General features: G+C 67.1%; 110 protein-coding genes, 1 tRNA gene and 3 pseudogenes (1 of these 114 running past the window's edge). 57 read left to right on the top strand and 57 right to left on the bottom strand.

The annotated features are described in order from the left end of the window. Nucleotides 1–533, top strand: partial view of a TetR/AcrR family transcriptional regulator gene (locus ABZ004_RS13695; protein ID WP_355680152.1) — the 3' portion only. Its footprint begins 115 nt before the window's first position; the window shows 533 of its 648 coding nt (coding positions 116–648); its start codon lies beyond the left edge, outside the window; it ends in the stop codon at nt 531–533. Between the two features lie 162 nt (nt 534–695). Here ABZ004_RS13695 and ABZ004_RS13690 read toward each other — a convergent pair whose 3' ends face one another. Both ABZ004_RS13690 and ABZ004_RS13685 read right to left on the bottom strand, forming a co-directional pair. After that, nucleotides 696–1,094 (bottom strand): DUF3592 domain-containing protein, encoded by a 399-nt coding sequence (locus ABZ004_RS13690; protein WP_355680151.1) that lies wholly within the window; start codon nt 1,092–1,094, stop codon nt 696–698. Nucleotides 1,095–1,291: 197 nt separating this feature from the next. Continuing rightward, nucleotides 1,292–3,190, bottom strand: a complete 1,899-nt coding sequence (locus ABZ004_RS13685; RefSeq protein WP_355680150.1) for a DUF5107 domain-containing protein — start codon at nt 3,188–3,190, stop codon at nt 1,292–1,294. A 123-nt stretch (nt 3,191–3,313) separates the two neighbouring features. Here ABZ004_RS13685 and ABZ004_RS13680 point away from each other — a divergent pair, with 123 nt between their 5' ends. Further along, entirely contained in the window at nt 3,314–4,969 is a 1,656-nt protein-coding gene (locus tag ABZ004_RS13680; protein WP_355680149.1) for an FAD-binding dehydrogenase, read from the top strand. 9 nt (nt 4,970–4,978) lie between these two features. On the opposite strand, the gene ABZ004_RS13675 is transcribed toward ABZ004_RS13680, so the two are convergent. From ABZ004_RS13675 to ABZ004_RS13660, 4 genes are all read right to left on the bottom strand, one after another. Next, a complete protein-coding gene (locus tag ABZ004_RS13675) occupies nt 4,979–5,929 on the bottom strand; it encodes an RIO1 family regulatory kinase/ATPase (RefSeq protein ID WP_355680148.1) in 951 nt (316 codons plus the stop codon). Nucleotides 5,930–6,083: 154 nt separating this feature from the next. Next, nucleotides 6,084–6,815, bottom strand: coding sequence for an NIPSNAP family protein (locus ABZ004_RS13670; protein ID WP_355680147.1), 732 nt, complete (start codon nt 6,813–6,815; stop codon nt 6,084–6,086). 95 nt (nt 6,816–6,910) lie between these two features. Continuing rightward, a complete protein-coding gene (locus tag ABZ004_RS13665) occupies nt 6,911–7,054 on the bottom strand; it encodes a GPGG-motif small membrane protein (RefSeq protein ID WP_355680146.1) in 144 nt (47 codons plus the stop codon). Nucleotides 7,055–7,192: 138 nt separating this feature from the next. Further along, nucleotides 7,193–7,810, bottom strand: coding sequence for a UdgX family uracil-DNA binding protein (locus ABZ004_RS13660; protein WP_355680145.1), 618 nt, complete (start codon nt 7,808–7,810; stop codon nt 7,193–7,195). Between the two features lie 157 nt (nt 7,811–7,967). Here ABZ004_RS13660 and ABZ004_RS13655 point away from each other — a divergent pair, with 157 nt between their 5' ends. After that, on the top strand, nt 7,968–8,765 hold the full coding sequence (locus tag ABZ004_RS13655) for a sigma-70 family RNA polymerase sigma factor (protein WP_355680144.1): 798 nt from the start codon (nt 7,968–7,970) through the stop codon (nt 8,763–8,765). On the opposite strand, the gene ABZ004_RS13650 is transcribed toward ABZ004_RS13655, so the two are convergent. Beyond that, nucleotides 8,762–10,942, bottom strand: coding sequence for an alpha/beta hydrolase-fold protein (locus ABZ004_RS13650; protein ID WP_355680143.1), 2,181 nt, complete (start codon nt 10,940–10,942; stop codon nt 8,762–8,764). The genes ABZ004_RS13655 and ABZ004_RS13650 overlap by 4 nt on opposite strands. Before the next feature lie 118 nt (nt 10,943–11,060). On the opposite strand from ABZ004_RS13650, the gene ABZ004_RS13645 reads away from it, so the two are divergent. Beyond that, nucleotides 11,061–11,936 (top strand): hypothetical protein, encoded by an 876-nt coding sequence (locus tag ABZ004_RS13645; RefSeq protein ID WP_355680142.1) that lies wholly within the window; start codon nt 11,061–11,063, stop codon nt 11,934–11,936. 74 nt (nt 11,937–12,010) lie between these two features. Then, the gene (locus ABZ004_RS13640; RefSeq protein ID WP_355680141.1) at nt 12,011–12,937 is read left to right on the top strand and encodes a Ku protein; all 927 of its coding nucleotides are present in this window, start codon (nt 12,011–12,013) and stop codon (nt 12,935–12,937) included. A 35-nt stretch (nt 12,938–12,972) separates the two neighbouring features. On the opposite strand, the gene ABZ004_RS13635 is transcribed toward ABZ004_RS13640, so the two are convergent. Continuing rightward, on the bottom strand, nt 12,973–13,605 hold the full coding sequence (locus tag ABZ004_RS13635; RefSeq protein ID WP_355680140.1) for a hypothetical protein: 633 nt from the start codon (nt 13,603–13,605) through the stop codon (nt 12,973–12,975). Between the two features lie 228 nt (nt 13,606–13,833). On the opposite strand from ABZ004_RS13635, the gene ABZ004_RS13630 reads away from it, so the two are divergent. Then, nucleotides 13,834–15,942, top strand: coding sequence for a thiamine pyrophosphate-dependent enzyme (locus ABZ004_RS13630; protein ID WP_355680139.1), 2,109 nt, complete (start codon nt 13,834–13,836; stop codon nt 15,940–15,942). Nucleotides 15,943–16,054: 112 nt separating this feature from the next. Here the strand turns inward: ABZ004_RS13630 and ABZ004_RS13625 are convergent, their stop codons facing one another. Beyond that, entirely contained in the window at nt 16,055–16,543 is a 489-nt protein-coding gene (locus ABZ004_RS13625; RefSeq protein WP_355680138.1) for a DUF1992 domain-containing protein, read from the bottom strand. A 111-nt stretch (nt 16,544–16,654) separates the two neighbouring features. Beyond that, nucleotides 16,655–17,245 carry a hypothetical protein gene (locus ABZ004_RS13620; RefSeq protein WP_355680137.1) on the bottom strand — a complete coding sequence of 197 codons (591 nt, stop codon included), beginning with the start codon at nt 17,243–17,245 and terminating at the stop codon, nt 16,655–16,657. Between the two features lie 274 nt (nt 17,246–17,519). On the opposite strand from ABZ004_RS13620, the gene ABZ004_RS13615 reads away from it, so the two are divergent. From ABZ004_RS13615 to ABZ004_RS13605, 3 genes are all read left to right on the top strand, one after another. Next, entirely contained in the window at nt 17,520–19,064 is a 1,545-nt protein-coding gene (locus ABZ004_RS13615; RefSeq protein ID WP_355680136.1) for an aldehyde dehydrogenase family protein, read from the top strand. Then, nucleotides 19,064–20,215, top strand: a complete 1,152-nt coding sequence (locus tag ABZ004_RS13610; protein WP_355680135.1) for an FAD-binding oxidoreductase — start codon at nt 19,064–19,066, stop codon at nt 20,213–20,215. Before ABZ004_RS13615 ends, ABZ004_RS13610 begins: the two co-directional genes overlap by 1 nt. A gap of 130 nt (nt 20,216–20,345) precedes the next feature. After that, a complete protein-coding gene (locus ABZ004_RS13605; protein WP_355680134.1) occupies nt 20,346–20,963 on the top strand; it encodes a hypothetical protein in 618 nt (205 codons plus the stop codon). 44 nt (nt 20,964–21,007) lie between these two features. On the opposite strand, the gene ABZ004_RS13600 is transcribed toward ABZ004_RS13605, so the two are convergent. Beyond that, nucleotides 21,008–21,286 carry an FMN-binding negative transcriptional regulator gene (locus ABZ004_RS13600; protein ID WP_355680133.1) on the bottom strand — a complete coding sequence of 93 codons (279 nt, stop codon included), beginning with the start codon at nt 21,284–21,286 and terminating at the stop codon, nt 21,008–21,010. Between the two features lie 11 nt (nt 21,287–21,297). Then, nucleotides 21,298–22,257, bottom strand: a complete 960-nt coding sequence (locus ABZ004_RS13595; RefSeq protein ID WP_355680132.1) for a LacI family DNA-binding transcriptional regulator — start codon at nt 22,255–22,257, stop codon at nt 21,298–21,300. A gap of 221 nt (nt 22,258–22,478) precedes the next feature. Here ABZ004_RS13595 and ABZ004_RS13590 point away from each other — a divergent pair, with 221 nt between their 5' ends. Genes ABZ004_RS13590 through ABZ004_RS13570 form a run of 5 tightly spaced genes read left to right on the top strand, consistent with a single transcriptional unit; the run spans nt 22,479 to nt 27,545 of the window. Further along, nucleotides 22,479–23,363 carry a 5-dehydro-4-deoxyglucarate dehydratase gene (locus tag ABZ004_RS13590; RefSeq protein WP_355680131.1) on the top strand — a complete coding sequence of 295 codons (885 nt, stop codon included), beginning with the start codon at nt 22,479–22,481 and terminating at the stop codon, nt 23,361–23,363. Further along, nucleotides 23,360–24,625 carry a glucarate dehydratase family protein gene (locus ABZ004_RS13585; protein ID WP_355680130.1) on the top strand — a complete coding sequence of 422 codons (1,266 nt, stop codon included), beginning with the start codon at nt 23,360–23,362 and terminating at the stop codon, nt 24,623–24,625. Before ABZ004_RS13590 ends, ABZ004_RS13585 begins: the two co-directional genes overlap by 4 nt. Further along, nucleotides 24,619–25,767 carry a hypothetical protein gene (locus ABZ004_RS13580; protein WP_355680129.1) on the top strand — a complete coding sequence of 383 codons (1,149 nt, stop codon included), beginning with the start codon at nt 24,619–24,621 and terminating at the stop codon, nt 25,765–25,767. Before ABZ004_RS13585 ends, ABZ004_RS13580 begins: the two co-directional genes overlap by 7 nt. Next, entirely contained in the window at nt 25,764–26,720 is a 957-nt protein-coding gene (locus tag ABZ004_RS13575; RefSeq protein WP_355680128.1) for a D-2-hydroxyacid dehydrogenase, read from the top strand. The genes ABZ004_RS13580 and ABZ004_RS13575 overlap by 4 nt, the downstream gene beginning before the upstream one ends. Nucleotides 26,721–26,771: 51 nt before the next feature. Then, a complete protein-coding gene (locus ABZ004_RS13570; RefSeq protein ID WP_355680127.1) occupies nt 26,772–27,545 on the top strand; it encodes a polysaccharide lyase family 7 protein in 774 nt (257 codons plus the stop codon). A gap of 158 nt (nt 27,546–27,703) precedes the next feature. Here the strand turns inward: ABZ004_RS13570 and ABZ004_RS13565 are convergent, their stop codons facing one another. Genes ABZ004_RS13565 through ABZ004_RS13555 form a run of 3 tightly spaced genes read right to left on the bottom strand, consistent with a single transcriptional unit; the run spans nt 27,704 to nt 30,986 of the window. Further along, nucleotides 27,704–28,504, bottom strand: coding sequence for a PRC and DUF2382 domain-containing protein (locus tag ABZ004_RS13565; RefSeq protein WP_355680126.1), 801 nt, complete (start codon nt 28,502–28,504; stop codon nt 27,704–27,706). A 39-nt stretch (nt 28,505–28,543) separates the two neighbouring features. Beyond that, nucleotides 28,544–29,971, bottom strand: a complete 1,428-nt coding sequence (locus tag ABZ004_RS13560; protein WP_355680125.1) for an aromatic amino acid lyase — start codon at nt 29,969–29,971, stop codon at nt 28,544–28,546. A gap of 1 nt (nt 29,972) precedes the next feature. Continuing rightward, entirely contained in the window at nt 29,973–30,986 is a 1,014-nt protein-coding gene (locus ABZ004_RS13555; RefSeq protein ID WP_355680124.1) for an ornithine cyclodeaminase family protein, read from the bottom strand. A gap of 159 nt (nt 30,987–31,145) precedes the next feature. On the opposite strand from ABZ004_RS13555, the gene ABZ004_RS13550 reads away from it, so the two are divergent. After that, nucleotides 31,146–31,847, top strand: coding sequence for a hypothetical protein (locus tag ABZ004_RS13550; protein WP_355680123.1), 702 nt, complete (start codon nt 31,146–31,148; stop codon nt 31,845–31,847). Between the two features lie 57 nt (nt 31,848–31,904). Here ABZ004_RS13550 and ABZ004_RS13545 read toward each other — a convergent pair whose 3' ends face one another. Then, nucleotides 31,905–32,753 (bottom strand): helix-turn-helix transcriptional regulator, encoded by an 849-nt coding sequence (locus ABZ004_RS13545; RefSeq protein ID WP_355680122.1) that lies wholly within the window; start codon nt 32,751–32,753, stop codon nt 31,905–31,907. Between the two features lie 101 nt (nt 32,754–32,854). On the opposite strand from ABZ004_RS13545, the gene ABZ004_RS13540 reads away from it, so the two are divergent. Next, a complete protein-coding gene (locus tag ABZ004_RS13540) occupies nt 32,855–34,285 on the top strand; it encodes an MFS transporter (protein WP_355680121.1) in 1,431 nt (476 codons plus the stop codon). A 43-nt stretch (nt 34,286–34,328) separates the two neighbouring features. Next, complete coding sequence (locus ABZ004_RS13535; protein WP_355680120.1) at nt 34,329–34,715, top strand: pilus assembly protein CpaE; 387 nt, start codon at nt 34,329–34,331, stop codon at nt 34,713–34,715. Nucleotides 34,716–34,718: 3 nt separating this feature from the next. Here ABZ004_RS13535 and ABZ004_RS13530 read toward each other — a convergent pair whose 3' ends face one another. Then, nucleotides 34,719–35,129 (bottom strand): hypothetical protein, encoded by a 411-nt coding sequence (locus tag ABZ004_RS13530; RefSeq protein ID WP_355680119.1) that lies wholly within the window; start codon nt 35,127–35,129, stop codon nt 34,719–34,721. A gap of 120 nt (nt 35,130–35,249) precedes the next feature. Next, nucleotides 35,250–35,957 (bottom strand): M15 family metallopeptidase, encoded by a 708-nt coding sequence (locus ABZ004_RS13525; protein WP_355680118.1) that lies wholly within the window; start codon nt 35,955–35,957, stop codon nt 35,250–35,252. A gap of 215 nt (nt 35,958–36,172) precedes the next feature. Between ABZ004_RS13525 and ABZ004_RS13520 the strand changes: the two genes are divergently transcribed. Further along, nucleotides 36,173–37,510 (top strand): histidine kinase, encoded by a 1,338-nt coding sequence (locus tag ABZ004_RS13520; RefSeq protein WP_355680117.1) that lies wholly within the window; start codon nt 36,173–36,175, stop codon nt 37,508–37,510. Beyond that, nucleotides 37,507–38,244, top strand: a complete 738-nt coding sequence (locus ABZ004_RS13515) for a response regulator transcription factor (RefSeq protein ID WP_355680261.1) — start codon at nt 37,507–37,509, stop codon at nt 38,242–38,244. Before ABZ004_RS13520 ends, ABZ004_RS13515 begins: the two co-directional genes overlap by 4 nt. A 224-nt stretch (nt 38,245–38,468) precedes the next feature. Here the strand turns inward: ABZ004_RS13515 and ABZ004_RS13510 are convergent, their stop codons facing one another. The 4 genes from ABZ004_RS13510 to ABZ004_RS13495 form a co-directional block, all read right to left on the bottom strand. Beyond that, nucleotides 38,469–38,996: a hypothetical protein gene (locus ABZ004_RS13510; RefSeq protein WP_355680116.1), complete on the bottom strand. Its 528-nt coding sequence runs from the start codon at nt 38,994–38,996 to the stop codon at nt 38,469–38,471. Nucleotides 38,997–39,155: 159 nt separating this feature from the next. Further along, nucleotides 39,156–39,281, bottom strand: coding sequence for a hypothetical protein (locus ABZ004_RS13505; RefSeq protein WP_355680115.1), 126 nt, complete (start codon nt 39,279–39,281; stop codon nt 39,156–39,158). A 73-nt stretch (nt 39,282–39,354) separates the two neighbouring features. Beyond that, complete coding sequence (locus tag ABZ004_RS13500; protein WP_355680114.1) at nt 39,355–39,936, bottom strand: dihydrofolate reductase family protein; 582 nt, start codon at nt 39,934–39,936, stop codon at nt 39,355–39,357. 16 nt (nt 39,937–39,952) lie between these two features. Further along, nucleotides 39,953–40,522 (bottom strand): dihydrofolate reductase family protein, encoded by a 570-nt coding sequence (locus tag ABZ004_RS13495; protein ID WP_355680113.1) that lies wholly within the window; start codon nt 40,520–40,522, stop codon nt 39,953–39,955. Nucleotides 40,523–40,649: 127 nt separating this feature from the next. On the opposite strand from ABZ004_RS13495, the gene ABZ004_RS13490 reads away from it, so the two are divergent. The 4 genes from ABZ004_RS13490 to ABZ004_RS13475 are packed head-to-tail and all read left to right on the top strand — an operon-like array spanning nt 40,650 to nt 46,511. After that, the gene (locus ABZ004_RS13490; RefSeq protein WP_355680112.1) at nt 40,650–43,448 is read left to right on the top strand and encodes an AAA family ATPase; all 2,799 of its coding nucleotides are present in this window, start codon (nt 40,650–40,652) and stop codon (nt 43,446–43,448) included. Nucleotides 43,449–43,470: 22 nt separating this feature from the next. Continuing rightward, a complete protein-coding gene (locus tag ABZ004_RS13485; protein ID WP_355680111.1) occupies nt 43,471–44,523 on the top strand; it encodes an alpha/beta hydrolase-fold protein in 1,053 nt (350 codons plus the stop codon). Continuing rightward, nucleotides 44,513–45,259 (top strand): alpha/beta hydrolase-fold protein, encoded by a 747-nt coding sequence (locus tag ABZ004_RS13480; RefSeq protein ID WP_355680110.1) that lies wholly within the window; start codon nt 44,513–44,515, stop codon nt 45,257–45,259. The genes ABZ004_RS13485 and ABZ004_RS13480 overlap by 11 nt, the downstream gene beginning before the upstream one ends. A gap of 13 nt (nt 45,260–45,272) precedes the next feature. Then, nucleotides 45,273–46,511 (top strand): hypothetical protein, encoded by a 1,239-nt coding sequence (locus tag ABZ004_RS13475; RefSeq protein WP_355680109.1) that lies wholly within the window; start codon nt 45,273–45,275, stop codon nt 46,509–46,511. Here the strand turns inward: ABZ004_RS13475 and ABZ004_RS13470 are convergent. From ABZ004_RS13470 to ABZ004_RS13460, 3 genes are read right to left on the bottom strand one after another with little or no spacing between them, the layout of a single operon-like run. Next, on the bottom strand, nt 46,503–46,829 hold the full coding sequence (locus ABZ004_RS13470; RefSeq protein WP_355680108.1) for a hypothetical protein: 327 nt from the start codon (nt 46,827–46,829) through the stop codon (nt 46,503–46,505). The genes ABZ004_RS13475 and ABZ004_RS13470 overlap by 9 nt on opposite strands. Continuing rightward, nucleotides 46,829–47,857: a serine hydrolase domain-containing protein gene (locus ABZ004_RS13465; protein WP_355680107.1), complete on the bottom strand. Its 1,029-nt coding sequence runs from the start codon at nt 47,855–47,857 to the stop codon at nt 46,829–46,831. Before ABZ004_RS13465 ends, ABZ004_RS13470 begins: the two co-directional genes overlap by 1 nt. A gap of 2 nt (nt 47,858–47,859) precedes the next feature. Further along, nucleotides 47,860–48,243, bottom strand: coding sequence for an ArsR family transcriptional regulator (locus ABZ004_RS13460; RefSeq protein WP_355680106.1), 384 nt, complete (start codon nt 48,241–48,243; stop codon nt 47,860–47,862). A 59-nt stretch (nt 48,244–48,302) separates the two neighbouring features. Here ABZ004_RS13460 and ABZ004_RS13455 point away from each other — a divergent pair, with 59 nt between their 5' ends. Beyond that, the gene (locus ABZ004_RS13455; protein ID WP_355680105.1) at nt 48,303–49,172 is read left to right on the top strand and encodes an amidohydrolase family protein; all 870 of its coding nucleotides are present in this window, start codon (nt 48,303–48,305) and stop codon (nt 49,170–49,172) included. Here the strand turns inward: ABZ004_RS13455 and ABZ004_RS13450 are convergent. Beyond that, nucleotides 49,158–49,943, bottom strand: a complete 786-nt coding sequence (locus tag ABZ004_RS13450) for an epoxide hydrolase N-terminal domain-containing protein (protein ID WP_355680104.1) — start codon at nt 49,941–49,943, stop codon at nt 49,158–49,160. The genes ABZ004_RS13455 and ABZ004_RS13450 overlap by 15 nt on opposite strands. A 267-nt stretch (nt 49,944–50,210) precedes the next feature. Between ABZ004_RS13450 and ABZ004_RS13445 the strand changes: the two genes are divergently transcribed. Continuing rightward, nucleotides 50,211–52,043, top strand: coding sequence for a sugar-binding domain-containing protein (locus ABZ004_RS13445; RefSeq protein ID WP_355680103.1), 1,833 nt, complete (start codon nt 50,211–50,213; stop codon nt 52,041–52,043). Between the two features lie 123 nt (nt 52,044–52,166). Here ABZ004_RS13445 and ABZ004_RS13440 read toward each other — a convergent pair whose 3' ends face one another. Both ABZ004_RS13440 and ABZ004_RS13435 read right to left on the bottom strand, forming a co-directional pair. Continuing rightward, a complete protein-coding gene (locus tag ABZ004_RS13440) occupies nt 52,167–52,784 on the bottom strand; it encodes a class I SAM-dependent methyltransferase (RefSeq protein ID WP_355680102.1) in 618 nt (205 codons plus the stop codon). A gap of 54 nt (nt 52,785–52,838) precedes the next feature. Next, on the bottom strand, nt 52,839–54,080 hold the full coding sequence (locus ABZ004_RS13435) for a putative sulfate exporter family transporter (RefSeq protein WP_355680101.1): 1,242 nt from the start codon (nt 54,078–54,080) through the stop codon (nt 52,839–52,841). Nucleotides 54,081–54,190: 110 nt separating this feature from the next. On the opposite strand from ABZ004_RS13435, the gene ABZ004_RS13430 reads away from it, so the two are divergent. Beyond that, entirely contained in the window at nt 54,191–54,967 is a 777-nt protein-coding gene (locus ABZ004_RS13430; RefSeq protein ID WP_355680100.1) for a GntR family transcriptional regulator, read from the top strand. Nucleotides 54,968–54,990: 23 nt separating this feature from the next. On the opposite strand, the gene ABZ004_RS13425 is transcribed toward ABZ004_RS13430, so the two are convergent. Next, nucleotides 54,991–55,386 (bottom strand): RidA family protein, encoded by a 396-nt coding sequence (locus ABZ004_RS13425; protein WP_355680099.1) that lies wholly within the window; start codon nt 55,384–55,386, stop codon nt 54,991–54,993. 63 nt (nt 55,387–55,449) lie between these two features. Here ABZ004_RS13425 and ABZ004_RS13420 point away from each other — a divergent pair, with 63 nt between their 5' ends. Beyond that, complete coding sequence (locus ABZ004_RS13420; RefSeq protein WP_355680098.1) at nt 55,450–56,256, top strand: arylamine N-acetyltransferase; 807 nt, start codon at nt 55,450–55,452, stop codon at nt 56,254–56,256. Nucleotides 56,257–56,260: 4 nt separating this feature from the next. Here the strand turns inward: ABZ004_RS13420 and ABZ004_RS13415 are convergent, their stop codons facing one another. Then, the gene (locus ABZ004_RS13415) at nt 56,261–56,635 is read right to left on the bottom strand and encodes a helix-turn-helix domain-containing protein (protein WP_355680097.1); all 375 of its coding nucleotides are present in this window, start codon (nt 56,633–56,635) and stop codon (nt 56,261–56,263) included. An 88-nt stretch (nt 56,636–56,723) separates the two neighbouring features. On the opposite strand from ABZ004_RS13415, the pseudogene ABZ004_RS13410 reads away from it, so the two are divergent. Next, nucleotides 56,724–57,026 (top strand): annotated as a pseudogene (locus ABZ004_RS13410) (NAD(P)-binding domain-containing protein); the annotation flags it as partial. Between the two features lie 242 nt (nt 57,027–57,268). Here ABZ004_RS13410 and ABZ004_RS13405 read toward each other — a convergent pair. After that, nucleotides 57,269–57,958, bottom strand: coding sequence for a flavin reductase family protein (locus ABZ004_RS13405; protein WP_355680096.1), 690 nt, complete (start codon nt 57,956–57,958; stop codon nt 57,269–57,271). A 65-nt stretch (nt 57,959–58,023) separates the two neighbouring features. On the opposite strand from ABZ004_RS13405, the gene ABZ004_RS13400 reads away from it, so the two are divergent. Both ABZ004_RS13400 and ABZ004_RS13395 read left to right on the top strand, forming a co-directional pair. After that, nucleotides 58,024–58,731, top strand: a complete 708-nt coding sequence (locus ABZ004_RS13400) for a helix-turn-helix domain-containing protein (protein WP_355680095.1) — start codon at nt 58,024–58,026, stop codon at nt 58,729–58,731. A gap of 63 nt (nt 58,732–58,794) precedes the next feature. Beyond that, on the top strand, nt 58,795–59,034 hold the full coding sequence (locus tag ABZ004_RS13395; protein WP_355680094.1) for a hypothetical protein: 240 nt from the start codon (nt 58,795–58,797) through the stop codon (nt 59,032–59,034). A gap of 350 nt (nt 59,035–59,384) precedes the next feature. Here the strand turns inward: ABZ004_RS13395 and ABZ004_RS13390 are convergent, their stop codons facing one another. Genes ABZ004_RS13390 through ABZ004_RS13380 form a run of 3 tightly spaced genes read right to left on the bottom strand, consistent with a single transcriptional unit; the run spans nt 59,385 to nt 60,989 of the window. Next, nucleotides 59,385–60,047, bottom strand: coding sequence for a zf-HC2 domain-containing protein (locus tag ABZ004_RS13390; RefSeq protein ID WP_355680093.1), 663 nt, complete (start codon nt 60,045–60,047; stop codon nt 59,385–59,387). After that, nucleotides 60,044–60,553, bottom strand: a complete 510-nt coding sequence (locus tag ABZ004_RS13385; RefSeq protein WP_355680092.1) for a sigma-70 family RNA polymerase sigma factor — start codon at nt 60,551–60,553, stop codon at nt 60,044–60,046. Before ABZ004_RS13385 ends, ABZ004_RS13390 begins: the two co-directional genes overlap by 4 nt. A 28-nt stretch (nt 60,554–60,581) precedes the next feature. Next, nucleotides 60,582–60,989 (bottom strand): DoxX family protein, encoded by a 408-nt coding sequence (locus ABZ004_RS13380; protein WP_355680091.1) that lies wholly within the window; start codon nt 60,987–60,989, stop codon nt 60,582–60,584. 225 nt (nt 60,990–61,214) lie between these two features. Between ABZ004_RS13380 and ABZ004_RS13375 the strand changes: the two genes are divergently transcribed. Both ABZ004_RS13375 and ABZ004_RS13370 read left to right on the top strand, forming a co-directional pair. Next, nucleotides 61,215–61,287, top strand: a tRNA-Lys gene (locus ABZ004_RS13375). Nucleotides 61,288–61,583: 296 nt separating this feature from the next. Further along, nucleotides 61,584–61,967, top strand: a complete 384-nt coding sequence (locus tag ABZ004_RS13370) for a hypothetical protein (protein ID WP_355680090.1) — start codon at nt 61,584–61,586, stop codon at nt 61,965–61,967. A gap of 124 nt (nt 61,968–62,091) precedes the next feature. On the opposite strand, the gene ABZ004_RS13365 is transcribed toward ABZ004_RS13370, so the two are convergent. Further along, complete coding sequence (locus ABZ004_RS13365) at nt 62,092–62,814, bottom strand: hypothetical protein (RefSeq protein WP_355680089.1); 723 nt, start codon at nt 62,812–62,814, stop codon at nt 62,092–62,094. A 139-nt stretch (nt 62,815–62,953) separates the two neighbouring features. Here ABZ004_RS13365 and ABZ004_RS13360 point away from each other — a divergent pair, with 139 nt between their 5' ends. Together ABZ004_RS13360 and ABZ004_RS13355 are read left to right on the top strand one after the other, a co-directional pair. Next, the gene (locus ABZ004_RS13360) at nt 62,954–63,295 is read left to right on the top strand and encodes a DUF2809 domain-containing protein (protein WP_355680088.1); all 342 of its coding nucleotides are present in this window, start codon (nt 62,954–62,956) and stop codon (nt 63,293–63,295) included. Between the two features lie 29 nt (nt 63,296–63,324). Continuing rightward, entirely contained in the window at nt 63,325–63,762 is a 438-nt protein-coding gene (locus tag ABZ004_RS13355; RefSeq protein ID WP_355680087.1) for a hypothetical protein, read from the top strand. A 224-nt stretch (nt 63,763–63,986) separates the two neighbouring features. Here ABZ004_RS13355 and ABZ004_RS13350 read toward each other — a convergent pair whose 3' ends face one another. Continuing rightward, nucleotides 63,987–65,330, bottom strand: coding sequence for an MFS transporter (locus tag ABZ004_RS13350; RefSeq protein ID WP_355680086.1), 1,344 nt, complete (start codon nt 65,328–65,330; stop codon nt 63,987–63,989). A gap of 477 nt (nt 65,331–65,807) precedes the next feature. Between ABZ004_RS13350 and ABZ004_RS13345 the strand changes: the two genes are divergently transcribed. Together ABZ004_RS13345 and ABZ004_RS13340 are read left to right on the top strand one after the other, a co-directional pair. Beyond that, a complete protein-coding gene (locus tag ABZ004_RS13345; protein WP_355680085.1) occupies nt 65,808–66,797 on the top strand; it encodes a cation diffusion facilitator family transporter in 990 nt (329 codons plus the stop codon). Between the two features lie 132 nt (nt 66,798–66,929). Next, nucleotides 66,930–68,021 carry a S8 family peptidase gene (locus tag ABZ004_RS13340; RefSeq protein WP_355680084.1) on the top strand — a complete coding sequence of 364 codons (1,092 nt, stop codon included), beginning with the start codon at nt 66,930–66,932 and terminating at the stop codon, nt 68,019–68,021. On the opposite strand, the gene ABZ004_RS13335 is transcribed toward ABZ004_RS13340, so the two are convergent. From ABZ004_RS13335 to ABZ004_RS13315, 5 genes are read right to left on the bottom strand one after another with little or no spacing between them, the layout of a single operon-like run. Continuing rightward, nucleotides 67,983–68,996: a methyltransferase gene (locus ABZ004_RS13335; RefSeq protein WP_355680083.1), complete on the bottom strand. Its 1,014-nt coding sequence runs from the start codon at nt 68,994–68,996 to the stop codon at nt 67,983–67,985. The two genes, ABZ004_RS13340 and ABZ004_RS13335, sit on opposite strands and share 39 nt — an antisense overlap. Before the next feature lie 33 nt (nt 68,997–69,029). Further along, the gene (locus ABZ004_RS13330; protein ID WP_355680082.1) at nt 69,030–71,537 is read right to left on the bottom strand and encodes a CHAT domain-containing protein; all 2,508 of its coding nucleotides are present in this window, start codon (nt 71,535–71,537) and stop codon (nt 69,030–69,032) included. Then, complete coding sequence (locus ABZ004_RS13325) at nt 71,534–72,004, bottom strand: hypothetical protein (RefSeq protein WP_355680081.1); 471 nt, start codon at nt 72,002–72,004, stop codon at nt 71,534–71,536. Before ABZ004_RS13325 ends, ABZ004_RS13330 begins: the two co-directional genes overlap by 4 nt. Then, nucleotides 72,001–72,585: a sigma-70 family RNA polymerase sigma factor gene (locus ABZ004_RS13320; RefSeq protein WP_355680080.1), complete on the bottom strand. Its 585-nt coding sequence runs from the start codon at nt 72,583–72,585 to the stop codon at nt 72,001–72,003. Before ABZ004_RS13320 ends, ABZ004_RS13325 begins: the two co-directional genes overlap by 4 nt. Before the next feature lie 42 nt (nt 72,586–72,627). Continuing rightward, nucleotides 72,628–72,861, bottom strand: a complete 234-nt coding sequence (locus ABZ004_RS13315) for a hypothetical protein (RefSeq protein WP_355680079.1) — start codon at nt 72,859–72,861, stop codon at nt 72,628–72,630. Nucleotides 72,862–72,977: 116 nt separating this feature from the next. Here ABZ004_RS13315 and ABZ004_RS13310 point away from each other — a divergent pair, with 116 nt between their 5' ends. Then, nucleotides 72,978–73,478 (top strand): tetratricopeptide repeat protein, encoded by a 501-nt coding sequence (locus ABZ004_RS13310; RefSeq protein ID WP_355680078.1) that lies wholly within the window; start codon nt 72,978–72,980, stop codon nt 73,476–73,478. Here the strand turns inward: ABZ004_RS13310 and ABZ004_RS13305 are convergent. Then, the gene (locus ABZ004_RS13305; RefSeq protein WP_355680077.1) at nt 73,475–73,930 is read right to left on the bottom strand and encodes a rhodanese-like domain-containing protein; all 456 of its coding nucleotides are present in this window, start codon (nt 73,928–73,930) and stop codon (nt 73,475–73,477) included. The two genes, ABZ004_RS13310 and ABZ004_RS13305, sit on opposite strands and share 4 nt — an antisense overlap. Before the next feature lie 105 nt (nt 73,931–74,035). Continuing rightward, nucleotides 74,036–75,955 (bottom strand): Na+/H+ antiporter NhaA, encoded by a 1,920-nt coding sequence (gene nhaA / locus ABZ004_RS13300; RefSeq protein ID WP_355680076.1) that lies wholly within the window; start codon nt 75,953–75,955, stop codon nt 74,036–74,038. Nucleotides 75,956–76,045: 90 nt separating this feature from the next. Between nhaA and ABZ004_RS13295 the strand changes: the two genes are divergently transcribed. Together ABZ004_RS13295 and ABZ004_RS13290 are read left to right on the top strand one after the other, a co-directional pair. Further along, complete coding sequence (locus tag ABZ004_RS13295) at nt 76,046–77,203, top strand: ROK family transcriptional regulator (protein ID WP_355680075.1); 1,158 nt, start codon at nt 76,046–76,048, stop codon at nt 77,201–77,203. A 52-nt stretch (nt 77,204–77,255) separates the two neighbouring features. Then, nucleotides 77,256–77,933 carry a GNAT family N-acetyltransferase gene (locus ABZ004_RS13290; RefSeq protein WP_355680074.1) on the top strand — a complete coding sequence of 226 codons (678 nt, stop codon included), beginning with the start codon at nt 77,256–77,258 and terminating at the stop codon, nt 77,931–77,933. On the opposite strand, the gene ABZ004_RS13285 is transcribed toward ABZ004_RS13290, so the two are convergent. Both ABZ004_RS13285 and ABZ004_RS13280 read right to left on the bottom strand, forming a co-directional pair. Further along, the gene (locus tag ABZ004_RS13285; RefSeq protein WP_355680073.1) at nt 77,871–78,434 is read right to left on the bottom strand and encodes a CGNR zinc finger domain-containing protein; all 564 of its coding nucleotides are present in this window, start codon (nt 78,432–78,434) and stop codon (nt 77,871–77,873) included. The two genes, ABZ004_RS13290 and ABZ004_RS13285, sit on opposite strands and share 63 nt — an antisense overlap. Nucleotides 78,435–78,453: 19 nt before the next feature. Continuing rightward, nucleotides 78,454–79,284 (bottom strand): hypothetical protein, encoded by an 831-nt coding sequence (locus ABZ004_RS13280; RefSeq protein ID WP_355680072.1) that lies wholly within the window; start codon nt 79,282–79,284, stop codon nt 78,454–78,456. Nucleotides 79,285–79,530: 246 nt separating this feature from the next. On the opposite strand from ABZ004_RS13280, the gene alr reads away from it, so the two are divergent. The 3 genes from alr to ABZ004_RS13265 are packed head-to-tail and all read left to right on the top strand — an operon-like array spanning nt 79,531 to nt 82,270. Continuing rightward, nucleotides 79,531–80,658, top strand: coding sequence for an alanine racemase (gene alr, locus ABZ004_RS13275; protein ID WP_355680071.1), 1,128 nt, complete (start codon nt 79,531–79,533; stop codon nt 80,656–80,658). Further along, complete coding sequence (locus ABZ004_RS13270; protein ID WP_355680070.1) at nt 80,655–81,626, top strand: D-alanine--D-alanine ligase family protein; 972 nt, start codon at nt 80,655–80,657, stop codon at nt 81,624–81,626. Before alr ends, ABZ004_RS13270 begins: the two co-directional genes overlap by 4 nt. Continuing rightward, nucleotides 81,623–82,270 carry a M15 family metallopeptidase gene (locus ABZ004_RS13265; RefSeq protein WP_355680069.1) on the top strand — a complete coding sequence of 216 codons (648 nt, stop codon included), beginning with the start codon at nt 81,623–81,625 and terminating at the stop codon, nt 82,268–82,270. Before ABZ004_RS13270 ends, ABZ004_RS13265 begins: the two co-directional genes overlap by 4 nt. Nucleotides 82,271–82,296: 26 nt before the next feature. Here ABZ004_RS13265 and ABZ004_RS13260 read toward each other — a convergent pair whose 3' ends face one another. Next, nucleotides 82,297–82,458, bottom strand: coding sequence for a hypothetical protein (locus ABZ004_RS13260; protein ID WP_355680068.1), 162 nt, complete (start codon nt 82,456–82,458; stop codon nt 82,297–82,299). Nucleotides 82,459–82,474: 16 nt separating this feature from the next. Continuing rightward, nucleotides 82,475–82,747, bottom strand: a complete 273-nt coding sequence (locus ABZ004_RS13255; protein WP_355680067.1) for a DNA gyrase subunit A — start codon at nt 82,745–82,747, stop codon at nt 82,475–82,477. Nucleotides 82,748–83,390: 643 nt separating this feature from the next. Here ABZ004_RS13255 and ABZ004_RS13250 point away from each other — a divergent pair. The 9 genes and pseudogenes from ABZ004_RS13250 (at nt 83,391) to ABZ004_RS13210 (ending at nt 95,656) form a co-directional block, all read left to right on the top strand. Further along, nucleotides 83,391–84,661 (top strand): annotated as a pseudogene (locus ABZ004_RS13250) (IS3 family transposase). Nucleotides 84,662–84,884: 223 nt separating this feature from the next. Beyond that, nucleotides 84,885–85,148: pseudogene (locus ABZ004_RS13245) on the top strand (DUF222 domain-containing protein); the annotation flags it as partial. Nucleotides 85,149–85,580: 432 nt separating this feature from the next. Beyond that, nucleotides 85,581–87,230: a DUF222 domain-containing protein gene (locus ABZ004_RS13240; RefSeq protein WP_355680260.1), complete on the top strand. Its 1,650-nt coding sequence runs from the start codon at nt 85,581–85,583 to the stop codon at nt 87,228–87,230. A gap of 821 nt (nt 87,231–88,051) precedes the next feature. Next, on the top strand, nt 88,052–88,546 hold the full coding sequence (locus ABZ004_RS13235; protein WP_355680066.1) for an NAD(P)H-dependent oxidoreductase subunit E: 495 nt from the start codon (nt 88,052–88,054) through the stop codon (nt 88,544–88,546). Then, nucleotides 88,543–90,063, top strand: coding sequence for an NADH-ubiquinone oxidoreductase-F iron-sulfur binding region domain-containing protein (locus tag ABZ004_RS13230; RefSeq protein ID WP_355680065.1), 1,521 nt, complete (start codon nt 88,543–88,545; stop codon nt 90,061–90,063). Before ABZ004_RS13235 ends, ABZ004_RS13230 begins: the two co-directional genes overlap by 4 nt. Then, nucleotides 90,060–92,870, top strand: a complete 2,811-nt coding sequence (gene fdhF / locus ABZ004_RS13225; protein ID WP_355680064.1) for a formate dehydrogenase subunit alpha — start codon at nt 90,060–90,062, stop codon at nt 92,868–92,870. The genes ABZ004_RS13230 and fdhF overlap by 4 nt, the downstream gene beginning before the upstream one ends. Then, nucleotides 92,870–93,094: a formate dehydrogenase subunit delta gene (locus ABZ004_RS13220; RefSeq protein ID WP_355680063.1), complete on the top strand. Its 225-nt coding sequence runs from the start codon at nt 92,870–92,872 to the stop codon at nt 93,092–93,094. The genes fdhF and ABZ004_RS13220 overlap by 1 nt, the downstream gene beginning before the upstream one ends. Nucleotides 93,095–93,141: 47 nt before the next feature. Beyond that, nucleotides 93,142–94,308 carry a molybdopterin molybdotransferase MoeA gene (locus ABZ004_RS13215; protein WP_355680062.1) on the top strand — a complete coding sequence of 389 codons (1,167 nt, stop codon included), beginning with the start codon at nt 93,142–93,144 and terminating at the stop codon, nt 94,306–94,308. Nucleotides 94,309–94,372: 64 nt separating this feature from the next. Next, complete coding sequence (locus ABZ004_RS13210; protein ID WP_355680061.1) at nt 94,373–95,656, top strand: hypothetical protein; 1,284 nt, start codon at nt 94,373–94,375, stop codon at nt 95,654–95,656. Here the strand turns inward: ABZ004_RS13210 and ABZ004_RS13205 are convergent. Next, nucleotides 95,653–96,084: a MerR family transcriptional regulator gene (locus tag ABZ004_RS13205; protein WP_355680060.1), complete on the bottom strand. Its 432-nt coding sequence runs from the start codon at nt 96,082–96,084 to the stop codon at nt 95,653–95,655. The two genes, ABZ004_RS13210 and ABZ004_RS13205, sit on opposite strands and share 4 nt — an antisense overlap. A gap of 27 nt (nt 96,085–96,111) precedes the next feature. Further along, nucleotides 96,112–97,161: an aminotransferase class V-fold PLP-dependent enzyme gene (locus tag ABZ004_RS13200; RefSeq protein WP_355680059.1), complete on the bottom strand. Its 1,050-nt coding sequence runs from the start codon at nt 97,159–97,161 to the stop codon at nt 96,112–96,114. Between the two features lie 177 nt (nt 97,162–97,338). Between ABZ004_RS13200 and ABZ004_RS13195 the strand changes: the two genes are divergently transcribed. Beyond that, nucleotides 97,339–98,082 carry a class I SAM-dependent methyltransferase gene (locus tag ABZ004_RS13195; RefSeq protein WP_355680058.1) on the top strand — a complete coding sequence of 248 codons (744 nt, stop codon included), beginning with the start codon at nt 97,339–97,341 and terminating at the stop codon, nt 98,080–98,082. Between the two features lies 1 nt (nt 98,083). Here the strand turns inward: ABZ004_RS13195 and ABZ004_RS13190 are convergent, their stop codons facing one another. The 5 genes from ABZ004_RS13190 to ABZ004_RS13170 form a co-directional block, all read right to left on the bottom strand. Then, nucleotides 98,084–98,650, bottom strand: a complete 567-nt coding sequence (locus ABZ004_RS13190; RefSeq protein WP_355680057.1) for a hypothetical protein — start codon at nt 98,648–98,650, stop codon at nt 98,084–98,086. Between the two features lie 9 nt (nt 98,651–98,659). Then, nucleotides 98,660–99,163, bottom strand: a complete 504-nt coding sequence (locus tag ABZ004_RS13185) for a Rieske 2Fe-2S domain-containing protein (RefSeq protein ID WP_355680056.1) — start codon at nt 99,161–99,163, stop codon at nt 98,660–98,662. A 25-nt stretch (nt 99,164–99,188) separates the two neighbouring features. Beyond that, complete coding sequence (locus ABZ004_RS13180) at nt 99,189–99,698, bottom strand: DUF6529 family protein (RefSeq protein ID WP_355680055.1); 510 nt, start codon at nt 99,696–99,698, stop codon at nt 99,189–99,191. 193 nt (nt 99,699–99,891) lie between these two features. Beyond that, nucleotides 99,892–101,040 (bottom strand): peptidoglycan-binding protein, encoded by a 1,149-nt coding sequence (locus ABZ004_RS13175; protein WP_355680054.1) that lies wholly within the window; start codon nt 101,038–101,040, stop codon nt 99,892–99,894. A 57-nt stretch (nt 101,041–101,097) separates the two neighbouring features. Next, on the bottom strand, nt 101,098–101,526 hold the full coding sequence (locus ABZ004_RS13170; protein WP_355680053.1) for a MarR family winged helix-turn-helix transcriptional regulator: 429 nt from the start codon (nt 101,524–101,526) through the stop codon (nt 101,098–101,100). A gap of 58 nt (nt 101,527–101,584) precedes the next feature. Between ABZ004_RS13170 and ABZ004_RS13165 the strand changes: the two genes are divergently transcribed. The 3 genes from ABZ004_RS13165 (at nt 101,585) to ABZ004_RS13155 (ending at nt 103,114) form a co-directional block, all read left to right on the top strand. Continuing rightward, entirely contained in the window at nt 101,585–101,989 is a 405-nt protein-coding gene (locus tag ABZ004_RS13165) for a VOC family protein (protein ID WP_355680052.1), read from the top strand. A 74-nt stretch (nt 101,990–102,063) separates the two neighbouring features. After that, nucleotides 102,064–102,444, top strand: a complete 381-nt coding sequence (locus tag ABZ004_RS13160; RefSeq protein ID WP_355680051.1) for a hypothetical protein — start codon at nt 102,064–102,066, stop codon at nt 102,442–102,444. A 58-nt stretch (nt 102,445–102,502) separates the two neighbouring features. Continuing rightward, the gene (locus ABZ004_RS13155) at nt 102,503–103,114 is read left to right on the top strand and encodes a TMEM175 family protein (RefSeq protein WP_355680050.1); all 612 of its coding nucleotides are present in this window, start codon (nt 102,503–102,505) and stop codon (nt 103,112–103,114) included. On the opposite strand, the gene ABZ004_RS13150 is transcribed toward ABZ004_RS13155, so the two are convergent. Continuing rightward, entirely contained in the window at nt 103,115–103,576 is a 462-nt protein-coding gene (locus ABZ004_RS13150; protein WP_355680049.1) for a GNAT family N-acetyltransferase, read from the bottom strand. A gap of 87 nt (nt 103,577–103,663) precedes the next feature. Here ABZ004_RS13150 and ABZ004_RS13145 point away from each other — a divergent pair, with 87 nt between their 5' ends. After that, nucleotides 103,664–105,718, top strand: coding sequence for a penicillin acylase family protein (locus ABZ004_RS13145; protein ID WP_355680048.1), 2,055 nt, complete (start codon nt 103,664–103,666; stop codon nt 105,716–105,718). 55 nt (nt 105,719–105,773) lie between these two features. Next, nucleotides 105,774–106,568 carry a hypothetical protein gene (locus ABZ004_RS13140; protein WP_355680047.1) on the top strand — a complete coding sequence of 265 codons (795 nt, stop codon included), beginning with the start codon at nt 105,774–105,776 and terminating at the stop codon, nt 106,566–106,568. Here the strand turns inward: ABZ004_RS13140 and ABZ004_RS13135 are convergent. Together ABZ004_RS13135 and ABZ004_RS13130 are read right to left on the bottom strand one after the other, a co-directional pair. Next, on the bottom strand, nt 106,565–107,041 hold the full coding sequence (locus tag ABZ004_RS13135; RefSeq protein WP_355680046.1) for a hypothetical protein: 477 nt from the start codon (nt 107,039–107,041) through the stop codon (nt 106,565–106,567). The genes ABZ004_RS13140 and ABZ004_RS13135 overlap by 4 nt on opposite strands. Beyond that, on the bottom strand, nt 107,041–111,420 hold the full coding sequence (locus ABZ004_RS13130; RefSeq protein ID WP_355680045.1) for a hypothetical protein: 4,380 nt from the start codon (nt 111,418–111,420) through the stop codon (nt 107,041–107,043). The genes ABZ004_RS13135 and ABZ004_RS13130 overlap by 1 nt, the downstream gene beginning before the upstream one ends. Nucleotides 111,421–111,618 lie beyond the last annotated feature (198 nt).

The raw sequence follows: 111,618 nt of genomic DNA, 5'->3' as shown, positions 1-111,618 counted from the left end.
CCGCCTGTGCCGAGGTGGTCGAGCGCGGGTACGACGCGGCGTCCACCAGCAGCATCGCCAAGCGCGCCGAGATCGCCGTCGGCAGCGTCTACCGGTACTTCCCGGACAAGCGGACCCTGATCCAGGCCATCGAGCGCCGCAACCAGCACCGTTACACCGAGGCCGTCCGGGAGCGGCTGGCCGTCGTCGAGGACTGGCGGCAGGCGGTCGACGTCACGCTGGACACCTTCCGGGAGATGCACCGGACCGATCCGGGCTTCCGTGCGGTGGTGCTGAGCGGACTGGGCGATCCGGATCTGGAGGTCGCGCCGGGCGAGTTCGACGACCAGCACGCGGGCGAGTTCGCCGAGCTGCTCGGACTGCGCTTCGGAGCCCGGGACACCGAAGAGTTCCGCCTCAGCGTCACCCTGACAATCGCCATGGGCGAAGCCCTGGCCCACCTAGCCGACCGACTCCCTCCCGAAGCCGCCGCCTACGTCCTAGCCCAAGGCCGCCCCGCCTTGCACCGCCTCCTCGAACCCCACCTGCCGTAGTACGAACCGGCCCGGCCGCGGCGGCGTTTCGCCGCCGCGCCTGCTCTGACTGGAGCAGGAATGAGAAGACCCCCGTCGCGAGGACGAGGGATGAGGTGCACCGGTCTGGGCTCGTCTGCCACTACCGGCTCCTGGAGCAAACAGCTCCAGGGGTAAGGAATGTCAGGGCTGTGGAACAGGGTCCGATGAGCGCGGGCCTGAGGTCGGCCAGTGGCTGACTCGTCCCGCGACCCGGGCCCGGCGTGGCGCCCGTACGTCGTAGCTCACGATCACGCGATCGTTCTTGGCGTAGACGAACTTGCTGTTCACCGGCATCTTGCGCTGGACCTCGAACGGTCCCTCGCCGTGCCGGGTGTAGTACTCGACGGTGATCTCGTGGTACTCCGCCGGAGCACCGCCGACCAACTGACCACGGATCGGGCCGCGCACGCGCACCACCCGTCCCGCCGTCTTCTCCTCACCGGGATCGCGGCGTCTCACTCCCGCGACCACGTCTGCCACGATGCATGCTGCGACCAGCAGCACCAGGCCGAATCCACCGAATACAACGATAGTCAACATGGCACTCACCCCCGACGCGTCGCCCGCGGACGGCGCGGTCGTAGTTGTCGATAACAGCTCGCGCGGCCTTCCCGCACATCGGTTCTGACGCCACCCAGAATGCGCCGGTTCCCACGTTCTGACAAAAGATTTGTAGTCGTCATACGAACGAGGGGGAACAGCCCGCGCGCCGGATACTACGAAGCGCGGACCAGGTACTACGAATCGCCGAGCATGCCGAATTCGTACGCCGCCGGAACCGGCCGATCCGTGCCGAGCCGTTGCTGGACTTCCCGCCAGAGACCGGCCAGATCGTTGGCTCCCTCGCGCAAGCCGGGCAGCTCGATCCCCTCCTCCAGCAGTGCCTCGGCGCCCGCCGGATCGCCCTGCTCCATCAGCAACCGAACCAGCGCCAGCCGGATCCGCGGATCATCCAGCAACGCACCCGCCTGCTCGAGGATCCTCGTCGCGATCGGACCACCGACGGCATCCAGCGCCTCAGCCAAGAGTTCGACCTTGCCGGTCGAACTCAACCCCACCGCAAGCTCCCAGTAGTTCTCCTCGCCAGTCACAACCGCGAGATTGCGATAGGCCCACGAGTTCGGCTGCAACTCCACAGATCGCTTCCACGCCTCGATCGCGCCATCGGAGTCGTCCACAGACCACCGCGCGACCCCACGGTGATACCAGCTCAGCCAGTTGTCGTCCTCGACCGCTTCCAGCAACTCGCGCCAGCCCACAAGCGTTCCGTCCGGCGCGACCTGGCGATCAGTCGCAGGCAGTCGCCCTTCGAGCACCGGCAACCACGCCTGTTCCCGCTCCGACATGGTTTCCTCGGCGAACGGCGTACCGGCGGAGACTCTCCAGCCCGTACGCCGCAACTCCAGCGCTCCCCATCCCGAACCGGTCACCAACCGCTCCGACGGCACCGCATCCGCGACGGTCAGCCAGTCTTTCTCGCGATCAGCCAGTTCTGTTGCGCTGAGCAACGACTCCAACCTGGAGTCAACCCCCGATCGAGCCGCCTCCCAGTCGGCGTGCGCCACGGCCGGATCCACAGCGAGCCGCCCATAAGCTTCGAGCCAATGCCAAGACGTTGCTGCAGGCAACTTCAAGTGCTCGAGCTGGGTCCGCGCCAGACCGGCCTGGATCTCGCAGTACCCGTCATTCGTGATCCCAGGCGACAACCATTCCTGCCAACGCCGGCCACCGACGCTCTCGCCCCAGACGAACATCTTCCGCCCGCGCAGCCGTTCGGTCGAGGTCTGCACCAAACCGTTGCCATCGGCATCGAGTGCCGCGATCCACGGGCGCTGACCAGGAAGCGGTTCGAAGAAGAAGTCGATCGCGCGGCGATGGTTCATCGGATAGCTGAGGTCGACGCCGTCCTGCGTCGGCACGTCGACCAGGTCGAGGCGGTTGCCGTAGCCGTGTTGCCAGGCCTGGTCCGCGGGCACCACCACGCGGGTCCGCGGCGTCTGCTCGACGGCGATGTTCGACCACCAGTACGCCGGCACCGGTTCGCTCGACGGATTCTGGATCCGCGCACCGACGTACAGGAAGTCCGAATCCTCGGGGAGCCAGAAGTCGAGTTGGGTGACGAGGTTGCGGGTGCGCTCCCACTCCCAGAGCCGCAGGATCGGCGTACCGTCCGGGCCTTCTACTCGGGCGGCGTGCATCGGGGAGCAGGTGCCGGTCCAGTGGCCGGTGCTGCCGAGGTTCCACTCGACGCCGCCGGCGAACCAGGCGTTGCGGAGGGCGAGGTTGGCCGGCTGGAGCACCGGGTTGCGGTAGAGCAACTCTTGGCCGCTTGTTTTGTGGACGAGCGAGTAGAGGCGGCCGCCGAGGCCCGGCAGGACGGTGGCTTTGAGATGCGCGTTCTCGAGGACCAGCGTCGGGATGTCCTGCTGGACGAGTTTTCGGTCGTAGCCGTCCTGCTGCAGGCAGGGCAGGACGGTGCCGAGTCCGCCGTACTCGATGTTCTCCTGCATCTCGGCGGGCAGCTCGTGGTGGTTCTCGAAGAGCGGCTTGGAAGTCCGCCGGAGCGGCGGGAAGGGGTTCTCCGCGCCGAGGTCGGCGGTGGGGAGTCGGAGATCCTGCACAGAAAGAGTCGTCACGACCCTCATCCTTGCAAGAACGCGCAAGGTGGGTCCAGGGCTGCACCGGCTTCCGGACGGCGTCCGCTATACATGAGGGACTGCGCTGGGGAGCGGACTCCCGCGCCTGGTGAGGGGTGGCACGTGGACGCTGATGTGATCGTCGTCGGAGCGGGGCTGGCCGGGCTGGCTGCCACCGCCGAACTGGCCGACGCGGGCAAGAAGGTGCTCCTGCTCGACCAGGAACCGGAGGCGTCTCTGGGCGGCCAGGCGTTCTGGTCCTTCGGCGGCCTGCTGTTCGTCGACTCCCCCGAACAGCGCCGGCTCAAGATCAAGGACTCCCGCGACCTGGCCTGGCAGGACTGGCTCGGTTCGGCCGGCTTCGACCGGCTGGACGACGAGGACAAGTGGGCCCGGCAGTGGGCCGAGGCGTACGTCGACTTCGCGGCCGGCGAGAAGCGGCAGTGGCTGTACGACCAGGGCGTCCGGTTCTTCCCGGTCGTCGGCTGGGCCGAGCGTGGCGGGTACAACGCCGACGGGCACGGCAACTCGGTGCCGCGGTTCCACATCACCTGGGGCACCGGGCCGGGGCTGGTCGCGCCGTTCGAGCGCCGGGTGCGCGAGGCGGTAGCGAAAGGTCTGGTGGAGTTCAGGTTCCGGCATCGAGTGGATGAGCTGACGGTCACCGGTGGCGTCGTCGACGGGGTCAGCGGGAAGGTGCTGGAGCCGAGCAGCGTTGCGCGTGGCGTCGCGAGTTCGCGGACCGAGGTCGGTGACTTCGCGTTGTCCGCGCAGGCGGTGATCGTGACGTCGGGCGGGATCGGCGGCAACCACGACCTGGTCCGGGCGCAATGGCCGGCCCGGATGGGCAAGCCACCGGAGCACATGATTTCCGGCGTACCGGCACATGTGGACGGCCGGATGCTCGGGATCACCGAGGCGGCCGGCGGCCGGTACGTGAACCGCGACCGGATGTGGCACTACGTCGAAGGCATCCGGAACTGGGACCCGATCTGGCCGATGCACGGCATCCGGATCCTGCCCGGGCCGTCGTCGCTGTGGTTCGACGCGACGGGGCAGCGGCTGCCGGTGCCGCTGTTCCCTGGCTTCGACACCCTCGGCACGCTCGAACACATCATGACGACCGGGTACGACTACACCTGGTTCGTGCTGAACAAGTCGATCATCGGCAAGGAGTTCGCGCTGTCCGGGCAGGAACAGAACCCGGACCTGACCGGCAAGAGCATCCTCCGCGTCCTCAACCGGGCGGTGACGGCGGTCCAGAAGCCGGTCAAGGACTTCATGGACAAGGGCGCGGACTTCATCGTCCGCGACAACCTGGCCGACCTGGTCCGCGGCATGAACGAGGTGGCCGGATCGGACCTGCTCGACGTCGCCGACCTGGAACGGCAGATCGTCGCGCGGGACCGCGAGATGGAGAACAAGTTCACCAAGGACCTGCAGGTCACCGCCCTGCGCGGAGCCCGCAACTACCTCGGCGACAAGCTGATCCGGGTCGCCTCACCGCACCGTATCCTCGACCCGAAGGCCGGCCCGCTGATCGCGGTGAAGCTCAACATCCTCACCCGCAAGTCCCTCGGCGGCCTGCAGACCGACCTCGACGCCCGCGTACTGCGCGCCGACGGCACCCCGCTGCCCGGCGTCTACGCGGCCGGCGAGGTCTCCGGCTTCGGCGGCGGCGGCATCCACGGCTACCGCTCCCTCGAAGGCACCTTCGTCGGCGGCTGCCTCTTCACCGGCCGAACCGCCGGCCGAGCGGCAGCCGAAGCAGTCAGCTGAGGCAGCTCCTCAGAAGACCATGGTGAGGAGGTCGGCGAAGAGTTCGTGTTCGTCGACCTCCAGGCCGCGGTTGACGAACCAGGTGCACATGTTGTGGCAGTCGCGCATCAGGAAGTCCATGCCTTTCGGGTTGCCGACGATGTCGATCACCTGGGGGAGGTCGATCATCACGATCCGATCGCCCTGGGCCAGCACGTTGTACGGCGACAGGTCGCCGTGGGCGAGGCCGGCCCGGGCGAGTTCGCGCATGCCCTCGCGGAGCTGTTCGTAGTACGAGGCCAGGAGATCGCCCTTGGGACGGACCTGCGCGAGACGCGGCGCGGCACCGCCGTCTCCGTCGTCGATGAACTCCATCAGGAGTTCGGTGCCGTCGACCTGGACCGGGTACGGCACCGGGACACCGGCCGTCCAGAGTTGGCAGAGCGCGTTCCATTCGGCGTACGCCCATTGGCCGGCCGCGACGCTCCGCCCGTGTGACGTCTTCTTCGCCATCGCGCGGGTGTCGCGGCTGTTCCTGGTACGACGTCCTTCGACGTACGACGTGCTGCGGTGGAAGGACCGATGTTCCTCGGTCCGGTACCGTTTCGCGGCCAGCAGCGACCGCTTCGCGGGGTTGGCACCGATGGCCTGGACGGCCCGTTCGACCAGGAAGACATCTGCTTCCTTGCCGGTTTTGAGGATGCCGAGCTCGGTATCGATCGCGGCCTGTTCCGTCACGACCCAGTCAGGTCGTGGCTGAGACACGGAATGGGGGCCGCGAGAACCGCGCTCGACATCCAGCCAGGTCGACCAGCGTTGGTCGGGATCGAGTTGCTCGTCGACTTCGGCGAACCGGAAGACGAACGCGTCCGCGACGTCGGGTTCGGAGTCGTCGGCAGTCAGCGCTGCCCAACGGGAGTCGAGGTCGGAGGGGTACTGCTCAGCGAGTTCGGGGTTGGTACGAAAGACGTCGGAAGACATCAGGTGTGCTCCTGGAGAAAGAAGTGAGGCTGACGCGGGCATGCCGCAGCGCAGTGATGGCCATTCGTCAACCCTCCTTAGTCCAGGCAGCACTCAAGGCTGCACAGTCAGATCAGGATGCACGCCCCTAATCCCCGGGCGCAACTCAATTAATTCAGCGGAATTGGGAACGGGCGGTTGGGCGGAGGCGGAGTTCCTGGGGCGGCGCGATGGTGCGGCAGGTTAGTTCGGGGAGGAGGGTGGTTTGCCAGGTTCGGGATCCGGCTAGCCGGCGGCGATGTTCGGCGTACGACGTGTCGTTCGGGAAGGTGGCGAGCCAGACGAAGACGGTCTCGTCGCGTAGTGGGAGTGCCGGGAAGTTGTTCTCCGCTGCGAGTGTCTCGAAGGTGGCCGCGATGACCGCACCGGCAGCCGTCAACGCCGGCGCGACCTGATCGACGAAGAACTCCACGAACCCGTCGTCCGCCGTACGGCGGTGATACACAGCACCGGCAACCACCGACGCGGGGACCTCGGTCGCACCCACACCAGGTCGCGGCGCATCGAAGGCAGGAAAGCCCGGTCCGAGTTCGACCGGCTTCAGCAGCAGCGCGTTGTCGGAGTCGAGCATGGTCGCATTCGCCTCGCCACCACGCGCCTTCCAGACCGGCCCGTAATAGAACCCGTTGAGCGCCTTCGCGCGCGCATCGAGATCGGCAAAACCGCGCAACCAGACAAAGCGATCCGGGTCGTCGAGATCACGGAACTGCCCGCAGATATGCATCCCCTCGGCCTCCTGCCCCTCGACGAATGCCTCGTCGAAGACCTTGACCAAGGTGTCCCGCTGCCCCGGACGCAGCGTGTACTGCCGCAGATCGACCACCGCACAGCAATCCTGAGTGTTCACCGGACCAGTCAACCGGCGAACCCTGACATCCCCCGTCAGTCTTTACGCACCAGCGGGTGGTGACCGGCGCCGGTCACCACCCACCCTCCCGCACGTCAGGTGAAAATGCTGACGCCACCCGGGCCGACCAGCAGGCCGACGACGATCAGTGCGGCGCCCATCAAGAGCTGCCCGCGGACGAGGGTGACGATCCCCGAGATGACGAGGATCGCCGCGATGATCCAGAGCACCAAGCCCATGGCCGTTTCCTTTCTCGACGCACCGGACCGCCCAGCGGTCCGGCGACTGCTTCCCCGTGTTCTCTGGCCTATCTGGTGCCCGCCGCGCACCAGCACAAACGGTCCTCACTTCGGGAAGCCGGACGGTCACGCCGCGCGTCAGCCGAGCAGTTCCGCGGCGACGCGCAGATCGTCGACGAACAAGCCGAAGTCGCGCCGGTACTCCTCGGAGCGGATCACCGAGGACGGGTGCACGGTCGGCACCGCAGCGGTACCGTCCGGCAGCTCGACCCGCTCGCCACGATGCTGGGTGACCTTGAATCCGGTGCCCAGCAGCGCCCGGGCCGCGACCGATCCCAGAACGACCACCAGGGAAGGTTTCACGACCGCGAGTTCGCGCGTCAGCCACGGATTGCACGCGACGATGTGGCTGACCGCCGGCGTCTTGTGGATCCGGCGCTTACCGCGTTCCTCGAAGCGGAAGTGTTTGACCGCGTTGGTGAGATAGACGTCCGCCCGATCGATCCCGGCCGCCGCCAGCGCCTTGTCGAGCAACCGTCCGGCCGGTCCGACGAACACCGTTCCCTGCTTGTCCTCGACATCACCCGGCTGTTCACCGACCAGCATCAGTCGAGCTCGCGCCGGACCGTCACCGGGGACCACCTGGTCGGCGTACTCCCACAGGTCGCAACCTCGGCAGTCGGGCAGCGCGGCCTGCAGTCCGCGCAAGCCGCCCTTGTCCGGAACCCACTTCTCAGCGCCCGCGAAATGCTCCATGAAACCTTGGTGCCCCGTGAGCCTCCTCACAACACTTTCAAACGGTTGCAACACTCTTTGGGTTGATTCGGGCGGCGGTCTTTGATCTGGTGGGAGAGGAAGTGGTTCAGCCGCGACGCCACTCACCCGCAGGACGACCACGACGAGGTTTCTCACCGTGACCATCGCACCTGACGACTCCGGACCGGTCCGGCAACGCATTGCCGACACCACCCAGGAGCTGTTGATCGAGGCCGAGCGCGTGCCCGATCCGCGGCACCAGGAACTGCTCGACGAGGTGGTCATCCTGAATGCGCCGGTGGCGCGCTCGATGGCTGCCCGCTACCGCCGCAAAGGAGTCGACGCCGACGATCTGGAACAAGTCGCGTACCTCGGGCTGGTCAAGGCCGCCAACGGCTACCGGTCCGCCGCCGCGACGGCGTTCCTCGCGTACGCCGTACCGACGATCCGTGGTGAGCTCAAGCGGTACTTCCGCGACTGTGCGTGGACCGTGCGACCGCCGCGGCGGGTCCAGGAGATGCAGGGGAACATCGCCGCTGCCGAGCCCGAACTGACCCAGCGGCTCGGTCATCTGCCGACGAACCAGGAGACCGCGCAGGCGCTCGGAACCGCTGCGACGGAGGTTGCCGAGGCGGCATCGGTTCGCGGTTGTTTCACCACGTTGTCGCTGGATGCGCCGAGTGGATTGGACAACGGGGCGAGCCTGATGGAGGCCGTGCCTGCCGCCGAGGACGGGTACGAGCTGGTCGAGAACGTGCAGACGCTGAACCCTGTCGTCGAAGGTCTTGACGATCGGGACCGGCGGATCCTCGAGCTCCGCTTCTGCTCCGGCTTCACCCAGGAGGAGATCGGCAACGAACTTGGCGTCAGCCAGATGCAAGTCTCCCGGCTCCTCCGCGGCATCCTCGAACGCCTCCGCGCCGAACTCACCCAAGGCGTCCCGCAACCTACCTAGCTTTCAGTGCCTTGCGCATCGAACGTCGTGCGGAAGACATCACCGTTACCGAACCGCGGTTGCGTGCTGGTGTCGCCTGCCGTCAAGCCGGACAAGTACGCCGTACCGCTGCGTCCTGCGACGAAGAGGTTTGCCTCGGCGAACGCGTCCGCGCCATCGTCCTCAGTGGTGCCGAACTGGCGCGTCCAGGTACGCGTCTGATCTGGCGCGTACCGGACCAGAACGACGTCGAACTTGCCGAGGCCGGTCTGCAGTTGGCCGTCGCTGAAGCCGGCGACGAACAGGCCGCCAGTGCCATCCGTCGTGATCGCCGCGCCCTTGTCGTTGCCCGTCGTACCGAGCTGGTCCTTCCAGACAACGGCACCGGTCGGATCGACTCTGGCGACGACGATGTCCTTGTCACCCGCAAGGCGCCCAGCGAAGTCACCTGCGGCGTAGCCCGTCAGGAAGACGCCGCCTGATCCATCCGGAGCGAGAGCCCAGACCTCATCAGCTTCAGTCGTCCCCAGCTGTTTCAGCCAATCGGCCGTCCCAGCCTGGTCGAAACGAGCGACAAATCCGTCGAGGCCACCGAGCGGTTCACCCAACGCGCCGGCGGTCATGCCGCCCAGATAGACCGAGGCTCCGCTGGCGACGACGGCCATCCCCTTCTCCTCACCGGCGCTGCCGACCTGACGCAGCCAGACCTGCTTCCCATCGGCATCGAGCTTGGCAAGGAAGACGTCCTTGTCGCCCGCAGTGGCACCGCCGAGATTGCCCTTCGTGTACCCGCCCAGATAGATCCCGCCGGCCGGATCCGTCGCCACCGAGTAGCTGCGATCTGCGGCGGTGGTGCCGAACTGGGTGATCCAGTCGCGGGTGCCATTCTGGTCGTACCGCGTGGCGAAGGCGTCGTCGGAGGTATTGCCCGGATGCCGACCGTCCAGATCCCCCGTCGTGTACCCCGTCACCACCGGACGGCCCTGGGGATCGAGCGCCACGCCGTACGCGCGCTCGGTGCCGCTGGTGCCGAACTCGCGCGACCACAGCTTGACCCCGTCCGGCCCGTACTTCGTGAGCGCGACGTCCTTACCCCCGACGTAGGGCTGCCCGTCGATCGATCCTTCGGCGGCGATCGCCTCGTACCTGTTGCCTGCCGGATCGACCGCGATCCCACCCGCCCGGTCCTCACCTGCGGTACCGGACAAGTCCGCCTTCATCGGCGTGGCGGGCGGCTTCCCGATGAATTGGAAGATGTACTTCGCGCCCTCGACGAAGGTCGGACTCCAGACGTCCCAGTCGTGGCCGCCGTCGACCACCCGGAACTCGCTGGTCAGGTTCGGCACCCGGACCGCCTGGTTGAACACGACGTGCGCCTCGAAATCGAGGTCGTGCCGGTAATCCTCCGGCAGCGGGTTCTTGTACTCGTCGTCCCCGACCGCGATGAACAGATGTGCTGGAAGCCCTTTGGTGGCAAAGGACTTGAACGCGGCCGGGTAGTTCAGCTTGCGGTACACCGCCGCCGAGAACGGATCCTTTCCCTTGCCATAGGCACCGAACTCGCGCGCACTCGAATCGGCCGGCGGCAGCGGCGAGTAGACCGCCGGGCTGAGCACGATCGAGGCTCCGAACAACTCCGGATGGACCAGTGCGTAGCGCAGAGCCCCGGAACCGCCCATCGAGTAACCGGCGATCGCCCGGCCGCTGCGATCCGCGATGGTCCGGTACGACGCGTCGATGTGCGGCAGCAGGTCACGCAGCAGCGCCGTCTCGACCGGACGACCGGGAACCTTGCCCCGGTACGCCGAATCGACGTAGTACCCGGCTCGCTCGCTCCAGGGCGCGTCCGGCATGACCGCGATCGTGGGCGGGATCTCACCGGTGGCGATCAGTTCGTCGAGGCGACCCTTCAGCTGGGTCCAAGCGCTCATCGAGTCGCCCCGACCGTGCAGGAGATAGATCACCGGATAGCGCTGGGACGATGCCTGGTACCCACCGGGCAGGTAGACGTTGTAGGCAATGTCTTCACCGAGGGTGGCCGACCGGACCTTCGCCGCGGTGATCACCCCCGCCTCGGCGACGTTCGCAGTACTGGCTGACACAGGTCGCGCCGGCGACGGGCCGGCTGCCGGAACGAGCAGGTTGACCACCAGGGCGGCAGCCGCCGTGGCGGCGAGGACCGGAAGATTCGTTCGCATTCTGCACGGCTCCAGGCAGGGAAGCTGACTGATGAGGATCTTTGTAATCGCTTACGTAAACGATTACAAGAGTTCGCAGCTGTTCTGCCGGCGGCGGCGGTCCTGTAGCGTCGGCCGGATGGACTTCGAAGAAGCAGCGAGCCGGTTGTACGCCGCGCCCGCGGCCGACTTCATTGCTACTCGCAACGAGCTGGCCAAGGAGCTGAAGGCAGCCGGCGACCAGCTCGGGTCGACCCGGTTGAAGGCGTTGCGCAAGCCGACTGTGGCGGCGTGGCTCGCCAATCTGGTCGCTCGTGAACAGCCGGACGACATCGACGATCTGCTGGCCCTGGGTGACGAGTTCCGGGAGGCAACGGCCGATCTTGACGGCGAACGGCTTCGCGAGCTGACCCCGAAGCGCCACAAACTCCTTGATCAGTTGGCGAAATCGGCCGCCCGGCTGTCGGAGCGGGAAGGTCAGAAGGTCAGCGCGGATGTCGGGCAGAAATTGCGCGAGACCCTCGATGCGGCTCTGGTCGATCCGGCCGCGGGTGAGGCGGTTCGCGAGGGCCGGCTGACCAGCGCCTTGCGGCACGTCGGTTTCGGCGTCGTCGACGAGAGCGGCGAGCCGTCGAACGTGCGGCCGTTGACCGACGAGCGCCGCAAACGCGCCGAGGAACGCCGGGCCGCTGCCAAGGTCCAGCCGGAGAAGGAGACCGGGGCATCCGCGGCAGAGAAGGCGAAACGGGAGAAGGCTGAGCGCGAGGAGGAAGAGCGCGAAGCCGCGGAGAAGGCTGCTGCGAAGAAGGAGTTCGAGGACGCCGTCGCCGCTGCCGAGGCTGCTGAGTCGACGGTTGCCGATCTGTCCGACCAGTTGGATGCCGCCCGGGAGGCGCTGGCTGATGCGCAGGAGGCGGTGCATCGGATCGGCGACGAGCTGGACGAGGCGCGGAAGGCGGCTCGGGACGCGCAGAAGGAGAGTCGCGAGGCGCGGAAACGGTACAACCGGCTCTGAGGTGGGTACCGGGCTGATGCCGTCGACGACGGCGATCAGGATCCGGCGGACCGGAGTACGGGAAAGGTTTGAGGATGGCTCGGGCGATCTGGAGTGGGTACATCACCTTCGGGCTGGTCTCGGTGCCGGTCGGGCTGTACAGCGCGACGCAGGAGCACGAGCTCGACTTCCATCAGTTCCAGCGCGGGACGTCGGACCGGATCCGGTACAAGCGGGTGAACGAGCGGACCGGGCGCGAGGTCGACTACGACAAGATCGTCAAGGGGCATGACGTCGGCGGCGGCGAGTACGTGATCGTCGAGCAGGAGGAGCTCGCCGACATCGCGCCGGGCAGGTCGCGGACACTGGAGATCTCGACGTTCGTGGATCTGGACGAGATCGACCCCATCCATTTCCAGAAGAGCTACTACCTGGCTCCGACGGACAGCGCCAACGCCTCGTCGTACGCGCTGCTGCGGGACGCGCTGGCGAAGACGAACCGGGCCGGAATCGCGTCGTTCGTGATGCGCAGCAAGGAGTACCTGGCGACCATCCGGGCCGACGACAAGGTCCTGGTGCTGGAGACGATGTTCTTCCTCGACGAGATCCGCGATCCCGCGAAGGAGATCGGCAAACTCCCGGCCAAATCCGGTGCTGGGAAGCAGTTGTCGATGGCGGTCGACCTGATCGAGGCGATGAGCGGCTCGTGGCGGCCCGCGTCGTACAAGGACTCCTACACCGAGCGGGTCAAGAAGCTGGTGGCGACCAAGCGCAAGGGCGAAGAGGTCGTGTACAACGAGGAGGAGCCCGAGGCGACCGCGAAGACCGATCTCGTCGCCGCGCTCCGCGCCAGCGTCGAGGAGGCCCGCGCCCGCCGCGCCGGAGCCGCGAAGAAGACCCCGGCGAAGAAGACCCCTGCTAAGAAGACCGCCGCCAAGAAGTCCGCCAAGAAAGCACCTGCCAAGAAGACCTCCGGCAAGAAGGCACCTGCTAAGAAAGCAGCCGCGAAGAAGGCTGCCTGAGCGCTCTACTCTTCGGCTTCCGGCTCGGGGAGGAGTTAGGTGGTGGGGTTGGCGGGGGCTCCGGCGGCGATCCAGCGGTGGAAGCCGGTGGGGTTGCGGCGCTCGAATTCGTCCAGGCAGATCCGGCGCACCTCGGCGACCGCCTGCCGGTCCCGCGCCCCCGCGCCTTCCGCGAGGGTGGTCGCGGTCTCCGACCACACGCCGCAGAGTTCTTCGATGCTCAGCGGGCACTGGAGCGACGCGATCAGCTTCTCGTCCTCCAGTTGCTCGGTGCGGCTCAGCGCCGCCAGCGCCTTGTACGCCGGTTGGTGCCGCCGCTTCGGCCGGCGCCCGTGCGACATCACCAGGTCGAACACGATTCCCACCAAGCCGGCGACCATCACCACCGCCAGCCCAAGCGCTCCCCACGCCAGCAAGCGCACAGTCCCCGGCACACACAGCACAGTCCCGGCCGCGCAGGATGCGACCAAGACGGGTGATTGGAAGGGTGCATCGTCCGCGACATGCCGGATCACCGCGGCCAGCGGCCAGATCAGCGCGAACACCACGACCAGCAGGATCGAAGCCGCCAACGGCCCGAGCAGAAGTACACCGGCGAGCAGCCCGGCCGTGCCGATTCCCACGCCCGCAGCGATCGCCAGCCGCCGAACCAGAGGGGAAACGTGCATCTCGCTCATCCGTCGTGAAAGGAACAGCCGACCGGTACCCGCGCCGCAGACCGCGAAAACTGCCGCCCCACACGCCCCACGACACTCCGAGAACGAACAACCACCGCGCCCGGTTCCCACCCGGCCTCGTGCGAGGGTGAGACGGTGGAGATCAACCGACCCCGGGCGCTGACGGGGTGGGGGGTGGGGACTTAGGCTCGGCGGCATGGCGTGGACGGGTTGTGGCGAGTGAGCCAGGTCGACGAGTTGTTTGCCGAGCGGGTCGCGGCGCTCAAGCCCACGGCGTGCGACCATCCGGCCGAAGTACTGCGTGGTCTGTACGACGCCCAGCTCGGTAGCCGGCACGCCGATCTCGCCGCCCGCTGGTTGCAGTCCAAGGGACTCGGTTTCTACACGATCGGGTCGGCCGGGCACGAGGGGAACGCCGCCGTCGCCGCGGCCCTCCGGCCCACCGACCCCGCCCTGCTGCACTACCGATCAGGCGCCTTCTACCTCGCCCGAGCCGCCCAGCACGGCGTGAAGGACGGCATCCGCGACATCCTCCTCGGCGTCGCCGCGGCGACCACCGAACCGATCGCCGGCGGCCGCCACAAGGTGTTCGGCCGGCAAGACCTGGCGATCATCCCGCAGACCTCGACGATCGCGTCGCACCTGCCCCGCGCGATGGGCGTCGCCTTCTCGATCGCCCGCGCCACCAAACTCGGCGTACCGTCTCCGTGGCCTGCCGACGCCGTCGTGGTGACCAGCTTCGGCGACGCCTCGGCGAACCACTCCACCGCGACCGGCGCGATCAACGCCGCCCTGCACGCGTCGTACCAGGGCATCCCGATGCCACTGCTGTTCGTCTGCGAGGACAACGGCATCGGGATCAGCGTGCGCACTCCGGAAGGCTGGATCAAGCAGGCTTATGGCCAACGCCCCGGCCTCCGGTACTTCGATGCCGACGGCACCGATCTCGCCGCCACCTTGACGATGGCGACGGAGGCAGCGACCTTCGTACGCCGGAATCACCGGCCCGCCTTCCTCCGGCTGAGAACCGTCCGCTTGATGGGCCACGCCGGATCGGACGTGGAGGCCGCCTACCGAACCCCGGCCGAACTCCTCGCCGAAGAAGAACTCGACCCGCTCGTCGGCACAGCCAGGCTGCTGCTCGGTTCGGGCTGCACGCCGGACGACGTCATCGAGCTCTACGAGAACAAGCGCTCCGAGGTCATGCACATCGCCCGCGAGGTCGCCGGCCTGCCGCAACTCGAGTCGGCCGAAGCCGTCGCCGCGCCGCTGCGCTACCCGGAGGCCGCGACCGTCGCGAAGGCGATGCCCGGCCACCACCTCGAACAGCGCGGCCCGCTCACGCTGAGCCAATCGATCAACCGCGCGCTGAACGACATCCTCGCGTCGTACCCGGAGGCGATGGTCTTCGGCGAGGACGTCGGCCGGAAGGGCGGCGTGTACGGCGTGACGCGTGGACTCCAGAAAACTCACGGCCCCGCGCGTGTGTTCGACACCTTGCTGGACGAGCAATCGATCCTCGGACTTGCGCTCGGTGCCGGCGTCTCCGGGCTGCTGCCGATCCCTGAGGTGCAGTACCTCGCCTACCTCCACAATGCGGAAGATCAACTCCGCGGTGAGGCGGCGTCGCTGAAATTCTTCTCCCAAGGGCAGTACCGCAACCCGATGCTGCTGCGGATCGCCGGCTACGGCTACCAGAAGGGGTTCGGCGGCCACTTCCACAACGACGACGCGATCGGCGTACTGCGGGACATCCCGGGCATCGTGATCGCGTCCCCGTCCCGTCCGGACGACGCAGCTGCGATGTTGCACACCTGCGCGGCAGCGGCTCGCAGCGACGGCGCCGTCTGCGTCTTCCTCGAGCCGATCGCGCTCTATCACCAGCGCGACCTGGTCACCGCGGGCGACGAGCAGTGGCTGGCGGAGTACCCGACGGCGTACGTACCGATCGGCAAGGGGCGCACGTACGGCGACGGCGATCAGCTCACGATCGTCACCTTCGGCAACGGCGTCCCGATGAGCCTGCGGGTCGCGGCCCGGCTGCCCGGCGTACGGGTGCTCGATCTGCGCTGGCTCGCTCCGCTGCCCCTCGAAGATTTGTTGCGTGAGGCAACGGCTACTACTCGGGTGCTGGTTGCCGACGAGACGCGCCGATCGGGTGGTGTTTCGGAGGGGGTGCTGGCCGCGCTCATCGACGCCGGGTACGCCGGGAGGCTGGCCCGGGTGAGCAGCGAGGACTCGTTCGTCCCGCTGGGCGACGCCGCCCGCCAGGTGCTACTCAGCGAGCAAACCATCGAGACCGCCGCCCGGAAACTCCTGGCTACCTGAGCTCTTGCGCCCGCAGAGACACGGAGCCTTCGTTGGCCCTTGCGCCCCGCAGAGGCGCGGAGCGATCGACGGGCCTTGGGTCCGACGAAGCGCCCGGTCAGCCGGTGAGGCTTCAGCTGAAGAGGCGTTGCCAGAACGAGCGCTTCGGGGCGGGCTTCGGCTCTTCCGACTTGGCCTCCGCCTGCGCGGTGCGGAGCGCATCGCGGTCCTCGCGCCACTGCCGTAGTACGGCGTCCTCGTCGGTTTTGCCGACCGGGATCACCGGGCCGGTGGCGTCGCGCACCTGCAGCAGGATCCGCTTGTTCAGGTCCTCGAGGTATTCGCGCACCTCGGTCTCGGTACGCATCTTGGCCACCTTCTCGCGGATCGCGCCCTTCTCCTTGCGCAGGAGCATGGTCGGCGGCAGCAGCGCGTCCGCCTCGATCTTCTCCCGCTTGATGAAGTCCTTCACCCACCAGTCGGAGTCGTGCGGATCGGCCAGCTTCGGGAGCGGCTTCCCGGCACCGGCGAGATTCTCGAACTCACCCCGGTTCTGGGCCCGCTTGATCTGCGCCTCGACCCAGTCGTTGATCTCCATCGAGGGCGGCTTGCGCTCGGTCATAGTCCGTACCTCCCGTGTCCGGGCATGGCTGCTGGTACGAAGAGATTCTAATAGTTTGTGATTGCATTCACAAGGCCGCCCGGCGACTGCCTCGCTGAGGCGGGCGGGCTGTCAGCAGGGCGGGATCTTGCCGTCCTGCCAGAGCTCCGGCATCGGGATCGGCACCCGCCACATCCGGGTGCCCGGCGGGATCAGGCCGTGCCGGACCGCGACGAAGCGCATCAGCCGCAGCGGGCCGGCGATCATCACGAACGCCAGCGGCAGTTCCAGCACCGCCGCGCTGATCAGTGCCTGCATCAGATCCGATCCGGGCTGGCTGGTCATGATGTCGAACCACGCGTCGCAGATCAGCAGGATGCCGGTCGCGAACGCCGTCGGGAAGACCAGTTGCCGGCGCCGCCAGCCCGCGATCGCGGTCGCGATCAGCATGCACAGCAGGAAGATGTCGAACCCGACCCAGGTCGCCACCCAGTGCCGGGCGACGTAGTGACTCGGCAGCGTCTTCGCCAGGTAGATCGTCCACGGGATCATCGCCGCCGCGCAGGCGAGCATCCCGATCGTCCGCCACTTCCGGAGCCGGTCCAGCGTCCGGGTCGTCAGCCGCAACCGGGCCGGCACCGGAGCCAGCCGCAGGATCAGCTCCCGCCGCTCCTCCACCGTCATCGCCGCGATCTCTTCGTCACTCAGCCGCAAACCGCTCACCCCATGAATGCTCACACGCCAACTACCCGGAACCCAGTACCCCCGCCACACACCACCCCGCGCCCCACCACATCCTCTCGGCCCAGCCTGACTTTGTGCACGGGATTTCCATCGCCAGGCCCAGCAGATGGAAATCCCGTGCACAAAGTCGCCCACGCGTGGGCGGCCGGGGCGCGCGGGCGGGTGGGGGTGCGGGGGTGGGGGTGGGGTTGCGGGGGTGGGGTTGGTGGCGGAGGCTGGGCGGACCGAGTACGCCGATCGAGAGGACTCACCTGTGTCGTCCGTCATCTTGTCCGTTGTCGCCGGGGAGCGGGTGCCCGATCCGGTCCGGACCACGCCGTCCACCAATCCGGCGAACACCGCCGATGTGGTTGGCACCATTGGGTCGGCCGGCGCCGATGTGTTCGCGCGGGCAGCGGCCGCGGCCAAGGCAGCGCAGTACGGATGGGCTGCTCTGCCCGCCCCGCAGCGCGGTCAGGTGATCGCGAACGTCGGCCGGTTGATGACGGCGAACAAGTCCCGCCTCGCCGCGCTCGTCACCCGCGAGATCGGCAAGCCGCTCGCCGAGGCGCTGGGCGAGGTGCAGGAGATCATCGACACCTGCGACTTCTTCATCGGCGAAGGGCGCCGGCTGTACGGGCAGACCGTGCCGTCGGAGATGCCGGACAAGCAGCTGTTCACGTTCCGCCGCCCGGTCGGCGCCGTCGCGGTCATCTCGGCCGGCAACTTCCCGGTCGCCGTGCCGTCCTGGTACATCGTCCCGGCCCTACTCTGCGGCAACACGGTGGTCTGGAAGCCGGCCGAGTACTCCGCAGTCGTCTCGGACGCGTTCTACGAGATCTTCGCGCATGCCGGCGTACCGGCGGGTGTGCTCAACGTCGTGTACGCCGACGGCGCCGACACCTTCGCGGGTCTCGAGCAGGCGCTCGCGGCCGGGACCATCGACAAGGTCGGGTTCACCGGTTCGAGCGAGGTCGGCAGCCGGATCGGCGAACTCTGCGGCCGCCACCTGCAGACCCCGTGCCTCGAACTCGGCGGCAAGAACCCGATGGTGATCACCGAGGACGCCGACCTCGACCTCGCGGTCGAAGGCGCGCTGTTCTCCGGCTTCGGTACTGCGGGTCAGCGGTGCACCTCGCTGGGAACGGTCATCGTGCACGAGTCGGTCCACGACCAGTTCGTCGAAAGGTTCAGTACTGCGGTCCGCGACGCGGCGATGGGCGATCCCCGGGAGGACGTGCTGTTCGGGCCGTTGCTGGACGAGAAGTTCGCGGCCGGATTCGAGAAGTCGCTGGGCTGGATCGCGGCGCACCACCAGGTGATCGGAGCCGTCGGCCGGGTCGGGGCGGACAACCCGCGGGCCGGTTTCGTCGGGGATCCTTCGGCCGGGCTCTTCTACCATCCGGTGATCGTGGACGGGGTGCGCTCCGACGACGAGCTCTTCCTGAACGAGACATTCGGGCCGATCGTAGGCATCACGACGTACTCGACGCTGGACGAGGCGATTGCCCTCGGCAACAAGCCGGGGTACGGGCTGTCCTCGTCGATCTATACCACCGATCCGAACAAGGCGTTCCGGTTCGCGCAGGGGATCTCGGCCGGAATGGTGAGTGTGAACAACTCGACGTCGGGTGCTGAAGCGCATCTGCCGTTCGGCGGGAACGGCAAGTCGGGCAACGGATCGCGGCAGAGCGGGATCTGGGTGCTCGACCAGTTCACCAAGTGGCAGTCGCTGAACTGGGACTACTCGGGCAAGCTCCAGAAGGCGCAGATGGATACGGTCACGGTGGAGGCCGACTACGACTTCCTGTTGGACTGATGCCGTTGCCGGAGGCCGCCGACGTGGTGATCGTCGGCGGCGGGGTGATGGGGACCAGCATCGCGTTCCACCTGGCCGAGGCCGGCGTACGGCGAGTGGTGCTGCTCGAGCAGCACCAGCTCGGTTCGGGCTCGACGTCGAAGGCAGCGGGCGGCGTACGGGCGAACTTCTCCGATGAGCTGAACATCGCTCTCGGCGCTCGCAGTCTGGAGGCTTTCGCACGCTTCGAGGAACGACCCGGGCAGGCGATCGACCTGCACAGCGTCGGCTATCTGTTCCTGCTCTCGACCGTGGATCAGCTTGCCCTCTTCGAGGAAAGCACCCGCTTGCAGAACGCGGCCGGTCTGCCGACCCGGATGATCTCCGCTGCCGAAGCCGCCTCGCTGGCGCCGATCATCTCTCCGGAAGGTCTGGTCGGCGCCTGCTTCTCACCGACCGACGGACACTGTACGCCGGAGTCGGTCGTGCTCGGTTATGCCTCGGCGGCCCGTCGTCTCGGCGCTCAGCTGATCACCGGTTGCACGGTCACCGGAATCGATGCCGTCGGCAACCACATCACCGCAGTCCGGACCGAACTCGGCACGATCCGCACCTCGACCGTCATCTGTGTCGCCGGCGCGTGGTCGGCCGGGATCGGGGCGATGGTCGGCGTCGATCTTCCGGTGACTCCGTTGCGCCGGCAGATCGTTGTCACGGAAGCAATCCCCGGGCTGCCTGCCCGGATGCCGATGACGATCGACTTCAGCAGCACGTTCTACTTCCACTCCGAGGGCCCGGGACTTCTGGTCGGTCTCTCCGATCCCGACGAGCAGCCGGGCTTCCATTTGGACCGCACCGAGGACTGGCTGCCGCGCCTCACCGCTGCAATGGAACAGCGGGCGCCGTCGCTGCTCGACGTCGGTCTGGCGAGCGGCTGGGCCGGGCTCTACGAGAACACGCCGGACCACAACGCGCTGATCGGCGAGGCCGATGGAATCAGCAGATTCCTTTATGCCACAGGGTTTTCCGGCCACGGCTTCCTGCAGGGACCGGCCGTCGGCGAAATCATCCGGGATCTGTATCTCGGCCGCACGCCGTACGTCGACGTCTCGCCGCTGCACGCCGATCGCTTCCGGACGGCCGGTCATCGCGCCGAGCAGAACATTGTCTGAAGCAGGCATCGACACGCCGGAATGTTGCAGGAAAAGTAGCTTTTCCGATCGACTGTCGTTAGGTCAGTGCCGGGTGATCTGCGCTGTCCACTAACCTGGTTCGGGTTTCGTCACGCGAGGTGGAGGATTCGTGAAGCGGTTCGCAGTCCCGCCGAACTGGCCTGCGCCGCCCAGACGCCACTGGGTCCCGCCGAAGACCTGGCGCCCGGACCCGTCGTGGCCGCCGCCGCCCGAGGACTGGGCGTTCTGGGTCGACAGCAAAGGCAATCCGGTCAGAGGCCCGGTCGGCCGGTACGCCGGGACGTCGCGGCGAGTCGTGTTCGCCGGCGCCGGCGGCGTCGCCCTGGTCCTCGCACTGAGCCTCTGGGCGCTCTCCGGGATTGTCGACGGGGACCAGCCGGGGACTCAAGCCGCGAGCGTCATCGACGACAACACCTCGACGCCCACGCCGACTCCCACCCCGGCGACCCCGACCACGGAGCCCTCCACCACTCCGCCGATGGTCGAGAAGAGCACCCTCACACCGCTGCCCAAGCCGACGAAGACCCGCACCAAGAAGACCGAAACCACCGAGAGCACCAAGCCCCGGCCCACCAGAACCAGCACGTCGACGAAGCCCACCACCACCCCGCACCGCCCCACCGCCGAAGAAGCTCTCGCCGAATACTGCCGCCAGCACGGCTGGCCGGTAGAAATGTGCAACCCCGACAACTGGAACCGGGACCCCCAAACCCCACCCGCCCGCTAGTCCCCGTGGGCGCTCTGTCGAATGTTTCTTGGTCGAGGAGCTCCTCACCTCGTGCCAAGGAGCGCGTCAGGGAGGTTGTTGGCGCGCGCATGGCTGTAGCGGTGGACGATGGCAAGTGCTTTGCCGAGGGCGGGCGTCTTCCATTGCGGATTGTTGCGGGCGACATGGCCGAGCAGGGTGTTGGCCGAGGCGTCGTAGATCAGCGGGAGGAAAGTCGCCAGCAAGCCGTCGGCGGTGGACGTGATCAGGTTGGCTGCGCCGTGATTCGTCAGCAGGTCCTGCACCACTGCGTCGTCAGCCGCGAAATGCTTGGGAACATACATACGGCCAGTATCTAGCGAGGCGCGGCGCTGGTGTCCCGCACGTGGAGCTGCATCGGGAGGTAGACGGGGTCGGCGTCGTAGCCGTGGACGAGGAGTTGCTCCAGGATCTCTCCCGCCCGTCGCCCGAGCTCGTCCCGCGGCACGGACACTGTCGTGAGATTCGTGTGCGCCACCCGTTCCAGCGACAAGTCGTCGAAGCCGGTGACCGAAAGATCTCCAGGTACGGCGACGCCCAGTTCGCGCAGTCGCGACAAGGCTCCCAGCGCGACCAGGTCGTTGTAGCCCAGGATCGCTGTCGCCGAGGTGTCCAGTACCGCGGCGGCAGCGTCGTACCCAGCCTGACTGGTCGCACCGCACTCGAGCACCGTCACCTCCAACCCAAAAGCTCGCGCGGCCTCGAAAGCACGGACTCGCTCCGCGTTCGCCCACGAAGCGGCCGGTCCGCTCAGGTACGCCGCCTGTCGGTGCCCGAGTTGTGCGAGATGCCCGCAGACCTGCGTCATCCCGCCGTAGAAGTCCACCGAGATCGACGGCGTCGAAAGCCCCGGAACCACCCGGTTGAAGAGCACCAACGGATGCCCCCGCGAAGCCAATTCAGCCAGCTCGGCCCGTGGCATCCGCGGCGAGCACAGCAACACTCCGTCGCAGCACCGCATCAGATCCTCGACCAGGTCGTGCTCGAGCGCCGGATTCTCGTCCGACTCCATCACCATCATCCGCCGGCCGTGCGCCCGGACCACCGAGGAGACAGCCTTCAGCACCTCGGGAAAGTAAGGGTTCGCCAGATCCGGCACCAGTACGCCGATCGTCCCCCACTCGCCGCGAGCCAGCCCCTGCGCCGCCGCGTTCGGCCGGTACCCGAGCTCCCGCACGGCATGGTGAACCTTCTCGACCAGCGACGACTCCACTCGCGCGGTCCCGTTCAGCACCCGCGACACCGTCGCCGCCGACACCCCAGCCGCCGTACTCACGTCACTGATCGTGACCCGCGGCGGCCGACCTGGCCGGTTCTGCACTGCCCCTCCCCTCCGAGCTCAGAAAACGCTTCCACAGCCTGACGCAAGACGGCAGGCTCAAGCAAGACTCAAGGCAGACAACTCCAGAAACCGCTTTCAGACCAACCCTTGCAGATCCCACAACCCCAGAGCTAGGCTCGCCTGGCAAGCGCTTACCACACTCGCCCGAGGTGATCATGTCTTTGCAGCTCGATCGGTTGTCCAGCTTCCCCGTCACCGCGTTCGACGCCGCCGGCGAGCTCGCCCTCGGCCCGTACCGCGAGCACCTGCGGCACCAGATCGACGCCGGCCCGGCCGCCATCTTCGCCTGCTGCGGGACCGGTGAGTTCTTCTCGCTCACCCTCGACGAGTACGCCGCCGCGGTCCGCGCCGCGGTGGCCGAGGCCGCCGGCGCGCTCCCCGTCTTCGCCGGCACCGGCTACGGCACCGCGATGGCGAGCCAGTTCGCCGCAGCGGCGAGGGAAGCCGGAGCCGACGGCCTGCTCGTCCTCCCGCCGTACCTGGTCAAGCCCTCCCAGCAAGGCCTGCTCGACCACTTCAAAGCCCTGGCCAAGAAGGCGGGCCTGCCACTGATCGCCTACCAGCGCGACACCACGATCTACACGCCGGAAACCGTCGCGCAGCTCGCCCAGATCCCCGAAGTGATCGGATTCAAGGACGGCCTGGGCGATCTCGACCTGCTCCAGCGGATGATGGCCGTCGCACCGGAGCTGACCTACTTCAACGGGCTCCCGACTGCCGAAGTCACCGCGCGCTCCTACGCGGCCATCGGCGTACGGGCGTATTCGTCGGCCGTGCACTGCTTCGCACCGGAGATCGCGCATGCGTACGAAGCCGGCCTGGACGCCTTGCTCCCCGAGTTCTACCTGCCCCTCGTCAAACTGCGGGACAGGGGCGCCGGGTACGCCGTATCGCTGGTCAAGGCTGCCGTCCGGCGCCGGTTGACCGATGTCGGATCGGTCCGGTCGCCGCTCACCGATCCGCTGCCGGAACACCTGGAGGAGCTGGACCAGATCCTCGAGCAAGGCCTCACCGTTGTCCGGAAGGCGGCCGCCGCATGAAGATCACCGAGGTCGTGATCACCCCGATCGCCATGAAGGACCCGCCGCTGCGCAACATCCAGGGCGTCCACCAGCCGTATGCCCTCCGTTCGATCCTCCAGGTACAGACCGACGAGGGCCTGACCGGTCTCGGCGAGACGTACGGCGACATCGCGATCCTCACCGCGTTGCGCAAGGTCGCGCCGCGCCTCACCGGACTCGACCCGTACGACGTGAACGGTCTCGAGCGGATCATCGCCGAGACGCTCGGCGGGGCCGCCGGACGCGCGACCCACGGTCTCGTCGGCGAAGCAAGTGACGAGAAGACGCTCGCCACCGTGTTGTCTGCTTTCGAGATCGCCTGCTGGGACCTGCAGGGCAAGGCACTCGGCCGACCCGTCGTCGAGCTGCTCGGCGGCAAGGTGCGCGACGCCGTTTCCTACAGCGGCTACCTGTTCTTCAAGCCCGCCGCGCATACCCCGCTCCCGGACTATCCGACCGACAGCTGGGGCGAGGCGATGGACGCCGCGGGCATCGTCGCGCAGGCCGAGCGGATGGTGTCGTCGTACGGCTTCAGGTCGCTGAAACTCAAGGGCGGCGTGCTGCCGCCCGACGACGAGGCCGATGTGATCCTCGCGCTCCGCGAGGCCTTCCCTGATCATCCGCTCCGGCTCGACCCCAATGCGGGCTGGACGATCGAAACCAGCATCGCGGTCGGCAAGAAGCTCGACGGCGTCCTGGAGTACCTCGAAGACCCGACCGCCGGGATCGACGGTATGGCTGCGGTCGCGCGTGAGGTATCGATGCCCTTGGCAACCAACATGTGCGTGACCGCGTTCAGTCACCTCAAGCCGGCGGTGCTGGCCGACGCGGTCCAGGTCGTGCTGTCGGATCACCACTTCTGGGGAGGACTCCGTCGGTCGCGCGAACTGGCTGCGATCTGCCGAACCTTCGGGATCGGTCTCTCGATGCACTCAAACTCGCATCTCGGGATCAGCCTCGCCGCGATGACGCATCTGGCCGGCGCGACGCCGGAACTCACCTACGACTGCGACACGCACTACCCGTACCTGGTCGAGGACGTCGTACAGCCCGGTGTCCTCACCTTCGAGGACGGTGCCGTCACCGTTCCGTCGGGACCTGGGCTTGGGGTTGAGCTGGATCTCGATTCGCTGGCCAGACTCGCCGAGCAGTACGAGAAATGCGGATTCGACACTCGCGACGACGTCACCCCGATGCGAGCAGTGCAGCCGTCCTGGGACCCGGCGACTCCCCGATGGTGAGGCACGGGGCTTTCGCCTACACCTGGGATCTCGTCGGCGATCCTGCGGCCGCTGAGCGCATGGCCGACCTCGGCGTCGACACGGTGACGCTACAAGCGGCGTACCACTCCGTTCGCGCCACGACGGCCTGGCATCCGGAGCACCGCCTCGTGCACGCCACCTATGCCGCGGCGTACTTCCGCATCCGCCCGGATCGCTGGCACGGACTCCGGCTCCGACCGGTCGCACCGACCTGGGCAGTCGACGACCAAGACCGCTTCGGTACTGCGGCAGCCGCGCTGGCCGCCGTCGGATTGCGTACCGAGGCGTGGCTGGTGCTCACGCATTCCTCGCTCCTCGGTGGTGCCTCGCCGGACCTCGTCGTACGGAATGCCTTCGGTGAGAACTACCGGTATGCGTTGTGCCCTGCGCAGCCGGAGGTTCGCGAGTACGCGTTGATGCTGGTGCGTGAGGTGAGCGAGCAGTACGCCGTCTCCGCGCTGATGCTCGAGGCGTGCGGCTGGCTCGGCTTCGAGCACGCCAGTCAGCATGAGAAGACCTCGGGTGCGGATCTGTCGGTGTGCGCTCGGGACCTGTTGTCGATCTGCCTCTGCTCGGCCTGCGGTCAATCGCTCGCCGATCGAGATGTTGATGTCGTCGAACTCTCGCATGACATCCGTACGACGGTCGACCGGGAACTGCAAGGAGGTGTCCCGGCCGGCTCCAGCGTCGCGGAGGCGCTCGGACTTCGGCGGGCGCGGGCGATCTTCGATCATCGCAGGGACGTGATCACCCGCTTGGTCGAAGATGCGAAGGCGGTGGCTCGCGGCAACGAGGTGTTGCTGATGGCAACCGATGATCCGCAGGTGACCGGGCCGGACGTCGGTGTCGATCTGACTGCCTTTGCGCAACCTCCGTCGGCGTATGTCCTGAAGTGCTGGGATGACGAGGAGGCGGCCATCGCGCGGATCAAGGCAGCTGCCGCGCGGACCGCGGTTCCGTTGGTGGCCAATGTGAATGCTGTCGGTGAACGGACTGAGGATCTGCCGGGCTTGGCGGCGAGGCTGGTTGCCGTCGGCGCCTCGGAGTTGCGCTACTACCACGCGGGACTCGCCTCACCGGCCCGCCAGCAGGCGATTTGCGCGGCGGTGACACAGCGATGAAGCTGGTGCTGATTCCTCCGCAGCGAGACAGTACTGCGGATTGGCCGGAACGCCTGATGGCCGAGGTCCCGGGGTTGACTGTCGTCAGACCGCCGGCTGAGGGCGCGGCAGCGGAGCTCGCCACCGCCGACGCGGCGTACGGCGTACTGCCTAAGGAATTGCTGGAAGCGGCCGGGCGGTTGAAGTGGCTGCAGGCTCAGCAGGCTGGGCCGCCGCCTGGGTTCTACTATCCGGAGTTGGTCGCGCATCCTTTGCAGGTAACGAATATGCGGGATACCTACACGGATCATGTGGCGACTCACACGCTGGCATTGGTGCTCGCGATGTGTCGTGGATTGCCGCGCTACTTGCGGGATCAGCAGGCCGCCGAGTGGCATCCGGATTGGTCTCCGGACGCAGTAGTTTCGTTGCCTGATTCAACGGCATTGGTGATCGGCGCGGGTGCGTTGGGTAGCGAGATCGGGCGGCTGCTGGATGCTTTCGGTTGCACGGTGACGGGGATCGATGTGCGGCCTTCGGCGAAGCCTGGGTTCGAGCAGGTGTTGCCGGTGGAGGCGCTCGACGAGCAGCTGCCCGCGGCGGATCTGGTGATTCTGACGGTGCCGCATACCCCTGACACCGAGGGGATGATCGATGCGCGACGGCTCAAACTCTTCAAGTCCTCGGCATACTTCATCAATGTGGGTCGCGGCCCGACCGTCCGCCTTGATGCGCTCGATGCGGCATTGGAGAACGGTCAACTCGGTGGTGCCGCCCTGGACGTCTTCGAGACCGAGCCGCTGCCGCCCGACCACCCGCTCTGGCGACGCCCGAACGTCCTGATCACCCCACACGTCGCCGGCGTCGGCCCGCACGAGGCAAGCCGCCGGTACGCCGTACTGCTGGAGAACTGCCGCCGTTTCATCGCCGGCACCGAACTGATGAACCTGGTCGACAAGACCAAATGGTTCTGACCGTTGGAGGTCATGTAACGCCTCATATGTCCGACTAGAAGGAGTCTGACCATGCGTGGTATCCGCCCCCTTGCCCTTCTGTCCACACTTGTCGCCAGTACTGCGGGTTTGACCGCTGCTGTCGATCCGGCCAGCGCCAGTACTACGGCCTGTACCTATCCCGCTCAAGTTCTCAACCTGAGCCGGTGGAAGGTGCAACTGCCGGTCGACGACCCGAACCAGTCCGGTACGCAGGTGCTGCAGATCGTGCAGCCGCGTCTGAACACCTACGTGCTGTCGCCTTGGTTCAAGCCGAACTCGTCGTGTGACGGCGTGCAGTTTCGCAATGCCGTCGACGGAGTGAAGACGCCGAACACCACCTACGCCCGCTCAGAGCTGAGGGAGATGAAGGCGGACGGCACGACCGAGGCGATCTGGTCCTCGAACGTCGGCACCCACACGATGGTGATCGAGCAGGCGATCAACCACCTGCCGAACACCAAGCAGCAGGTCGTCGTCGGCCAGATCCACGACGGCAACGACCGCTCCACCTTCCGGCTGGACGGTTCAAGCCTCTACATCACTCGCGACAACGACACCCACTACAAACTGGTCACCAGCAACTACGTCCTCGGCACCCGGTTCCAGGCGAAGTTCGTAGTCAGCAACGGCTCCATCAAGGCGTACTACAACGGCACCCTGATGACCACCATCCCAGTCATCTTCACCACCGGCTACTTCAAAGCAGGCGTCTACACCCAAGCCAACTGCACCAACTCTTCCCCCTGCAACACCACGAACTACGGCCAAAACACCATCTACAACTTGTCCGTCAGTCACACCTAGAAAGCAGGGAAGGAAAGCGCTAGAGGAAAGCCGCACAGCTAAGCGAGCGAAGCAAAGCGCCCGGCCCAGCGCGACCACAACCAACCGAGCGAAGCAAAGCGCGGGGACGGAGAGAGGGGCCGCCGCTGTCCGTTGGGGACGGCGGCGGCCTGTGGGGGTTACTTCTTGTGTTTGGGGCTGGTGTTGTCTTCGATGTCGATCTGTTCCTTGCGGACCTTGTCGGTGAGGTGTTGTTCCTCGTGGACGGTCTCGGTTTCGAGGCCGACGCGCTCTACGGCGACGGTTTCCTTGGCGACTACTGGGCGTTCCTCGTGGAGGACTACCTCGCGGTCTTCCTCGCCGATCTTGCCGGCGCGGTCGGAGCCGGGGGTGATCGGTTCGCGGGTGACGTGGACCTCTTCGTGGCTGACTGGGACGGTGATTTGCTGCTCCTCTGTCACCACGTGCTTGTGGAGGGCGACGCGGCCGGTCTCCACCGTCTCGGTTCCGGCACGCAAGCGCTCCTCGGAGCGGATCATCGACTCCTGTCCAGCCGCATCCGCCCGGCCGGGCATTCCAGCGCCGCTGCGCCCCGGCGCCGCCTGCATTCCTGCGGCCTTGTCCCCGGTCCGGCCCTTCCGGCCAGCTTGCTCGCGGCCCGGCATCGCGCTCTGCATGTTGTAGTGCCGGTAGAGCTCGGCCGCTTCCTCCTGGGAGAGGTGACCCTGGTCATCGATGCGGGGTGCGTCCTTGATCAGGTCTTTGCGGGTGTCGACATGTAGCCCGTCGGCCTCGGCGTGTGCTCCGGTCAACGGGACAAAGGATTCCTTGGTCCCGAACAACCCGGTCCGCACTGTCGCCCACTCGGGCATCCCCGACAGATCCGAGGCATAGAGGTTCGCGACCGTGCCGACCTTGTTGCCCTCGACATCGTAAAGATCCTTGCCGATGGCCTGTTCCAGTTCCTGCGCGGTGCTCATCAGTACTCATCCCCGTTCTTGATTGTCGTCGGCAACTGCCTACGTACGGCGAGTACCCGGAGCGGCGATCGACAAACAACGAGTGACCAGAGTTTCGAGGTCGGCCCCGAACGGCCGGTCCCCCTCGATCGGCGGTACGACGGCCGCAACAGACCCGAGAAACTCTTGTAACAAAGGCGGAACGGCCCGCTTCGACAATGCGAACGCCTGAAAGACAGCCAGTACTTCGCACGCCAGCACCTCGCGCGCCAGCCGAATCGCCTCACCCAGCCCGCTCGCAGCCTCCCAGCTGAAGGACTGGACATCTTCCTGACCATTGGACGTCTCGACGGAACCGATTGCCGCCGGCAACGAGAGTCGTCGCAAAGAATGCACCAGCGCAACAGCCTTCTTGTGTACTGCGACCAGCCCCGCCTGTGGACCCGGCTCGCGCGCCAGCTGAGCCGGCAACCCGGTCACCGCTGGATCGAGCAGCCGATGAACCCGTGCCGCCGACACTTCGGACGCATGGGTGAGCGCTGCCACCAGTTGATCACAATGAGCCGCAAGATCGATCCCGTGAAAGCCGGCCGTTCCGACGAACTCACCATCCAGGAACGCGGGAGAATCGGTGACACCGGCGAGTGCACGTGAGACAGCCTCATCGAGCCGCTCCACAGCCCGCGAGAGGTTGGCGAACACGTGTCCTGCCACACGGAACGACACCGGCGCCTGGAGTGAGCGCGGTTCGTCTTCCGGGCCGGCGAGCTCCAGGAGTCTGGTCAGCTCGGCAGTCAGGACTTCGTCTCCCCTTCCACACAAGGGGTTGTAAGGATCGCGATTGGCCCCGATCACGGCAATGCCGCCCGCAGCCGCCAGGCGCTGCAGCTCCAACAACCGCCGAGCCCGCGAAACCAGCAACCAGGCCCGGCCGGTAGCACCGGGAATCCCAGCCAGTAGCGCAATTCCCTCCTTGGGCCCAAGCTCGAAGGAGGAGGAGGAGGCCGCCACGACGGTTCCGTTCGGTGTCAGCACAGAACCGATTCCGACGAGCGGGCCGAAGGAGTGTGCTAGCGGAATGATTTCTCCGGCAGAGCCGGCGCCCTCCAGAGGGATGGCGGGGACAACATCACTGTTCAGAAGGTCCACAAGGCGCAGGCACAACTCCGAAGAGACCCCAGCATCACCAGTGAGAAACGTCCACAGCCGGGCGACGACAACAGCTCGCGCCTCATCAGGGGGCAACCAGGGCGGACCGCCAACAGCCCTTCCCAGCAGGAGATTCCTCTGATGCACACCTTGTTCGGCCTCACTGAGCCGAACCTTGCTCATGGCCCCCATCCCCGTGTTGACCCCGTAAACAGGAGCACCAGAGCGCAGCGCCGACAATACGGCGTACCGGGTGGTTCTGAGGCGCTCGAGCAAAGCGGGTGACAGCTCGAGCGGCACGCGTTCAAGCCTCAGGTCTTCGGGTCGGGAGATCAGCATGTCAGTGGAATCTGAGCATCGTGCCGACCTCGGCCGCCTCGGCCCGGCGCAGGATCAGGTGCGCGATCGCCACGTCCAGCAGGGAGAGCCCGCGATGCCAGAAGAGGTTGCGCTCGGCATCGTTCTCCCGGCCCGGTTTCTGGCCCGCCACGATCTGGCCGAGTTCGGCGTACAGGGTTTCGGGTAACAGCCGACCCGTGTCGACATGTCGCCGGAGCGCGCCGAAGCGACCGGACTGGGCCTCGCGCCAGTCGTCGACGACCACCTTGTCCATCACGTCGAGCAGGTCGAGTTCGACCGCGCTGATGGTGCCGTACGGGACTACGAAGGCGCCGGGCTTGACCGCAGCCGTGCGCAGCAAGGATTCCGGCTCGTTCAGCCGGGTCGCCTCGACGATCACGTCGGCGCCGTCGAACGCCTCCTCGGCCGTCGCGACCACCCGGACCGGAGTGGACAGTTCGGCGGAGAGCTCGGCCGCGAACTTCTCGCGCGACTCCGGCCGGCGCGACGTCACCCGGATCTCGTCGAGGTCGAACAGGTCGTCGAGCATGGTGACGTTCCGCCACGCCGTACCGCGGGATCCCGCGTGGCCGAGGATCTTGCTGTCGCGGCGGGCCAGGTGCCGCGCGCCGACCGTGGTCATCGCACCGGTCCGGGCCGCGGTGATCATGGTCGCGTCGAGGACCGCGAGTGGGATGCCGGTGGTCGGGTCGAAGAGGGTCGCCATCGCCAGCTCGCTCGGCAGGCCGACCTGGTAGTTCGGGACGAAGTCGCCGACCACCTTCACACCGCTGACGCCGTGCTCGCCGAGCCGGTTCAGGTGCCCGCGCAGGATGTTGAAATGCCCGATCCCGCCGTTGTCGGGCTGCAGATGCACCCGCGGCTCGAAACTCGTCTCCCCCTCGCCGTGATCGCGGACCGCCTGCTCGACCGCGTCGACGATCTCCGTCCGGGTCAACCCGAGCGAGTCGATCTCCGGCCCGGACAAGAACCGCAACCAGATGCCCTCAGCCATCGAACCTCCACGTTGATCTCTTCCGCATCGTGCCAGCCGGCGGCAACTTTGGTCTCTTTCGGGGTCTTACGGTTCGACTTCGGTATCGCACCTTCTCGCAGCACCTGATCGGCCGCTCGCGCGCTGTTACGTTCGGTGAACAGGAGAGGAGAAGCCGGCATGAGCACGGAAATCGCGACGACGATCGGGCATTCGACGTCCGACAAAGTCGTGCTGTACGGCGGGTTGCCGCTGGCCGGCGCGACGCTCGGGTTCTTCCTGCCCCGGATCGCCTCCTGGGCAGAGGGCCGGAAGTGGATCCCGTTCCAGGGCGCGCTCGAGCTGATCGCGAAGGGGGACAGCTGGTGGGTGGTGGCGATCTGTGTCGCGGTCGGCCTGCTCGCCGGCATCGTGCTCGCCGCGATGGCCCTGGAGGACACGCTCAAGGTGACGATCACGAACAGCGGTATCGAGTTCCTGAAGAACCAGAAGACCGTGCGGGTTCCGCGCGACCAGGTGGCCGTGGTGTTCCTGGACGGCCGGGAGATCGTCGTCCAGGATCCCTCGTCGCGCGAGTTGGCACGCGAACGGCACGACCAGCTGAAGAGCGACGCGCAGCAGATTCCGGCCGCGTTCCAGGCTCACGGCTACCGGTGGTCGGCGGGCGGTGATCCGTACGGCGACCGGTTTCGTCGCTGGGTCGAGGACGAACCGGATCTCCCGCCCGCGGTGAACGCCGTACTGCGCGCCCGGGCGAAGGCGTTCGGTCAAGGAGACAAGGGGAAGGCGGATCTGCGAGAGCTCCGCGCCGAGGTCGGCAAGCTCGGTTACGTCGTACGGGACGAGAACAAGAACCAGTACTGGCGTCCCGTCGCGGGCTGAAGCAGGGAAGGAAAGCGATGGATGGGGGCGCAGTACTGGCGTTCGGTCGCGGGCTGATCAGCCGGCCGGGATTGGTTCGCGGATCAGTGACGGCAGTTTGGCGGCGGTGGCTTCGTCGGCGGGTGCGTAGACGACTAGGTGCGCACTGTCCGCATTCGGTTGCTGCCACAGGTTGGTGGCGAGCAGGCGGAGTTCACCGATCTCCGGATGGTCGTAGTGCTTGGTCGCGGTGGTCGGAGTCATCACCTCGTGGCGTTCCCACAACTCACGGAACTCCGCGGACTCGGTCTGCAGCCGGTTCAGGAGCGCCTTCCAGGCCGGGTCGCCCAACCCGGCCGTCATCGAGGCGCGGAACTTCGCCGCCATCACCCGCAACGTCGCCTCGAGGTCGACCATCGTCGCCCGGGTCTGCTCGTTGGTGAAGGCCAGCAAGATCATGTTGCGGTCCTCGGCCGGAATCCGGTCCAGGTCGCAGAACAGCCGGCCGAACGCGCGGTTGTAGGCCAGTACGTCGAGTCGCCCGTTCTGCAGGCTGGCCGGGAACGGCTCGAGCTGGGTGAGCATCAGCCGGATCGCCGCGGTGACCGGGCTGTAGCTGTTCGCCGGGGTCGGATCGATGGACCCGGCCAGCCGGAAGAGATGGGTCCGCTCGGAGCGGTCCAGCCGTAGCGTCCGGGCGATCGCGTCGAGCACCTCGGCGGAGACCTGGATGTCGCGGGCCTGCTCGAGCCAGGTGTACCAGGTGACCCCGATCGCGGCCAGCTGCGCGACCTCCTCGCGCCGCAATCCCGGCGTACGGCGTCGGCGGCCGGCCGGCAGACCGACGTCCTCCGGGGTGAGGCGCTCCCGGCGGCTGCGCAGGAAGGTGGCCAACTCGTCCCGGCGCGGATGGTCGCTAGCGTTCATGCCACCAGGATCGCACCGGCTTCAAACCGGTACCAGGTGGAATTTCTACCAGGATAAGGAGACACTGGTACCAGGCTGAGCACCGCCTGATCGTGGTACTCATGACCTCACAGCTCGAAGCCACCGCCCGGCCCGCCACCGCGGTCCCCACCGGGCCGCTGAGCGCGATCGGACTGCTCGCACTCCTGCTGTCCGGATCGCTGCCGATCCTCGACTTCTTCATCGTCAACGTCGCACTGCCCGCGATCGACACCGATCTCGCGGCCGGTCCGGCACTGCTCGAACTCATCATCGCCGGCTACGGCGTCGCGTACGCCGTACTGCTCGTCGTCGGCGGGCGACTCGGTGACGCCCTCGGCCGGCGCCGGATGCTGCTGATCGGGATGGCCGCCTTCATCCTGACCTCGCTGGCCTGCGGTCTCGCGCCGACGGCCCTCGTGCTGGTGATCGGCCGGATCGCGCAAGGCGCCTCGGCCGCACTGCTGAATCCCCAGGTCCTGGCCACCATCCAGACCGCAACGACCGCGGAGCGCCGGAACCGGGCCGTCGGCCTGTACGGCGCGGTGGCGGGCCTGGCGATGGTGATCGGCCAGGTGCTCGGCGGTTTGCTGGTCGGTGCAGACTTCGCCGGCTTCGGCTGGCGAACCGTGTTCCTGGTGAACGTGCCGCTCGGTCTCGTGACGTTGTGGCTGACCGCGCGCACCGTGCCGAACACGCGGGCCGCCAAGCCTGCGCCGGTCGATCGGGCGGGAACGCTGTTGTTCAGCTTGATGCTGGTGCTGTTGCTGATCCCGTTGAGCGAAGGGCGTGCCGCGGGCTGGCCCGTCTGGTCCTGGATCAGCCTCGCCGCCGTGCCGGTTGCCGCCTACCTGCTCATCAGGGTGGAGCGGTCGAAGGAGTCGCGCGGAGTGCTTCCGCTCTTGCCCACAAGGCTTCTCGCCGTCCGCGCAGTACGGACCGGGCTGGTGCTGATCGTGCCGTTCTCGATCGGGTTCGGCGGGTTCATGTTCGTCTTCGCGATCGCTCTGCAGCAAGGACTCCACCTCGGGCCTGTCGAGGCAGGGCTCACCCTGACGCCGTTGGCGGTCGGCCATCTGACGGCATCACTGCTCGGTCCACGACTGGTCAACCGGTTCGGGACGCGAGTGCTGATCGGCGGCGGTCTCATTCAGATCGCCGGACTCGCAGTACTGGCTTTCGTCGTACTGCGTGGGTGGGAGCACCTCACCCCGCTCATGCTGCTGCCGGGAATGGTGCTGACCGGAATCGGTACCGGCAGCCAGCTCCCGGTGATGTTCCGGGTCGTGCTGTCCGGCGTACCGGGTGAGTTCGCGGGCGTCGGCAGCGGGTTGATGGTGACCATCCAGCAGTCCTCGCTCGCGGTCGGTGCCGCGCTGGTCGGGTCTATCTTCTTGTCGCTGTCCTCGGCGCTGCCCGGTTCGGGCGATGCACTGGCCTGGACCATCGCGGTGATCGCTGCCCTGATCGCCACGGCCGGGGTGCTGGCGACCCGCGCGAAGCTCGCTGCGTGAGACGGAGCGTGCGGGAGTTGGTGTGGGTGGGGAGTATGGAAGCGTGATCACGGTTGAGCAGGCGAGGCGGTTGCGTAAGGCCGGGGCGCTCTGGGTGCCGGGCGCCGGAGACCGGTTCGTGGTGCCCGACCGGGAGATGGACGACGACGTGTTCGTGGTCAGCGACATGACCGTCGAGGTGCACGACTATCCCGGCGGCAAGGTGATCGGGTTCAACGGGACCACCGAATGGGCGCTCGACAGCATCGAGCAGCGTGAGGTGATCTGGCTACCGCGCGAGGAACAGCTCCGTGCGCTGCTCGGCTCCCGCTTCCGGAAGCTGGCGGCCGTGCCCGAAGGTTTCGCGGTGGAGACAACGGACGGAACCTACGTGTCCGAAGACGCCGAACAGGCTTACGCGGAAGCTCTATTGGACCTGCTGAACGGCTGAAATTCAGCGGATCAGGGCGTTGCGTAGCTCGGCAGCGCGGAGTGCAATGCGCTCACGGGAGCCGGCGACGAACCGCTGCAGCTGGGTGTCGAGAACAGCGGTCGCCTGCAGATGCGTGACGTCCAGGAGTTCGCGGACCCGGCGTACGGCGGCGTCCCGGTCGGGCGCTCCGGCGATCGCCTCGAGCACCTCGGACCGCCGGTCGAAGGCACGCAGCAGGCCTTCGTAGATCTCCAGCTGCGTGTACGCCGACCGGTCCGGCTCGATCGCTCCGGGGTGCACGCTTCGATCGTCTCCCTTCGCGGCCGCGTGGTCGAGGTCTGCACCGCGCACCACCTGCCGCCACAACGCCGGTACTACGGGCCGGCGGCTCCGGGTGGATCCACGGGTGATCATGGGGGCATATGTCGTCATCTGTCTGCGCTCCTGGTGGTGTGTCTGGCGGGTGCGATCTGGGTCGGGCTGCCGGGATCCGGGCGGTGGTGGGTCGTCACCGGGATCAGCCCGACTCGGCGGCGCTGGTGGTCATCGGGATCAGCCGGCCTCGGCGGCGCCGCTGACCTGCAGCGCCGGGCAGCGGTTGCCTGGGGTGGTGAGCGCCTCGAAATGCCAGGGCTCGTTGTCGTAGCGGCGGCAGAGTCCGTACCGCCAGCCGTTCTTCTCCAGCCAGGTCATCGCGGCCCGTGGGCCGATGTCGACGGCTCTGCCCTTGACGTGCGCGGACTTCTCCGGCGGCAGCACCCACTTGATCGCTTCGCGGTACGAGCCGTACTTCACGATCGCCTCCTTCAGCAGCTGGTTCTGCTTGGCGACACTGCGCCGGCCGGAGGTGATGCTGATCGTGATCCCGTCCTGCTTGGCTGCGGCCGTCGCCTTGCGCAGGCGGGACCGTAGCTTCGGGGTGAGGCCGAGGTCGCTCTCCTCGGAGTACTTCGTACCGGTGCTCTTCGGCGCGACCGGGGGCTTCGGCTTGGTCGGCTTATGGGACGGCTGGTGCGTCGGCTTCGGGCCGGGCGGCAGCGTGACGCTGGTCTCGACCGCGGGCGGTTTGTTGCCGATGGCACCGGATCCCGCGACGACCGGCTGCTTGTCCGCGGCCGAGTCGCCGTCGAACAGCTCACCGAGCTGGGAATGCCAGATCAGCAGCGACCCCACCGCGAGCACCGCGACGGCAGCTCCGATCACTGACAGCAACCGGGGTCGCTGCGTGGACGTGGAGCGCGGCGGCAGCTCGTTGGTCATGGGGTACAGCCTCTCGGTTCAGCACGGTCGCCACATCGGCCCCAGGGACCGTCCTCAGTGGCCAGAAGTCGGACCTTGGTAGGGGGTCGGACGCCAGATCTCCTCCGAAAGTTGGAGAAACTGCCGGTCCGGGCGCAGGAGTCGTCAATTGTTCACCACGACTACTCTGAGCAAAGAAGCACGTGTGCCGAGCGAGTCGTCGAAGGGTTAGTCGGGTGTTGAACTTCTGGCGACGGTTGTCGTCGGTGCAGCAGGACCTCCTGCTGGCCGTGGCGATCGCCATCGGCTGGTTCGGCGGGCTGGCGCTGATCAATCACAGCGACCTGCGGCCGAAGAACCCGAGTGTCTCCGTGGTCACCGGGATCTTCCTGGTACTGACCGTGGCGATGGTCCGGACGATCCCACGCATCACCCTCGTCTTCGTCTCCGTCTGCTACCCGCTGGTGTACGCATCGGCCGAGACCGGGCTCGCCGAGCAGATCGGACTGGACATCTTCCGGGCGCCCGCGATCAGCGATGCGGCGCTGCAGTCCGAGCTGCATCTCGTCCCACTGCTGGTGGTCGGCTATCTGGCGGCGTCGAGCGGCGTACGGCGGTCCACGACGCTCTTCTTCAGTATGGGCAGCCTGTTCGCCCTGATGATCTGCCTGCCGGCGCTGGTCGCCATCGTGCTGAACAAGAGACCTGACATCACCCACTACGGCCCCCGGTACAAGAACCTGCCGACCGACCTCTCCAGTCTGTACGGCTATATCGATGTCTCCCTCTTCGTCTTCGCCGAGGCGCTGATCTGCGGGATGGTGCTGCTCGGCACGAACGCGCTGCGCCGCCGGAAGACGCTGCTGGTGCTCGAGCAGCGCAACGCCGCCCTGATCAGACTCCGCACGGTCGAGGCCGAGCGGGCCGCGGCTGCGGAGCGGACCCGGATCGCGCGGGATCTGCACGACGTGGTCTCCCATCACATGAGCGCAGTGGTGATCCGTGCCCAGGCTGCGGACCGGGTGGCGGATCGCAACCCGGAGGCGCTCCGGGAGGCGGTTCGCTGGATCATCGGCAGCGGCAAGGAAGCGCTGACCGCGATGCGGGAGACGGTCCGGGTGCTGAACACCGCGTCCTCCAGCAGTGGCGCCGAGACCGCGCCGGTGCCCGACCTGTCGGACGTTGCCCGGATGGGTGACCGGCTGAAGGCGGTCGGCGTCGAGGTGACGATGGACCTGCCGACCAGGCGGCAACTGACCTCGGCGACCGATCTGACCGCCGTACGGATCATTCAGGAAGCGCTCACCAACGTGATGGTGCACGCCAAGGCGACCGCGGCCCAGGTCAGCTGGCAGAGCGGGGTACAGGGTGAATTGCTGACCATCGACGACAACGGCAGCGGCGGACCGCCGCCGGTGAACGCGCTGGAGACCGCCCGGCGGAACGAGAGCGGCCGGGGCAACGGCCTGATCGGGATGCGGGAACGAGCACAAGCGGTCGGCGGCACCCTCGCCGTGGCCGCCGGACCACTGGGTGGATGGAGAGTGCAGGCATGGTTGCCGCCACAGAGGTGACGGAACAGATCCGGGTCCTGGTCGCCGACGACCAGGGCGTGATCCGGATGGGGCTGGCGATGATCCTCGATCACGAGCCCGACCTGACCACGGTCGCGCAGGCCGGCGACGGCGAGGAGGCGCTCCGGCTGATCGAGCAGTACGACCCGGACGTGGTGCTGATGGACATCCGGATGCCGGTGATGGACGGGCTGGTCGCGACCGAGCGGATCACCCGGGCGGCGAAGGAGTCGGGTCGCCACCGGCCCGCCGTACTGGTGCTGACGACGTTTGACGACGAGGCGTACGTGCTCAGCGCCGTACGGGCCGGGGCTTCGGGGTTCTTGCTGAAGGACACCGATCCGGATCTGCTGGTGTCCGCAGTACGGGCTGTGCATCGCGGCGATTCGCTGGTGGATCCGGCGTCGACGCGGGTCTTGCTGGAGCGTTGCGTGGAGCTGGAGCGGCGGGTGGGTGGCGAGGAGCCTGCGCCGGCGGCTCTGCCGGACGCGCGGTGGGCGGGAGCGCTGGCGCAGTTGAGTGATCGCGAGCGGGAGATCCTGGTCTGGATGGCGCGCGGGCTGTCGAACCGCGATCTCGCTGCGAAGCTCTTCGTCAGCGAGACGACGGTGAAAACCCACGTCAGCAACGTGCTCTCGAAGCTCGGCTTGTCCAGCCGGGTCCAGGCTGTCGTGGTCGCCTACGAGGCGGGTGTGGTCCGCCCCGGCGAAGCCGACGTCAACTGGGACGCCTAGCTCAGGATGTAGATGGCGCCTACGGCGACGGCGATGAGCACGATCACGGTCAAGAGCTGAGTGAGAAGCGACGCCTGGCGGCGCTGTGGCAAGAAGTCCCCGGTCATACCTTCCAGCGTGCCTGCCCGGGGCCCGCCACCCATCCTCCCCAGGAACGGTTCCCCAGTGACACAAGTCGCCCCCGGACGCACCCCCTCTCATCCCCAGGGATGACAACCCGCCATTTAGTTGCCCTGCGCCCCTGCCTCTTCACTCTCAGCACTCGGTAGAAGCTTGATGAAGGCCTGCTCGACGGCTGTGAGGGTCTGGTCGACGGTTTGGCCGTCGACGGTGATGACGGTGGCGGCGGTTCCCTCTAGCTGGCCGCGGATCAGGTTCCAGCCCCAGGTGAGGCCGTGGTGGATGCCTTCGGGGTGCCTGCGCTCGAGTCTGGCGAGCTGTTCCCCGCTGGACGGCATCAACCAGACAGCGTTCTCGCCGACGCCGGCCATCTCGGGGGTGACTGCGGCACCTTCGACCACCGCCGCTGTCTTCGGGTTCAGTGCGTTGAGGTCTTCCAGGATCATCGGGCGGCGGTCGAAGTCGCCCGGACCGTTGCCGAGGACATGGAGACCGGCTGCAGCCGCGCGCCGCTCGTGGTCGCGCGCGTGAGCGTCAACGCTGTAGTAGAGAAGCCCGTGCTTCTGGGCGAGTAGCCGGCTTATCGTCGTCTTGCCTGCCGCAGCGGGGCCGCCCACCCAGAGAATGTCCATGGAGTTCAATTATTCACGAGGTATTCGGCGGCGACTTTTTTGGGGACGCACATGCGCCAGGCGTCGAGGATCAGTTCGCGGAGTTCGGTTTTGTCGAGGGCGGCGAGGTTGACCTCGATCCAGCGGAAGCGCTCGTCGGACTTGCTGGGCGGCAGGAACTTATAGATACACGATCTGGCCGACCCGGAATTTGATCCGGTCGCGCACGACGACCTCATAGCTGCGAGGCAATCCTTCCGTCACCGCCCGGATATCCGCCAGGTCCACCACAGCCGTTCCCCTCACCTGCAGACAGTTTCATCCAAGCTAGTACGACGTACGCGAGCGCCGCCAGGTCTCCTGGCGGCGCTTCGTCGTACTAGGCGGTCTTCAGAGGGCCGGCGGGCTTGTAGCTGGTGAGGGTGAGGCCGGACGGGAGGGCTGTGGTGGCGACCAGGTCGTAGGTCTGGGCTGGGGTGCCTTCTGCGAAGAGGCGTTTGCCTGTGCCCAGGAGGACTGGGTAGGTGATCAGGAGGATCTCGTCTGCGAGGCCGTGGTCGAGCAGCGTGGAGGTCAGGGTGGAGCTGCCGGAGAGGACGAGGTTGGGGCCGTCCTGGGCCTTGATCCGCCGAACGCCTTCGGCGATGTCGGTGCCGACGCTCTCCACCGGACCCCACGCGAGGCTGTCCGGGCGGTTGGTCACGACGAACTTGGTGGCCGCGTTGATCCGATCCGCGACCGGATTGCTCGGCATCTCCGGGAAGATCTCCGACCAGAGGTCGTAGGTGAGCCGGCCGAGCAACAGATCGAAGCGGTCGCCGTGTGCCTCGAACACCGCGGCGCCTGCCTCGGCGGACCGGTAGGGCGCGGTCCAGTCGTGGAAGGGGAAGTCGTCGTTGTCGGTGGAGTTCTGGATCACGCCGTCGAGCGACATGTGTTCGACGATCTTGAGGTTTCGCATGACTTCTCCTTGGTGATCAGGCGGGTACGTAGCGCAGGGTGAGGATGCCGGAGTCGTAGGCCTTCGAGTCGGTGAGCTCGAGGCCGGTCCGCTGCAGCAGATCGGTGAACAACGGCTGACCGTTGCCTAGGGCAACCGGGTAGACCTTCAGCCAGTACTCGTCGACGACACCGTGCCGGACGAACTGCTGGACGGTCTCGACCCCACCGAAGAGCACGAGCCCCTTCCCCTCGGTCTCCTTGACCGCCTTCATCTCGGCCGGGATGTCCGCGGTCGCCAGCCGGTCCTTCGGCGACAGCAGCCCGGTCAGGGTCCGGGAGAAGACGATCTTCGGCGTCTCCACCATCCAGGTCGCGAAGTCGACCAGCTCCGGCGGACTGTCCGGATGGTTCCTTTGCGTCGAGAATGCCTCGTTCAGCTGGTGGTACGCCTTCCGGCCGGCGACCATCGTGTCGACCTCGGCCCGGAGTTGTTCGGTGAACTCGATGTTCAGCTGGTGGTCCGTCGTCATCCAGTCCAGCTCGCCGGCCGGCCCGGCGATCGCGCCGTCCAGCGTCATGTTGCTGACCAGAATCAGTTTGCGCATCCTCCGCCTCCTCGGATCGTCGGCCCTGTCGGCCGGTAGCCTGCGACGAGCGTCGCCGATCCGCCCCTCGGCCGTCGTCGTCAGATCTGGTGATATCGCGGTCCGGTGATCAGGGAGGGGGACTCCAGTGCCGTCGTCGGTGAGTCCGGTCCTGGTCGGTCGCGCTACCGAGCAGGAGACGCTGCTTGCGGCGTACGAGCGCTGCCGGCGGGGCGAGGCAGTCACGGTTCTGGTCTCCGGCGAGGCCGGCATCGGCAAGTCCCGGCTGATTGCAGCTGTCACTGCCGAGCTGAAGCACGCAATGGTGCTGACGGGTGGCTGTCTGGAACTGGGTGCCGACAGTGCGCCGTACGTGCCATTCGTGGCGGTACTGCGGGACCTTGTCCGCCAGGTCGGGCGGGAGCGAGTGGACGAGTTGCTGCCGCTGGCTACGTCGAGTCTGGCGAGCTGGTTGCCTGGCTACGCGCCCGCTGGCGTACCGCACAGTCGGGTCCAGTTGCTGGAAGAGTTTCTGACCCTGGTCACCCGCGTCTCCGAGGAGCGCCCGGTGGTGATCGTGGTGGAGGACCTGCACTGGGCCGACACGTCCAGCCGGGAGCTACTCGCCTACCTGGCCAGAAACCTCGGCAGCCACCCAGTGCTCCTGATCGGCACGGTGCGCACCGATGAACCCGTTCCCGGCCGCAGGTTGCTGGCGGAACTGGGTCGGCGGGCGGACGTCGTACAGATTCCCCTGCCCCCGCTGAACAAGAAGGACGTCAGAGAACTGCTGACTGCCCTCGACGGCCAGCTAGCCGATCCCGCCAGGAGCAATCGCGTTCACCAGCGCACCGGCGGCAACCCGCTGTTCGTCGAGGCCTTGCGGAGCGTTGGCGGCTTCTCCACTGCCGGCCTGACCGACCTCTTGCTCGACCGTATCTCCGAGCTGCCTGCCCCAGCCATCGACCTGCTCGCAGTGATCGCCGTAGCCGGCACCCCTGTTCCGGACGACCTCCTCGAATCCGTCGCGCATCAGGACGATCTACAACCCGCACTGAAGACGCTGGTCGACCTGCAGCAGGTCGTGATCCGCGACGACGGCTACTGGATCCGCCACGACCTCATCCGCGAAGCCGTCTACCAAGCACTGCTCCCTGCCCAACGCCGCCGCCTGCACACCCGGTACGCCGAGGCTCTCACCGGCCAGCCCGAGGCAACAGCAGCATTGGCCGAGCACTGGATCGCAGCAGAGCGCCCGGAGCTTGCCCTGCCCGCTGCCTGGGGTGCTGCCGAACACGCAGGTCAGCAGTACGCGTACGACGTACAGCTGCACCTGCTGGAACAGATCCTCGCCTTGTGGGATCAGGTGCCAGAGAACGAGCTCGACCACATCACAGTGCTCGAACGAGCCGCAGCCGCTGCCCACGCAGCCGGCAAAGCCGCCGAGGGCATCGCACATTGCACGGCTGCGCTGGCAGTCCTGGACGCTGCCAAAGAGCCCGAGCGAGTCGCCAAGCTTCTCGGTCTGCGCGGAACCCTGCAGCTACAGGCGAGTGGTGGCGGACACGCAGACCTGAGCGAGGCTGTCGCTCTGGTCCCGCCCGGTATAGCCGACCGCACCCGGGCCCGGCTGCTTTCCTGGTGGGCAGTGATCGCGTTGAGCGGCGGAGGGGGGAAGGCAGCCGTCGAACTGGCCGAGGCGGCACTCGAGTTCGCCGGCAACGACGACGAGAGCCGGGCCCGCGCGCTGATGACCGTGTCAGCCGCTCGTGGACTGGCCGGTGACGTCGAAGGTGCGTCCAGCGTGTTCGAAGCAGCCCGCGAGGCCGCGCTGGCCGCAGATAACCACCACACCTATCTCACCGCCATGCAGTGGCACGCCGCCAGCCTGACTTTCGCCGGCTACTACGCAGCCGCGGCAGAGCTGGCGCAGAACGGTCAGCGCGAGGCCGAGCGGTTAGGACTCGCGCGCTCGCGCGGCAGCATGCTGGCGGCGAACAGGGCGCGCGCACTGATCGGTCTCGGCCGCTGGGACGAGGCACTGGAAGTGATCGAGGACGCGATCGCCGACGAGCCACCGCCGCTGTACTCGCTGCTCCTCAAGATCGGCTCCGCCGACGCGCTGCTGCAGCGTGGCGAGTTCGCCCGGTACGACGAGATCGCCGCTGAGGCGAGCACCTTCCTGCAGCGCTACCCGGATGCACAGATGATCCGCGGCAACTTCCTGCCGCTGTCACCGCTACGAGCGCTGCTGAGCGGTGACCTCCAGCACACCAATGAGCTGGTGGACGCGATCCTGGCCTCCCGGCCCGAGCCGGTTGCCGGAGCGGAGCCCCTGGTAGCGGCCCGGGCCGGAATCCGGCTCCTGCTGGCCGGCCCGAAGAGAGCAGGCCACGAGGAACGCATTGCGCAACTGTGTGAGCTGACCGACAAGCAACCGGTACGGACACGGCTCACCGATGCTCTGCGGCTGGCTATCAAGGCGATGAGCCAGGGCGCGCCGCTGCAGGAGTGGGACCGGATCGCAGAGCTCTGGCGAGAGCTGGAAGACCCGTACGAGCTGGCCGAGGCGCTGACGACGGCAGCGCAGGTAGCGCTCTCCACCAGTAACAAGTCGGGCGCCCGGTTACGGCTACGGGAGGCACGCTCGCTGGCGACGAGCCTGCGGGCAAAGCCGCTGCTCCGACGGATCGAGCAGCTCGCAGTACGAGCTCAGCTGACCGGTGAGCAACCAGAGGTCGGACCCGGCGCCCAGCTCGGCCTCACGCCCCGGGAGGTACAGGTGCTTCGGGTGCTTGCGCTCGGGCGTTCCAATGCGGAGATTGCGAACGAGCTGTTCATCTCGGTGAACACGGTCGCTACGCACGTCGCACGGATCCTCACCAAACTCTCCGTGACCACCCGGACCGAGGCTGCAGCGGTCGCCCACCAGCACGGGCTGAAATAGCGGGGTTCTGTACCGTGGTCTGATGCCCGAAGCAATCGTGAGCGCGGTCGAAGGCGCTGAGGTGGTGTTCCGCCTCAGCGATCCCGAGCATGCCTTGACCGGCGTCCGGCTGTGGGAGGAGCTCGGTCTGGCGGCCGAGCAACGGGAGTTCAAGCCGGTCGACTACGGCTGGGAGCTGCGGTTGCCACGGCCCTCGGCGCACCGGATGGAGTACCTGTTCGACATCGCTTACCAGGGCATGCGGACCGACCCGACCAACCCGCGGGTCGTCGGTGGCGCATTCGGCGAGCACTCCTGGCTGCCGCTGCCCGGGTACGTCGAACCGCGCTGGATCGCGATCGAGCCGATCGAGGCCGAGCTGACCGCGCTGCCGGTCGACCCGACGCCGGTCGGACCGATCGACGTCGAGGTCTGGGCACCGGCCGGGATCGCACCGAGCTTCGAGTTGCCGCTGCTGCTCTCGCACGACGGACCCGAGTTCGCGGCGTACGCCGGCCTGACCCACTACGCCGGCGCGATGGTTGCCGACGGCACCCTGCCGCCGTTCCGGCTGGCGCTGATCCGGCCGACCGCGCGGAACCTCTGGTACGCCGCCAACCCGCAGTACGCCGAAGCTCTCACCCAGCACGTGCTGCCCGCGGTCACCTCGCAGTACCGGAGCAAGCGGCCGGTGCTGATGGGTGCCAGCCTCGGCGGACTGGCCGCCCTGTACGCCGAATGGCACCACCCAGGCACCTTCGACGGACTCTTCCTGCAGTCCGGCTCCTTCTTCACCACGGCGACCGACCCGCAGGAGTCGAAGTTCGAGTACTACGCCGAGGTCACCGGTTTCGTGAACCAGGTGCTCGCGGCAACCGCGCCCCCGAGCCGGCCGGCGATCGCGATGACCGCGGGGACGCCGGAGGAGAACGTGCACAACAACCGGGTGATGGCCGCGCACTTGACTGCGCTCGGTCTCCGCGTAGCCTTCGACGAAACGCCGGACATGCACAATTTCACCGCCTGGCGTGATGTGCTTGATCCCTGTCTGACGGGTCTACTGCGGCGCACCTGGAGTGAGGCTGATGGAACGTGAACAGGTCGAGCTGGAGGCCCCAGGGCTGGACCGGCCGGGCACACTGATCCGGTACGGCCACTACGGGCGACCCGTGCTGGTCTTCCCGAGTGAGCAGGGCCGTGCCTGGGACTACGAGAACAACGGCATGGTCGGTGCGGTCGCGGACCTGATCGAGGCGGGCCGGGTCAAGCTGTACTGCGTCGACTCCTACGATCACGTCAGTTGGTCCGACCGCAGCATCCCGCTGGAGGAGCGAGCCCGGCGGCATGGGCTGTTCGAGTCGTGGATCCTCGAGCAGGTGGTGCCGGCGATCGGCAGCGATACGCCCGGTGCGTCGGACATCATCACCACCGGCTGCAGTCTGGGTGCGTTCCATGCGTTGAACTTCGCGCTGAAGCGGGCCGACCTGTTCCCGATCGCGATCTGCCAGTCCGGCAACTACGACGCGGCCAGCTGGCACGCCTGGGGCGAGCGCGGCTACGCGACGTACTTCAACAACCCGGCCGACTACCTGCCCAACCTGGACGGCGATCACCTCGAGTGGTTGCGCAACCGGGTGTTCCTGCTGCTCACGGTCGGCCAGGGTGACTGGGAGACGAACCCGACAGGTTCCTTGCCGTCCGCGCGCGCCACGTCCGCAGTACTGGCTTCCAAAGGCATTCCCCACGAGCTGGACCTGTGGGGTCACGACGTAGCTCATGACTGGCCTTGGTGGCGCAAGCAACTCGCCCACCACCTGCCCCGATTCTGTTAAGGAGCCTCTACTGATGGCTGACCGCTCTCAGCATTTGATCGGGTTGTTGCTCGGCGCCGAAGAAGACTGGCCGCAGGCGTTCGAAGGGCTGCTACGCAAAGTCGGGCCGGTGACCGACAGCGGCGGGACCACGCACGAGTTCAGCACCGAGCGGCTGTCGATCGAGCCGTTCGACCTGAACGACCCGGTCCGGGTCGGGCTGGTGATCGACCGGCTCGCCTACTGGTACTACCACCCGCGCGAGTGGCTGAAGAAGGCCGCGCTGATGAACGGCACGTACCTGCTCAACTCGCCGTTCACCTTCCAGTCGATGGAGAAGCACAGCGCGTACTGCGCGATGCTCCGGCTCGGCCTGAAGATCCCGCGGACCGTGCTGGTGCCGTACAAGAATCCGGTCGACAACGTGCGCTGGGCGTACACGGCGGCGAAGTACAACAAGCCGTTCGACCTGGACGCGATCGCCGACGACCTCGGCTACCCGATGTACATGAAGCCGTTCGACGGCGGCGGCTGGCGCGGGGTGTCCCGGATCAACAACCGCGAGGACCTGCACACGGCGTACGACGAATCCGGCGAGATGCTGATGCATCTGCAGGCGACGGTCGAGTACGAGAAGTTCGCCCGGGCGCTGTCGATCGGCGCCGAGACGATGGTGATGGACTTCCGCCCGGACGAGCCGATGCACAACCGGTACGCCGTCTCGCACGACTTCCTCAGCCCGTCGGCCGGCCACCAGGCGGTCGCGATCAGCCGGATCGTGAACGCGTTCTTCGGCTGGGAGTTCAACTCCTGCGAGATGCTGGTGGCCGGCGATTCGGTGCATCCGATCGACTACGCGAACGCCTGCCCGGACGTCGCGATCACCTCGCTGCACTACTACTTCCCGTGGGCGATCGGCGCGCTGGTGAAGTGGTCGGTGTTCTCGCTGGCGACCGGCCGGCGGACCAAGGTCGACCTGCACACCGAGCGGTACTTCGCGGTCGCCGACGACGAGTCGCTCGACTACGACGCGAAGATCGAGGCCTACCTGGCGCTGGCCGACGAGTACTTCGAGACCGCGAAGTACACCGAGTGGTGCGCGGAGAACCTGGCCGACTTCGACGCCCGGCTCCTCGAATGGGTCCAAGGCGACGACTTCGACCGCATCCTCCGCGAGACGGTCGCCGCTACCTACCCCGCCCACGAGCAGGAGAAGTTCCTAGCCCACTTCCGCGGCCTCACCGCCCTCTGGGCTTCCGACCAGTCAAAGTAGAACCACTGCAAGCGCGGCGGCGATTGCTAGTTGGATTGCTGCCGCGGTCAGCCGCCCTCTGGACCTGCTCCAGGGCACGTCTGCCCAGGCCCAGCCGGCCAGTACGACGTCGATGGCCAGCAAGGCTAGGCCGACTAGCCAGAGCCAGGGCGGCAGCTCCTGCCAGTTGACGGTCGCCCTGGCGAATAGCAGGAAGAGGACGCCGGCCAGCAGGATCAGTACTGCGTCGAGGCGGTCGCGGAGCTTGCGGCGGTGAAGCTGCCAAGCCGCGACGAGCGGATAGCCGATCGCGAGGACCAGCAGGAAGACGGTCCTCATCAGTTGGCCGCCAGCAGCTTGGTGCCGAAGTCGTCGACGGAGGCTGCGACATCGGACAGCACCACGACCGCCCGCTTCCGCTCCAGGTCGAGGCCGACGAAGGACCGGTAGCCGCCGGTTCCCCCGTCGTGCCAGACCATGTTGCGGTCCGTTCCAGGCAGTGGGCTGGTGAGCCAGAACAATCCGATCCGGTCGCCGTCACCGAACTCTTTCCGCGGCGCCAGCGCCTGGATGCCGTAGTACCCCCGCAGCAACGCTTGCAGCATCAACGCCAGGTCGCCCGACGTGGACACCACACCACCGGCGGGGCCGTAGCCGTCCTGCACCCACGGAGCTTCCTTGCGCCCGCCTGAGCTGTAGCCGTCCGGAGCAGTGGCCGGGACATGCGTCTCGTTCATCTGCAGCGGCAACAGGACCCGCTCGGTCAGGGCCTCCGAGTAGCTCTTGCCTGCTTTGCGTGCGAGAGCTTGACCGAGCAGTGCCGCACCAAGATTGGAGTACGCCGGGTTGCCGCGTCCACCGGTTCCCGCAGCTTTGGCTTGGTCGACGACCTGGTCAACGTCGTACGGGTAGGGATTGCCGGCGGACCAGCTCGCCACGAGCGATCGCGCGGCGACGAGTGGCTGGTGCGAGGTGTTGGGCAGGCCGGAGGTATGGGTCGCGAGTTCCTCGAGGGTTGCGGTGGCGACGCTCGCGCCGCCGAGCGGGATCAGCTGCCCGACTTGCTGATCCAGCTTCACTTCGCCACGGCGTACGGAGTCTGTCAGCAAGAATCCGGTGAGCGTCTTGCTGATGGAGCCGATCTCGAACGGGCCGTGTTCGTTGGCACCGCGGCCGGCGAACACCATCGAGTTGTCGCCGATCACCGCGACGGCCAGTCGATGCCCAGGGCCCTCGTAGTTCTGATCGATGAAGGCCTGCAGCTTCGTATCACCGCTCCTTGCTGTCGTGAGTTCCAGCGTGCGTGGGCGGACCAGCCAGCCGCCGGCGGCTACCGCGATCGCCAGTAGTACGGCGATGAATTTCATGCTCACCTCTCCAAAGCCACCAAGATCGCCAGCAGCGCGACCACCCGGGACGGGGGTACAGCGAAGACCCCGCGGCTTGGACTGTGCAACCAGCCTTCCGCAGTCAACTGCCGGAGATGGTGGTAGATCTGCCCGCTCGTGCCAAGACCCTGGACCGCACTGAGTCCGCTGACTGTGCTGGTCCCGCGCAGGATCTGCTGCAACAGGGTCAGCCGGACCGGGTTCCCGAGGGCCGCGAGTGCTCCGGCCCACTCGGTCCAGTCCGCTTCCAGGACAGCTTCCTCGCCATCGACAGCCTGTGGACGAAGCCGGCCGGCAGCGGCTGCTTCGAGCGCGGCGATCCGCTGCTCCAGCGCTGCGAGCCGGTTATCCACAGCTTCTTCCACACTGTGGATAGTACGTAGTTACGTAACTATTGCAAGTACCTCACCGCTAAAGTGGCGAGGTGCGCGACGACGAGGTGCCCGCGTGGTGGCAGCGGCTGGGGATCGACGGGCTGATGGACGTGCACGTGCACTTCCTGCCGGACGGCGTGATGAATGCGGTCTGGGCCTACTTCGACCAGGCCGAGGAGCACTACGGCCGGGCCTGGCCGATCACCTACCGGACGACTGTCGCCGAGCGACTGGAGACGCTGCGCGCACTCGGCGTACGGCGGTTTCCCGCGCTCGTCTATCCGCACAAGCCGGACATGGCTGCCTGGCTGAATCAGTGGGCTCGCGACTTCGCGGCCGCCACACCCGGCTGTGTCCGGAGCGGGACGTTCTACCCCGAGCCCGGCGCCGCGCAGTACGTGAAGGAGGCGCTCGAGTCAGGCACCCGGATCTTCAAGGTGCACGTACAGGTCGGTGACTACGATCCGCGCGACGACGAGCTCGACGCGGTCTGGGGCCAGCTGGCCGAGGCCGGCGTACCGGTCGTCGTGCACTGTGGATCGGGGCCGATCCCCGGTCGTCACACCGGACCGGGACCGTTCGGTGAGGTGGTGCGCCGGCATCCGCGGCTCACCGCGGTGATCGCGCACCTGGGCATGCCGGAGTACGCCGAGCATCTCGCGCTGGCCGAGACCTATCCGAACGTGCACCTGGACACCACGATGGCGTTCACGCCGTTCGCGGAGGCGATGATGCCGGTCGACCCGGCGCTCAAGCCGCGGCTGGCCGCCTTGCAGGACCGGATCGTGCTCGGGTCGGACTTCCCCAACATCCCCTACGAGTACGCCGTCCAGCTGGAATCACTGGAGCGCCTCGACCTCGGCGACGACTGGCTGCGCGCCGTCTGCCACCACAACGGAGCCCGGCTACTCGGTCGGTAGCTGAGCGGCGAACCAGGCGAGCGTGAGACCGGTCAGCAGGGCGTCGCGGTCGAGATCGAGGTTGACCAGCTGGGCATTCCAGGCCAGCAGCGCTGTGCTCAGCACCAGAGCGGAGATCTTCTGCCCCTCGTTGAACGCGGTCAGGTTCTCGTTGAACCAGCGCACTTCGGCGAGCTCCGCCGCGTCCAGTCCGCGCTGCTCGGCCTGCGCTTCGGTGACTTCCGTGTACGCCGGGGTCGCCGCGAGCCCCTGCCCGTCATCGCCGACCTGGTATTCCTCGTACCCGAGGCGGCTCATCAACTCGTCCCAGCCGGCCGCCGTACGCCGGCTCGGTGAACCACCGGGCGGGCCGGCCAGCGCGGTCCACGCGATCGACGGAATCACCAGGTGGTGACTGCCCCGCGCCTCCAGCCGGCCTGCTGAGTCGAGCACGTCCATCACGCCACTCGGCCAGGCATGCGTGAGCAGGGCCGGCGTCGCATTGGGGTTGGCGGACCGCAGGTGCAGGAAGTGGACGAACTGGCCGCTGATCTCGGTGCTGTAGTGGTCGTAGGTGCTCAGCCGGCGCTCGTGCTCCCGCCAGTCGTATCCGGCGACCCAGTAGTCGAGCAGCTCGTCGGCGTACGAGGCCGGGACGATCCGGTCCAGTCCCGCCGCGATGTAGTCGCTGCTGTCGCGGAACGTCCGGAGCCGCTGGTACAGCGACTCCAGCTCGGCCTGCGGCACCTGGAGCCGCAACTGCCGGACCTCCGCGGTTCGTTCGATTCCCACCCTGACGACCTCCACGCCTCTCCCCGTTCCGAACCCGCGACTTCCCCAGGATGATGCGCCGGACGAGCCGACAGTTCGGCTCTGTATACCTTTCTAACGACCTTCGGGCCGGAACGGTCCGCCGGGGTGTTGCAAGTTGCTGCAATTCGAGGTTTTTCGAAGAGTCTTGACAACGCTGTCCAGCGGCTCGGCCGACCCATTGCTGAGCGGATTTCAACGTTGTAAAGTCGTCGCGACCGCGCACTCCACCGCATCGGAGGCCCCTCGATGTCAGCCACCCCCGCTCAGCCCGGCGTCCCGCGCGCCGAGCATCCCCGGCCGCAGTTCGTCCGCCCCGACTGGCTCACCCTGAATGGTGAGTGGCAGTTCGAGCTCGACCGGTCCGACTCCGGCCTCGAGCGCGGTGTCCGCGACCGCGACCTGCTGCAGCGGATCACCGTCCCGTTCGCGCCCGAGTCGAAGTTGTCCGGGATCGAGAACGTCGACTTCCTCGAAGCCGTCTGGTACCGGACCACGGTCACCATCCCGGCCGACTGGGCCGGCCGGGAGGCGGTCCTGCACTTCCAGGCCGTCGACCACGACGCGACCGTGTGGGTGAACGGCGTCGAGGTGGTCCGGCACCGCGGCGGCTTCACACCGTTCAGCGCCTCGCTGAGCGGTGTCGCATCGCCTGGCGAGGAGGCGGTGATCGTCGTGCGCGCCCGCGACACCCGGTACGGCGTACAGGCTCGCGGGAAGCAGAGTCAGCCGTATTTCAACGCGGATTGCCACTACACGCGGACGACCGGGATCTGGCAGACGGTCTGGCTGGAAGCTGTCCCGACTGTCCATCTGCTGCGACCGCGAATCACTCCCGACGTCGCTGGGTCGGCCTTCCATATCTCCGTGCCGGTCTCGGCGAACAAGGCCGGCTGGAAGGTGCGGACCATCGTGTCCGACGAGGCCGGCGAGGTTGTCGCCGCCGAGGTTCGGGCCGATCTGGATCTCGCGCCACGCCTGGTGCTGCAACTTCCTGCTGACCGGGTTCGGCTCTGGGACACGACGGATCCGCACCTGTACGGCGTACGGTTCGAGCTGGTTGATGCCGAGGGCAACATTATCGACGCTGCCGAGAGCTATGCCGGGTTACGCTCGGTGTCGATCAACGGCCAGGCGATCCTGATCAACGGCAAGCACGTCTTCCAGCGACTCGTGCTGGATCAGGGGTATTGGCCGGAGAGCCTGATGACGGCTCCTTCGGAAGAGGCACTGGTGGCCGACATCGAGCTGAGTCTCGCGGCCGGGTTCAACGGGGCGCGGTTGCACCAGAAGGTCTTCGAGGAGCGGTTCCTGTACCACGCGGATCGGCTGGGTTATCTGGTCTGGGGCGAGTTCGGCGACTGGGGTGCGGGGGTCGCCGGTACCGGTGACGACAACCAGCAGCCGACGGCGTCGTTCGTGACCCAGTGGTTGGAGGCGGTCGAGCGGGACTACAGCCACCCGTCGATCATCGGCTGGTGCCCGATGAACGAGACGCATCAACTGCTGCACGACCGGATCACGCAGCTCGATGACGTCACTCGCGCGATGTTCCTTGCCACCAAGGCGGCCGACACCTCGCGGCCGGTGCTGGACGCGTCGGGGTACTCGCATCGCGTGCCGGAGACGGATGTCTGGGACTCGCACAACTACGAGCAGGACCCGGTCGAGTTCGGGAAGCAGATGGCCGGCCTCGCCGACGGTACGCCGTACGGGAACACCGGGCCGGAGCAGCGGCCGATCTCGCTGGCGTATGCGGGGCAGCCCTATTTCTGCAGTGAGTTCGGTGGGATCTGGTGGAATCCGACCGCCGCCTCCAGCTCGTCGGGGAACGACAACACCGAATCCTGGGGTTATGGGCAACGGGTGAAGGACGAGGCAGAGTTCTACGACCGGTTCACCGGGCTGGTCGATGTGCTGCTCGACAACCCGTTGATGTTCGGCTATTGCTACACGCAGTTGACCGACGTCTTCCAGGAGGAGAACGGGATCTACCGCTTCGACCGTTCGGTGAAGCTCGACGTGGAACGAATCCGCGCTGCTCAAATCCGACCGGCCGCCTTCGAGGTTCTAGAGGTCTAAAGGGGTGCCGTCGGGGGGAAGTTTGACCCCGGCGGCACCGATCTCGACTGGGCGCACCCATTTCAGATGACCCCCAGGACGTTCCACCCAGTACGACGTACGTCGCGCCGTCCGTTGAATCCTTCAGGCCGAGGTGGCGATTCCGCGACTGAGCGCTCCCATCGCCTTCGGCGCGCCGTCCTCGTAGAACTGCTCGAGTTCCACGATCTCGAAACCGGCCGCCGTCACCGCGTCGCCGATCTTCCGGGTGAGATGACAGCCGCCCACGATCCGCTTGTTGATCGGCTCGAGTCTCCGCTGCCAGCGCACCACCGACTCGTCCGGCGCGTACCCGTGCTCCAGGAAGTGGAGGGTGCCGCCTGGCCGGAGTACGCGCCGTAGCTCCAACAACGCGGCTTCGAGGTCAGGGATCGTGCACATCGACCAGGTCGACAGGGCGGCGTCGAACGTGTCGTCGGGGTACGGCAGCGCTTGCCCGTCGAGACCCGACCGTTCGATCGGCACACTGCTCTTAGCCACTCGCTCGGCCGCAAGCTTCCAGGCGAGGTCCGCAGGCTCGACCGCTGCGACGCGAGTGACTGCCGCCGGGTAGAACGGAACGTTGTGCCCGCTCCCGAAGCCGATCTCGACCACCTCGCCGGACAGATCGGCGCACACGCGGGCGCGGTTCGGATGAGCCGACTTGGCGCCACACGCAAAGTTGATCAGGCGGGGCAACACCCGCTCGCTGTAAACGCCCATCGCCGGCCTCCATCGTTTCGCTAAGGCGAGACTAGGCCGCTCCCGCTGATTCGGTCAGAGAGTGTGAGTGACCAACTGGAGCAGCAGACTCGCGGCAGCAACCGCGATCCAGAGGATCGCCCCCAGAAGCAACGGCCGGATCCCCGCAGCACGGAGCTCAGCCGGCCGAAGCGAGAGCCCGATCGCAGCAAGCGCACACGTAATCAAAAACGTCCCACTCAACGCCAGCCCCGCCTGCCAGCCCTCAGGCACCACGCCCGCACTCCGAAGCCCCGCCGCCCCCACAAACCCCACCAAAAACAAGGGCACCAACTTCCGCCATGGCAACTTCCGAGGCTGAGCCCCCACACCACCAGCCTGCCCGACGCTCGCCGTACGAGCTTCTCGGCGGGATTTCAGGAGGACGAGGGTTAGGACTATGGGGACGAGAGTGATGGAGCGGGTGAGTTTGACGACCAGGGCTTGGTCGCCGGCGGATTGGGAGTAGGCGTAGCCGGCCGCGACTACCGATGAGGTGTCGTTGATCGCAGTACCGGCCCACAAGCCGAATGCTTCGGGGCCGAGGCCGAGGAGGTGGCCGAGGGGCGGGAACGCCAGCACGGCGACTACGTTGAAGGTGAAGATGGTGGCGAGCGCATAGGCGACCGACGAGCGTTTTGCCCCGATCGCGGCGGTTGCAGCGGCGATCGCCGAGCCGCCGCAGATCGCCGTACCGACTCCGATCAGCGTCTGCGTGTCACCCCGTACGCCGAGCAGCCGGCCGAAGACCCAAGCCCCACCCAGCGCGACCGTCAGCGTGCCGAGCATGACCGGCAACGAACTCCCGCCGACCCGCACGACTTGCTGGAGCGACAGCCCAGTACCAAGCACAACAATCGACAACTGCAGCAGATTCTTCGCCGCGAAGTCGTACCCCGGTCGCAGCCTCTCCCGCCGCAACCCCGGCACCAGCACCCCCGCCAAAACCCCAAGCACGATCCCGAACACCGGCCCACCAACCACCGGCACCACCCGCCCTAACGGCACAGCCACGCCAGCCAACACCAGCACCACAGCCACGCCCGGCAGCCGCCCGACAACTCGCGCACCCCACCCACCCGACACCAAAGCCCGCTCCGCAGATGCGAGCGCCGCCTGCTCCAGCTCGGCAGCCCCGCGCTCCGCAGGAGCAGTCCCGTCCGCGAGCGCCGCCTGCTCGAGCTCACCGATCCCGGGCTCCGCGGAAGCGGTGTTGTCCGCAGGGGTTGTGGCGTGTGAGGTGTGGGTCTTGGGTGACTTAACCTCGACGTGCAGCATCGGTGGGCCTCTCGGAGTAAATGTACGCACATTTAAGCTAAGAGATGACCGGACATTTGGCAAGACGGCAAGCTGCGCCGTCGCTGGAGCGTGGGAGCTGACGACCGAGGATGACCGAGCGCAGGCTCGACCGCAGTGGTGGTCAGACGCTGTGGAAGCAGTTGCAGCAAGACCTGGTCCGGCGGCTCCGGGCCGGGGAGTTCGACGACCTGTTCCCGGGCGAACTCCAGCTCGTCGAGGACTACGCCGTCAGCCGGCACACCGTCCGGCAGGCGCTCGCCAAGCTTCGCGCCGACGGGCTCATCGTCGCCGAACGCGGTCGCCAGCCACGCGTCGCGACGACACCAGAGATCCGCCAGCCGATGGGCGCGCTCTACAGCCTGTTCTCCTCGGTCGAGGCATCCGGCCTGCCGCAGCACAGCGTCGTACGGGCGCTCGACGTACGCGCCGACGGCGTCATCGCCAGTCGCCTCGACCTCGAAGCGTCGAGCCCACTCGTCTACCTGGAACGCGTCCGCTTCGCCGGCGACGAACCGCTCGCCCTGGACCGCGTCTGGCTGCCGAAAGCGCTCGCCGAAGGTCTCCTCGACGCCGACTTCAGCCACACCAGCCTCTACAACGAGCTGGCCAAGAGCACCGGCCTCCGTCTCGACCACGGTCGCGAGGACATCCGCGCGGTCAACCCGACTCCGGCCGAGCGCGCGCTCCTGCACTGCCCCGCCGACGCCGCCGCGTTCTCGATCAACCGCCTCGGGCATGCGCAGGGCCGCAAGATCGAGTGGCGCCACACGGTGGTCCGCGGCGACCGGTTCGCCCTCGCCGCAGAATTCTCCGCGCACGAGGGCTACCGACTCACCCCCGCCACCGCGGCGACGGCCCTTCCTTAAACCAAGTGGAGACCTAGAAGGTGTTAGCTGTTGACTACTGCGTAGGCCTCGATCTCGATCAGGGCGGCGGAACTGAAGAGGGAGACCACCTGTACGGCGGTGCTCGCCGGCGGGTTGGCCGTGTCGACGTAGGTGTCGCGAACGGCACGGATGACCGGCAGGAACGCGATGTCGGTGACGAAGACGTTCAGCTTCACGACATCGGCGAACGTCGCACCGGCGGCAGCCAGGCAACGCTCCAGGTTCGCGAAGACCTGCCGGGCCTGCGCCTCCGGATCGTCTTCGCCGACCAACTGCCCGTCGCCGTCGAGCGCGACCTGCCCGGCGATCGCCACCCACCGTCCCGGCCCGGTCACCACATGGCTGTAACCGTTGCCCGGGGCAACACCTTCGGGCTGCGGATACGAGAGATTCGTCAAGGATTCCTCCAGTAGCGGCTCACGCTTGACTTCAAGCGCACTCGAATTGCTCCAATCAACACTATGACCTGGGACACCAACAGCTTCGACCTGGACGCCTACCTCACCCGCATCGGCAGCCAACGCGCCGAGCCATCCGTCGAGACGCTGGACGACCTCCATCAAGCCCACGTCCGATCGATCCCGTTCGAGAACGTGGACGTCATCCTCGGCACCCATCCCGGCATCGGCTTCGACGCGATCCAGCGCAAGCTTGTCGGCCGGCAGCGCGGCGGTTATTGCTACGAACACGCCCTCCTGTTCGCCGCCGCCCTCGAACATCTCGGCTTCGACGTGACCCGCCGCGTCGCCCGCGTCCAGCCGCAGCGCCCTGGTCCGCGAACCCACGCACTCCTGAAGGTAAGGATCGACGAGCAGGAGTTCCTCGCGGACGTCGGCTTCGGTGCCGGCATGCTGCACCCGATGCCGCTCAAAGACGGCGCGGTCGTCGACCAGGCCGGCTGGGACCACCGCCTCACTGCCACCGGCAACCTCTGGACCCTGGAGAAGAAAACGAAGGACGGCTGGACTCCGCAGCACGCCTCCGACGATCAACCGCAGCTGCTGATCGACTACCAGATCTACCACCACTACGTGTCGACGCACCCGAACTCCCCGTTCAGCACGAAGCTCGTGGTGATGCGCCTCGACAACGGGATCAGCCGCCGCCTGGTCGGCAATCAGTTCACGACCGAGTACGCCGATGGCCGGCTCGAGCAATACGACGTACGGGATGAGGAGGTCGGCGACGCACTGGCTGACCTCGACGTAGTGCTCGCTGCTGAAGAACTAGACCGCCTGCAGCACGTCCTCGCAGCGTCAAAGCCGTGACAACTCAGCGAGCTTGGAGCTGGCTCGAAGCTTCCTGGGCGTCGAGCAGCGCCTCGCCGTGCTCCACGGCCCACCGCCCGAGCTCCCTCATCGGCCCTTCGACCAAGCTCGTCCCCAGCTCGCTGAGGCTGTAGTCGACCCGCGGCGGCGCCTCGGCGTGCGAGCGACGCTCGATCAACCCGTTGGCCAGCAGCCGGTTCAGCGTCTCGGTCAGCACCTTGTCGCTGATCCCGCCGATCGCGGCACGCAACTCGCGCCGGCGACTCGGCCCCGGCCGGAGCGCGACGAGCACGACCGGATCCCAGGTATGGGCGAACAGATCGGTGACCGCGCGCAAATGGCAATCGGCGACCAGGTCGTAGCAGTCGTGGTTAGTCATCTCACCAGCCATCATCGCGCTTCGGTTGCGCACCGATCGGTGCGCAATGCCTTTCCTACGGTAGCCGGACCACCATGGAGAGGAAGCAATGATGAAGATCGGGATCCTAGGGACCGGGACCTTGGCGGCAGGACTGGCGACGGCGTGGGCGAGCGCCGGACACGAGGTAGCGATCGGCGGACGGTCGCCGGGCAAGGCGCAGGAGATCGCGGATCGCCTGGGTGACGCCGTACGAGCCGTCACGCCCCGCGAGGCGATCACCGGACGCGACGCAGTACTGCTCGCGGTCTGGTGGGACGGCGTCGACGACGTACTACGAAGCGCGGGCGCGGCGGATGGCCTATTGGATGGCACACCGGTGATCGACCCCACGAACGCCGTCGACTTCGGCGTCGGAACGTTGCTCACCGAGCCTGGCGATTCGATCGCGGACCGGATCGCCGTACTGGCTCCGGGAGCGCATGTCGTGAAGGCGTTCCACCTCTTCGCCAGCACCCAGTGGACCGACCGGAGCAACCCACCGGTCACCGTCGCGATGTGCGGCGACGACCCGGCGGCGCTGAAGGTCGTCAGCGAATTGGTCACCGACGTCGGCGGCGTACCAGCCGTCCTCGGCCCGCTGGCTCGCGTCCGTCAGCTCGAGGAGGTCGCCGGATTCGTCATCGGCCTGGTATTCGCCGGCGTCGACCCCAGCTCCGCCATCCCCCAGGTCCCCATGCCGCCGCGCGGTGTCTCGGTCCGGAACGACTCGCCGAGCTCCGAACCGAGCCCGAAGTAGTGCCGGAAGTTGTAGATCAACGGCGACCACGCACCGGGATCGACATAAGAAGTGCCCGGTACGACGACGCGCTCGTCCGCGTGCACGCGCAGAACCTTGGCCTGTACGACGAGGAAGTTGCCCTCGGCATCCAGTCGCACGTCGGCCGCGCGCGCCTCGAACTGTAGGGGGCATTCGGCCACTCGTGGCGGCCGGACAAGTTCGGAGGCGACCGGGGTCAGCCCGGCCGTCTCGAACTTGGCCGGCTCGTAGCGGAACCGGGCCTGCTTGCCGGTCGGCACCGGGTCACGGCCGGTGCAGCCGGCGATGCGCTCGACGTTTCGCCACAAGGATGGGGACGGGAAGTTGATCACCAGGTCGGGCCGCTGCCGAAGATTCGCCGCCGTCTGGCCTTCGGTTCCCAGACCGAGGACGACGACGTCGCCGAGCGCCCAGGCCGACGACATCGGGGCGAGGTTGTAGGTGCCGTCGGGGTTCTCTGTCGACAGCAGTTCGACCGGCGTTCCGACGTACAGGATGGACGGTTCGATCGTCAGGTGAGTCATGGCTCCGACGCTATGAGCGGGATGCTTCGGTGGGCGCCGAAGCATCCGCGAGGCACGATGGTCGGGTGACGATCGCTAGCGAGGGGCAGGAACTGGCCGCCTGGGCGCGGATGCTCGCCGACGGGACCCGGGCGACGGTGTGCCTCGCGCTGCTCGACGGGCGGGCGTGGACGGCGACGGAACTCGCCCGGCTGGCAGGGGTGTCGCGACCGACGATCAGCGAGCATCTGAACCTGCTGGTGTCGGGCGGGCTGCTGACCGAAGTACGGCAAGGGCGGCATCGGTACGTGAAGCTGGCCGGGGCGGAGACAGCGGAGTTGCTGGAGGGATTGGCGGCACTGGCGCCTCGGCGTACGGAGGTCGCGAACAGCCTTGCAGCGGCGAGCAAGCGGGACGCATTCGCGAGGGCACGGACTTGTTATGACCATCTTGCGGGGAGGCTAGGGGTCGCGTTGACGGATGCGATGACCGAGCGCGGGTTGCTGGACTGGGCCGACGGGGTTGCGTTGACACCGGAAGGCCAACGTTGGTTGGAGAATCTCGGGATCTCTGTCGATGGACGGGCCGGGCGGCCGCTGGTTCGTTCCTGTCTGGATGTGACCGAGCGACGGGCACATCTCGCCGGACGAGTCGGCGCCGCGCTGTGCGAACACGCTGTGAAACAAGGCTGGGTAACTCACATCCCCGGCGGACGGGCGCTCAAAGTCACTAGTTCGGTGCGCGATCTCGGCCTGCCTGCACGCGTAGTACAAGATCTTCTGACCAGGTCGTGAGACTTCTGCTGGAAGACACGCGCTCGATGGGCGTTATCGGGTGATTCGGCCTACCCTTCGGCCATGACTGGTTTCGAGCCCGACACCGAACTGGTGTCCCGCCTCCCCTTGCCCAGCCATGTGGTCGTCCAGGTGAACGACCGCTGGTACCGCGGCTGGCTGATCGGCCGCGAGCACGAGGAGACGGGATGGACCGGCACGGTGCAGTACGAGGACGACGAGGGAGTGGAGCGGACGAAACGCCTGCCGGCGGAGCGGATCGCGCTGCCCGAGGCGGACCGGCCGACTGAGCGAGCGTCGTAGGAGGAGACAACGCGCGAAGGCCCCTGGAGAGAGATCTCCGGGGGCCTTCGCGCGTAACGACTGGTCGGGGCGCCTCATAGCGACAGACGAGAACCCCGCCCCAGGCCCTTCGGGCGGTTGACCTGGGGCAGGATCCTCAGTGGCGTTACACACGGTGTATCGGTGATCACAGCCCCGGTGTTACACAGATCAGGAAAATTCTTCAGTACGCGACTCCCCGAGTAGGTCGATCCCGACGCACGTGGCTGAACGCCGGGACCTGGAAGCAACCCGCCTCTCGAGCGACCGGTCGTCCTGAACACTCAGTGCCCTGATCGGCGCAGGCCAATCGTTGCCGTCGCCCATTGCTTTCAGAAATGCACGGCGAGTAGGACCCGGCCGGTCTCGGAACTCCTGATGTCGAGGGCCCGGATCTCGCTGCGATGCAGCTTGGTCGTCGCGGCCGGCTTCACCGTCGTACCGGGTGAAGCGGTCCAGCTGGCGAGCAACGTCGCCTTGCCGGACGCGTCCGTGACGAACAGCTCGTAGCCCCGAGCGCGCTCGCTCGGCGTCGCCAGTTCGTCGTACCGGCAACTGATCTCGATCGTGGTACCCCACCGCTCGTCGACCAGCCGCGCATCCGCCGACAACTTGCTCGCCACGGTCTGCGCCAGTACGACGCGATCTCCCTGCTGATCGTCCCTCGCCAGCGGCCCCGCCACCACCGCGCCGATCGCGGCCGCCGTCGCGGCTGTCGCGGCGATCACTCCTGCCAGCCTTGCCCGACGTCGGCGGCGATCCTTCTGGACGGCCCTGGTGAGTCCCGGCAGCAGGTTCGGCGGAGTGGCGGCGATCGTCGCGAGCGCGCGCTCGTCGGAGAGCACCTTGAGGGTGCCCGGTACGCCGGCCAGCGCCGCCACCTCCTTCGCACAGTCCGGGCAGGTGCGCAGATGTTCCTCGTACTCGCGCCGCTCGGCTGCCGACAACGCGCCGAGCAGGTACGCCGCGTCCCATTCCCGGTACCGGTCGCTCATTCCTGCGTCACCCCCCTTTCCTGCAACGCCAGCTTCAGCGCCCTCAGTCCGTAGTGCAACCGCGATTTGACCGTCCCGGCCGGAATGTCCAGCTCGGCGGCGATATCGGTGACCGTGCGCCGCCCGTAGTACGCGCGCACGATCACCTGCCGATGATCGTCCGACAACTGCGCCAGCGAATCCGAAACCAGCCACGCATCCAGTACGGCGTTCGCGTGGTCGGCACTCGGCCGCTCCGGCAGCTCCCCGGTGGCCAGCTCCCGGTTGACCCGGGCACTGCGCCGGTCGTCGATGACAAGATTGCGCGCCACCGTGAACAGCCAGGCCCGGGCCCCCGCCTCGTCCTCGGTCAGGATCTGCGGCCGCCGCCAGGCGCGCAGCAACGTCTCCTGAACGACATCCTCGGCGAACCGGTCGTCCCCCGTCAGCCGGACCACGAACCGCCACAACGAAGGCGCGTGCACATCGTGCAACTCGCGCAACAGCGCTGCCCGCTCGTCGGCCATCGGCTCTCCTGTGCTGGATCGGGTCTCGTCAGTCCGCCGCGGTCACCAGGTCTCGCTGCCTCTTCACGATCGGGCTGCTCTCCAATGCCCACGCCCCCGACCCGAGGAACGCGATCAGCAGGAACGCGAACGAGAACAACGCCGCCTTCTCCCCGCCATTCTGCACGGGCAGCAAAGCCCCCGACTGGTGCACGGTGAAGTACGCGTACGCCATCGACCCGGAGCACAGCAACGCGGCGTACCGCGTCCCGATCCCGACCATCACGAACAACCCACCGACCGCCTGGATCGCCGCCGCCCACCACCCCGGCCAGACGAACGCCTCGATCTTCTCGGTGCCGAATACCCCGAACAACGCTGCGATCCCATGGGTGGCGAACAAGAATCCCACCACGATCCGGAACAACCCCAGTACTTCGTCGCGCCAGCGCTCCATAACTCACTCCTCAGGTGAACGGACGGATTCACACGCCACCAGCGGCCTCACCCGCCTCAGCAGCGCCCTTCTCCTGGAGTGAACGACCACCGGAGCCATCCGGTTCAACCGTCCGTAATCTTCTAATCACCCTTCGGAGCCATTGACATCGGGCGGTTGCACCCGCTAGACCACCCCAACGAGCGAAAGCACCCCCAAACCTGACACACTGTCCTGGTCACCCAGGGGCCTCTAGCTCAATTGGCAGAGCAGCGGACTTTTAATCCGCGGGTTGTCGGTTCGAGTCCGACGGGGCCTACCCATCTCTCACGTGCAGTGAACCCGCCCACGCCGGGCCCCTACGCACGCCCGACTCCCCAGCTAAGGGGCTCCGTCGCCCCCGCTGCCTCGCCCGGCCGCTCCCACCCACTCTCCAGACGTCAGCCCGCCGTCGGCCGTCGTGTCGCGCGGCCACCCACCTGCCTGCGATTCCCGCCTGCGGGGCGACCCGGGTGGCGTGCACGTCGCCTGCGCAATTGGCCGGCACATCGCGGACCACCAGAGCCTCTCCCCAACCACCCCCTGTCCGCGCCCATAGGGATCTACGCTCGGGCAGTGAGTTTCAGTGCTTTCTCCAATCACGTGCGTAACGCGGCGCTGCCACACCAGCGCCGGGTGTCGGCGTTGCGGTCTTGTGTGCGGCTTTATCGGCCGATCGGCTTCGATGCGACGCTCACCTATCTCGAGGAGCTGGCTGGACCGTTCCCGCGAGACGACCAGGCGCTGATAGGTGCTCATGATCAGCTCGCCACCAGCCGAACCCTGTGGCACGAGCACCTCGCCAGCTACGCCGACCAACGCCGTGCGGCGAAACGCCTCGGGCACCGGAAGCCGCGGAAGACAGAGGTGAACCCGAATCTGGGTCCATCGATCTGGTACGGCGCTCCAGAGGAGGCTGCGCGGCAACTAGTCGAACCGATCAAAGACACCCGCGCCTGAGTTTGTCTTGAGCTGTGGCGTGAGTGCGCGGAGATTGAGAGCTTCAGGCAACTGAAGAGGACGGTTGGTCTACGGCCGGAGCGTGGGTTTGCTGGTCCTCAACAGCTCGCAGCGGCGTACGGGATCAGCCTCGGTGGAGTTGAGAGTCGAGTGGGCGCCAAGCTAGGGCGATTGCGGCTGGATCTGGGTACCTGGCGGCCAGGGTGCGGTCGATGAAGGTGCGGTTGGTGAGATGCCGTTCCTGGACGATCGCTCGCATGGAGTTTTCGCCGGACTCGAGTAGGGGCAACATCCGGAATTTCCAGTGGCCGGACTCGCGCCAGAAGCTGAAGGAGAACCCGGTCTCCTTGCCGTCGAGTTTCATCAGGACGCTGGCGGTGTCACCCGAGACATCCACCGCGCCTGTTGACATCCGGCTGACCTTCGCGCCGGTGCTGGACTGGTCGTTTTCCACAGAATCGATACCCAGTTCCGTCGGTGACCAGCGACGGAGGTCGTCGGCGCGCACCCTCAAGCGGAGGAAGAGAACCGCGAGCTGCTCGCTGAGCTGCACCCGCCGCAGCTCCGCCTCGGGTGCACTCAACGCCAGCTTCTTCAACCTCGCGTAGTACGCCAGGCTGTCTGCCGTCAGCAGGGCGGCTGCGGCCTTGCCGTTCTTCGCCAGCAAGGCTTCGCGGTACGCCGTGAATGCCTGCGTCACGGCCGCCTTGTCCGTCTCCAGATCAACGGCATTCGAGACGGTTGTCCGAGGCAACGGAACCGGCTCGGGCTTCTTCTCCTGCGAACAACCAATGAGCGAAGCACACAACACCACCCCCACCACAACCGCCCGCTTCACTCCAGACACCAAAGCCTCCCCAGTCATCCCACCCCGAAGCAACGACCTCGAGGCCGCCCTAGATCATGCCCGTTGCTTCTCCAGGCTGTCCATTCACGTCGACCTCGCATGAGGGATCATCACTGCCGTGATGAGACCTTGGCTCGCGGTGCCAGTCGTGTTGGCTCTAGGTCTCGGCGTACGGGCCTTCACCGGCGGCGATTTCGCCAAGTACGCCGGCGTCGCGCTCTACGCCACCCTGATCTACGCGTTCCTCTCCTTCTGGCTACGCCGTCTCTGGGCAGCCATCACGGCAACCGCCATCAGCTGGACCGTCGAATTCTTCCAACTAACAGGCATCCCCGCGGACCTGTCAGCCCGCAGCACCCTCGCCCACCTGATCCTCGGCTCCACCTTCAACACCCCAGACCTCTTCTGGTACGCCGCCGGCGCCGCCCTCGGCACACTCGTCGTACGCCCACCAACAGCCAAGAACCTGGCTAACAACTGATCCCGGGTCCGGTCCGCGAGAATCCCTCCATGCCCGCGCAGCCTTACGTCAGGTTCCAGAGCCCGTACCCGGACCGCCTCGGCCGTCGGATCGGCATCTTCGGCCTAGTCAACATGCTCGGCAAACGAGGCCTTCTCACCCCAGCAGAAGAACACTTCCGCCGTACGACGAACGCCTGGTACGACGCGACGTACCTGAACCCGACGACCGTCGACCCCACCGTCTACGACCCAACAATCAACCCGACCGCCGCCGCCTGGTTCTCCCCCACCGCCGAGCACCTCCTGAAACCGATCCCCGACTACCTAGCCATCCTCGCCGCCCACAACCTCCCCTGCGACCGCTACGACTCCCCCGACCCCGGCCGAATCATCTACGAGGACCCCAACCAGGTCGTTGTCGTACCCCACGAAGCAGCCCCATCCATCGAACCAACCGCATCCATGTGGCTACCACCGACTCCTTGAGGTCCGGGCGTACCGACGGACATGAGGTGTGCCCTGGAGAAGGCTCGCCGTTCCGGCGGTGAGCGTGGGGCAGTGGAAGTCCGGAGGAGACCTCATGTCCGTCGGTACACGACAGGCCAGGAACCCACCGGGTGAGGGCGCTTGGGTGGCTTCCGTCGTACGAGATGTGTGGTCGTTGTCGGGCGCGAACCGACAACCTGCGGATCAAAGTCCGCGGGTCCGGGTCATTCCTCGGTGGCTGCTGTTATCGGGGGAAGGGTGAAGTAGGCGTAGATGCCGGCAGCAAGGATCAGCAAGGCGGAGATCAAGAAGATTGCGTCGATGCGGGTGAGGTGGAGGCCTAGGAGGTGGATGTTGAGGGTTCGGAGGGTGGTGCTGGCTAGGGAGCCGGCTGCTATGACCGAGATCATGGAGGCGGCGGTGACGATGGGGTTGATGACGGCCATGGTTCGGCCGGTGAATTCCTTGGGGATGACGGCTAGGAGTTGGGGGCTGATGCCGGCGTTCATGACGGCTACTGGGATGGCCATCAGGAACATGACGGCTACGGCCAGGGGGAAGTGGGTCTGGCGGGAGAGGGTGGCGATTCCGAGGCCGCCGAGGATGAGGCCTAGCCAGGTGATGTTGCGGGCGTGAAGGAGCTTGGTCAGGCGGCCGGAGACTAGGGAGCCGGAGACTGCGCCTGCGCCGTACGCCATCCAGAGGATTCCTAGCAAGCCTGCGCTGACGTGCAGGTTGTCGGTGACGAAGAAGACCATCAGGGCGGTCAGGGCGCCAGTGCCCAGGGACGAGATGACCATTACCGAGAGCAGGGCGATCAGGAAGCGGTTGCGGGCGAAGGTCTTCACACCGTCCGCGAACTGCCCGAAGTAGGACGCCCGCTCGGCGCTTGCGACGTCGGTTCGGGTGGCGTCGGAGGCGGGGAAGTGGATCGAGCGGATGGCGACGTACGAGACGACGTACGAGGCGCAGTTGATGAACATGGCCCATTTGATGCCTAGGGCGAAGAGCAGTGGCGCGGCGATGGGCGGGCCGAGGATGACGGCGGTGGCTGCGGTTGCCTGGCCGAGTCCGAAGGCTTTGGCGCGGTCGGCTTCGCCGTGGACGATCTCGCCGATCGTGGCGAAGCGGGCGGGGTTGAAGAACTGGCCGGCGGAGTTGACGACTAGGACGACGGCGTAGAGGAGCGCGAGCCAGACGCCGACCGGGAGGGTCTTGGTCGGTAGCAGGGTGATCAGGGCGAGGGTGCCGACTACGAGGACGCGGATGACTTCCGAGCGGAGGAGGGTACGGCGGAGGCTCCAGCGGTCCACGAAGACGCCGGCTAGCGGGCCGATCACCATCGTCGCGATGAACGCGCAGAGCATCAGCCCACTGACCGCGGCCGGTGCCCAATGGCTGCCGGCCAGCAACTCGGTCGCGATCCACAACGTGAGTGTCGTGTCGAAGACGAAGTCCCCGACCGACGAGATCGCCTGCCCGTACCAGAGTCGCGCAAAGTCCCGATTGACCAGAAACCTGGCCACCCGCCCGCCCGTACTACGGGTTGCCGTCACCTCGTCATCCACGTGCCCCTCCTCGGCCCTCGCCATAGTGATCCCCCACCGGGTCACCGTCCAGACACCCGACCTGCCAAAAGCTGCAGATATGAATCAGATTGAGCTGCTGCGAGCGACGATGCATGGTTGACGCATGAGCACTCCGGATCGGAGCCCGAAGTCGCTGCCAATCTCGGAGCAGGACCTGCACGCCCTCGCCGTTCTGCGCGATTCGCAGGCGCATCGCGCGGCGCTCTCACGTTTCGTCGACGTCGAGGTGACAGCGGAAAGCACCGAAGAAGTCGTGCTCCACGCGGTTCTGAGAGCCGGCATCTGCCCCCTGGGCCGGATCCGGCCATCCGATGTGGTCGCCGAGCTGGCCCTCTCCGCGGGGGGCACGTCTGAAGGGGTGGGTGGGGACGCCGAAGTACGAGCGTGGGTGGGGACGCTGCGACTTCCTGTGGGCAGGTCCGGGGTGTTGGGGGCGGGGTGTGCTACCACTGGCGCATGGTGGATGAGCGGGAGGCGGGGCGGCAGCACGACTTGCTGGGGGTGGCGGGTGGCGGGGCTGCGGATGGTGGGGGCGAGAGTCTGACCACCGTGCTGGTGGCGTTCGGGGCGAACGTGTTGATTGCGTTGGCCAAGTCGGTGGCGGCGATTGTGACGGGGTCGGCGTCGATTTTGGCGGAGGCGGCGCATTCGTGGGCTGATGCGGGGAACGAGGTGTTCCTGCTGATCGCGAACCGGCGGGCGCATAAGGCGGCTGATGAGTTGCATCCGTTGGGGCATGGGCGGGAGGCGTACGTCTGGTCTCTCTTCGCGGCGCTCGGGTTGTTCGTGGCGGGCGCGGCGGTGTCCATCACGCACGGGATCCAGGAGCTGATCACGCCGGAGCCGGCGGGGCATTACGTCATTGGGTACGTCGTACTGGCGGTCTCCTTCCTGCTCGAAGGTGTTTCTTTCCTCCAGTCGACCAGGCAGGCGAAGTCCGAGGCCAGGTCGCTGCAGCGCGACCTGATCGAACACGTTCTCGCCACCTCCGATCCGACTCTCAGAGCGGTCTTCGTGGAAGACGCCGCCGCCCTCGCGGGTTTGGTCATCGCCGCGGCGGGTCTGCTCGCGCATCAGCTGACCGGGTCGTCGGTCCCGGACGCGATCGGGTCGATCCTGGTCGGCGTACTGCTGGCTTGGGTCGCACTGCTGCTGATCAATCGCAACCGGCGGTTCCTGGTCGGACAGGAGGCTGATCCGCGGGTCCGTGCGGCTGCGCTGCAGGCCCTGCTCGCGCTGCCGGAAGTTGCCCGGGTCACCTATCTGCGGCTCGAGATCGTCGGCCCGCGGATGATCTCGGTGATCGGCGACGTCGACCTGACCGGCGACGACACCGAATCACATGTTGCGGTCCGGCTGCGGGCGCTGGAGGCCAAGATCAGTGCTTCGCCGGCCGTGGCGGGCGCGGTGCTGAGTCTCTCCGCGCCGGACGAGCCTTCGCTCTGAAGGCCGGACAAGTCGCTGCCGGCAAGGGGATTGCCTGTTCGGGGTTCCTGATTGAGCAGACCGGTACGCCGGGCGGGGCGGCTCGACATCCGAACGCAGACGACCGCGGCAAACCTCCCTACGATGGCGGTCATGACCCTCGACGCGCGTCGGCCGCGCAGCATCATCGCGATCGCTTCGCTGGCGCTCGTCCTGAGCACCAGTGGCTGCAACGGGGACGACGCCTCGCCACCGGTAGCCGGCCCGACGACACAAACTCCCACGCCGACCCTCACACCGAGTACCCCGTCGAGCCCGCCAAGCCCGACGACGCCATCGACGACCCCGTCATCGACGCCGAGCGCGGTGAAGGTGACGCAGAAGCGGCCGGGGTGGGCGCTGGATCGGATCGACCAGCGCAAGCGGCCGCTGGATCAGCGGTTCACCACCGCGAACCAGGGGCAGGGCGTCACGGTCTACATCGTCGACGGCCTCTTCGACGTGAAGAACCCTGACTTCGGCGGCCGGGCCACGGTCGGTCTGCCGACCGGGACCGCGTGCAACTTGGAGGACGGCACCAACCACGGACTCTTCGTCGCCGGTCTGGTCGCAGGGAGTCGCACCGGTGTAGCCAAGCGGGCCAAGATCGTGTCGGTCGGCGACAGCTACCAATGTGAGGGCGGTAGCGAGGCGACCCCGGCCCAGAGAACCGCGCGCATCGTGAAGGCACTCGACTGGGTCGCGGAGAACGCCAAGAAGCCCGCCGTCGTGAACCTCTCGCTCAACATCGCCGACTCGCCGCCCACGTTCAAAGCCGCGGTCAAGCAGCTCATCGACAAAGGCCTCACCGTGGTCGCCTCAGCCGGCAATGACGGCGAGGACGCTTGCCAGCACCCGCCCGCCGGATTGCCAACCGTCGTCACCGCCGCAGCAATGACGCAGACCGACGAAGACGCCGGCCTCAACTACGGCCGCTGCGTGGATCTCTACGCTCCCGCGGAGAACCTCACCTCGCTAGCGGACGCCAGTCTCAGCCCCAACCGCCTGATCACCTCGGACTTCGCCGCAACCTCCTGGGCAGCACCCTTGGTCAGCGGCACCGCGGCGCTCTACCTGTCGGCCCACCCGACGGCATCGCCCGCAGAGGTACGCACCTGGCTCATCGACAACTCCACCAAGGGAGTAGTGAAAGGCAACCTCCGCGGCTCACCCAACCGCCTCCTCTTCACCGGCGGTCCCCTCTAGAATCGACATCCGCGAAGCCGTGTGAATGACGCGAGTCAATTTCAGCCCGGCCGCCTCGAACAACAGCCCGTACTCCGATTCCGTGCGCTCGCGCCCACCCGGCAGAACGAGCATGTTGAGATCAGAGAATGCGGCCTCGGCCTCCGAACCAGGCAGCCCGAGCAATCCTTCGACGACCAGTACGACGCCGCCCGGCGCGAGCGACTCCCGGCAAGCGCGCAGAATCGTCACGCATTCCTCGTCCGGCCAGTCGTGCAGAATCGACTTGAGTAGATAGGCATCCCCAGCGGGCACCGCTTCGAAGAAGTTGCCAGTGGCAAACGACCATCGCTCGGCAACAGATGCCAAAGACCCAGCAGGCGCCGTCCGTCCAACCACATGCTCCTGGTCGAAAACGATCCCGCTCAACTCAGGATTCCGCGCCAGTACTGCGGCCAGCAGCACCCCGAGTCCCCCACCCACATCGACAACCGTCGACAACCCACTGAAGTCGTAAGCATCGGCAACAGCCCCGGCGACAACAGAACTCAACGCCGCCATGTTGTCGTTGAAGACCTCGTTGTACTCCGGATGTGCGACCCGATGCTCCCAGACATCCATTCCGTGCAGGGCACGGAACGCATTCTCACCGGTCCGGACACTGTGCATGAGATTCCCCCACGCAGCCCAGATCGCCGAATCCTGCGTCAATCGGGCCAACGGCCGAAGACTCCCCGGTACGCCGGTACGCAACCACTCCCCGAGCGCCGTATTCGCATAACCCCCATCGGCCTCGGCATAGATCCCCACGCTGCTCAAGGCTCGCAGCAACCGGTTCAACGTCTCAGCATCGACTTCCAGCGCAGCAGCCAACTCGTCGGCGGACAAAGGACCGCCCACCAGCCGGTCGGAGATCCCCAACTCGGCAGCAACACTCAACGCCGCCGCCAGCCGGAACCCGGTCACCATCGCCTGCAGTTCTTCTCGTCCCCCCATGGACCCGATCATGCGCCGCCGACACCCGCGGCGCTAGTGCCCACCAAGACAGATAAAGGCTGAAGAACCGGACGAGGCAAGAGCAGCAGCCGGGGATTCACCACGCAACGTGTTCTGGTGATAGCGGACCATGACCTCCATCGCGGTCCTATCGGCGACCCGGGCAACGCTGGCGATCACCGTCGTCGCTCCCGCCGCCAGTAGTGCGGTCGAAAGCCCGAGCGTCTCGTCTCCCGGCAGCACATCAGAGAGCCCGAGATCACACGACGACAAGATCACGGTCTCTGGCGGTGAACTCCCCTGGAAGTCATAACCGAAAAGCGATCCACCGGCCAGATCGAGCCGGGAGAACAACGCGTTCTCCGGCTGATGATGACCATGGGCCGCAAGATGCACCACCGATGCCGTACCTAGACCGTCCAACGTCGCCGCCGGCGTGGCCGCATCCCCTGTCAGCACAGAAGAACCGGGATACAACCGAGCGATCTCCCCGACCTCCGCCGCACCCCGCTCGTTTCCAGGCCCGGCGACCAGCAAAACACCGCCCCTCGAAGGACGCGAACCCGTCCGCGCCGCGTACCAAGTAGTTGCCGAAGGCGCCACAGTCACCGGCCGATCGGTCAGCACCGACCAAGGCACAGTCACCAAGGCACCAGTCGGTACGACGACCAGTGGGCGATCCGCGATCCACGAAAGCAACGGGTCGAGCACCATCGCCCCAAGACGTTCCGCATCGCTCCGAGTAGCGTCCTTGAGCGATGAAGCCATCCGCGGCGACAAAGCTCGACCGGCCTGCGCATCCAGGTCAGCGCGCAACCGCAGTACGGACTCTGCTCCTTCGGCATACGAACCCAATTGCAACACCCGGGCAGAGCCGTCGACAACGATCAGTGCACGGAGGACCTCGCCGTCTCGCAGGTAGCTGACGAGAGCCGCGTCGCCGAGTTCCTCTTTCACCGCTGCGAAATCGGCGAGCGAAGGACCCGCAGTACGGAGGCCTGGCGCGGACCAGTGATGTTCGCGGATTCTCCTTTGCAGCAAGTCGATCCGGCTCCGCAACTCCGCCGCGGGACGGCCGGCCAGCTCCTCGGACCGCAGCCGGTACTGCGTCTGCCGCAGCTCCTCCAATGCCGTCGCGATCGCCGGATCCTCCGGTGGCTTCACCGATGGCAAGAGCAACGCCTGAGCCCGCGCCCGCTCGGACCACCGATAGATCGCGGGCACCGACCCCGCCGCCAAGGCCTCGCTCAACCCGGCCCGCGCGAGATCCCGCCCATGCACCGAGGATCCGGTCTGTAGGTCGAGCGACCCGAACTGCGCCCGATGCTTTTGGACCGAAGCCAACCCGGTCCGCAACTGCCGAAGCCCCTCCGTACGCCGACCGGCCGCGAACGCGAGTTCAGCCAGCGCCAACCGCCGTACGAGCCGGGTATCCAGCCGATCGCCCCGTGCCGTCCCGTCGTACCGGCCCATCAGCCGCGCAGCGCGAACAGCCTGACCACCGGCAACGAGAGCCCGTACTGCGACCAGCCCGGCCACCCGCTCGTCCTCGGCCAACCCGAGCGCGCCGAGTCGCGGCGCCAACCTCCGAGCCCGATCCGCCACAGCCAACGGATCCCCGATCGCTGCCTCGGCCCGCAACTCGATCAACGAAAGCAAGGCTGCGCGACGAGCATTGGCCCGACCGAGGAACTCGGCCTTCGCCTGTCGCGCGTACGCCGCGGCCTCGACCGGCAGATCCGCCAGCAAGGCCGCCTCCGCTCGTGCCTGCAGCGCATCGGCGTGCTGGTGAGTGAGTTCGTGGCGCGCGGCCTCCTCGATCGCGCCGGCCAACTCCCGGTCCGCCGCCGCGAACAGACCCGCGGCCACCAAAGCGTGAGCCCGTTCGATCGCGACCAGCGCCAGCCGGCTCGGTGCGACCCGCTCGTACTCGGCACGCGACTCAGCGAAGCGCCGCAACGCCGAGGGAAGATCGCCCGCGACGACGTCGATCCCGGCCAGGTTCACGTGGATGACGGCGAGCAGCAGATCCATCCCGTGCCTGGTGGCGATCTGCTCGGACCGGCGGAGGTCGGCTCGTGCTTGGCCGACCCGGCCGGCGTCGAGGTGGGCCAGGCTGCGATTGCTCAGCGCCTTCACCAGATCGAGCGGCTGGTCGCGTTCGCGGAGCAGGGCGATCGCGGAATCGAAGTACTGCAAGGCGATCTCGTTGTGTCCGCGGCGCCTGAGCAGGACCGCGCGCTGGGCGTGCAGAAGTCCAAGCTGATCTGGGCTTATCAGCTGCTCCGCCTCGTCGAGCAGGCGCAGACCGAGGTCGGTGTCGCCGCGCTCGGATTCGGCCCAGGCGAGGCTCACCAGCAAGCGGGCGCGCAGCTCCGTCACCTCGCCGACGGGCTCCGCGGTGTCGAGGAGCACCAGTCCGGCGCGCAACTGACGGATCGCGACGGCAGGCCGCCCATGATCACTAGAGCTGACCGCCGCACCCTGCAACTCCCGAGCCTTCTCAACCCCGGCCAGCGGATCGTCGGGCGGGTGGGTCACAGCTTGATGGCTGGGGTGACGACCTGGCGGCCGGTCTCATCGCCCGCGTGGACGAGCAACTGCACGATTCCGGGAGCAATCTCGTCGAACACGAAGCGGCCCGCCTGGTCCGCGTCGACACTGCGGTCCGGCTGCGCATCGGCCGACCGCAGCTCGACCCGCAGCGCGGCCGCCGGCGCCAGCCAGCCGTCCATCCGGAGCAAGCCGTCGGGTCGCTCGCCGATGGTGATCATCACCGTCCGGCTGTCCGCCTCGAAAGTGACCGTCCGAGCCCGCTCGGAAGCTCTCGCCCCCGACCCCACCCAGACATCATCCGTACGCCGGGCCAGCTCGGCCTCGAGATCCTCCAGGTCGAGCGCGAACCGCACCCGCAGATCCAGGTCCGCAGGCGGCGGATCGACCACCGCATGCACAGCAGCGATCTGGTCGAGGATCGCGAGATCGAAGTCGTCCAGCGGCTCGGTCATGACTGGCTCCACAGCGGATCCGCCTGCAACAGCTCGCGCAGCTTGGCCAGGCACCGGCCACGGGTCGGGCCGATACTTCCGCGCGGTCGTCCCAACGCCTCGGCGACCAGGTCGTAGTCCGGGCGGTCCACGTGCGCGACGATCCGGAGCAACTCGCGGCACTGCGGGGTCAGCTTCTGGAACAGCCGCCACAACGCTCGGTCGCGTTCACCGATCAGCAGTCCTTCGTCCACGGCCGGCGCCGGGTCGGGCAGCACCTCGAGCACCGGGGTGGGATCGTCCGCCGTACGACGGCCGCGTTCGCGTAGTCGCCAGGCTTCGCGCCGGGCGGTGGTGACGAGCCAGCCGGTGACGGCTTCCGGCGTACGGATGGCGTCGATGCCGCGGAGGAACTCCAGCCAGGTCGTCTGCACCACGTCGGCCGATTCGTCCGGCCCGAGCCCTTGGGCGCGTACCACGTGCCAGAGCAACGGGTTGAGCTGCGCGACGATCTCGTCCAGCGCGTCGCGGTCCCCACCCCGCGCCTTCACCAACCGCTCCGCCAGCCATGCGGCGCGGTCGGCCCGGCTCACCGTGGACATGATCGACATCGTACGGCCCCCCGAACCCTTCGGCCTAGACCGTTACCCGGGCGGCAACTGCAGCCCGGCCGCGTACTCCGCTGCGAAGCGCGCGGCGGAGAACGAGGTACCACTCCACTTGGCGTACCCGGCGCCCGAAGACGCCACCGCAGGCGAATCGGTCGTCGGCGTCATCGGCATCAGGCTCACCACCTCGCCACCGAGCCGCCAGTCCGTCACCCACTCACCCCAGCTGCTGTACTCCTCCTTCAAACACCTCGACATCCCAGCGGCCATTGTCAACTCCTTGAGCGAGATCCAGACCTCTAACTGGGCCCCAGCCTCCCACCCAGATACATCCCGAGACGAGCTCGGTTCCACCTGCCACCTGGCGGTGCGGGCATGATGGAGGGGTGAGTGACAATCTGGCACCGGAGTTGGCGGAGATCATTGCGGATGCGTTCGCGAAGCGGGATCGCGAGAACATGCAGCCGACGATCGACTTCTTCGAGGAACTGCTGACCAAGTACCCGGGGAATCCGTACGTGCTCTACGAGGTGGGCGGGTCGTACGACACCGACGGCCAGGAAGAGAAGGCGATCGGGTACTACGAGCAGGCGCTGCCCGGTCTCAGTGGTGACACCAAACGTCGCTGCCTGCTCCAGTACGGAAGCACCTTGCGCAACCTGGACCGCTTCGACGAGTCGCTCGCCGTCTTCGTTGCCGCATGCAAGGAGTTCCCCGAATCGGACTCGCTCCGCGTCTTCAAGGCACTCACCCTGCACGCGGCCGGTCGTGAAAGTAAAGCACTCGCCACCATGCTCCTCCTGGTCGCCGACCGCCTCGAAACCCCCGAGATCAAGCGCTACGAAGCAGCCATCCGCGGCAACGCCGACTACCTCGCTAACCTCTAACAGGCGCAGGCGATACCGAGGGGGCCGGTCAGTGGGTCTTTCGCGCGACGCTCGACCCCGGCGGCGGTTTCGACCGGTAGGCCTTCGCGAGCCCAGTACTCGAAGCCGCCGATCATCTCCTTGACCGGATACCCGAGCTTGGCGAACTCCAGCGCAGCCCTGGTCCCGCCGTTGCACCCCGGACCCCAGCAATACGTCACGACCGAAGAACCAGCCGGTACGACGGACGCCGCGCGAGCCGCGATCTCAGCTGTCGGCAGGTGAACCGCACCGGCGACATGACCTTGATCCCAGCTCTCCTGACTGCGGCTGTCGATCAGCACCCACCCGGTGACGCCCGCCCCGATGTCGGCCGCGACATCGGACGGGTCGGTCTCGAACGACAACCGCGCCGCAAAGTGCGCCACCGCAGCATCCTGAACAGCAGGCGGGGTATCCAATACCGACGACATCGCAGATCTCCTTCTCCAGCAGGGAGATCCCAGCGTCAGCCACCGCGCACCTTGACCGAAAGTGGCAGAAATGACCATCTACCACAAGATTCTGCCACTCACAGCTCACGCGGGTCGCGGCCGACGACGCAGCAACGGACCGAGGTCGTCGGTCTTGATGGCGACCCGGGCCCGCGCCGTCTTGATCGCGGTGGTCAGCGTCGGTACGTCGTACGCGCCGTAGTGTCGTTGTCCGTTGATGAAGAACGTCGGCGTCCCGGAGACGCCGCTGAGGTCCGCCGACTCGACATCCTGCGCGACCCGAGCCGCCGCGACATGCCGCTTCACGTCGTCGTGGAACCGCTGCATATCCAGCCCCAACTGCTCGGCGTACGCCATCAAATCCTTCGGCATCAGGTCCTCCTGATGCTCCAGTAGCAGGTCGTGCATCTCCCAGAACCGCCCCTGCGCGCCCGCCGCCTCGGCCACCTCCGCCGCGATCTGCGCCCGCGGATGCACATCGGTCAGCGGCAGATGACGCCAGACATACCGAAGGTCGTCGTCCTGCAACAGATCCCGTACGACGGGCTCGGCCAACCCGCAGTACGGACATTCGAAGTCGCCGTATTCGACCAGCGTCACCGATGCGGTCTCCGGACCGCGGATGTGATCGCGCTCGGGGTCGACCGGATCGATCAGGTCGACAAGCTGATCCACATCCCCGAGCAGCGCCTTCGCCTTACGCGCTGGCGAAAGCATCTTCGCCACCCGGAACACCACCCAGGTGACAGCCGACGACAGCACGACCGCCGAGAGCAGACCGACCTTCGCCTCCGCCAATTCCGGACCATCGAACGCCAATGTTGCTATCAGCAATGAAACGGTGAACCCGATGCCCGCGATCGTGCCGCTGCCTGCCACCCCGGCCCAGCCGACCAGCGGACGGATCCGGCCACCGCTGAACCGCGCCAGCAGCGACGAGGTGATGATCACCGCGAACGGCTTGCCCAGCACATAGCCGAGGATGATCCCAAGCGTGATCGGGGACTTGAACGCCCTGGAGAGGAAGTTCATGTCGATCGTGACGCCGGCATTCGCGAGGCCGAAGAGCGGAACGATCAGGTAGCTCGTCCAGGGGTGATAGAAGTGCTGCAGCCGGGCGTTCGGCGAGAGCGTCGAGGTGAGGCCGACCGTCGCAGTACGGGCTAGTTCTGCCGTTGGCTGTTCGCGGAAGAGCCGGAAGAGTCCGGTCGCTTGTTCGAGTTCTTCACGACCAGGCGAGTACGCCGACGCGGTCAGCCCGATCGCCAGGCCGGCCACCACCGGGTCCACCCCGCTGGTCAGCAAGGCACCCCAGGTCACGATGCCGAGGGCAACATAAACGAACGGGTGCCGGATCTTGAAGAATGCCGCCACGAGCACCGCGGCGAAGGCCACGATCGCGATCAGCAGCGGCGTCAAGGAGATGTTCTCGCTGTAGACGACCGCGATCACCAGCAACGCGATCAGGTCGTCGACCACGAAGACGGTGAGCAGGAAGACCCGCACGCGATCCGGTACACCGCGGCCGACGAGCGCGAGCAGACCGAGCGCGAGGGCGGTGTCCGTCGACATCGCGACACCCCAGCCGTGCGCGCCGGAGCCGCCGTGATTGAAGGCCAGGTAGATCAGCACCGGCATCACCATGCCCGCGACACCGGCGATCACCGGCAGCACGAACCGGGTCCGGTCGCGCAGGTCGCCGAGGTCGAACTCGCGCCGCGCCTCCAGCCCGACGACCAGGAAGAACAGCGTCATCAACCCGCTGTTGATCCACTCCTGCAGCTCCAGCCCGAACTCGTGCCCGCCGAACGAGAACGCGAGCTGGGTGTGCCAGAACTCGTCGTACGAGCCCGGCCCGAGATTGGCCCAGGCGAGCGCTGCCACGATCGCCGCCGCCAGGACGCCGGAGCTGCCGGCCTCCGTGGTCAGGAAGGCCCGCATCGGCGCCGCGACCTCGCGGGTCCAGCCCGTCCGGCCGCTCCACCGGGCCGTGAAGTCGCTCATGGCGGTCATCCTACTGGCGCAATTGGGATCGACAACCCAATCTCAGCCGGCAGGCGCGCAGGTAGGCTTCGGGCGACGAAGGGAGCTCAGTTGGCGAAGGGTGTCTGGCGACCTCTGAGCGGGCCGTCACATCAGGTCGCGCTGGAGATCCTGCTCGACGGCCCCTTGTCCCGGGCCGAACTCTCCCGCCGGGTAGGCCTGTCCCCCGGCAGCCTGACCCGGCTCACCAAGCCGATGGTCGAGTCCGGCCTCCTCGTCGAGGTCTCCGCCGGCGCTGGCGATCCGCGGGTCGGACGGCCGTCCCAGCCGCTCGACATCGTCCCCGGCTCGCATCACTTCGCGGGCATCAAGCTCACCGCAGATGCGGCCGTCGGCGTACTGACCAACCTGCGCGCCGAGGTGATCGCCGCCACCGAGCGTCCACTCACCGACCACACCCCGGAGCACGTCGCCGCTCTCGTCGCCGACCTGGCATCGAGTCTGGCCGCCGAACTGCCGACGCGGGACGGACTCAGCGGCATCGGTGTAACCCTGGGCGGACGCGTCGCCGGGCCGGCCGACGTCCGCTGGGCCCCCTTCCTCGAGTGGACCGACGTGCCGCTCGGGCAACTGCTCGCGGCACATACCGACGTACCGGTGGTCGTCGGCAACGACGTCCTCGCCCTCACCGAGGCGACGCATTGGTTCGGCGCCGGGCGCGGCGTGACCAGGTTCTGCCTGCTGACGATCGGCGCCGGGATCGGGTACGGACTGGTCGTCCACGGCCAGGTCGTCGACAACGCGGACGCCAGCCTCGGCCTGATCGGTCACATCCCGCTGCTCCCGGACGGCCCACTCTGCGAACGCGGCCACCGCGGCTGCGCCATGACCCTGCTCAGCTCCGCAGCCATCACAGGACAGGTCAGTACAGCGCTGGGCCGGCCGACCGACTACGAAGAATGCCTCGACCTCGCAGCAAAAGGCGACCCGATCGCCGCCCGGATCGTCGGTACTGCGGGGCAGGCGCTCGGCCGCCTCATCGCGGCAGCCGCGAACTTCACCCTGCCCGAGCGGGTGATCCTCGGCGGCGAGGGCATCCGGCTCGCCGAGATCGCGCAGTCCGACGTCCTCGAGGGCCTGCACGCCGGCCGCGATCCACTCGCCATCGATCCGCCGATCGTGCATCTGGCCCCGGACTTCACCGAATGGGCCCGCGGCGCGGCCGTCACCGCCATCCAGACCTTCGTGCTCGGTCAAGAAAGTAACTGACTATCTCGCGATAAGCAGTTACCTTATGACCCATGGATGAATTCGTGAGGCGTTGGCAGCGTGGGTGGGGTGTCTGCCGGGGGCTGTCGCCCGCCCAGCCGGTACGACGGAACGGGATCCTGAGCGGACTCGTGGTGGAGATCGGCCTCCCGGGGCGGCCCGGGAGATCTTCACACTGAGCGACGAACCCGAGCAGGTCCGGGAGCTGACCGCGGGAGCAGCTCCGGAGACCTGGGTGACCGTGCCGACGATCGACCGGGAGGACGAGGTCGCCGGGCAGCTGGCCGGGCTGGGGTTCGACGTGTTCGACGAGCGGAAGGCGCTGATGACGATCGCGCTGGCCGATCAACCGGACGCGACGCCAGGACCGGAGTACCAGGTGGAACTCGCCGAGGACAACGGCGTACTCCGGGTGCAGGTGCTGCATCGGTCAGGAGAGGTCGCAGCGCGTGGGATGGCTGCTGTGATTGGTGAAGACGTGGTGATGCATGACATTCACACCGATCCGGAGCATCGGCGGCGTGGGCTGGGAACCGTGGTGATGGCGGCGCTCGGCCGGCGGGCGATCGAGCTCGGTGCGAGCACGGGGTTGCTGATGGCGACGTACGAGGGTGTGCAGCTCTACACGCGGCTCGGGTGGTTGCTACGGGCAACCATGGTGACCGGGTCAGGCCTGGGTGCCACGGGATCGGAAGGCGGCGACCTTCGTCCGGTTCTGGCAAGCCGTTGAGCAGAAGCGCTGCCGGTGGTTGCGGGTCGCGTCGAGGAAGACGTTGTCGCAGCGCTCGGCGGCGCAAAGCCGCAGGCGGTCGACTTCGTCGCTGCCGAGCAGCATCGCTGCCGCCGTACCGAAGTCGGCCAGCCAGCCGGTCGCCAGCGACGCGCCCTCGCTCGCGAAATGCAGATGCCAGGCGGATTCGCGATGCCGGACGAGCAGCGGGGCAGCGTGGGTGGCTGAGAGCAGCGCGTTGATCGCCGAGGCCGCGGCATCGGTCTCGCCGTCGGCCAGCAACACCAGGGCGCGATAGATCCGTTCCCCTCCGGCGGCGAACTCGGCGATGGCGGTGTCGTCGATCGGAAGCGAACGGTTGGTCGTCTGCCGCAGCACGACTTCGACTGCTGCACGATCCAGCGGCTCCCGGGCACGGCCCTGGTTCCACTCCGCACCGGCTGCATTTGCCAACGCGACCGTCGCCTCCAGCGAGGCCTTCAAGTGATCGGTCGGATCCACCCACCAAGTATCCCGGCAGTTAGCGGAACATGAGACGACCGGTGGCCGAGACCTCTTGCCGAATCGCCTGAATCTCGGACTGACCGGCTTGGAAGACCACATCGGCGGTCTGACCGGCGTACGCGTCCCACATCTTCCTGCCCAGGCGGGCCTCCGCCTCGGCGTGTTGGGCGGGTGGGACGACTGTCTGCAGGCCGGAGGCGTTCCAGGTGATTCTGGTCACCTGGCCCCATTTGTCGCGAGGGTTCACCACCGCGAGCCTGCGGAGTACCTCGCCACCGTCCAAGCCGGGAACCTTCGTGCAAACCTGGTCGGCCAGCCGGGTCAGCTTCAGCGCCTCCGGCGTGAAGGTCGGCGGGTCGTCGACCTCCTTGATCGCCGGCGCGATCTGTTCGATCCCGACCTCATCGACGAAGTCGTCGAGCTTCGCGAACGCGTACGCCTCGGTGACACCCTCCTCGAGTGCCTGCACGGACGCGTGCCGCATGTACGGCTCCGCCTCCGTGTGATCCGTCCCGTGCGCGGTCAAGAGATGAACATGCTCGTGGAACAGCGCTTCCACCGCCCGGCGGTACGTCAGCAGGGTCGCGGCGTCGTGCCGAGCCCCGGGATTGGCATACATCTGCCGCAACGGGGCCATCACGTACCCGTAGTCGAGCCGCAGCCCCTGACCCCAGGTCGCCTCGCCGGCAACAGGCATCCCGCGGATGTGCCGCGCGTTCTGCAACTGCCCGGACCAGTTGGAGCGATCGGCACCACTCACCGTGACGGCGGCATCCCGGGCGGCCTCGATCAGCTCTTCCAGGCTGCGAGGGATGCGCCGCGGAAGCGACGAATACGCACGCGCCATCGCAGGATCCCGCCTCCCGTCTCAACTGGTCCAGGCCGGATCATATGAGCCGGTCAGGGTCAACCAAACGGGTCGCCGCGGCGTCTCCTACCACGTGTCCCGCAGGCGGAGGATTTCCTTCTCCGGCACCAACCGGGTCAGACTGCGCTATGCAAGCCTGTGCTACCAGGGTCGTACACCGATGACGGAGAACATCCCCCCAATGTCCGATGCGGTGCCTCGTTGCCACCAACAACAATGACCGACATGAACCTGGTCCAGAGCCCGGCCCAGCGCATGCTCGGGCTCGCCGAGGCCGTCGTCGACCTGTCGGCGATCCGCCACAATGTCAGGACCTTCCGGACCCGGGTGCACCCCGGCACGGAGATCATGGCCGTGGTCAAGGCGGACGCGTTCGGCCATGGTGCCGCGCGGGTGGCACGGACCGCGCTCGACGCGGGAGCGACCTGGCTGGGCGTTGCCCGGGCCGGCGAGGCGATGCAGCTGCGCGCGGCCGGCCTGACGGCACCGATCTTCACCTGGCTGTACGACGAGACCGAGCTGATCTGGCTCGCCGACGTCGACGTCAGCGTCTCCACCATCGCCGATCTGCACCGGGTGATCGCCGCGCCGAACGTCCGGAACGTGCATCTCAAGCTCGACACCGGCATGCACCGCGGCGGCAGCACCCCGGACCAGTGGATCGAGCTCACCCGCGCAGCGGCGTACTACGAAGCGCAGGGCTCCATCTCGGTCCGCGGCGTCTGGTCGCACCTGTCGCACGGTGACGAGCCCGACGCGGTGCAGAGCCGCAAGCAGCTCCGATTGCTGACCACTGGGGTCGCCCTGGCCCGACGGGCCGGGCTGAACCCGCAGTACGTCCATCTGGCCAACTCCGCCGGGGCGATCACGCTCGACGCACCCGAATGCAACCTGGCCCGGATCGGCGCCGGCCTGTTCGGCATCGACGAGACCGGCGCGGGACTGCACCCGTCGATGAAGCTGCTCAGCAAGGTCGCCCAGGTCCGCCGGATCAAGGCCGGCGAGGGCGTCTCGTACAGTCATACCTACGTCACGCCGCGCGACACGACGATCGCGCTGGTGCCGATCGGGTACGCCGACGGCATCCCGCGGATCGCGGCCGAGCAGGCCAGCGTGCTCTGCCGGGGCGTCCGGATGCCGGTGCTCGGCCGGATCACGATGGACCAGTTCGTCGTCGACGCGGGCGACCTGGCGGTGGAGCCGGGCGAACCGGTGACCATCTTCGGCGACGGCAGCTCCGGCGAGCCGACGATCGCCGAATGGGCGGAATGGGCCCAGACCATTCCGCACGAGATCTACTGCGGCCTCGGAGCCCGGGTGCCGCGTCGCTATATCGAGGAGGCACAGCGGTGAAGGTGGTCGTGATCAGTGGCGGGGCGAGCCCGGAGCACGAGGTCTCCCTGAAGAGCGGCAAGGGCATCGCCGATGCCGCCGCCTCCAAGGGACACACCGTGGTGCCGCTCGTCATCCAGCGCGACGGCAGCTGGGAGGTGGGCCTGCAGGAAGCTCTCCGGGCCCTGCTCGACTGCGACGTCGCGATCCCCGCACTGCACGGCGAAGGCGGCGAGGACGGCGTCCTCCAGGGCTTCCTGCAGACCCTCAAGGTCCCGTACGTCGGGAACTCGGTGGCAGCCAGCGCGGTCGGGATGGACAAGCAACTGACCAAGTCCGTACTCCGGACGTATGGCATCCCGGTCACCCCGGGCATCACCCTGCACGGCGCCGACCTGACCGACACCGAGTCGGCCGTCCAGCAGCTGAAGGCGGCCGGGATCGACTTCCCCGTCTTCGTGAAGCCGAACAGCGGCGGTTCGAGCATCGGCGCCTCCCGGGCGGCCGACCTACCGTCGCTGGCCGAGGCGATCGCGACCGCGGCCGCGCTGGACACCCATGTCCTGATCGAGCAGGAGATCGTCGGCCGCGAGATCGACCTGTCGGTGATGGAGTTCCCGGACGGCCGGATCGAGGTCGCCCCGGCGTTGGAGATCCACGCGGATCCGAGCCAGCCGTTCTTCAACGCGACCGCGAAGTACAACAGCGACGCCACCGAGTTCGTCGTCCCGGCGCCGATCGACGCCGAACTGGCCAACCGGCTCCGCAGTACGGCGCTGGAGGTCTTCGGACTGCTCGGCTGCTCCGGGCTGGCCCGGCTGGACTTCTTCGTCCCGGCCGACGGCCCGCCGCTGGTCAACGAGATCAACACGTTCCCCGGGTTCACCCCGGCCTCGCAGTTCCCGCGGATGTGGGCCGCCACCGGCATGTCGTACGCCGACGTCGTCCAGACCCTGATCGAAACCGCCGTCGCTCGGAATCAAGCATGACGGTACTGATCAGCGATGAGCGGATCACCCGGATTCCGGCAATCGAGAGTGGTGAGGCGCTCGTCGAGCTGTCGACGCTCGGGATCTCGGCGGAGGGGCTTCAGTATGTCCGGGAAGGGCTTGGGGATCGGCTTGCCGTTGCCCAGACGTTCCTGCCGACGGGAGTGCGGCTGCATGTCGTCGAGGGGCTCCGGCCGTTGGAGAGCCAGCGGGAGATCTACGACGGCTACCGCGCCGAGGTGCTGAAGCTGCACCCGGGCATCTCCGAGGAGGAGTCGCACACGCTGGCCAGCCGGTTCGTCTCGCCGATCGAGGTCGCGCCGCACGTGGCCGGCGCCGCGGTCGACCTGACGCTGATCGGCGAGAACGGCCCGTTCGACCTCGGCACCCCGATCGACGCGACGCCCGAGCAGAGCGACGGCGCCTGCTACTTCGACGCCACCAACATCAGCCGCGAGGCCCGCACCAACCGGTCCCTGCTGGCCGACGTACTGACCGCGGCCGGCTTGGTGAACTACCCGACCGAGTGGTGGCACTGGTCCTTCGGCGATCGCTACTGGGCCTACTGCGAAAAGCAGCCGAACGCCATCTACGGCCCGACTGTCGCCCCCGAGTCGCCTGCGGACGACACGGTCGCCTGCTGACCTAGCCGAACCGCCGGCTCGCTGCGTCAGGCAAGATGCGAGAACACGGAACGCGCGCCGACTTCGAGGAGTTCGTCGTCGCCCGGCAACGCCACTGGCTCCGTACGGCGTACGTCGCCGGGCCCCCGGTTCAGCAGCTGTGCGGTCAGCGCCATCCGACCGGACAAGTCGCCCAGGTTGCGCCGCACTCCGACAGCCGACAAATCATCGCAGCGTGGCGACGTACCTCTTGAGTCCCTCGACCCGTTCTTCGATCTTCGCCCGTTCTCCGGCTGCGAAGCGGCGCACCTGGAGATCCATCACCGCCTGGGCCTGAATCTCATCCAGCCCGAATTGCCGAGCGACGGCCCGTCGCGCTTCGTCGGCCGTCTCCGATCGCTCGACAATCTCGAGCAGCTCGGAGCGGCGGCCCAGCACGGCCAGGAAGCCCTCGAAGATCCTCAGTTGCTGCTCGGCACCCTCAAGCTCAGACGTCATTCCCACATAGTGCCGCAACAGTGCCTGGCGAGGGTGTTGCCGTGGCGACGGAGCCCAGGGACCCCTGCTACTGCGACCGGGCCACAGCTGGTCGTCGATCCCGACCTGCCCGGGCGCCGCCGCCTGCTGGGTTCACACCGGCGAGCTGGCCTATCGCTGCTACACACCCGGATCCGTCCATGACAGACCTTGGTCACCGTCGCCGGTGAACAGTGGAAGAAACTTCCAAGCAGGCAAGGGATTCACCGGCCTGGACCAGGACCAGCTCTGTCTCTGAACCTCGTGGCATCGCGACGATCTCGTCGATGCTCGCTGATGTCTTCGTCGCCGCCGTCGCCGTCGCCGAACGCACCCAGCGGCCCGTCCCGACCGGCTGGATACGGCTGACCTGCAACGAAATCCGGCACCTACCCACCATGATCACCGCACCGATCCGCGAAGCCACCCATCGACTCCACCGCTCAGCCGGGCGACGCCGACGCCGCCACCCGCGCCAAACGATGCCACTACCAGCGATGTCTCGACCGAGACATCCCAGGTCGCCACATCACCACTTGAATCGAACACCCACGACTTCGGCTGTAGTAGTTCTTGAACCACCCCGGGTTTGATGCACACCTCCTTCGTTGGAAAGGTGGCATCTATGCCGAGCAAGTACGACGAGCAGACCAGGTCAAGGCGGTTCGTCTGGTCACCGAGCACGTTCAGGATTACGACTCCGAGTGGGCAGCGATCACGGAGGTGGCGGGCCGGTTGGGGATGACACCGGAGACGTTGCGTCGGTGGGTCCGCCAGGCTGCGGTCGACGCGGGACAGGTTGACGGGGTGTCGTCTGAGTCGGCGCGTGAGATTCGCGAGTTGAAGCGGAAGAACGCCGAACTGGAGCGCACAGTAGAGATCTTGAAAGCGGCGACAAGTTTCTTCGCGCGGGAGAGCGACCCGCGACAGCGCTGATCTGCCGGTTCATCGCCGAGCACAAGGCTCGGTTCGGGGTCGCTTCGATCTGCCGTGCGTTGACCGCGCACGGCTGCAAGATCGCTCCGAGAACCTACTACGCCTGGGCGGTGCGGGCGCCGTCGAAGCGGGTGCTGTGGGACACGACGGTGACCGAGGTGTTGGCCGGCTACTACGGGCCCGACCAGCACGGCCGATGGCCACCGGAGGCGTTGTACGGATCGTTGAAGATGTGGGCACACCTGCGCCGCGAAGGGATCCAGGTCGCCCGCTGCACGGTCGAGCGGCTGATGAAAGCCAACGGCTGGCACGGCGTGACCACGGCCAAGAAGATCCGCACCACGGTTCCGGACCCGGCCGCGACCCGGGCACCGGACCTGGTCAACCGCCAGTTCACCGTGGCGGCACCGAACACGTTACTGGTGGCCGACTTCACCTACGTGCGTCTGGTGAGCGGTTCTTTCGTCTACACAGTGTTGGTGATCGACGCCTTCGCCGGGGTGATCGTTGGCTGGGAGTGCTCGACGTCCAAGCACACCGCGTTCGTCCAACGGGCCATCACCCAGGCCGCAGCGTTTCGTGCCCGACAGGGCAATCCCCTGCAAAACAAGGCGATTCACCACTCCGATGCCGGATCTCAATACACTGCCCGTGGGCTTCACCGAGACCCTGCAACTCCACGGCATCGACCGCTCGATCGGCACCGTCGGTGATGCCTACGACAATGCCCTGGCCGACACCACCATCGGGCTCTACAAGACCGAATGCATCCGCGACGACTCACCGTTTTCGCCGCGGACCACTGACCGGCCTGACGACGTCGAGGCCATCACCGCCGACTGGGTCCACTGGTACAACACCAGCCGACTCATGCACCGTCTCGACCGACGCCCACCCGCCGAAGCCGAAGCTGACTACTATTCACAAACCCGCGACGACCAACCAGTCGTCCACACATAACCGAGGGTGCATCAAACCCGGGACGGTTCATCTAGCGCCGTGTTCCGGTGTCGGCTAAGTCACATTTTGCTGTGCACAACTCGGCGGTTTTTGGAGACTCGTGGTTGTCGGGTGGGCGTGTCTGTGGACAACTCGACCAATTCCGGTGTTTCGCCACAACCCCTTGTTTGCAAGGCGAATCGGCGATCAGAAACTGTCGGTCGAGGCCGGTAACTTTGTGGGCATGGATCTCGTGGAGCTGCGGCCGGCAGTGGTGCTGAGCGATGACGAACTCGTCACCGCGCTCGACGCTGTGCACGCAACCCGCGCCCAACTGGACAGCTACGAACTGCAACTCGTCGCCCGTCTCCACGAGACCGGCTACGCAGAAAGGGCCGGAGACCACGACACTGCCCGATTCCTGGCCTACCGCTACCGCCTCGACACCGCTGTTGCCAGTCGCAAAGTCAACCTCGCGACCACACTGGGCAAGTATCCGGCGGTCGCCGCAGCCCTAGCCGATCCGTTCGCCGCAACAAGCCCCGACGGCACAATCCAGTACTGCGAACCCTCCGCCGACAGCGCTCCCTGTGGCTGCGGCCGATCAGGCGATGGCGCTGCGTGTGACTGTGGCCAATCGGGCGACCGCGGTGCGTGTGAGTGTGGCCGATCGGGCGACGGCGCTCGATGTGAGTGTGGCCGATCGGGGAATGGCGTTGCGTGTGAGTGTGGCGGCTCGGGGGATGGCGCCGCGTGTGAGTGTGGCCGCTCGGGCGACGGCGCGCCGTGTATATGTGGCCGATCGGGCGACGGTGATCGGTGGGTGTGCGGCCGATCAGGCGACGATGTTCCGTGTGTGTGCGGAGGGCCCGATGCGGCCGATGGAGGCGACTGCGAGCGCGGTTGTGGCGGATCCGGTTGTAGTGCGGGGGTTTTGCCGGTGTTGCTGCATGTGGATCAGGCGCGGGTGATTGTGGAGGCGTTGGAGCGGATCCCGGCGCGCGCGATGGTCCCGGTGGAGGATCTGCGGGTTGCGGAAGAAGAGTTGGTGAAGGCTGGGCGGCATCTGTCCCCGGGCGACCTGCGCAAGCTCGGCAGCCAGGTCCGGGACCGGCTCGACACCGACGGTTCAGAACCTGCTGAAGACAAGGCTCGGCAGCGTGAAGCGCTCAAGATGACTCACGCCGAAGGTGGCGTGAAGTTCAACGGGTTCCTGGCGGCCGAGAACGCCGAACTGTTCACCGGTGCAATCCTGGGCGGCTCGAAGCCCCACAAGACCGTCGACGGCGAGCCCGATCCACGCCCGCGCGACAAGCGCCAGGCCGACGCGCTCACGGCTCTGCTGCATTCCGCCGCCGCGACCGGTGACCTCCCGGCCAACGGCGGGGTCAAGCCCCACATCACCGTCACGATCGGCCTCGACGACCTCATCAGCGCCGGTAAGCACGCCACCGGTGATCTCACCTACGGCACCGGCCTGTCAGCATCGGCCGTGCGCATGCTGGCCTGCGACGCCGGGATCATCCCGATGGTCCTCGGTTCCGACAGCCAGCCCCTGGACGTCGGCCGTGAAGAGCGCTTCGTCACCGGCCCGATCCGAACAGCCCTCGTCCACCGCGACAAAGGCTGCGTCGTCTGCGGCGCCCCACCCATCTTCTGCGACGCCCACCACCTGATCCACTGGATCGACGGCGGCCCAACCTGCCTGTCGAACCTAGTGCTCCTCTGCCGGGTCCACCACATCGCCGTCCACCAGAACCACTGGAAGATCACAATCACCGACAACCTCGTCAACGTCACCCGCCCCCACTGGACCGAACCCTCCAGACACACGTTCCTCTCCCTAGCCCGCAGCCGCCCACCATCATCACCCGGCACCACCCCAACTGACACAGCACCAGCACCCGGCCCCGCCGGGAGACACCGCCTTGTCGGAACACACCGCCCTGCCCGGGCCTGGCCCCTCACCGGCGACGCCCCTCACCCCGCCCCAGCCGACCCAACCCGCGCCAACCCATGGGACGACGAGCCCCCTGTTCCAGCTCCACGCGGCGCGGCGCCCAACAGCCCATGGAGCGACGAAACCCCCCTTTCCCCGAAGGGTCAGATGGCACGGCTCAACCGCCGCGACGAAGAGACACCCGTTCCCCCTCCACCTGACACCGAGCCCTTCAACCCACGGGCTGATGAAACCGCCATACCCGCGGCGGGTGAGATGGCACGCCTCAACCCCTGGGGCGAACAGTCACCCGTTTCCCCTCCAGTTGATGCGCAGCCCTTCAACCCGTGGGGCGATGAAACCGCCCTTGACTCGGCTGGTGGTGTGGCTCGCCTCAATGCCCGGGGCGAGGTGACATCTGTTCCACCTCCAGGTGATGTGGAGCCCTTCAATCCATGGGGTGAAGAAACCGCCCATGTCTCGGCTGGTGGTGTGGCTCGCCTCAATGCCCCGGGCGAAGTGACATCCGTTCCACCTCCAGGTGATGTGGAGCCCTTCAATCCATGGGGTGATGAAACCGCCGTACCGCCGGCGGGCGAGGTGGCGCGCCTCCACCCCTGGGACGACGCGGACATCGCTTCAACCGGATAGGTCACCGACACCGCAGCACCAGCGCAAAGGGCAGGGTGACGCCCGGACCTGGACCCGGCGAGACAGGTCCCGCCTTCGCCTCTCCTCTTGACCTCGCCCAGCCCATCGACTTGGACATCGGCACCTCGGCTCGGCTGCCCGCGGGTGAGGTGGCACGCCTCAAACCCTGCGACGACGCGGACATCGCTTCAACCGGATGGATCACCCGACACCGCAGCACCAGCGCAAAGGGCAGGGTGACGCCCGGACCTGGACCCGGCGAGACAGGTCCCGCCTTCGCCTCTCCTCTCGACCTCGCCCAGCCCATCGACTTGGACATCGGCACCTCGGCTCGGCTGCCCGCGGGTGAGGTGGCACGCCTCAAAGCCTGAGACGACGCGGACATCGCTTCACCTCGAGCAGCTCGGAGCGGCGACCGAATGCACCCGCCGCGGTCCGCGCTCACCCTCACGGGGCATCTCACCCCGCGGCGCGTCACCCAGCCCCCGGCCGAGACGTCGCCGCCTGCTCCGCTGGAAGAGCCGCGGCCGCACCGGACCTGCTCCGCTGGAAGAGCGGCGGCCGCACCGGACCTGCTCCGGCTGGAAGAGCGCGCGGCACCGGAGAACGTTGGCACACCAGGAAGCCCCTTGAGGATCCCCCAGCTGCTGTTCGGCACCTTGACGCTCAGACGTCATCCCCCATGGTGCCGCAACCGCAGGGATTCTCCCTGCTCCTCTGCCGTGGATGGCTGTGTTGGGGACGTATTAATAGGACCTGGCTATCGCGTGATAGGTAGGTTTGCTTTGACCCGGTGACTGCTGGCCGGGACAGTCGAGGGTATGACGACCGAGGCCCTCTCCGCCGCCCCCGTCCCGGCTGCCGGGCGTGCTCACCGCGTGCGCGAACTCGCCACCGAACGGAAGAAGTTGCGCGGGGCGTTGATCCCGATTCTCCATGCGGTGCAGGAAGAACTCGGGTACGTCAATCAGGCGGACATACCGGTGATCGCCGATGTACTCAACCTGGCAGTAGCCGAGGTGCACGGGGTCGTCACCTTCTACCGCGACTTCCGGCGCGAACCGGCCGGGCGGACGACGGTGCGGATCTGCCAGGCCGAAGCGTGCCGCTCGGTCGGGGCGGTGGAACTCGGTGAGCATGCGAAACGGCGTACGGGCGTGGGCTTCGGCGAGACGACGTACGACGGGAAGCTGAGCGTCGACGAGGTGTTCTGCCTCGGCAACTGTGCGCTCGGGCCCGCGGTCGAAGTGGGCGGCAGGCTGCACGGCCGGGTCACGCCGACCCGGCTCGACGCGTTGCTCGGGGAGGCACGATGAAGATCTTCGTACCCCGGGACGCGGCCGCCAGATCGGTCGGCGCCGACGAGGTCGCCGAACGCCTCCTGGCCGCGGCCGAACGAGCAGGGGTGGAGATCGAGCTGATCCGCAACGGCTCCCGCGGCATGCTCTGGCTAGAACCCCTGGTCGAGGTGGAAACCCCCGAAGGTCGCGTTGGCTATGGTCCGGTAGCTCCGGAAGAGGTCGATGGTCTTGTAGCTGCAGGAATGCTGAACGGTGCAGGAGAACATCTCGGGGTTGTGGAGGAGTTGCCTTGGATGGTTCGGCAGCAGCGGTTGACGTTTGGGCGGGTGGGGGTGATCGATCCGCGGTCGGGGGACGAGCATGCGGAGTACGGAGGGAACGAGGGGCTTCGGGCTGCGTTGGGGATGACGCCGGCTGAGGTGGTCGAAGTTGTGGTCGACTCGGGACTGCGCGGTCGGGGTGGGGCTGGGTTCCCGACCGGGATCAAATGGCGGACGGTGCTCGGTGCGGAATCCGACCTGAAGTTCGTCTGCTGCAACGCGGACGAAGGCGACTCGGGAACCTTCGCGGACCGGATGCTGATCGAAGGTGATCCCTTCACGCTGATCGAAGGAATGACGATCGCGGCGTACGCCGTCGGCGCCACCGAAGGATATGTCTATCTCCGGTCGGAGTACCCGGACGCGATCGAGACCCTGAACGCCGCGATCGTCACCGCCCGCGAGCGCGGCTGGCTGGGCGACGACATCCTCGGCTCGGGGCTCACCTTCGACCTGCACGTCCGGGTCGGCGCCGGCGCCTACATCTGCGGCGAAGAGACCTCGATGCTGGAGAGCCTCGAAGGCAAGCGCGGCATGGTCCGGGCGAAGCCTCCGATCCCTGCCCTGGAAGGACTTTTCGGCCGCCCGACCGTAGTCAACAACGTGTTGTCGTTGGCAACGATCCCGACAATCCTCGCGAACGGCGCCGCCGCCTACGCTGCTTACGGAATGGGCCGATCGCTGGGCACCAACGTGTTCCAGCTCGGCGGCAACATCGCGCGCGGCGGGATCGTCGAAACAGCGTTCGGCATCACCCTCGGCGAACTGGTGAACGAGCTCGGCGGCGGCGCGGCATCCGGGCGGCCGGTCCGCGCCGTACAGGTGGGTGGGCCGCTGGGGGCCTATCTCCCGGTCGAGGAGTTCGGCCTGCCGATGGACTACGAGTCGTTCGCGGCTGCCGGCGCGATGGTCGGGCACGGCGGGATCGTCGTCTTCGACGAGACCGTGGACATGTCCGAGATGGCTCGCTTCGCCTTCGAGTTCTGCGCCGAGGAGTCGTGCGGCAAATGCACGCCGTGCCGGGTCGGTGCGGTCCGTGGGGTCGAGACGATCGACCGGATCCGCAACGGCGAGGACCGGCAGAAGAACCTCGTCCTGCTCGACGACCTGTGTGACCTGATGACCGACGGCTCGCTCTGCGCGATGGGCGGCCTCACCCCGCTCCCCGTCCGCAGCGCAGTACGCCACTTCGGAGAGGACTTCCATAAATGACCCTGCTCAAAGAACCGGACTTCGGTACGCCCGCGCGCGATGGCGAGGCGACTGTCGAGCTCACGATCGACGGGGTCGCGGTCACAGTCCCACGCGGTACTTCGGTGATGCGCGCGGCGAAGCAGGCCGGGCTCGACATCCCCAAGCTGTGTGCGACCGACAGCCTGGAAGCGTTCGGATCCTGCCGCCTCTGCATCGTCGAGATCGACGGCGCCCGCGGCACACCGGCCTCCTGTACGACGCCTGTCGCACCCGGCATGGTCGTGCGGACCCAGAACGAGAAGCTCGGCAAGCTCCGCCGCGGCGTGATGGAGCTCTACATCTCCGACCACCCACTCGACTGTCTCACCTGCTCCGCCAACGGCGACTGCGAACTCCAGGACATGGCCGGCGTCACCGGCCTCCGCGAGGTCCGCTACGGCTCCGGCGTCGAGGCCGGCGCGAACCACCTCGACGCCCCCACCGACACCTCCAATCCGTACTTCGATTTCGACGCCTCCAAGTGCATCGCGTGCTCCCGTTGCGTCCGGGCCTGTGACGAGGTCCAGGGCACGTTGGCGCTGACGATCGAAGGCCGCGGCTTCGACTCCAAGGTCGCAGCCGGTGCGGGTGTCTCCTTCATGGAGTCCGATTGCGTCTCGTGCGGCGCCTGCGTCCAGGCCTGCCCGACCGCAACCCTGCAAGAGAAGTCGGTCATCGAGCTCGGCATGCCCACCCGCTCCGTAGTCACCACTTGCGCGTACTGCGGGGTCGGGTGCTCCTTCAAAGCCGAGTTGCGCGGCGACGAGCTGGTCCGGATGGTGCCCTACAAGGACGGCGGAGCGAACGAGGGCCACTCCTGTGTGAAGGGCCGGTTCGCCTTCGGGTACGCGAGTCACCCGGACCGGGTGATGGAGCCGATGGTCCGCGAGTCGATCACCGACCCGTGGCGGAAGGTCTCCTGGGACGAGGCGATCACCTACACGGCCCGCCGGCTGCGCGAGATCCAGGCGGCGCACGGGCAAGGGTCGATCGGCGCGATCACCTCGTCGCGGACCACGAACGAAGAGGTGTACACGGTCCAGAAGATGGTCCGGGCGGTGTTCGGCAACAACAACGTGGACACCTGCGCGCGGGTCTGCCATTCACCCACCGGGTACGGGCTGAAGCAGACCTTCGGCGAGTCGGCGGGGACCCAGGACTTCAGCTCGGTCGACCATGCCGACGTGATCCTGGTGATCGGCGCGAACCCGACCGACGCCCACCCGGTCTTCGGTTCGCGAATGAAGAAGCGGCTGCGGAAGGGCGCGAAGCTGATCGTGCTCGACCCGCGGCAGATCGACCTGGTCCGCTCCCCGCACATCGAGGCGCAGCATCATCTGCGGCTCGCGCCGGGGACGAACGTGGCGGTGGTGAACGCGTTCGCCCATGTGATCGTCACCGAAGGGCTGGTCGATCGGGAGTTCGTCGAGTCGCGCTGTGAGGACTTCGAGAACTGGGAGTCGTTCATCGCGCAACCGGAGCACAGTCCCGAGGCGGTCGCCGAGCTTACCGGCGTACCGGCTGAGGAGATTCGTGCGGCGGCACGGTTGTATGCGACCGGTGGGAATGCGGCGATCTACTACGGGCTGGGTGTCACCGAGCACAGCCAAGGGTCGACCACCGTGATGGGGATGGCGAACCTGGCGATGGCGACCGGCAACATCGGCCGGCCGGGCGTCGGCGTGAATCCGCTGCGTGGGCAGAACAACGTGCAGGGATCCTGCGACATGGGGTCGTTCCCGCATGAGCTGCCGGGGTATCGGCATGTTTCCGACGACGACGTCCGCGATGTCTACGAGAAGCTCTGGGGTACGCCGTTGCTCAACGAGCCCGGGCTGCGGATTCCCAACATGTTCGATGCCGCGATCGACGGCTCGTTCCGGGCCTTGTTCGTGCAGGGTGAGGATATCGCCCAGTCGGATCCGAACATTCAGCACGTCCATGCCGCGTTGAGTGCTCTCGAATTGCTTGTCGTCCAGGATCTCTTCGAGAACGAGACGGCGAAGTTCGCGCACGTTTTGTTGCCCGGGACATCGTTCCTCGAGAAGGACGGAACCTTCACCAACGCGGAGCGCCGGATCAACCGGGTGCGGCCGGTGATGGCACCGAAGACCGGTAAGCACGAATGGCAGATCATCTGCGAGATCGCGCAGGCGATGGGCTACCCGATGCACTACGACAATGCGGCGCAGATCATGGACGAGATCGCGCTCACCACACCCACGTTCGCCGGGGTGTCCTTCGCGCATCTCGACAAGGTCGGGTCGGTGCAGTGGCCGTGCAACCTGGAGCATCCGAACGGGACGCCGATCATGCACTCCGACGAGTTCACCCGCGGCAAGGGGCGGTTCATGGAGACCGTCTACGTGCCGACGACCGAGCGGTCGACGCGGAAGTACCCGCTGATCCTGACCACCGGGCGGATCTTGTCGCAGTACAACGTGGGGGCGCAGACCCGGCGTACGGCGAACGTCGCGTGGCATTCCGAGGACATTCTCGAACTCCATCCGCACGACGCCGAGGTGCGCGGGATCTCCGACGGCGACCAGGTGGCGCTGTCCAGCCGGGTCGGCCGGACGACGCTGCGGGCGAAGCTGTCGGAGCGGATGCCGGTCGGGGTCTGCTACACCACGTTCCACCACCCGGTGACCGGGGCGAACGTGATCACCACGGACAATTCCGACTGGGCGACCAACTGCCCGGAGTACAAGGTGACCGCTGTTCAGGTGGATCTGCTCGTCGAGCCGGTGTCCGCGGCGCTGGAGTCTGTTGCGGTGGGCAACTGATGAGTGGCACCCTCCCGCCGTACGTCCGCCTGGTGAACGAGATCGCGGCGCAGTTCCCGCACAAGCCGCCGGCGGTCGCGGCGGTGACGATCGCGAATCATCTCCGGACGGTGTGGGATCCGCGGATGAAGAAGGCGCTGGTGGAGTACTGGGAGGGTGGCGGCGACGAGCTCGTCCCCGCCGCTGCGCTGGCCGCGGAAGAGCTGCGAAACAGGGTCAAGTGACCGAGTCTCAAGTAGCGGTTGGAGCCGGACTGCGACACCATCATGCAATGGCCGCCATGTCGTGGGACGCTGCGCGAGAGTCCGCGCATGCTGCGGCGACCCCGCTGAAGCCGCGCTCGCTCCCGTTGGCCGACGCCGGCGGTACGGTGCTCGCGACGCCGTTGGTCGCGCCCGCGGCGGTGCCGCCGGTCGATCGGGCGGCTATGGACGGCTACGCGGTCCGCGGCGACGGCCCGTGGCGGGTGATCGGGTCGGTCTTCGCGACCTCGGAGCTGTCCGGACCGCTGTCGGACGGCGAGGCCAAGGCGATCGTCACCGGCGCCGCCGTCCCACCCGGCACCACCGCCGTCCTCCGCGACGAGGACGCCACCCTGACCGCCGACCTGGTCCTCGGCACGGTCCAGCCCGGCGCCCACATCCGTCGCGCCGGCGAGGAGTGCCAGGCAGGCGAGGTGCTCCTCCGAGCACGCACAGTCATCGAGCCAACGGTCCTGGGGCTGGCCGCAGCCCTCGGCCTGGACCGCCTGACCGTCATCCCGCACCCGCGCGTCCATGCCCTCATCACCGGCGACGAACTGATTCACCGGGGCCCGTCGACCTCCGGCCAGGTCCGGGACGCCATCGGCCCGATGCTCCCCGGTCTCATCGCCCAAGCCGGCTGTGTGCCCAGCATCAGCCATCTCCCAGACAACCGAGATGCTCTGATCGAAGCCTTGAACTCTGCAACAGCTGATCTTGTCTTGGTTTCTGGATCTTCGGCGTCTGGGCCGGCTGATCACCTGCGGGGTGCGTTGGCGGCAGTGGGGGCTGAGTTGCTGGTGGATGGGGTTGCTTGCCGGCCGGGGCATCCACAGGCGTTGGCTCGGCTGGGAGACGGACGGTTGGTGATCGGGTTGCCGGGCAATCCGCTGGCCGCGTTGACAGCGTTCCTGACGTTGGGAACCGCTGTGATCCAGCGGCTGCGCGGGCTGCAGTTGCCGGTGCTGCCACCGGCCGCAGTACCGGGTGGAATCGCCTGTCACCCGCACAACACGCGACTGGTGCCCGTTCGCGTCGGCCCGCAGGGCGTAGTACCGATCGGGCATGGTGGTTCGGCGATGCTTCGTGGAGTGGCAGCAGCAGACGCGCTGGCCGTGATCGACCCGGGCCCCTCCGAAGCCATCGCCGCTCGCTTGCTCCCGCTGGACCCCGGAGCACGGTTCTGGGGTAGTTAGATCTGGCCCGCAGGATGCCCGAAAGCGCGAGGGAATTCGCCGCCCGCCGAACATCCTTGAACGTATGGATTCGAGGCAGAGCCAGGCGGTCGTCGTCGGCGGAAGTATCGCCGGATTGCTGGCTGCACAGGTATTGAGCCGCTGGTTCGGCCGGGTGATCGTGCTCGACCGGGACGAACTGCCGCTGGATCCCGTGCACCGCAAGGGAGTTCCGCAGAGCCGGCACGGGCACGGCCTGCTCGCCAAGGGCCACCAGGTGATCAACGAGCTCGTCCCCGGTTTCTGGGACGAGCTGGTCGGCCAGGGCGCGGTCACTGGTGATCCACACCAGGACCTGCTCTGGTACAACGAGGGCAACCTGCTGAAGCGCGGCCCGTCGACGATGACGACCGTCCTCGCCGGCCGCCCCCTGATCGAGTCCGTACTCCGGCGCAAGGTGTCCCCGAGCATCGAGCTGCGCCCGCGCACCACGGTGACCGGGTTGCTCGAGAAGGACGGCCGGCTGACCGGCGTACGGACTGAGGACGGTGATCTCGCGGCTGACGTGGTGGTGGATGCCAGTGGCCGGAGCAATCGCGGGCCGACCTGGTTGAAGGAGCTCGGCTACGAGTCGGCGCGAGAGGACGAGGTCAACGCCGGCCTGGTCTACACCAGCCGCGAGTACCGCCGCGAGCCTGGCGCGCAGGACTTCATCGGTGTCCTGAGCGGCCATCACCCCGCCAACCCGTTCGGGTGCGGCGCGGGCGCGAAGGAAGGCGATCGCTGGCTGGTCACCTTGGTCGGGCTGAGCGACGTGCCGCCGCCGGTCGAGCCTGGTGCCTTCGAGGACTACGCGGCACGCCTCGACGGACCCGAGGTGCATCGCCTGGTCACGAAGGCCGAGCCGCTGACCGAGCCGGTGCGCTACCGGATCGGGCCGAGCGTGCGCCGCCGGTACGAGAAGTGCAGCCGGTTGCCCGAAGGCTTCCTCGCGATCGGCGACGCGTTGTGCTGCTTCAACCCCGTCTACGGACAGGGCATGACACTGGCTGCGCTGAGCGCGCAGTACCTGGCCGAGTGTCTGGAGACCGACGGCGAGAACCTCACCCGCCGGTACTTCGGTGGCGTCGCCAAGATCGTCGAGCCGGCCTGGGCGCTGTCGACCGGTGGTGATGTCCGCTTTCCGCACGTGCCGGGTCCACGCAGCCTGAAGACGCGGTTTCTCAACGGGTTCCTCTCCCGCGTCCATCGCGCCAGCGCCGTCGACGAGGTCGTCGGCCGCCGGTTCGTCGAGGTCGCCAACGGCCTGACCCGCCCCGAGACGCTCTTCGCGCCGGGGATGGTCCGGCGGATCCTGCGCAACTCCTAGGCGGTTTCCTCGCAGTTGTTGGTGGCGGATGGTCCTACCCAGAGGGTGTCGGCGGTGCCTCGGTTGACGTGCTCGGTGTAGATGTCGACCTTGTAGGTGATCACCCGCAGACACTCCTTGAGTTCTTCGATCTGCTCGGCGACATGCTGCTGGTGGCTGCGCAGCAACTCGAGGCGTTCCAGCTCGTTGCCCGGACCTTGCCGGATCAGCTCGGTGTACTTGCGGATGGTGTCCAGCGGCATCCCGGACGACCGGAACTTGATGCACATGTCGAGCCAGTCGACGTCGTCCTCGCTGTAGACGCGGCGCCCGTTCGCCTCCCGGCGTACCGGCTCGGCGAGGATCCCCTCCCGCTCGTAGAACCGCAGCGCGTGCACGCTCAGGCCGGTCCGCTCGGCCACCTGTCCGATACTCAGATCCGCAGTCATACCCGCCAAGATAACCTAGAGTCGGGTCTAGGAGTTCAGTCCTTCCAGCGCCTTCAGCGCCAGCTGCACGTCGGCCTCCGTCGAGTACACGTGGAACGACGCCCGCAGCCGGCCATCCCGAACAGCAGCCCGTACGCCGGCCGCCGCGAACGCCTCCTTCGCGCCGGGGAGTTCGGTGCTGACGATCGCCGAATCACCCGGCGGCAGCCCGAGCCCGGCGCGGAACTCGTTCGCCAGCGCGAGGTTGTGCCGGTGGATCTGCTCCACCCCGATCTGCTCGACGAGTTCGAGCGCAGGTGCCGCTCCGACGAAGCTGAACCAGGCCGGCGACTGGTCGAACCTCCGAGCCCCGGCAGCCAGGTTCATCCGCGTTCCGTAGTACGAGCTGTGGACGTCCTCGCCGGCGTACCAGCCGGCGGCCATTGGGCGGCAGCGTTCCTGGAGTCGCGGCGAGAGGTACCCGAGAGTGGCTCCGCGCGGCGACATCAGCCATTTGTAGGTGTGCGCGATCAGAGCGTCGAGCCCGTTGACGTCGAGCGGCAGCCAGCCGACCGCCTGGCTCGCATCCACCACCACGAGCGCGCCAACTTCCTTGCTGGCAGCAACTACTGCTGCGAGATCGAGGACGGTGCCGGTCGCGGACTGAACAGCGCTGACGGCGACGAGGTCGATCCCGGGCCGGATCGCGCTGATGAGTTCGTCGGTCGATGCCGAGACGACGTGGATGCCGCGGTCCTCGTGCACCTTCCAGGGGAAGACGTTGGAGGTGAACTCGATGTCGTCGACCAGCACCGTCGAACCGTCCGGCAGCGAGTCCGCGATCGGCGCCATCGCCGCCGACACCGTGCTGCCCACGAAGACGTCCGCCACCGGCGCCCCGACGATCCGGGCGAACGACTCACGGGAGCGCGTCGTCGACTCGTCCCACGGCTCCCAGCTCGTCGCGCCGACCCGCCAGTCCCGCAACGCCGCCTGCAACGCCTCCCACCCCACCCGCGGCGGCAACCCATACGAAGCAGTGTTCAACCACCCCGGCTGCGGCTCCCACAACTCCACAAATTCGCTGACCGAACTCATCCCGTCTCCCACTCTCCGCCCGACTACACTCCTGCTAGGCAATTCGACCACGGAGGACGCCATGGCCGCCCGGAATCTCACCCGGGCCCCCCTCACCCAGCGCTAACCCCGCCGGTGAGCTGTTGCGGTGCCCGGACCTCGTTGTTTCTCATCGATGGCCCAGCCAAGGAGCTTCTGTTGTCTGTTTCACCCACGTGGTACGAAGATTTCTTCACCGAACTGCCGAACGCCTTCTGGCGGCAAGCAATCCCCGCCGAAGCGGCCGCTGCCGAAGTCTCGTTCGCCGAGCAACAGCTCGGGCTCACCCCCGGAGCGCACGTCCTCGACCTCCCGTGCGGAAGCGGGCGGCACAGCCTCACCCTCGCCCGTCGCGGCTACCGCGTCACCGGCTTCGACATCTCCCCCGAGGCCATCGCGTACGCCGTGAGGTCGGCCGCCGGACTCGAAGTCGACCTGAGCGTCGCCGACGTCCGCGAGATCCCCAGCGAGCTCAGGGTGGACGCCGCCGTCGTCCTCGGCAACAGCTTCGGCTACTTCGAGTTGCCGGGGATGCAGGCCTTCGCGGCCACCCTCGCGAACGCAGTACGACCGGGAGGCGGCGTACTGCTCGACATCAACACCGCAGCCGAGTCCCTGCTGCCCGGCTATCAACCCGGCTCGCGACGGATCGAGGCCGGCGATGTGTCGATGGAGGGCAGCACGGAGTACGACGTACGGACGAGCCGTCTGCTCAGCCACTACCGCTTCACCCGGGGCGGTGAGGCGGTCGAGCGGACGGCCGCCCATCACGTTTACACCACCGCACAGTACGTCGAGTTGCTCGAAGAGGCAGGATTCTCTGCCCTTGAGCTGCACGGCGACCTCACCGGAAAGCCTTATGCCGTTGGGGATTCCCGGTTGTTGATGACCGCACGTCGTTGACCTACTTGGCCGCTCTCTTGCCTGCTGGGGAGAGGGCGTGCCAGGTGCCTTTGACGCCTTCGCCCAGGACGTCGCCGGGGGTCTTGTCCTTGATGAAGAGGTAGAGGGGCCAACCGCCGAGGGTTGCTTGTACGTCGCCGTCGGGGCGGACGAGTCTGCCGAGCTTTGCCTGGTCTACACCGGCACCGGCGATGATGCCGCCTTTTCCGACGTAGACAGGCTTCCAGGCGGTCAGGCAGGTCTTGCTGAGGCAGACCGACCGTGGCGGATCGGTGCTGTCGAGGACTGACAGGTAGACCGTGAAGCCTTCAGCGTTGACAGCGGTCGGGCCGAGCTTCGTCGTACCGGCTTTGATGACTACTGGGGCGTCATTTGGTGCCTGTGCGGTCGGAGATGGGGTTGCGGACGGTGGTGGGGCGGCGGACGGCTTGGCGGCTGGTGGTGGGGCGGCGGGTGGCTGGACGACGATCGGCGCGGTGGTGGCGACGTTGCCGACCGCCGGGCTGAAGGCGGCGACCGCGATCGTCGCGCCGATCACCCAGACCATCGTGGGCAGGTTCTTGAACATGATCCGCTCCTACGCCGGGAAGATCGCGCCGTCGCGCTGCTGGAAGGCGACCGCCGGCAACGGCTTCCGGGCCGGACCAGCGACCGGTTCCCCACTGGTCGCGTCGAACTTGCTGCCATGGCACGGGCAGTTGATCGTGCCGCCTTCGACAGCGGTCACGGCGCAGCCCTGATGCGTGCAGATCGCCGAGAACGCGCAGACCTTGCCGCTCTGATCCTTGGTGAGTACGAGCTTCTGGTCCGTGAGGATCACGCCACCACCAGCCGGGATGTCCGCCACCTTCGCCAACGCGTTCTGCGCAGGCTTGGGCGCACTGCTCGACGGCTGCTCCGGCGCCACGGTCTGCTCCGGCGCTGTGGGCGGCTGTGACACGGAGGTTTGCGGTGGGGCCGGCTGTGTCACCACTGGAGGTTCGGCTCGCTGCACGACACAACCACTCAGTACTACGGTTGCCGCGGCACCCCCGGCGAGCAAGACCGTCCGCCGCTCGACGACCTGGTCAGACTTGGTCATTTTCCTGCTCCTCTTCGTGAAACGGTCATCGCAGCGGGACGCCGGATTGGGTGAAGTACCAGAGCGCGGCCGTGGCCCAGGCTCCGATCAGCAGTGAGAACAACAGACCGCCGGAGACCGGCAACGCCCAGCGGGGCATCTTGTTGGCCCGCAGCGCGAGCATCTTCGTCGTGAAGGCGCCATAGAAAGCGCAGCCGAACAGCGAATGCAGTGCTGTTCTCGTGTCGAAGGTGCTGTAGCCGAGGCTCCACAAGCAGTGGTACGCGACCGGCAACGTCGCCACGAACGCAATGGATCCACTCCATCGGTGCAGCTGCGACAGATAGGCGGGCGCCTTCCGCTTGACCGGCAACCGGCCGTACATCCACAAGGCCGAGACAACCTGGAAGATCACCAGTACCACGGCCGCGGTGGCGAGCCACGCTTTCATCGGGGTCAGCGAGGTGAACCCGACGATCAGCGCCAGCGGCCGCCCGGTCGGTTCATGCACCTTCCCGTAGATGCCGAGTGACAGCGAGACCAACGCACCCGCCACCGCGAACACCAGTAGTAGAAGCGTCCCCCGCGCTGGCTCTCCTTTCCCTATTGTTTCTACCGTTTCCGCGTTAGTGCCATCGGTGTTCGTGTTCATGGGCGTTCCGTCCCTCGATGACCCCACCCCTCCGTGGCGTCGTACAGGGCATTACGTCTATCCCACAGAACCGGTTCAACCGAAGAGCGAAGTCCGTCTACTTTCCGGTTTGAAGCGCTGTCCAGGTAGCGGGGCCGACTACGCCGTCGACGACCAGGGCGCGGGTTCGCTGGTAGTCCTTGGCGGCCGTCTCGGTGATGGTGCCGAACTGGCCGTCTATGCCGACCGTCCGACCAAGTGCTGCTGTGAGAGCGCGCTGCAGCCGACCGACCGCCGTACCGGTTGAACCGTTGCGGAGGGTCGGTTGGTCACCTGCGGCCAGCAGAGCCGTCCAGGTGTGGGAGTCGACGATGCCGGTCGACGGCAGCCCCTTCCGCGTCTGGAACGCCTTCGTCGCATCCTCGGTGGCAGTGTCGAAGATGCCGCTCGGCTCGTTCGTTGCTCCGAGCAAGCACTGCGCGGCCTTCACCTCGGCGCCGGTCGATCCGTTCTGCAACGTCGGGTAGGCGGCGAAGTCGAGGTTCGTGGCACCACAGGTTTGCGTACCGTTGACGAACGCGGTCGCCGCGGCCTGGCCCTTGGTCAGCGCGTCGGCCTGGTTCTCGATCGGGATCGACTTCACGCCAGGGAAGAGGATGTACGTCACCACGGCACCCGAGACGCCACCCGACGACGGGTCGGGGTTGATGCCGAGTTGCTGGGCGAGTTGGTAGGACCCTTCGCCGATGATCCCGGTCGGACCTTGGTCGCCGACCACGGCGTACGCGACCTTGCTCCCGTAGACGACCGCGGCGATGGTGGCGCCGCCGATGCCGGCGGTGGCGTAGTTCCAGGTGGTACTGGGGAGCGGGACGACGATGAACGGCAGGGTGGCCGAGTTCAGCGGCTGGCCGTTGGACTGGTTCCAGGAGGTATTGGGCTGGAAGGACGGATCGGTGTTCTCGTTGCACTGACTGGTCCGCTGGCCGTCACAATCGACGTCGAAGTCGGCGGTCCAGTGCACGGCTCCGCCGGTTTTGCAGACCGCGACGGTTCGGGAGCCGCCGGAGTCGTGGGCGTACTTGCCGTTCGAGAGCTGGGTCTCGCAACCCGAAGCTTTGGTTCGCAGCTGATCAGCAGTCGGGCCGGCGAGTTCATCACCGTGGGCCGGTGCGACCAGGGTCAGCGCGGCAACGGTTGCTATCAGCAACGAGATGCCGAGCTTCCGGAGTACTGGACGATGGATTGCGGAGCGGGGCGGCTGCATCAGGTCCTCCAGAGGTGAACCGAAACTTTTCACCTCGGAGAGTACAGAGCTTGGTTACTATTTGACAGGGCTCTGATGGATCTTCGTCACCAGGCGGTGCAGAGTGGCCCGCTCGGCCTGGGACAGCGGCTGCAGAGTTGCCTTTTCAACTTCCCGTACGACGGCGCGCGCGGCGGTCAGCACCTTCTTGCCCTGCGGGGTGAGGGAGATCCGGTAGCGGCGGCGATCTTCCGGATCGCGGTCGCGGGAGACCAGCCCGTCGGCCAGCAGGCCGTCCATCAGACGCACCATGTCGCTCGGATCGATCCCGAGGCCGGCCGCGAGCTCGTTCTGGGCGGCTGGGCCCTGATCGCCGAGCTCGGCGAGGGCGGCGAGCTGCCAGAGAGTGATCCCGGGCTTGACCGCCAGCCGGTCGGCGATCGCGCGCCGACCGGCCACGCCGACCTTGTGCAGCACGAACGTGGTCATCCCCAGCAGGGTCTCCATCGGCCTATTGTAGGCTGATCCCAATGGTTGGTTGATCCCCACTAAATTGGAGCTGACGATGGACGTGCTGTACCCCCGCCTGCTGGTGACCGATTTCCCTGCCGCGGTGGAGTTCTACCGCGAGGTGCTGGCCGAACTGTTCGACGTCCAGCCGGTCAAGGTGATCCCAGAAGCGGCGTACGCGAACTGGGACATCGAAGGCCAGGCCGGCCTCGTCCTCTACGGCCGCGCGGTGATGGCCGACACGATCGGCACCACTGCGCTGCCCGTCACGGCGGCGGCCCAGGACTCGGCCATGCTCGTCTTCAAGGTCGACTCGGTCGACGCCGCGGTCACCGTCCTCGAGAAGCACGGCGCCACCACGTTGGCGCCCGCCCAGGCTCGCCCGGCGTGGGGCCCTACCCTCCGGACCGCCCATCTCCGCACCCCCGACGGCACGCTGGTGGAACTCCAGTCCTACTAACCGTCGGCGCGGGCGGATAGCGTGGAAGGGAGCGTCCTGGGGACTCCTGGGTCGGGTTTGAGGAGGAGAAGAGCATGAGCTTCGACAGACCTGGTCTGCCGCATCCTGGGCACAAGGCCAACGAGGTCGAGATCGACGAGGTGCTGGCCGAGGAAGGCGTCGAGCTGACCGACCGGGAGCTCGACGGCCTCGATCGCCCGGGTACCGTCTCCGAGGGCCCGGTCCCGAACCCACCCCGCCGCCCCGGCTCAACGCTGCCGGGCGGGCCGGCGCAGGGCATACCGGTGGAAGGCGAGCCCGCGCAGGGCGTACCGGTGGAAGGCGAGCCGGCGCAAGATATACCGGTGGAGGGTCAGCCGGCGTACGGCGTACCGGCGGGTGGGGTGGACGAGTCGGAGCAGCCGGTCGATGATCCGGCGCACGACGATCCGGCCCACGACCACCCGGCGGGCTGAGTTCGGCCGAGGGTGAAACGGGTCGCGCGCCAGGCGGCGGCGATGTCACACTCGGCCCGTGGCGAACGAGTCCGCGCTTGCGGAGACCAATCGGATCGAAGCGTTCAGTGACGGCATCTTCGCGATCGCCATCACGCTGCTGGTGCTCGAACTGCATGTTCCCGAGGTCGAGGACGGGCAGCTATGGCATGCCCTGCAGGAAGAGTGGCCGCAGTTCGCGGCATACCTGACCAGCTTCGCGATCCTCGGCATCATGTGGATCAACCACCACTCGATGTTCCGGCAGATCCAGCGCGCCGACCGCGGCCTGATGTTCCTGAACCTCCTGCTGCTGCTCTGGACCGCGCTGCTCCCGTTCCCGACGAACCTGTTCGCCACTTACCTGGACCACCACTCGATCGACGCGAACGTCGCCGCGGCGGTCTACAGCGCGAACCTCACGCTCGCCGCGATCGCCTTCAGCGCGATCTGGTGGCACGCACTACGCAAACACCTGATCGACCACGAGATGTCCGCAAAGGAACAACGAGCCTCCGTACTGCGGTATTCGGTCGGCACCGCCTTCTACGCGGCCTGCATCGGACTGTCGTTCATCTCGGCCCCGCTGACCCTGCTCGTACAGTTCCTCCTCGCCGTGTACTACGGATTCGAGCAACTCCGAAGCAAGTGATCAGAGCGCCCTTCGGAAACGAGTGACCTGTACTCCGGGAGCGATCGTGATTCGCTCGACCTCCCGGTAGCCGCGGGATTCGTAGAGCCGGGTCGCCGGAGTGTTCTCGGTGCCGGTGGAAACCAAGCTGATCGGCCGCTGCTCCACCTCGTCGAGGTGATCCAGGAGCGCCCGGCCGTGACCCTGACGAGCGCGATCCGGGTCGACCACGAGCCGGCTGATCTCGACCGTGTCGGGATCGGGGAGTTCGTAGGCGACGGCGCCGACCAGCGAGCTTCCGTCGTACCGGCCGAGCCAGTACTCCGTCGACACCATCAGTCCGGCGAGGTCTTCCTGGAGCGGCGGGATGCCGTCGAAGCCGATCAGCTCCGCCTCGACCGCGTACGCCCGGTGCTGCACGGTCAGCAACTGCTCGGCGGTGTCGGGATCGGTCACGTCGATGGCGCGGATCTGAAGGCTCACAGCTCATCCTCACATGGGGAAACCTCAGCACGACCCGTGATCGCGCAGGTAGGTTGGAGGCTCCCGACCGACGACGGAGGATGCCGAGTGACCGCCGAGACCTTCCGGGATGCCTGGGGTGTGCCGCACCTGCGCGCAGCCGATCCGCTGGAGCTGGTTCAGCTGCAGGGCCGGAACGCCGCGACCGATCGCGCCTGGCAGATCGAGTTGCAGCGCCGGCGGTTCCTCGGGACGACCGCCGCCTTCCTCGGTACCGAGGCGATCGGCTGGGACAGTTTCGCGCGGCAGGCCCGCCTCGCCGACACCGCCGAACGGTGCTACCGGAACCTCGACGACGCGACGCGCGCCTGGCTCACGGCGTACGTGGCAGGGGTCAACGAAGGTCTGCCGGGTGGTGCTTCGAACGCACCGGAGTTCGCGGAGACCGGGCTCGCCGTCGAGGAGTGGGAGCCGTGGGCGCCGCTCGGCAACTGGCTGGCGATCCACATCATGTTCGCCGGCTTCCCGAACAAGCTGTGGCGCGAACATGTCGTGCACCACTTCGGCGACGCGGCCGTCACGCTGTTCGACGCCGAAGGCCCCAGTACTGCGGGGAGCAACGGCTGGCTCATCGCCGGTGATCGGACCGAGTCGGGTGCGCCGCTGATCGCCGGCGACCCGCATCGGTACATCGAGAACCCGGGGGTCTATCAGCAGATCCGGCTGGCCTGCCCGGAGTACGACGTGATCGGGCTCGCGGTGCCGGGGATTCCCGGGATCGCGCATTTCGGGCACACCGGGAGGGTGGCCTGGGCGATCACCAACGCGATGGCGGACTACCAGGATCTGTTCGCCGAACAGTTACGGCGTACGGCGGACGGGGTCGAGGCGCTCGGGCCGGACGGGTGGTCGCGGGCCGCTGTCCATACCGAGGTGTTCTCGGTCGCTGGGGCCGCGGCCATTGAGGTGGAGGTGATCGAGACCGAGCGTGGGCCGGTGATCATCGGTGGACCAGGTGAACGCGCTATCAGTCTGCGCTATCCGCCACGAGTGAGCGGTCGGCTTGGCTTCGAGGTGCTGCCTAAGTTGCTTTCAGCAACCACTGTCGCCGATATCGACGCCGCTGTCGAGGATTGGGTGGAGCCGGTCAACGTTCTCCTCGCGGCCGACACCGCCGGTGGGCTGCTTCATCGCACGGCCGGGCTGGTGCCGACGCGCGATGCGGAGAACCAGCTCCGCGTAGTACCGGCTTGGGAAAGCAAGTTCGAGTGGCAGGGCTGGTTCTCGCCGATGCCTGCGGCAACCATCGATGGGTACGCCGTGATGGCGAATGCGCGCGAACTGGCTGAGCTGTTGGGATCGGAATTCGCCGCGCCACACCGGTCGAATCGCATCCGCCAACTGGTCAGCTCCCGCACCGATTGGACCGCCGCCGAGATGCCCCTGATCCACAGCGACACCTTGCTCCTCTCAGCGCCGCTGATGCTGGACCTCCTTGCAGGCTTGGACGATCTGTCACCCAAGGCAACGGACCTGCGTGCGTCGCTTGCTGCTTGGGACCAGCGCATGGACGCCGACAGCAGCACCGCCTCGACGTACGCCGCCTATCGCAAAGCCTTGATCCACCGCCTGGCCGACCACCCCACCTTGGCCGTCCTCGAAGACGACATCGACTGCCCCGAGCTCTTCACCCAATGGATGGATCCGCTGGCCCACGTCAGCTTCGCCCTGGAGAACCTCATCACCACCGATCTCCTGCCAGACGTCAACATCCGCTGGCTGGCCCGCGAAGCCCTCGAAGAGGTCGCCCACAGCAAACCCCGCCGCCCCTGGGGCGAAACCCACCAACTCACCCCGCTCCACCCCCTCCGCTACCCGATCTTCACCCCCACCGAAGACCCGATCGACCTGGCCCTCTCCGGAGACCACCACTGCGTCTGGTCCACCTCGAGCCTCCCCGGCCTCAGCGACGTCTGCATCCGAGCCTCAGCCGCCCGCTACACCTGGGACCTAGCCGACCGCACCAACAGCGCTTGGTCAGTCCCCCTAGGCACCTCCGCCATCCCCGGCCACCCCCACCACCACAACCAACTCCCCCACTGGCTCTCAGCCACCCTCCTCCCCATCACCACGTCCTGGGACGAACTGGAGCCCGAGCGATAGTCCTGTTCCGGCCAGGGGTGCTCGGGTGGATGCGGAGTGGCCTAGCGTGCGGGGAATGTGGGAGCGGGAGTTTGTCGAGGTCTGCTCGGTTGCGGTGCGGCAGCTTGGGCTGGTGACTGGCGGGCAGTTGAAGCGGCTCGGGACCACCGCGGAGAGGGCTTGGGTCGAGGCGGGCCTGCTGGCGGAGCTTGACTGGAGCGTCTTCCAGATCGTGGGCAGTCCGACTGGGCCGATGCGGGCGATCCCGTACGCCGCGTGGCTGGCGTTGGCGCCTGAGCAGTTCGCCTGGGAGCGCGGTCGCGACATGGTGATCTCGCACGGCTCGGCGGCTCGCCTGCACGGGATCGGTTCGGCCTCGGCGCCCGTCGTCACCATCACCAGCACAGGTCAGCTTCCGGCACTGCGAGCCATCAGGGTGATGGCCGCAGAGCTGTCGGCCGACCAGCGGACCGAGGTCGACGGGATACCGGTGACGACGCCGGTCCGGACCATCCATGACCTGGTTGCTGATGGCATCGATCACGACGAGTTGCGGGACGTGATCCGCGACGCCGTACAACGCGATCTGATCGACCTGCTCGACCTGCACCTGAAGATCAGAACAGTCGCCGCCGATCGCGGGATCCCCGCCGACGGCCCTTCCTTCGTGGCCTCCCTGGTCGGCGATCAGGATGTTGACGAGCTTTCGGTGCGCAACCAGCGAGCGCTGGCGGAACTCGTCCTGCCTTCCGAAGTCGCCGCGCTGACAGAGGCACTCCGGCGTACCTTCCAGCAAGTTCCCACCCAGGCAGGCTCCGACATCCTCCGCGACCTGGCCGCCGAGGCCATCGCCAGGACCAGCGCCCGCTAGGAAGTGACCGCCCAATCCCGCCACTGCTCCGCGTCCGGCGCGTCGACGGAGGTGCCGGGCGGGAAGTCGTGCACACCACGCCCCGGCAGATAGGCGGCGATCAACCAGTCAGGATTGTGACAGAGCAGCATCGGTACGTCGGGGCGATGCGCCACCAGGTGGTCGAAGACCACCCGAGCCTCCGCTTGTTGCTGCGGGCCACGACTTCCCAGCCAGATGTCGATCTGCACCTCATAGGCGTCGAACACCTGGATATCCCCCGGATCCGGGTCGATCTCGGCGAACCCGTTCGGATGGACCACGAAGCCGAGCGTGCCGTCCACGGTGCGGGCCGGACCCCGCAGACCGAACTCGTCCTCACCGGCAGTGGCCTGATGCGGAATCGGTTCGAGTCCGAGCAGATCGCGTAGCACCCCGGCCTCGTCCTCGACGGTCGCCGCGGTCTTCAGGAAGAGAAATTCGCGGTCGGACATCAGCGCTCCTTCACAAACGTCACGATACGTCCGTCGTCGAGGATGACATGGACCTGCGCGGCGACCCTGCTGTTCCCCTGACCGAGCGCCCTTCGGAACGCGCGGCCGGCATCCTCCTCCGTCAGCCCAGGCACACGACGTGCGTCGATCACGATCTCGCCGTCCGGTGGGACCTGGCGGCTCGCGTCGATGATGTTCCGCTTCAGGGCACTCTGCGGATTGGCGTCCTTGTTCGCCGGTGGGTCGAGCGTCTTGAACTCCACGATCCGGCCCGGGTCGTCCGGGCCCTTCCTGACCATGCATTCCGGATCCTTCTGGTGCTCGACGCCATGGTCCTCCAGCCGGCCGTCGAGCCGCCAGCCCCGCTCCCGGGCGAGCTTCTCCGCGATGGGGCGCTCGTTGCCCTTGAAGGCACCGTCCGGGTCGTGCACGCCGGGCACGAAAGCGTCGCCGATCGGCCGGTAGTGGAAGGCCGGATCGAACCCGTTCCGTGGACTGACCCCGAAGTCCGGATCGCCAGGCGTCCAGTCCACCGGCTGGGTGTGGGGGACCAGGTAGACGCTGACCCTGCCGATCAACTGGTCGCCGAGATAGACGTCGTGGATCAACCTGGCTCCGGCTTGTTCCCGCAGCGGTCGTATCTCCGACAGCTCGAACCGCAGGTGGTCGCCGAGGTCGAGTCGTAGCGCGGCCTGGAGGGCCTCGACCATCTGCGACTGGTGAGCGCCGGGGAAGCCTGTCAACAGTGGTTTGCCATCGTTCATCGTCCAAGCGCCTGGACTGTGCTGGAGAGTTCTGGCCATCACCTGGCGCAGGGCGAACTGGTGGTACTCGTGGTCCAGGGAAGTACCGTTGCGCTCGGCCTCGCCGCGGAGGTGCTCCCGCAGCTCGTGCTGGAACGCAACCAGATCGCGATGGCTCACCACCACCGGATCGGCAGTCGGCGCCTGGTTGCCGAACTCTTCGAGCAGCTGACGATGCGCATCCAGCGCCCGGCGTACCTCTGCATGGTCCTTCAGCCGCTGCAGCCGCTGCTCGATGTCGGGATGGTCCAAGGAAAGCTCGTCGGCCAATTCGCGGAACTTGGCGGCGGTCAGCCGGCGTTTCAGCTCACGATCGCCGCTGAAGTCGGCCTCGGAGCGAGTCAACGCGTCGTGCAGCTGCAGCAGCTCACCCAGCCTGCCCTGCTGATGCGGGCTGAAAGCCGCGCCGTCCCCGGCCACCTCGAGATGGCTGAGCTCCCGGAGTTCGTGCACCACGGCCCGCCCGATGTCATGATCGTTGATCCGGTCCGAGATCCGTACGACGGCATGCTCCGGCTCACCCGTCACCGGATTCTTCCCACCCTCGGTCAGCCAGAACTCCCCCGGATGGCCGTCCGCGACCTCACCGACCACGAACCGGATCACCAGCTCGTCACCGTTGTGAGTGGTCACGACCACCGTGACGCCCGACCGCACCTCACCGGGCCGCACCTCGATCGACCGAACGTCGGCGAATTCGTGCAGGAGCGAATTCTCGAGCTCGGCGACGATCTTGGGCAGCAGCTTGCGGGGAATCTGCCGGATGCCGTCGGCAAGGAAATGCCTGAGCTTGGCCGCATTGCCGTCCGGGCGTCTCGGAGCCAGGTGTTGGTGTACCTGGTCGGCGACAGCGGTGGGGTCGAAGTCCAGATCACCCGGCACGCCGGCCTTCTGCTGAAGCTCCTTGAACTTGGCGAGCTCGGTGCGGAACTCGTCGAGCGCGTGTTCGACCCCGTCCGTCGGAGTCCTGGCATCGAGAAACGCGAGATGGTTCGCCAACGTGCGTAGCGCCTGCCGGACGCGGTTCAGAGCAATCAGCCGCTGGACCCGCAGCGGCGTGCTCGTCGGCTCTCCGTGCAGGCGCCGCCAGCCCTCTTCCGTGCGAGCTTGTGCCCGGATCAACGGGTCGCCCTCGGTCCGGTGACCGGCCGCCGGGTCGACGTCCGTCAGTCCGGGCAGCGCACCTTGTCCGTCGACCGGCTGATGAGATTTCAGTACTGCGGCCAGCACGGCGCGAGCCCGGCGCAACTCGGCTCGCGCGCCCGCTTCGTTCCGCCGCGCAGCGGCCGCCAGATCATCGAGCTGGTCGGCCTGCTGTTCGATCCGGTCGAGCGCCTGATGCAGATCCTGTCGTTGCTGGAATCCCTGCTGCGGATCGCCCTGGATCGTCAGTCGGGCAGCCCGGACCGCAGCCCGCACCCGGTCGGTGTAGCCGGGGCTGCTCGGCCGTATCCGGAACAGGAGCTCGACTGTCCGGGCGGGGTTGACCTGCGCTCCGGACTGGATGCTCTCGTGGACGAACCGCACCGCGGCGACCTTGTCGGCCACCACCTGTGGCTCGACCGCAAGCTCGTTGTTGGCGTCCATCGCGTGCGTACCGTGCTTGAGGTCCTCCCGGTTGCCGAGGATCCGTGCGACCGGGCCGACCAGCAATTGGACCGTCGCCGCGATCGCCGTCGCGATGTGGGCCACGGGACCAAGACCGAGCACGATGTTGCTGATTTCCAGAACGCCTAGTTGGACGGCCGGCGGCACTACGGTGAGCGTCTGCGCCCAGACGCTTGTCAGTCCGTCCGGTCTCTGCGCAGCGTCGAGCGGTGCCGGCGGAGCGGGCACGGACTGCCGGAACCGGTCGAAGATCCGATCGAGCAGCTTGGCCTGCGCCGCGTCGGCCGGTCCGGCAGCGAGCCGCTCGGCCAGCTCAACCAGGGCGATCGTCTTGGTGATCTCGGCCGTCATCGCCTCATGGAGAGCGTTGCTGTTGGCGCTGTCTCGCAGCTCGAGGCTGAACTGGAAGAGCTCGGCGACGGCCGCGTCGCTCTGCCGTTGCAGGAAGGCGTTCACCCAGGCCGAGGTGGCTGCTCCGGCGAGACCGCTGATCGCACCGAAGATGAGCGATTCGCCGTACGAGCTGATCAGTTCGGACAGCTCGGTCGGGTCGGCCTCGTTCGGCTCCGGCGCAGCGGGGACGACCCGCTTGAGGTAGCCCGGGACCTGCTCGGCCAGCTCCTTGCCGAGCAGAGTGCGTTGTTCGAGCGATCCCAGTGCCTCGTCGGTCCGGCTCATCCGGCTGATGGCTGTGGTCGCGGCGCGGAGGCGTTCCTGCAACTGCTGGAGGAAGTCGATCAGCTGGTTCTCGTAGCGTTCCGGGTCCGTCGCGACCCTCGTCATCAGCTCCTCGAACCGGAGCATCTCCTTCTTGTTGCCCAGGGCATCGGCCATCCGGTCGGTGATCGGGCGGATCAGCGCGGATGCCGCGTAGAAAAGGGTCGGCGCCAGCGCGGCCGGCGAGATACCGGTGATCAGCGTCGAGACACTCAGCCCGATCGTCGACGGGATCAGGTGCCGGGCCAAGTAGCGCTTCCTGGGCGGGGCCAGTTTCGCCGGGTCGATCTCGGCCGGCGGTGACGCCCGTATGCCGAAGGGATCCGACTCGATCAGCTCGTACACGCCGGTGTTGCGCTTGGTGACCTCGCCCAGATGTTCGCCGTACTGCTCGCCCTTCACCGCCTGCTTCTCGGCGTCGAGCTTGCGTTGCTGGTGTGCGTGCACGAACGCGGTGATCAGAGCCGGAACGGCGAGTCCGAGGCCAGCGATCAAGCTGTTCGATCCCAGCACGATACCGACCGAGGCGCCTGCGGTCGTGGCGACGCCGACCATTTCCCGGCCGACGTACACCCGGCCTCTCGGCCGCTCGTCACCGGCCTTCCACCCGTCGGTCCGGCGCGCGACCAGATCCCGGTCCGCGCCGAGCAACGCCCGCCGGTACTCCGCGTCCGTCTGGCCGTGGGCTACCGCCATGTGCTCGAGCAGGGCCCTCATCTCGTTGAGGACATCCGCCCGACGAACCGCCCGGTACTGCGGGATGTGCTGGTCCTGGAGGTCCAGGTACCGCAACTCGGCAAGCCGGCCGCCGTCCTCGCGGGTCAGCGTCAGATCGTCGCGGACGTTGCTGCCGGCCCGGAGCTTCGACTCCACCGCCGGCCGACCGGGTTGTGGGATCTCGCTCGGCCGCCCCGCATGATCGATCTGATGCAGCAGATTGACCAGCGTCCGCCCGACACCCGCATCGGCGATCCGGAACGAGAGGGTGATCGAAGCGGCCTCGGTCCCGTCGGCGCGTACGACGAACTCACCGGGGTGACCGCCTTCCACGAAGGCGGCCCGGACCCGGAACCGGAACGGCTCACCCTTCAACGGCTTGGCGTCGTACAGATTGCTCGTCCCCGCCACCAACTCGATCGACTCGAACCCCGCCGCCGCCAGCACATCCGGATCCACCAGGGCCCGGCGAGCGGCCCGCTCCACCGCCTGATAATCAGCAACCAGCCGCTTGTTCCCCCCAAACCACAACATCGACTTCGCAACCCCGCGAATAACCTCCTGCACCCCGGCAGCCTGGCCGGGTGAAGCAGAAGCTGGAGTTCTGTTTGTCGACGTGGTTGTGGGGAGGGATGCGGTTCTGTTTGTCGACGTGGTTGTGGGGAGGGATGCGGTTCTGTTTGTCGACGTGGTTGTGGGGAGGGATGCGGTTCTGTTTGTCGACGTGGTTGT

Source organism: Kribbella sp. NPDC006257, from assembly GCF_040613535.1.
Classification (GTDB): domain Bacteria; phylum Actinomycetota; class Actinomycetes; order Propionibacteriales; family Kribbellaceae; genus Kribbella.
Note: the sequence above shows the minus strand (reverse complement) of the source record. Positions and strands in the feature narration are given on the sequence as shown.

Bases quoted from the DNA above. Each gene is read 5' to 3' on its own strand.
- ABZ004_RS13465 (WP_355680107.1), bottom strand. From the start codon at position 47,857: ATGAAATTCATCGCCGTACTACTGGCGATCGCGGTAGCCGCCGGCGGC.
- ABZ004_RS13440 (WP_355680102.1), bottom strand. From the start codon at position 52,784: ATGGGCGTTTACAGCGAGCGGGTGTTGCCCCGCCTGATCAACTTTGCG.
- ABZ004_RS13550 (WP_355680123.1), top strand. From the start codon at position 31,146: ATGAGCACGGAAATCGCGACGACGATCGGGCATTCGACGTCCGACAAA.
- ABZ004_RS13625 (WP_355680138.1), bottom strand. From the start codon at position 16,543: ATGACCGAGCGCAAGCCGCCCTCGATGGAGATCAACGACTGGGTCGAG.
- ABZ004_RS13565 (WP_355680126.1), bottom strand. From the start codon at position 28,504: ATGAGCACCGCGCAGGAACTGGAACAGGCCATCGGCAAGGATCTTTAC.
- ABZ004_RS13675 (WP_355680148.1), bottom strand. From the start codon at position 5,929: ATGTCTTCCGACGTCTTTCGTACCAACCCCGAACTCGCTGAGCAGTAC.
- ABZ004_RS13130 (WP_355680045.1), bottom strand. From the start codon at position 111,420: ATGTTGTGGTTTGGGGGGAACAAGCGGCTGGTTGCTGATTATCAGGCG.
- ABZ004_RS13475 (WP_355680109.1), top strand. From the start codon at position 45,273: ATGGCTGACCGCTCTCAGCATTTGATCGGGTTGTTGCTCGGCGCCGAA.
- ABZ004_RS13395 (WP_355680094.1), top strand. From the start codon at position 58,795: ATGACTGGTTTCGAGCCCGACACCGAACTGGTGTCCCGCCTCCCCTTG.
- ABZ004_RS13135 (WP_355680046.1), bottom strand. From the start codon at position 107,041: ATGTCCGACCGCGAATTTCTCTTCCTGAAGACCGCGGCGACCGTCGAG.
- ABZ004_RS13315 (WP_355680079.1), bottom strand. From the start codon at position 72,861: ATGGCCGCTGGGATGTCGAGGTGTTTGAAGGAGGAGTACAGCAGCTGG.
- ABZ004_RS13640 (WP_355680141.1), top strand. From the start codon at position 12,011: ATGGCTCGGGCGATCTGGAGTGGGTACATCACCTTCGGGCTGGTCTCG.
- ABZ004_RS13645 (WP_355680142.1), top strand. From the start codon at position 11,061: ATGGACTTCGAAGAAGCAGCGAGCCGGTTGTACGCCGCGCCCGCGGCC.
- ABZ004_RS13445 (WP_355680103.1), top strand. From the start codon at position 50,211: ATGTCAGCCACCCCCGCTCAGCCCGGCGTCCCGCGCGCCGAGCATCCC.
- ABZ004_RS13355 (WP_355680087.1), top strand. From the start codon at position 63,325: ATGCCCGCGCAGCCTTACGTCAGGTTCCAGAGCCCGTACCCGGACCGC.
- ABZ004_RS13385 (WP_355680092.1), bottom strand. From the start codon at position 60,553: ATGGCCGACGAGCGGGCAGCGCTGTTGCGCGAGTTGCACGATGTGCAC.
- ABZ004_RS13380 (WP_355680091.1), bottom strand. From the start codon at position 60,989: ATGGAGCGCTGGCGCGACGAAGTACTGGGGTTGTTCCGGATCGTGGTG.
- ABZ004_RS13690 (WP_355680151.1), bottom strand. From the start codon at position 1,094: ATGTTGACTATCGTTGTATTCGGTGGATTCGGCCTGGTGCTGCTGGTC.
- ABZ004_RS13580 (WP_355680129.1), top strand. From the start codon at position 24,619: ATGGTGAGGCACGGGGCTTTCGCCTACACCTGGGATCTCGTCGGCGAT.
- ABZ004_RS13530 (WP_355680119.1), bottom strand. From the start codon at position 35,129: ATGACGACATATGCCCCCATGATCACCCGTGGATCCACCCGGAGCCGC.
- ABZ004_RS13265 (WP_355680069.1), top strand. From the start codon at position 81,623: ATGACGGTACTGATCAGCGATGAGCGGATCACCCGGATTCCGGCAATC.
- ABZ004_RS13235 (WP_355680066.1), top strand. From the start codon at position 88,052: ATGACGACCGAGGCCCTCTCCGCCGCCCCCGTCCCGGCTGCCGGGCGT.
- ABZ004_RS13660 (WP_355680145.1), bottom strand. From the start codon at position 7,810: ATGGAGCATTTCGCGGGCGCTGAGAAGTGGGTTCCGGACAAGGGCGGC.
- ABZ004_RS13480 (WP_355680110.1), top strand. From the start codon at position 44,513: ATGGAACGTGAACAGGTCGAGCTGGAGGCCCCAGGGCTGGACCGGCCG.
- ABZ004_RS13190 (WP_355680057.1), bottom strand. From the start codon at position 98,650: ATGTTCAAGAACCTGCCCACGATGGTCTGGGTGATCGGCGCGACGATC.
- ABZ004_RS13575 (WP_355680128.1), top strand. From the start codon at position 25,764: ATGAAGCTGGTGCTGATTCCTCCGCAGCGAGACAGTACTGCGGATTGG.
- nhaA (WP_355680076.1), bottom strand. From the start codon at position 75,955: ATGAGCGACTTCACGGCCCGGTGGAGCGGCCGGACGGGCTGGACCCGC.
- ABZ004_RS13510 (WP_355680116.1), bottom strand. From the start codon at position 38,996: ATGGACATTCTCTGGGTGGGCGGCCCCGCTGCGGCAGGCAAGACGACG.
- ABZ004_RS13325 (WP_355680081.1), bottom strand. From the start codon at position 72,004: ATGACCGAGCCGCTGGACGACTTCGATCTCGCGATCCTCGACCAGATC.
- ABZ004_RS13215 (WP_355680062.1), top strand. From the start codon at position 93,142: ATGGCCGCCATGTCGTGGGACGCTGCGCGAGAGTCCGCGCATGCTGCG.
- ABZ004_RS13585 (WP_355680130.1), top strand. From the start codon at position 23,360: ATGAAGATCACCGAGGTCGTGATCACCCCGATCGCCATGAAGGACCCG.
- ABZ004_RS13210 (WP_355680061.1), top strand. From the start codon at position 94,373: ATGGATTCGAGGCAGAGCCAGGCGGTCGTCGTCGGCGGAAGTATCGCC.
- ABZ004_RS13185 (WP_355680056.1), bottom strand. From the start codon at position 99,163: ATGACCAAGTCTGACCAGGTCGTCGAGCGGCGGACGGTCTTGCTCGCC.
- ABZ004_RS13230 (WP_355680065.1), top strand. From the start codon at position 88,543: ATGAAGATCTTCGTACCCCGGGACGCGGCCGCCAGATCGGTCGGCGCC.
- ABZ004_RS13590 (WP_355680131.1), top strand. From the start codon at position 22,479: ATGTCTTTGCAGCTCGATCGGTTGTCCAGCTTCCCCGTCACCGCGTTC.
- ABZ004_RS13255 (WP_355680067.1), bottom strand. From the start codon at position 82,747: ATGACGTCTGAGCTTGAGGGTGCCGAGCAGCAACTGAGGATCTTCGAG.
- ABZ004_RS13545 (WP_355680122.1), bottom strand. From the start codon at position 32,753: ATGAACGCTAGCGACCATCCGCGCCGGGACGAGTTGGCCACCTTCCTG.
- ABZ004_RS13420 (WP_355680098.1), top strand. From the start codon at position 55,450: ATGACCTGGGACACCAACAGCTTCGACCTGGACGCCTACCTCACCCGC.
- ABZ004_RS13495 (WP_355680113.1), bottom strand. From the start codon at position 40,522: ATGCGCAAACTGATTCTGGTCAGCAACATGACGCTGGACGGCGCGATC.
- ABZ004_RS13175 (WP_355680054.1), bottom strand. From the start codon at position 101,040: ATGCAGCCGCCCCGCTCCGCAATCCATCGTCCAGTACTCCGGAAGCTC.
- ABZ004_RS13600 (WP_355680133.1), bottom strand. From the start codon at position 21,286: ATGTATGTTCCCAAGCATTTCGCGGCTGACGACGCAGTGGTGCAGGAC.
- ABZ004_RS13435 (WP_355680101.1), bottom strand. From the start codon at position 54,080: ATGCTGCACGTCGAGGTTAAGTCACCCAAGACCCACACCTCACACGCC.
- ABZ004_RS13205 (WP_355680060.1), bottom strand. From the start codon at position 96,084: ATGACTGCGGATCTGAGTATCGGACAGGTGGCCGAGCGGACCGGCCTG.
- ABZ004_RS13500 (WP_355680114.1), bottom strand. From the start codon at position 39,936: ATGCGAAACCTCAAGATCGTCGAACACATGTCGCTCGACGGCGTGATC.
- ABZ004_RS13160 (WP_355680051.1), top strand. From the start codon at position 102,064: ATGAGCTTCGACAGACCTGGTCTGCCGCATCCTGGGCACAAGGCCAAC.
- fdhF (WP_355680064.1), top strand. From the start codon at position 90,060: ATGACCCTGCTCAAAGAACCGGACTTCGGTACGCCCGCGCGCGATGGC.
- ABZ004_RS13340 (WP_355680084.1), top strand. From the start codon at position 66,930: ATGACCCTCGACGCGCGTCGGCCGCGCAGCATCATCGCGATCGCTTCG.
- ABZ004_RS13560 (WP_355680125.1), bottom strand. From the start codon at position 29,971: ATGCTGATCTCCCGACCCGAAGACCTGAGGCTTGAACGCGTGCCGCTC.
- alr (WP_355680071.1), top strand. From the start codon at position 79,531: ATGAACCTGGTCCAGAGCCCGGCCCAGCGCATGCTCGGGCTCGCCGAG.
- ABZ004_RS13430 (WP_355680100.1), top strand. From the start codon at position 54,191: ATGACCGAGCGCAGGCTCGACCGCAGTGGTGGTCAGACGCTGTGGAAG.
- ABZ004_RS13320 (WP_355680080.1), bottom strand. From the start codon at position 72,585: ATGTCCACGGTGAGCCGGGCCGACCGCGCCGCATGGCTGGCGGAGCGG.
- ABZ004_RS13610 (WP_355680135.1), top strand. From the start codon at position 19,064: ATGCCGTTGCCGGAGGCCGCCGACGTGGTGATCGTCGGCGGCGGGGTG.
- ABZ004_RS13345 (WP_355680085.1), top strand. From the start codon at position 65,808: ATGGTGGATGAGCGGGAGGCGGGGCGGCAGCACGACTTGCTGGGGGTG.
- ABZ004_RS13220 (WP_355680063.1), top strand. From the start codon at position 92,870: ATGAGTGGCACCCTCCCGCCGTACGTCCGCCTGGTGAACGAGATCGCG.
- ABZ004_RS13650 (WP_355680143.1), bottom strand. From the start codon at position 10,942: ATGCGAACGAATCTTCCGGTCCTCGCCGCCACGGCGGCTGCCGCCCTG.
- ABZ004_RS13555 (WP_355680124.1), bottom strand. From the start codon at position 30,986: ATGGCTGAGGGCATCTGGTTGCGGTTCTTGTCCGGGCCGGAGATCGAC.
- ABZ004_RS13280 (WP_355680072.1), bottom strand. From the start codon at position 79,284: ATGGCGCGTGCGTATTCGTCGCTTCCGCGGCGCATCCCTCGCAGCCTG.
- ABZ004_RS13570 (WP_355680127.1), top strand. From the start codon at position 26,772: ATGCGTGGTATCCGCCCCCTTGCCCTTCTGTCCACACTTGTCGCCAGT.
- ABZ004_RS13200 (WP_355680059.1), bottom strand. From the start codon at position 97,161: ATGAGTTCGGTCAGCGAATTTGTGGAGTTGTGGGAGCCGCAGCCGGGG.
- ABZ004_RS13470 (WP_355680108.1), bottom strand. From the start codon at position 46,829: ATGAGGACCGTCTTCCTGCTGGTCCTCGCGATCGGCTATCCGCTCGTC.
- ABZ004_RS13415 (WP_355680097.1), bottom strand. From the start codon at position 56,635: ATGACTAACCACGACTGCTACGACCTGGTCGCCGATTGCCATTTGCGC.
- ABZ004_RS13165 (WP_355680052.1), top strand. From the start codon at position 101,585: ATGGACGTGCTGTACCCCCGCCTGCTGGTGACCGATTTCCCTGCCGCG.
- ABZ004_RS13390 (WP_355680093.1), bottom strand. From the start codon at position 60,047: ATGAGCGACCGGTACCGGGAATGGGACGCGGCGTACCTGCTCGGCGCG.
- ABZ004_RS13635 (WP_355680140.1), bottom strand. From the start codon at position 13,605: ATGCACGTTTCCCCTCTGGTTCGGCGGCTGGCGATCGCTGCGGGCGTG.
- ABZ004_RS13335 (WP_355680083.1), bottom strand. From the start codon at position 68,996: ATGGGGGGACGAGAAGAACTGCAGGCGATGGTGACCGGGTTCCGGCTG.
- ABZ004_RS13140 (WP_355680047.1), top strand. From the start codon at position 105,774: ATGTGGGAGCGGGAGTTTGTCGAGGTCTGCTCGGTTGCGGTGCGGCAG.
- ABZ004_RS13170 (WP_355680053.1), bottom strand. From the start codon at position 101,526: ATGGAGACCCTGCTGGGGATGACCACGTTCGTGCTGCACAAGGTCGGC.
- ABZ004_RS13525 (WP_355680118.1), bottom strand. From the start codon at position 35,957: ATGACCAACGAGCTGCCGCCGCGCTCCACGTCCACGCAGCGACCCCGG.
- ABZ004_RS13540 (WP_355680121.1), top strand. From the start codon at position 32,855: ATGACCTCACAGCTCGAAGCCACCGCCCGGCCCGCCACCGCGGTCCCC.
- ABZ004_RS13665 (WP_355680146.1), bottom strand. From the start codon at position 7,054: ATGGGCTTGGTGCTCTGGATCATCGCGGCGATCCTCGTCATCTCGGGG.
- ABZ004_RS13405 (WP_355680096.1), bottom strand. From the start codon at position 57,958: ATGACTCACCTGACGATCGAACCGTCCATCCTGTACGTCGGAACGCCG.
- ABZ004_RS13305 (WP_355680077.1), bottom strand. From the start codon at position 73,930: ATGTCGTCGGTATTGGATACCCCGCCTGCTGTTCAGGATGCTGCGGTG.
- ABZ004_RS13485 (WP_355680111.1), top strand. From the start codon at position 43,471: ATGCCCGAAGCAATCGTGAGCGCGGTCGAAGGCGCTGAGGTGGTGTTC.